Below are 87,324 nucleotides of genomic sequence, written 5' to 3'. Positions count from 1 at the left end.
ATAAAGTGGGGAATTTTCTCCGCCATTTTTGGGACTTTTTTATTGACAATCACACTTAAAGAAATAATACCCGCTCTGAGTCATATAGCTTGAAAAATCGTAGCTGGTATAGGTGGTTGTGAACGTAGAAGTTATCGTGCTGCTTCCCCTGTAAAGACGCACCTCATATTTATTGGCATCTTCGCATTCATCCCAGAAAGCTGTTCCGTTCTCCTCATCCCACTCCAGGTTATCCACAGTCAGATCATAGTCACCTTCTTCATCCTCCAAAGCATCCAGCGTTATATACACGATCAGTTCACTGCTGCTCCTGCTGACAGAACTGACTGTCCCATCAGAACCACTGAGGTTTACACTGCTTTTGGAAAAGCCTGAAGCAAAGTAATAATCATCTTCTGCTTCTAAAATAACCTTTAATTTAGGCTTGGCTCCATTCTCCCATTCGTCATCCGGTTCATTTGTGACCATAACATCACTGACACTGAATTTGCTGGAACTGGAATTGACCGTTACATCGCCACCGCTTTCTCCAGCCTCAATCTCTGACGATATGGAAAGGGAAACACTGCTGATCGCTGTTCCTGTTGCCGCCAGTGCCGTAATTGGAGTTACTGACAAAACTGCTGCTGTGATAAATACTGTACATCTTTTTAGCATATCCATATAAATTCCTCCTCATTTCAGCTTAAATTTATCCACTGCTTCATAAATCTACCATGTGAACCTAAAACAAACCTTAATTTTTCATCATAAGTCTGTGATTATTTTGTACACACAGCTCTTTAAGATGTATCTGGCAAATAGGAAATCAACCTATGGGGAAACCTGTAGGTTGTTTTTTAGTATTCCCGGCCACAATGGACAGGTAGAAGTATATCAGCCTGCATGGATTGAAACCACCGGTGCAGGCTGTCTTTATCTTACAATTGCAAAAGCTCTTGAATATCTTTTTCCAACTGCTCCGGCTTGTAGGCTGGGGAATAACGTGCTTTAACATTTCCGTTTTTATCAATCAGAAACTTACCGAAGTTCCATTTGATATCTCCCGGTTTGGCAAAGGGCTTGATCACTTTAATCTTTTTTTCAAAAGACTTTGCCTCTTCATCTGCAAGATCCTGGGGTGCCTGCTCTTTCAGCCAGACAAAGAGTGGGTCAGCATCCTTTCCGTTGACATTCACCTTGGTAAAGCGAGGAAAAGTCGTATTATAATTGAGCGTACAGAACTCTTCGATCTTTTCATCACTTCCCGGAGCCTGAGCCAAAAACTGATTGCATGGAAAGTCCAGAATCTCCAGACCCTCTGTCTGGAATTTTTGGTACAATGCCTCCAAGGCTTCGTATTGAGGTGTCAATCCACATTTGGTTGCAGTATTGACAATCAGCAGTACCTTACCGCTGTATTTGGAAAGTGATACCAGCTCTCCTTTGTTGTTTTTCACTTGAAAATCGTACACATTCATTTTAATTCTCCTTTGCTGTTCATTTATTTTTACCCTACCAATGCTTTTATAATATAAGGCATAATCTTTAAATTGCGCAAAATCTCCTTTTAAATGGTATTCTTTTAATTTATCTCTTATCTTACGCTGAACCAAACCATTCTGTTTAGAACGGCATATGTTCTCTGGTAATCATGTATAACATTATATAATACTCTATCTTATAAGAAAACCCCCTCCCTCACTTTCTAACTGGAAAGCAGCCCCCATGGATTGTCCATAGAATCTCGCTGGTTTTTACTAACCGTTAGGGGAATACCTTGTTATTCTGCATAAATTGCCTCATTGTCATTTTTATCACTAATTTTTATTGTATCGGCGTTCTGAAATAATGTTAAGGTGAGATGAAAAAGCCATACCAATTGTTCACAAAGCCTTTTCTTTGTGGTAAAATAAATCATAATAAAAGAGGACGGGGGCTGAATATGGCAGAAAACCCTAACAAAAATGATAAAACAAAATACCGGCTGGCTGACTCCATAAAGGAATGTATGAAGACCAAGAATGTGGATAAAATCACGGTCCAGAACATTGTAGATGGCTGCGGGATGACGAGACAAACCTTTTACCGGAATTTTAAAGATAAGTATGATTTGATCAACTGGTATTTTGACAAGCTGGTACTGGAATCCTTTGCTCAGATTGGAGTGGATAAAACCGTATGTCAAAGTTTATGTGAGAAATTTAATTTTATAAAAAAGGAAAAGATATTTTTTGCAGAAGCGTTCCGCTCTGATGATTATAATTCTTTAAAAGAACATGATTTTGAACTGATTATAGGATTCTATACGGATCTTTTGACCCGTAAGAAGCATGGTCCTTTACCCGATGATATCCAGTTTCTATTGGAGATGTATTGTAGAGGTTCCGTTTATATGACAGTCAAATGGGTCTTATCCGGAATGAAGCAAAGTCCCGAAGAAATGGCACTAAGTTTAACAGAAGCCATGCCTCCGGGTTTAGCCGCCGTATTTACAGAAGTAGGACTGATATGATTTATAGTAGATATACCCATAATAAAAGTTACAATCCAACATTTATGTAACATTTGTTACAAAACAAAAGGATTGTAACTTTCTTTTTTATAAGCATTTTGTTAAAATAATAACATATCAGACATGTCAGTACATTGATTGGAAGGAAAAGAAAAGGAGAGATTATCATGGCAAACAGAATCGTATTAAATGAAACGTCATATCACGGCGCAGGTGCCATTCAGGAGATTCCTGGCGAGGTTAAAAAAAGAGGATTTAAGAAAGCGTTTGTTACCTCTGATCCGGACTTGATTAAATTTGACATTACATCCAAGGTTACAAAAATCCTGGAAGAAAACGGATTGACTTATGAGATATATTCTGATATCAAACCAAATCCTACTATTGAAAATGTCCAAAATGGCGTGGAAGCCTTTAAGAAGTCAGAAGCTGATTATATCATTGCCATTGGCGGAGGGTCTTCTATTGATACGTCAAAGGCCATTGGTATTATTATTACAAACCCGGAATTTTCTGACGTAAGAAGCCTGGAAGGTGTGGCACCGACCAAAAATCCAAGTGTTCCCATCATTGCTGTTCCAACCACAGCCGGTACCGCAGCAGAAGTAACCATTAACTATGTAATTACTGATGTGGAGAAAAAACGTAAATTTGTTTGCGTGGATCCTCATGACATTCCAGTGGTTGCAGTGGTCGATCCGGATATGATGGCAAGTATGCCAAAAGGTCTGACAGCAGCTACCGGTATGGATGCTCTGACTCACGCAATTGAAGGTTATATTACAAAAGGTGCCAATCCTATTACAGACATGTTTAACATTAAGGCAGTAGAGCTTATTGCAAAGAGCCTGAGAGGTGCTGTGGATAATACTCCGGAAGGCCGGGAAGGTATGGCACTGGGCCAGTATATTACCGGTATGGGATTCTCAAACTGCGGTCTTGGTATCGTTCATTCTATGGCTCATGCACTGGGAGCTGTATATGACACCCCTCATGGTGTAGGCAATGCCATTCTTCTTCCTACCATTATGGAGTTCAATGCCAATGAAACCGGTGATAAATTCCGCGATATCGCAAAAGCAATGGGAGTAGAAAATACAGAAAAAATGACCAGTGAAGAATACCGCAAAGCAGCTGTGGAAGCAGTAAAGAAGCTTTCTGCAGACGTTGGAATTCCTGCTGATTTAAAAGAGATTGTAAAAGAAGAAGATATACAGTTTTTAGCAGAGTCTGCAGTGGCAGATGCCTGTGCACCAGGAAATCCAAAAGAAGCCAGCCTGGAAGATATTATCAGTCTTTACAGATCCCTTCTTTAATTAGTGCCGAATAGTAGCGGGAAGCTTCTATTGTCTGTTTCATGTAATATAAAAAGCAGATGGACTGTCCACCTGCTTTTTATATGCGCGTTCCACAAAACATGGATTACTGTCTGAATTATTATGGTATAGCTTATCCTCTCTCTGCATTTCCCTAATTCACCATATTGAATCATATCATTTCGTATCCACAGCTCTTTAAGATGGATCTGGTGGTGATTAGTATTGTGATTCTTTGTATTGTATCGGCAATTTTGTATCAGGGGATTTCTTTGCAGCTTTCCTGCAGTTTCCCTGCTGACACCTTCATCCCTGATCCCTCATGATCTTCGAAGAACGTGCTCCAATACCCAGGCCACCCCCTCCTGATCATTGGTTTTAGTTACAAAATCCGCTGCATTTTTCACCTTTTCCGGCGCATTTTCCATGGCTACACCGATTCCGGCGCAGGCAAGCATCTCCACATCATTTTCACTGTCTCCAATGGCCATCACCTGGTCCTGTTTTATTCCAATGGTATGGCACAGGTATTTCAGAGCCTCTCCTTTGGATGTTCCCTTCCGGTTAAACTCCAGGCACAGCGGTCCTGTTTTCAAAATACAGAAGTCCGGGAAACGTCTGCCGCATGCCGCCACCCTTTTTTCCGTCTCCTCATCAAAAGCCATAAATCCAATCTTCTGGATATCTTCCCCCTTATCTTTCAAAAAGCCAAGGGGATCCATAAGCTTTCCTTTCCTGGAAAAGCCCACTGATGCCATATAAGGATGTATCTTCTCCATCTCTTCTGAGCGGTTGCCGTCTTCATAATACTGATCCTTCTGCTGAAAATAGCACTGGCCGTTTTCAGTCAGCAGATAACTCAGCAGATCCATGCCCTCTTTAAGCTTTATTTTGCTTTCATACATATACTCCCCAGTTCCCGTATCAATGACTGAAGCCCCGTTTCCGGATATTACATAAGGAACTCCCAGCCCCAGAATCTCTTCAGGAATCCAGCTATAAGTCCTTCCTGAGGCAGGTACCACCACCACACCTTCTTTTATCCACTCATTTAGTGCTTCTATGGTGCCCGGCGACACCTGCCCGTCAGACTTAAGGGCTGTTCCGTCCATATCCACAGCCACCAAGCGGATCTTTGCTCCGCAAGCTTTATCTGACATATGCTTTTATCAAACCGATCTTTTCATTCTCCTTTAACGGCCTCACCCGGTATGGGCCCACACTGGCCGGCACAATAAATGTCTCCGCATAATGTACCTCATACGGCTCAAAATCTCCCGACGGACTTTCCACGACTGCAGACGTTCCTTCTACCAGATTTAGCATGTGGACGGTGTCCATGGTATGGAACTCTGCCGGCCGGTCCAGCCAGTAACGTCTTGTCTCAATAAACTCCAGTTCATGAAGCCCTGTGTGCTCCTCCCTGTATCCTTCCTCCTCCTTCACCGTATAGCAGGCGTTTACCAGGTTTTCCTCCACCCATTTCGTGGTTCTGTCCCACTGGATTACGTTCAGTCCATGGTCGATATGAATGGGTCTGGGCTTTCCATCCAGCCCCAAACGTCCCCAGTCCCACAGCTTGAAGGTGAATATATAAGGTGTCGCGCTGATTTCCAATACCATGACGTTGCTTCCCGAGCAGTGACAGGTTCCCGCAGGAATCAGGAAATGGTCATGCTTTTTCGCCGGAAAACGGCTGATGTATTTTTCCGCATCAAAGGCACATTTGCCTTCCTGTGCACCCTTGAGCGCTCCTATCATTTCCTCTCTGTCAATCCCCTCCTTTAGTCCCAGATATACCACTGCGTCCTCTTTTGCGTCCAGAATATAATAGCTCTCATCCTGAGTATACTGCATACCGAATTGCTTTTTTATGTAATCGGTCAGGGGATGTACCTGCAGGCTCAGATGCTGGCCGCCCATGGTATCCAGGAAATCGAACCGGATTGGGAATTCCGCTCCGAAACGGGCGTAAACCTGCTCTCCTAAAAGCTGCTTTGGCTGATACAGCACCAGATCCATGGCAGGAACCTCCACCAGCACCCCGTCAAAATTAAACAGCAGGCTATTTTCCTCCGGCACCCCATCAAAGCTCCAGGCATAATTTTCCTCGGAAGCATCCAGTCCGCAAACCTCCTTCATCCACTGTCCTCCCCATACCCCGGGGTCAAAATAGGGCACCGTACGGAACGGCCGTCTGGCAGTCTTCTCAAGAGCCGTCAAAAAGGCCCGGCCGCTTATCATCTTCGGAGCTCCAGCCTTGTTGGTGTCCATCAGATAATCCATGCGTTCAAACAGCTGCGCCTTGTGTTTGTCGGCAATTCTCCATTCCACAAAAAAGCCTCTTTTATACTTCTTTAAGATATCTTCATCCCCGTTATCCGCCTGGTAATTTCCCATCCCCCTGCGGTAACGAAGCTGAATCTCCCACCTGGCCATATCCAGATAAACCAGCATATCTCCACGGGCCACCAGGGAGGCTCCAAATCCATAAACAATCGTAAATCCTTTTGCCTCCGCCACCTCTTCCCTGGCCTTTGACAATTTTACCGTGTCCATGAAATCCAGAATCTCTCCTGCATACATCTTTCCGAAAACACGGTCGTCGGTCAGCTGGTATTTTAACTGTTCCCGGATCGTCTTTTCATCCTTAAAAACCTCTGCTGTCCGCACCAGGCGGTCTGCCCCCAGGCTTGAAATCATATCAAGCACTTCATTATCATCGACCCCGGGATAACAATCCAAAACCATAACGTAGGGTGTTTTTTTTACCCCGGATTTTAATTCCTCTAAAATTTCCCCATACCCGTCAAATACCTCACGGCCAAACCCCGGGACTCTAATCTCCGGGTGCTTGTTATATCGGGATTTCCTTTCTATATACATACGATTTCTCCATTCTTTTTATAAACTCTCACCGGAAACGGATGCTTTTCCACCCATTCATAGTTATGGCCGGCGCAGGACGGCCAGCAGGCTCCCACCTTCAGCACCTGATCCCCGGTATTTACCAGACGATGAGCCAGTTTCCCCCTGACATAATGAAGGGAATTGGGATAAACCCTCTCCGCCCATGCATTTCCTTCCAAATCCATCAAAAGAAGAAGTCCTTCTCCTGCCAGGCCAAAATAAAACTCTCCGCAAGAGGTATCTTCATGCATGTGTCCTCTGGTGAAATTGCACTCCCCATTGACACGCTCCGGATACATGACCGTAAGTCCCCAGCTCAAGCTTCCGGGCCCAATGCTGTCCTCATCCTCATAGCAATAAACCTCATACATCACCCGCTGGGGATCCTCTGCATGATTCTGATCCTTATACGCCGTCAGGATATCCTTTAACAGCTTCCGGCTTTTCATCACCGGCTTTCCTTCAATCACTCCATTATAAAAATTATGAATTGCTTTAGGCTCTGTGATCTTCATGGCTGAAATTCCTCCCATATCTTTTTATAATCCTGGGACTTTGTCACAAAGGAAAACTTTTCTTTATTTTGCTGAAACTGAGTATAAACAGGAATCCCCCTGCTGATCCCAAACTCCGTATACTCTCTTGGCGCCTGCTCGATCAGACATCCTCCCTGGTACGCAGGGTTTTTTCTCCACAAAATATCATTTTTCTCCACGTATGGGAAATAGGCAATTCCCCCATGGCTCCTGACCGCCCCATATTCAAATCCATAATCCCTGACACACCATGCACCGAAGCACATGTTTCTCGACACGTCAGCGTTTACCGTTGCATGAACCCAGCCAGGCGGAACAATCACCACGTCCCCGGCTTTTGCGCGGACCGCATAGCAATTACCCGGATTGTCTTCCCCTGACTCCTGCATATAGATGATGGCCTCGCCGTCCCAGATCTCATAGACCTCAGGTGTGGAGTATCCGCAGGAAGGGCTGATTCCATGGATATGGCCCTGGGAGCGGACCGGCTCCCTGCCAATGACTCCTGCCGCGTAAACGACTGCTCCGTAGAGAAGGTTGCGTCTTTCCATATCTTCCCTGTCTTCTTCACATCCCACATCCATGGAGATGGCATAAAGTTCCTCCGGTCCACCGCAGGCCGGATCCGCCAGGGATGTTCGGATGTCATCCAGCCGCCGGATCTCCGGCACAGGGCCGAATACTCCCTCCCCATATGTGAATCCCATGGGATGTGACTGTGGTATAATTTTAAAGCCCGGATAAAAATCCATTTTGTCCTCTCCTTTCATTTTTGTCTCCTGATGAATCAAGCCGATAGGCTTACATATCCAGTTGATTCACAAATTTGTTCCCCCCATATGTACCGGAATGAAATGCAGCTGTCGGAACAGCCTTACCGGTTTTAAAAATGGGAGTGCAACAGTATTCACTGCCGCACTCCCATTCCTTATTTTTCGCCGGTCTATTTCTTGATTTCAACAGAGTAGGAATACCGGTCTCCTCTGTACAGGCTGACGGTATACTCCACCACCTCGTCGTTCCTGTCATAGGAGGTTCGAATCCTCAGCAGAACCGGTATAGTTTTTTTCATATTCAACAGCTTCTGGGTACGGCTGTCCGGCATGGTGCAGCTAAGCTTCTCCACGATCTTGACCGGTCTGATATCCATTGACTCCAGCATGGCGTACAGGCTCCCATAATACAGTTCATCGTCCATAGGAAGCTGCCTGTTCATATGAAAATAGGACTGGAAAATAACGATCGGCTCTCCGTCCCCGGTCCTCACCCGCTCCAGACGGTATATGGGAACCCCCGGTTCGATGTGAAACACGCCGGCCAGCTTTGCATCTGCCTTGATCACCTCAATATGAGCGTAACTGGTTCCGGGTTCAATACCCTTCTCCTTCATTTCGTCCGTAAAGCTGTAGATTCTCGTAAGGAACTCCTCAATGATATTCTGATAAATAACTACCGTTCCTTTTCCTCTTGCCCGCTTTACCAGCCCCTCCTTCTCCAACTCCTGGATCGCCTGCCTGGCCGTGATCCGGCTCACCTGATACATGCCCTGCAGCTCCGTCTCACTGGGGATGATGCTGTCAAACTCATACTCTTTCTTCAGAATCTTATTGCGCAGAATATCACTGATCTGTATATATAAGGGTGGTGCGCTTTTTGAAGTATTTAATTTTTCCATTCCTGCAATCTGCCTTTCCGCGTCTAAAGTGCTTTTATGCGGATCTCACTTATTAATACGCTATAACATTATAATAAGTAATCCCTTTTCACTTGTCAACGTTCACTTGGCAGACTGCCATAAGTTTGCAGTATTTAGAAGAATCCGACGGTCACTCCCACAACGGAAATAACAACCAGTACGCCCATAACCTTCAGTGCTGACATTTTCTTCTTTGACATCAGCCACCAGCATAAAAGAATTGTCATTAAAGGCAGCAGTCTGGGGAAAATGCCGTTTAACACGTCATTTACCACGACCGTTGACTCCGAGTTTCCGGTCTGAATGTTCATGATTGAATTGATGCTTACATAGGATGCCCCAACTCCGCCGACCACAATGGCGCCTAATAAGTTAAAAGCCTCACGGATTCTCTGGGAAGCTTCCCCTACAATCAGATTCACCGATCTGGTGCCCATCTGGTAGCCCTTCATAAAGAGATAATAGCTTGCCGCCGTCACGGAAGTTATAAAGGTAACTATGTAAAAAAGCGGTCCCAAAGCGTTTCCTCCCTGGGAAAGGCCGATAGCAATGGATAACAGCAAAGGTACGAACATGCCTGGAACCATGGCATCACCGATACCTGCCAAAGGTCCCATGAGGCCTAACTTGATGCTGTTGATTACCTCATCGTCAATATCCGCTCCGTTAGCCCGTTCCTCCTCCAGACCGCAGGCGATGCCGTTGACAATGCTGCCGATCTGAGGCTCCGTATTATAAAATGCACAGTGACGTTTTAAAGCTGCTTTTTCCTCTTCCTTGTCATTACCGTACAATTCCCTGATAACCGGCGCCATGGAATCGGCAAATCCAAAAGCCTCCAGCCATTGAAAAGACATGGAAGACAAATTTCCGCACAGCCAACGCAGCCAACTTTTCCTTAATGTGCTCTTGCTGATTTTTTTCATATTACAATTCCTCCTCCATATCATCTGATGCCGCGGAAACTTTGACCGTATTGTCTTTCTGGGTATACAAGTAATAGCTGTATGCGAAAAATGCGCCAAAAATAGCAATAGTAATCATATTGATCCCCAGAGCCGCAACCAATGCAAATCCAAACAGGAATCTGACAATTTCGATATTTTTCTTGGTAACCTGCTTTAAAAGAATGGCAACTCCCACTGCCGGCAGCATACCGCCGATAGCCGTCAGCGCTCTCATGACAAAAGAATCCACCGGAAACATGGCAGTAACTTCCAGGGCCAGCCCCTGGCCGAAATACAGAATAGCCACGGTAGGTATCACGCGATAGCAAAACTGCAGGACCTGAGGACCCACCCAATGATTGAAGGCCAGCCCTTTATAATCTCCATTCTCCGCACATTTCATGGCTCTTGCGTTCCAGAAGGAATTGGTCATCATCATGAAATTATGGAAGATGGTTCCGATTGCTCCTACCGCCGTTGCAATGGCCACCGCTGATTCCACGGTCGCATTGGATCTGACCGCCATGATTCCCAGGCCGACACCGATATAAGCCGCCGCATTCAAATCCTGGGGCATCTGACCGCCGGGTGTGACAAGCGCAATATATACCACCTGTACCGCGACTCCAACGATGATACCTGTCTGAACATCCCCCATGATCAGCCCGATTAAAAAGCCGGAAATCAACGGTCTGGAAAGGGTGTACCAGCCACCGGTCAATCCCAGTGCCCAAGGACACGACAAGGAACCCAGATACGATAAAATACCGATTAAAACTGCTTGTATAATGTTTATCTGCATAATAATATCCCCCTAAATGTTCAAATAATTAAAGTAGTTTTTGCCTGACATCTCTCCACCTCACCTTTGTGAAATCAGGAACCAACTGGAACTCTATCTCATAGCCGGCCTGATGAATCCGCTCATAGCTGGCCATATCTTCCCTGGTGATATCCGCATTTTTATTGACCCGAACGGTATTCTGCCTGGCACTTTGGGGACCCACATTTAAAATACCGGTGTTTACCTTCAAACCGTAATCCACCAGCAGCTCCGCCATAGTATCAGGTGTTTTAGTAATAACAAAATAATTCTTGCTGCTTGCCACCGCCTCATCCATCTTTGTACGGAACTTTTCACGGCTCCAGATAAAAGTCTTCTTTGTAGATGCCGCCAGCAGCGCATTTTTAATCACATCATTAGATGCCGCCTTATCATCCACTGCAATGATCCCGTCGCAGGGATATTCCGTGGACCAGCGGATGATAATCTGTCCATGAATGATTCTGTCGTCAATTCTTATAAAACTGATTGCCACCCTCAATACCTCCTTTTTATTTTTCTTCCGGCGTATGCCAGGAGAACCATCTGCTATAGTTCTTCATCATCGCCTCCGCACTGCATCTCAAATAAATGCAGACTGCCCTGTGCTTCTTTTGCACAGCGCTTCACCGTTTCCCGGCTGCTGTCTCCTGCTGCCAGGACAAGCAGCAGAAGCGGCAGGTTCATGCCGGAAACAACACTGGCTCTGTCCAGGTCCCCCATTTTACCCAGCAGCTCCAGTATGGTGTTATAGGGAGATCCGCCGGAAATGTCGCAAAGAACGGTCACCGGCTCTTCCCTGTCCAACCCTTCCAGCAGTATTCCCAATTCTCCCCGAAATGTCTCAATATCTTTCTCCTCTGTCAGGCAAAGATACGAAACATCCGGCAGATTTCCAAAAACCATCTTTGCGGCATTGTACATTCCCTCCGCCATTGTGCCATGACTTACCAAAACAACTTGATTAATGATTTTTCCTCCTTTCTTCTTCGCTACAAGTTATTATATTGTTATAACAATATAATATTGTATTTTCTTCTGAATGTCAAGATTTTTTATTATTGAGATTAGCTTAAATATATTAGGAATTATTCTTCCATTCTTTATAAAAAATACCCTGGCAGAACTTCACATTCTGCCAGGGCTTGATTGATTATTCATTATATAAACCTTCTGTTCCCTCAATCTCTTTCTCAATAATCCGGTATCTACATCCCCAAGTTCCAAAGCCCCGCCTTCCTTCACTCCAAGGGCTGCCGCAGTCCCTGCTGCCTGACCGGTTGCAAAGCAGGCAGACATAATCCGTACAGACGCCATCATTGCCCGGTCCGCACTGATGGACCGTCCTGCAACAGCCAGGTTTTTCATGCCTTCAGGAATCAGACAACGGTAAGGAATTCCATAGCATTCCCCATTTTTATATTTGGAATCCCGATATAGTTCCTCATTTTCTCTGCTTTCCTCAGGCACCGCTGCATGGAGATCGATAGGATAGGAGTAGTAAGCAATCGCATCCGGAAAATCAGCCCGGTTTCTATAATCTTCCTTTGTCAGTGTATAGCCGCCCTTAATTCTTCTTGATTCCCTTATTCCCAGATAAGGGCCGCTGGACGCTAACACACAATGCTCCATACCCGGAACGTATTCCCTTAAAAACTGAATCATTTCCGGCAGTTTTCTTCTGGCTTCCATTTCTGCCTGACTTAAATTCCATGGGTCCAGAGGTTTTAAATCATACACATGGCCAAAATTCAGACCAGCCATTCCATCCGCCTGAAGAGCCATGCCGCAGAGTTTCGTCTCACCTGCGGGAAAGCGTCCGTCTCTTTTGGCTTTCTCCGAGGCAACAGACAGGTTTCCATTTTCCCCTTCTCTGCGGACATAGTCCATAAACCGTTCCACATCAATACCTGCTGCACGAAAACAGAGAGTTCCTGCCTGCACTCTGCCCTGAGCATCTCCATATTCCCAGGAAGCGCCTGCCATAGCGGCCAGATCCCCATCACCTGTGCAATCTATAAAATATTTGGCTTCCAGCCACTGAAACCCGCCTTTGCCGAATACCTGAACTGCTTCTATTGTTCCATCATGGGATTTTACATCTGTCACTGCTGTGTGGAATAACACCTCGCAGCCGCTGTCTGTTACCAGATGATCCAGAATGGGTTTCAAACGCTCAGGATCAATGGGATACCAGTCAATGCCCTCCATCCGGTCAGGCTTTCTGTCATAAAACGGGCTTTCATATCCTCCCTTTTTCAGCTCTTCCAGAATTTCCCGTCCAATTCCTCCAATGAGATCCTGTACTCCGTTGGTATAAGGTCCAAAGGCAGGTACACAGGCCAGAGTCGCCATACCGCCAAAATATGCCTCCTGTTCAATAATCAGAGTGTTACAGCCGTTTCTGGCCGCTGCTATAGCTGCAGCAACACCGGAAGGACCTCCTCCTGCCACGATTACATCATATTGATTCTGCATTTTTTCCACTCCCTTTATAATAAAATCTTTCTTTCTTCTCCATTTGCTTCCGTTACATGAATATTCATACTTCCACCTGATTCTTCAAATGATACTGCTTTCACCCTGCACTCCCCATCACTGCTGGTAATCACATGGGCAAACACGGCCTCCCCCCCAAAGCTGCGCTCAATTCTGTAGTTAATATCAGATACAGACGGGTTATCAGGCCCTCTTCCGTTGAATACAGTCTGGCCAAAGCCAAAACCATAGATATGGGTGGTGACATCCCCATCTTTATAAGCAGTCACAATCTGGTTGTCAGCTTTTGTCTGTACCATGGAATGAAGCTGCTTATAAGGCTTTTTTTCAGAAAACACGTCCACAGGCTGACCTTCCGGTGCCAAAACCGTCTCTCCTGAAACATGCATCACCCAGTCAATGGACAGGTCGGGGGCAGCCCCTTTTACAATAAATACTTCTGCAAAGTAATCATCTGTCCAGGCAATTTTCCTTGTCATCTTAACAGGTCTGTAATTTTCTTCCTTCCACTGAACAATGGTAAAACTGTCGGGCATTTCGTAAGGAGCTGTCCAGTCTGCCTCTGCCTCCACATAAACCACACCCTCCAATTCCTCATACCGCTTCAGAATACCGTTTACAGGAGCCTGATTTTCTTCTCCAATGGTAACTGTATTGTGAGAACCAGTATTTTTATAGAAATTATAATGCATGAATGCACCGTAGCCGGTTGTTCCAAGATCAGGAGAAATCCGTTTTCCATAAGCGAGATAGCTGATACCCAGACGGTCGTAATGATCGTGCTCTCCTCCGTAGCTGTCATGCTTAAACAGGAGATAACGGTTATCAGCTCCCCTTAAAATGGTGTTTCCATAAAGTCCTTCTTCTACATGGTAATTTTTAAATGAATAGCTGCACTCCTTCAGTTCATCCGCACCGTAAATAAATGCTTCCAGGTTATCCCGCTTCTCTTTTTTATATAACTCATTTAAAATATAAAGCAGCTTATCTCCTCCTATTTCCCTATAGGCAAACTCATAGAGATGAAGGCTGGAAGACGTGTGCCCATAGTTTGTGTCATTTAACATAGGGATCCCAAATCCCGGCTCCAGATAATCCGCTAACAGCTCCATCATTGCCTTATAATTAGGATGGCTGATATGGCTGTGAGGTGTATGTAACGCAAACTTTTCATATGCAAAAAAGCTGGTTAACGCATAAAAATGGTAACCAAAAGCTCCCTCAAACCACATATGATTCTTAAGCATTCCATGCTCTAACTGATAAAGGAGGCCGTATGGCTCATAAACTGCAAACTTCACATAAGAATCCACATCAAAAATCAACCCGATCACAGCAATGGCTGAATTAATGATCACCTCATGATTATGTAATTGATTATGGCGGTGCCCGATTAAAAACTCTGCGCCGGGAAGCAGCATTCCATCGCGAATGGAAGCCCTCTCTTCCTCTGTCATGAGATCTGACAAGAGATCATAGGTCATGGCAAAGCTGCGCAGAAAATTGGCCTCATCAAGAGTCTGGGCTCCTGATTTGCCGGGGCCATTGTAAGGAATATCTCCATGTACCTCATAATCTTTGTAATACTTGGAATACTCTGTCATGATGGAAATGGCCTTTTTCCCATAAGACTCTTCGCCGGTCACCAGATAAAACAGTGCCATATGGAAAGAGGATATATAGTTTTGGGAGTTAATAAGACCCCACCATGTGCTGTCATAAGGTTCCCCTGAAAATTCCTGACCACAGGCAGGGCATTTATGGCGGTGTTGATCCTTGCGGTTAAATTCCAGAAAAACCGAACATTTGGGGCAATAATAATAGAGAGCCCAGTTGGCAATTCCCTTTTTCGGAACCAGAATTGGTTCTTCCATGACTTCGCTTACTTGCTGTCTCAGCCGTTCTATGGATTCCGGCCAAAACTTTCCTTTTTCCTGTAAATATCTGACTTCTGCTTCTGTAAACTGTATCATGTTATGCCCTCCCTCAATATAATCGCTCTTTTTCCACTACCTTTTTAAATTCTGTTGGGGTACAACCGTAAAACTTCTTAAAACTGCTGGCAAAATACCTCTGATTATCATAACCGCACTCCTCTGCCACTTCCTGTATCCTCAGGCCGGTTTTCTGAAGCAGTATGCCTGCATGTTCCATCCGCTTCCTTATTAAATACTCACCAAAACCTTCCCCGGTATGCTGCTTGAAAATCTGGCGTACATAACTGGAACTGAAATGTACCTGTGCGGCAACCCATTCCAGGTCTATATCGCTGTTTTTCAGATTATTTTCCAGTAAAAGCTTGATCTGCTTCACGACCGCACTTGCTTTTGTTTCCTCAGAATGCTCAGAAACAACAAGACAGCACCTTTCTATGTAGTCCCCCAGCATTTTCTTCATATCCATAAGACTGCCGTAATGAATCCTGTCCTGCATATAAGCAATGGGTTCCATTTCATCTCTGCCATAGCCTGCTTGTTCCATATCACTTTGGATTGCATACACCAATTCTCTCACCGATACACTGATATAATCACTTTTCTTATTGGCTAAGGAGGCATAGCTCTTCATCAGGTCATGAAGCTGTGCAGCGGCTTCCTCTTTCTGCCCGGTCCGTATAGAAAGGCGGATCTGGTTTTTCCTGTCTCTGATCTGGGAACTGCTGCTTTTCTCCTGTGTATCATTTTCTTCTCCATAGAACATAATGGGTTTTTCTGCATCCAGAGTTCCTTTCCAGACAGCCATAGACTCCTGATAGGATACACTTAAATCCTTTAAACTCTTATAAGGACGCCCCAGAGCACAGCTAAGCTGTATCTGATAGTACTTTTTTAAGCTGGCCTGGATTTTCTTCATTCCTGCCCTGACTTTCCCTGAAAATACAGCTTCACTGTCTCCTGTTCCGCACCAGATTACAGCCAGATGAGTTCCATCAAAACTGACAGCATAGATTCTGATTCCAGGAGGAAGATACCCTTCCCGTACCAGCAGTAAAAACTCCTCTACCCGTTCCTGGCTTCCAAAATCCCAGGTTCCTCCTGTAAGGTGTATCACTCCTGCCAGATAGTAATCTCCTGATAATTCCACACCAAGCTGCTGATAGCCGGTATCCTTCCAGTCCCGTCCCTCCAGTAAATCCTTAAATGCCTTTTCCCTTGCAAGACCTTCTCTGATAAAAGCCTGCTCCCGAAGCAGACTCATATTCTGCTGGAGCGCTTTCTGACTGTCCAGCTCCTGTATCATCTTCTGAAGAACTTCCGTCAGTTCCTGAGGCAGAAATGGTTTTAAAAGATAATCCTTTACCCCCAGAGAAATTGCCTGTCTGGCATAATCGAATTCATCATATCCGCTGATTACTACATTTTTACTGAATAGCCCTGCCTTCTGCATCTCCTTGATCAATTCCAGCCCGTTCATAAAAGGCATGGATATATCTGTAATTAAGATATCCGGCTTTAAAAGAATTGCCGATTCTAAAGCCTCTCTTCCATCCCCTGCTGCTGCAACCACTTCAACGGGCAAAGAAGAGCTGCGAATATTTTTCACCAGCAGATCTCTTACATAATCCTCATCATCCACAATCATAATCCGATACATCAATCAATCCCCCAATCTCTTACCGGAAGAGTAAGAATTGCCTTGGTCCATTGACCTTTTACACTTTCAAACTGAAGTCCGTAATCCTCCCCGAAATACAGGCGGAGCCTTTCATTTACATTATAGATCCCATAGCCTTCTGAACGGTCCGTCTCACCTTTTCTCAGGGCTTCGTTGAGAACCTTCAGCTTATCTTCCGGAATTCCTGCTCCATCATCCCATACAATCAGCTTTAATATCTGCTCCTTTCCTGCGCAGCACTGTTCTTCGTATATCCGTATCAGCCCTGTCCCCTGCCTCTCTTTAATTCCGTGATAAATGGAATTTTCAGTCAGAGGCTGTAAAATCAATTTAATTACTCTGCAGTCCAGCCACTGCTCTCCTACGTCAATCTGGTAATTCAGCCTTGAGTGATAGCGGATTCTCTGAATGTCCAGATAACTGGTTACGTGTTCAAGCTCCTCCCTTAAGGTGATTACTTCAGCTCCTTTACTCAGTGAAATGCGAAAGAACTTACCCAGAGAATTGGAAAGAATGCTGATTTCCTCTGCTCCCTGGTCCGCTGCCTGCCATGTTATGGCATTTAAGGTGTTATAGAGAAAGTGCGGATTAATCTGGGCCTGCAAAGCCCTTAGTTCAGCCTTTCGCTTCTGTTTCTGCACTTCGGCCGCATAATCCCTCTCCCGCTTTAACTCCTCAATGGTCTCTTCCTGCTTTACCACCAGGCTTTGAATTTCCCCGATCATATAGTTAAAGCTCTTTGCCAGACTTCCTACTTCATCTTTATAAGGATAGAAAAACCGTGTATTGAAATTGCCTTTTTCAACCAGACTCATGCGCTTTTCCAGTTTTCTGAGAGAACTGGTCAGTTGATGGGACAGCAGCCAGATAGTTGCCACACCAATGAGGAATATAACTCCCATAGTTTCAAAAATTACATTTCTTAAGCTCTGCAGGCTTCCAAGAAGGGTTTCCCTGGATTTCAGCCCCCAAATTTGCCAGCCATTTTCTGAAAGAACAGCACTGGTTACCAGATAGGTGTTGCCCCCATACTGATAATCACCGGTAATCACAGTTTCTTTTCCCTTCCATTCTTCTGCCATCTTTATAAGCTCCGCAGAGTCAAGGCCCTCTGAGCCTATAATCGTATTCCCGTTCTGATCCAGAATCAGAATCTTGTCAAAAAACCCATACTTTCCTTCTAACAGATATTCCAGTTGCTTTACCTTTAACTGAAGCACCAGATACAAGCTGCCTGCATACCCCTGAACACTGAACTGTCTTACACAAGGAATGATTTGATCAGTATCCTGGAATATCTGATCTCTCTGGGGCGGAAACCACCGGATCGCTTTTCCTGATTCTTCCATATAGGATTTATAATACTCAGATTCTTTAAAATCAAACTGCCAGTTTCTTATTCTGACAAAATTATCGAACTCACCTTTATCTGTATAAATATAGGACGAATGCAGGAGATTTTCTCCTATCTCCAAATCTTTTAAAAAAGAAGAAACTGTTCCCATGGCTTTTACCACATTGATATCATTGGGATTATTTAAATAGTCGGAAACGCTTACGACAAAGGTAAAATTAGTCAGCATTCCCTGGGACCTCTGCCTGATCACTCCAAGGCGCATATCGAGAGTATCCACGATTTGTACAAGCACACTTTCTGCACTGACCCTGAAATTCTCTTCAATATCATGAGAGGTATATTTATAATAGGAAACCCCGCTGATTGCCGTACTAAAAAAGAACATAATCCCAAATATCCAGATAATCTTGCTTCGGAACTGCAGGTTGTTAAAGAATTTTTTCATAATCACTTTCCTTGTCTTAAAGCCTTATTCAGCCTCTGCGTTATCATTCTTTTTTATCATATCATCCGAAAGGAAAAATAGCCAGAACATGGATATGTTCCGGCCATTGGGCTTTATATGACTAACCCTTTACCGCACCGGCCGTAAGCCCTGCAATAAACTGTTTATTAGCAAATAAGTACACAATCAGGATGGGTATGATGGCAATGGAAGCACCTGCAAGCATAATATGCCACTCTGCCGCTGCATTGACTGAGTATTTCAACTGAACAACCGCAACAGTCAAGGTCTGAAGCTTTGGCATGGAGATCGTCATAATAAGGCTGGTAATATAATCATTCCAGGCATTTCGGAAAGAAAACAAGGCCACAACTGCAAGAATTGGTTTGCTTAAAGGAAGAATGATGCGGGTATACACACCGTAGATACTGCAGCCATCAATAATAGCGGCCTCATCCAATTCCCTTGGAATCCCTTTTGTAAAGCCCATAACCAGAAACACATTAGTGGCCTGGCCTCCGGTCAAAGCGATCACCAGCGCCAACATGGTCTTGTTGATTTTCAAAGCTCTCAGCAATTCATAAATAGGATATAAAGTAACAGATCCCAGAGATACAAACATCATGGACATATAAAGGGCAAGCAGAATCTTTTTACCTGCAAAATCCCTTCTTGCCATAACAAATCCTGCAAGGGAAGTGGTCGCTGTTGCAAGAAGTGTCACCGATACGCTGACAATCACACTGTTTAATGTATATTTGGTAAAATCCGCCTGTATAAAGGCTTTGTAATAATTTTCAAAATGCCATACCTCCGGGAAAAAACCGCCTCCCTGAGTCAGCTCTGCATTTGTCTTTAAAGATCCCAAAACCGTATAGATAACCGGATACAATGTAAAAACAATCATAACCCCTAAAAAAATCCATTTTGCAATCAAGGCTGCCCAGGCTTTTTTAGACAGATGTACCTGATTCATTTTTATTTCCTGTACTTTTGCTTCTGCCATAATCCGCCTCCTTAATAAATATCATCCAGTTTCTTGGAAACCTTTAAGTAAATCACTGTAACCGTACCTGCAATCACTGCTGAAACCACGCTGACTGCTGCACCATAGCCGTACTGCGGAACCGTCGCCTCGGCTGCGGAGATGGGGAAGAAATACCGGTAGCCGTACAGGGACATTACCATAGTTGCATTATTGGGACCGCCCTCAGTCAGCACCATCACATTGGTAATGTCGTGGAATGCCGATGTAATAGCCAGCATCATGATAATCTTTAAAATCGGTCCCAGCATGGGAATAATGATATACCATATCGTCTGCAGTTTTCCAGCGCCGTCGATTCTGGCACTTTCAATGGCATCCGTGGATACCTGCTGAATACCGGCAATAAAATATACCATATAATTTCCTACCCCGCCCCAGACGGCAGTAATAATCAAAGTCTTCATTGCATGGCCTTTTCCAAGCCAGTTTATGGGACGGCTGATCAACCCTGCCTCCAGAAGGTATTTATTGACCTCACCGTTATAGGCATTAAATAACAGGTAAAATACAAGACCCATAACAGCAGAACTCATAATAGTAGGAAGGAACATAATACTCTGGGCTGCTCCATTTCCCCGTTTCTGCTGATTCAAAAGAAATGCCAGGAAAAAGGCCAGAGGTATAATAAAAATAACTTTTCCGAATCCATAAGTAAACGTATGAAGTACACTTTCCCAGTAAACTTTATCACGGAACACTCTTGCCAGATTGGCAAGGCCCACAAACCTTGGCGCACCTGTCCCATAACCGCCATACTGATAGAATACATACTTTAACGTCCAAACAACCGGATACAGAGAACAGGCTGTAAAAAGAATCAGATTAGGCAGCAAAAACGAATATGCCTGCAGGTTGTTTTTTATGGTCTTGTTCTGAAGAGGACTCCTCTTTTTCCTTGCTTCCATCTGTGTACTCCCTTCTTAACAAAAGAGGGGCTGCCTCTTTCCCAAAGTGGCCCCTCTTTTTCTTTCCCTTACTGATTACTGTAATGTTGGATTCATCGGGTCATAACCGGCGATCTTAATTTCATGGCCTGTGCCATTTTTAACCGCTTCCTCATAAGCCTTGTTATAACGCTCTGTTAAATCCTTTAATGTTGCCTCTATATCTGCATTACCGTAGTAAACAGATTCACAGGTCTTATACATATCCTCACCTTCCACTACCATGCCGGAAGCAAACGCAGTGTGAGGAGGCTTTGGAAGAAGAGAGTCAATATCAGTGATCAGCAGCCATTCCTTATTCTGAAAATCTTCGCTTGGCTTTGCTTTTTCAAGTACGCTCGGAAGAATGCTGACACCAAATCCACCTTCATAATATCCTATTAAATAATCTTCGTTTGCAAAAATATCTTTGTATACCTTAAATGCCTTTTCTACGTTAGGGCTCTTTGCATTAAGAACATATCCGCCTGTTCCTGTAAAGTACTGTTTTCCTGCTGTCTTGCCTGCCACCGTGGGAATCGGCACACAATCCCATTTATCGGAATCCATTGGGAACTGATTCTGGTAAACACCTGGTTCTGCATGACTGTAAGACATATACATGCCGATCTTTCCTGCCGCAAACTGTGTTCTTAAGGGGTCAATGTCAAGAGACTCGCAGCCTGGGAAAGCACTTTCCTCAGAAAGAAGTTCTTTCCATAATTTCAGTGAATCTGTCCAAGGTGTAAAATCGTATTCACCCTTTGTAAAATCATAGCCGCGGACAAGACCTGTTTCACGCTCCAGGCCAATCATTAAAGAACGCTGCAATCCGGAACTTGCACTCTTCATATTTTCAGCAAATCCATAAATACCTTCACTGGATAACTGGGATGTAATGAGTTTTGAATATTCTACTACCTCTTCCAGAGTTTTTGGCGGCTCTGCAATACCTGCACGCTCAAAGATTTCTTTGTTGTAGAAGAGACGGCAGGTGGTACCGTTGGTAGGGATAAAGTAAAGCTTTCCATCCAGTTCATTATATCCCGAGAAATATACTCCCTTAAAATACTCCTTCATTTCGTCATCCATAAAGTCATAAAGGTTTGCCCACTGGCCTTCATTCACGTATTTATCAAACATCTGATCCTGCTGTACCAGAAGATCAGGAAGCTCTCCGCTCTGCACTGCCATATCAATGGCCTGAACATAGTTGTCAGTATAAAGCTGGTAGTTAACCTGGATATTATCTGTATTGGCTGCGTTGTATGCGTCAACCTTTTCCTGAACATAAGTAGCATCATGGCGATCCTTAGACCAGATATTAATTACTGTTTTTTCACCGCCGGACTGAGCTGCAGTCGTTTCCCCCGCTGCAGTTGACTGGGCTGATGTTGTGTTATTATTTCCTGCTCCGCCTGAACAACCTGCCAGCACACCGGTTGTCATAAGTGCAGCCATCATAATTGCGCCAATTTGTTTTAATCTCATAAGATGATTACCTCCCGTTTATTATTTATGGGTACATTATACGAAATAAACCTATGACCGTAAATGCAATTTCCGTCAATCCCATGTTCGAAATTCGATGTTCCAGTTCACACTTTGGACACATTTATGTCAGAAACAAACAAGAAAGAATCCCGCTTGCGGGATTCTCCGCCTGCGGCGGGTCGCCTCGGCGACATCCAACCCTACCGCCGCAGTGCGATCCTCCCGGAGGGTTTTTATCGTATAGGACGAACTTTCCTATACGATAAAAAAACTACCAATGTAATATTGGTAGTCAGTTGTTTGACCTTCCCTCTACTGTCGGGGAACCAGCACCCCGACAGCTTCACTGGCCTTTCATCAATGTTTATAGAAAATCTTCCCGCATAGGCGTAAAGAAATCCACTAAAATTCCTTTATCAAGACAAACGCATCCATGGACAACACCATCCTGCTTTAAAAGAGTATCCCCTGCTTTCACAGTCTTTGTCTCATCTCCTATGGTGAACTCAAAAGCTCCGCTTGCCACATAGGTGATCTGGGTATGAGGATGGCTGTGCATGTTTCCCACAGCACCTTTTTCAAAATGGTTTTCCACACACATCATGCTGTCGCAGTATGCCAGGATCTTTCTGACAACTCCTTCTGCCGCCTGTTCTCCGTCTATGTCTTTGTTAAACACCCATTTCTGATTTTTTTCTGTCTTTTTCATTCTGATCTCTCCTATCTCCTTTTTAAATGCCTGCTCCTCTAATACTTAATCTGACCTGATTATACTTTGAATCACCATAAAATACAAGTTTTTCAAAGAATGCAGATGTCCAACACCTTCTCTTACACTTTTCACACAGAAGAGCAGCTGAAAAAGCAGATATTCCTTCTGCTTTCCCAGCCGCCCTTTATTATGCAGGCCTTTTATTCACTTTCTATTCTCCGGCTGCCCCATCAGCCACTTCTCTGGCATCACCGTTTTCTTCCTTCTCTTCTTCCTGCTCTTCTCCCTGGCTCTCAAAAGTGTCCTCCCCGGTTCCCGTTTCTTCCCCAGGTTCCCCGGTCTTGTCTTCTGCGTTTTCTTTCCCGTCTTCTCCCTCGGTTTCTACCGTTTCGTCCTTACCGTTTTCTTGCTGGTTTTCTTCTGCTTCCCCGGTTTCTTCTTCAGGTTCTTCGGGCTTATCTTCCTCGGTGTCTGTTATTTCTTCCTCAGGGGCTATGGGGTTCTCTTCTTTGACTTCCGCTGCCGAAGCAGTCCTTCCCTGAATATCATTTTCAGGGTCAAACAGTTCAACCGTAAAAGTCAAAGTCTCGTAGCCATCTACTTCAATAACCACTGTATTTTCGTCTTCTGTAAAGGCAGTTGCTGTAAAATCAAGGTATTTCACTACTCCATTGACCGAATATGTCTTATATAGATTTTCTGTGGAAACAGGCCAAGGCCAAGATGAAACCTTCTTATAAGAAATTCCGTTAACCGTAACCGTCTTTTCTGCATTGAGATAGTCCTTTGTCGCCTTTTCATCTGTCACATCAAAGGTCACCCGATAATATGCCGGATCCCAAATAGATCCTTCCATATATTCTGTCTTCTCTACCTCAGGCGCCAGCTTGTTATCTTCAACCGGGCCCGCAGCAGCTTCCATGATTTCAAAGGTCAGAGTCTTTGCCGTATACCCTTCCGCAGTCACCAGAACAGTATACTGGCCGGCCTTCTTAAACAGATTCTTCTGAAGTGCGAAAGAATACTCTTGCTTTTCATAATTATCTTCGCTATACAGGCCGCCCTGCCCCTGGAGAGTCACATTTTTTGACATTTCATCCGGATCAGTCAAGGTCACACCTGTCAGGTTCTTCATAAAATCACCGCGAAGCTTCGTCTGGCTTGCATCGGCCTCATCAGCCGCAGCATTGATGTAAACCTTCTGCCCCATATGGTAGATTGTTGCATCCTCAGAATCTTCTTTTTCAGGATTGTCAGCAAGAGAAAGGTCAAGCCTCTCCAATTCCCTAACCACATTCAGGACAACGGTCTGATCCTTATACCCTTCTGCCACAATTCGCAGCTTGTGTTCCCCTTCTGTAAGCTGGAGCCTGCCGCCGCCTGTTCCCTCTGTTTTTGACAGGATGATAATACTCTCCTTTTCCTCTCCGAACTTATACTCTGTAATATAAGAATCACTCCTCAGAGCAATTGCAGAATCATTAAGATAAAGGGCTGTAATTTTGGAAATGTATTCCCCATCTTTATCAGAAGTCAGTACCAGGTCCTCCCCCAGATTTCCTTCCATTCCTTTAAGAGCCGATCCCGGCTTTCCTATTATGGAAAGAAGCCTTTCAACTGCTCCCAGCTTTCCGTCTTCCAAAACCCGCTTGATCTGATACGGACGGTTTGCAGTCTCTCCTCCGGTCTGAATCTCCTTATATTTCTCAAAGGAAAGATATTCTCCGGTCTCCAGCTTTGCATCCTTCACTGAATTTAAGTAATGAGTGAAATCATAGAAAGTCTCAGCATTTTCATCCATAACAGACTGTGCCTTCTGATTATACCACCATTGTACAACTGCTTCGCTTTCCTCGCTGACATGATTGATCTCATGTAAAATCAATGCATTTGCCAGCAGGTCATGGTCAAATATCAGGTATCCGTTCATCTGGGAGCCGCCGGAAGAGCCGGAACCGCCCTCATCAGGTATAACAACGGAAGCGCTGGCCATGGCATCAATGGTGTAATTTCCTGCCATCGCCTGAATGCTGTAGCCCCCTGCTCCGCTTTGGGAGCTGCTGCCGACTTCCACCTTCTTCGTCATCGTCTGGTAACCGGTTGCATATACAGTAATCGTGTATATACCGCTTTCAGTGGTGATTACATTGTCATCCGGGTCCGTTCCGCAAATATGAAGCATGGAGCCAATCTCATAATACTCTTCCGGCCATGCGAGAGATTTGACTTTTCCTGACGGCATAGTCATATCCACCCTGTAAATAGGAGACAATATTTCTGTACCAAAGTTTTCTCCAGCCGGTCCCACAATCTCAAACGCAAAATCCTCTCCCTGCTTGGGACTTGGATTGAGGTTATTTAAGTTCATCACAAACAGCCTGTTGTCCACAAGGTGAAGGGGTACGTTCTTGGTTGCCTTGCTGTATCCGGAAGACAAATTTAACTGATAACGTCCCCGGGCAAAAAGGTTGGTTTGGGGAAGCCCAATTGTAATCACACCTGTCTTTCCAAATTCTGTTTCAATTGAGGTGGTAAAAGTAAGGTTTTTGTTCAGAACATTGTTTTCTGTACTCAGAGCCTTAATGGTTTTCAACTGGGCAAACCAACTCTCCTGTGCCTGGGTCTTTAACGCCAGCTTGAGCTGGATTTTGCCTTTTCCATCCGGATCAATTAAGGTATCCGGCAAGTAATAATCAGAAGGAACTTCCGGAAAAGCTTCCTGAAGCTCTCCGCTTAAATAAAAGGTGGTTTTCTCTGGATGTATGCGCACATTGCCATCCCGGTCATAATTATCCAGGTGATAGTCAAATACAGATATGGGACCGTTTGTCAGAATAGCACTGGGAGCCGAATCAAGATTTCCCATATCTGAAACACCTGATGCAGAACCATTTCCGATCTTTACTTTCTGTTCTTTTCCATCAGAATCTCTGGTAACCGTAAGGGTTCCGGGCTTCCATAAGGTGGTCTGCCACTTCACAACAGTTCCGTCATCATCTACATTGGCGCAGACATCTGTAATGTCCATCCCATCCACACTGACGGTATAATCATCTATGCTTCCTTCCTGGAAAACAATGACTGCATATTGTATCCAGCCTAAATCAACCAGTTTTGTCTTTTTTTCATTTACAAAAGCAGACTTTTCTTCCTGATGGTTGTTTTCTCCATTCTGATTATTTCCATTATCAGTAGAACTGCCGCCGCCCGATGAGCCGCTTCCCCCTGAGGAGACTCTTCCAGTACCAGAGGCTGCTACTCTTTTGGCGCTTTCTGCTTCAGGTGTTGAAGCCAGGCCCTTTCCTGCCTCATAATGAACAGTGCCGTCAGAATCTGCCCAGCGGCCATCTCCATTTACAAAAAATCCATCCGGGGTTGTCTCGCCTATATACAACCTTCCCATGTCTGCTCCGTCACCGGCATGAAAATAATAACAGTATCCGTCAATCCACTGCCAGCCTGTCTTCAGTCCTCCAAGGGTTCCGTCATCAGCCGTATTAAAAAAGTACCATGTTCCGTTGCCATCCTGATACCAGCCGGAACGCATCTGCCCCTCCGTACCATCGGCGGAAGTGTTCATATAGTATTTTGTTCCCTTTTCATCCTGGAACCAGCCTGTCATCATGGTTCCATCTTCCGGATTGAGATAATACCAGCCCGATTCCTTCTTAATCCAGCCAAAGCTTAAGGCTCCTGAGCCGTCGTAATGCTTCCAGCTTTCATTCTCATATTTCCATACACCCTGCGTGTATGCGCCCCCCTGATTTCCTGCAACTCCCGCCCAAACTGTACCAATCTGTGAAAGTACACAAGCGGCTGTTAACAGTGACACTGCCGTTTTTTGAATCAATTTCTTCCTGGCCATACCATCCTCCTGTTATATAGTTAGTCATGTCTAACCGATGCCTTCACATTATATTAAGGGGATGAAGTATTGTCAATGAAGACGCTTGGGACAGAATGAGTCTTTTTCTCAACAACTCCCTTTTGAGAATTTTAATACCATAAGGCCCGAACTAAGCCGGGCCTCCTTTGAAAAGATTAATCCGCCTGAGGTGCTTCATCTTTTGCAACGTCATATTTTAAAACCATTGCCAGCGTAAATGCAGTCAAAAATCCAACCATGCAGCTTATCACATACAACCCAAACCCGTTCCCAAGAAACACAGGCAATGTAACCAGACTTGGAAATGCAAATGCCATGGCCTGGGCTCCGGAAAGTCCTGCTACAGCACCGCCCACTCCGCCGCCGATGCATACCGCAATCATAGGCTTTTTTAAGGGCAGATTCACCCCAAACATGGCCGGTTCCGTGACGCCGAAGCAGGCTGACAGTACGGCTGATAAACAAATGGATCGGAAATTTTTATCCTTGCTTTTTAAGCATACTGCAAGTGCTGCACCCGCTTGGGCAAATACCGCCGGCCCGATTAAGGCCAATATAGTATCAGAACCCTTCACGGAAACATTATTCATTGCAACCAGCACAAGGCTCCAGTGAAATCCAAAAATAACCATGGGCTGGATCACTGCTCCTAAAATCCCTCCGGCAATCATGGGACTGATCCCGTATAAAAATTCATAGGCTGCTGCCATCCCATCCCCTATAACATTTCCAATTGGCCCAAACACAAACAATGTAACCAGTCCCACCACTATGATACAGATTAAGGGTGCTAAAAAGCCTTTGATCATATCAGGCAATATTTTGTATGCCAGCCGTTCCACATAGGAAAGCAAGCCTGCTGCAAGAATGATGGGGATTACGCTGGAATGATAGATAACGGCCTTCATGGGAATTCCGGCAAAAAAAATGCTGGTGCCTGCCTCAAATAAATCCGTTAAGGCGGGATACAAAAGTACCCCACCGATGACCATTGCTATAAATGGGTCAGAACCAAACTTCTTTGCCGCTGTAAATGCCAATATAATGGGAAGAAAATAAAACAAACTGTCTGCCATGGCATTTAACACCACGTAGGTTTCCCCCGCCCCCGACAGAATATTTGCCGCGGTCAGAATAGCCAACACCCCTTTTAATATTCCCGCCGCGCTTAACAGATTGATAATCGGGAGAAAAATCCCCGAAACGCCGTCAATGACAACACTTATTACAGACTTTTTTTCTTTCATAAACACCTTCTCCTGTAGTGAAATTTTTTATATAAAACTCACTCGGCCATGAAACGCTGCAGGGCGGCCATAACCCCTCTATGATACCTGGTATTATGATACCTCTTAACTTCGCCAATGTAAACACAAGATGCATCACAGAATAAAATATCTATATATACAACGCTCATTGTTAATGTCTTTCTTTCCTATAACCGGACAATCAAAAGAATTTAAATTTTCATATTTACACAATTGGTTCATTGTTTTATAATGTCATGAGTAAGGTGTCTTTTCCCATATTAAATCTTATTTTAATCTTTATAATTTATTTTTAAATCTTTTTATTTTTCTTATTTTTCCAATAAATCATTTTTAAATTACATATCATAAATTACTTCCAAAAACATCATTTCTATATTCCATTCTTGAAACCATCTATCTGAAATGTTATAATTCTCATATAGTATTTCATTTGCAAACGGTAAAACCTGAGCCTTATATGACTTCACAGATGATGTTCTGCGGAAACTATATTTCATCCGGATATCATCAATGATACCCCCTGCTATTGATATGGATTTAAAAGCTGTAAGGGAGGTTTTATTATGTGGAGGAAAGTCTCAAAAGAACAATATACTCATCCGATATGGAGTCAGAATACGACGAACATGCCAAAAGGCTGCTGTCTCATAAAATTATTCTGGCTCATAGAATATTTTATCAGAAGAATTTAAAATACCAATGGATACAGATATGGAAAGGAGGATCAGTTTTATGTGTAATTTAGGTGAAGGAATTGCAGAGGATGCAATGGAACGTGGTTGGAGAAAAGGGTTGGAAAAAGGTATCGAACAGGGTATAGAACAGGGTATGGAAAAACTAATTGTCAACTTCCTGAAGAATAACAACCATGTAAGCGTAGCTGCAAAAATGCTGGATATACCTGAAACTATGATTCTCTATGTCGCTCAAAAAGAAGGCATTGAAACCCTGAATTAAATCTACAACACCATATTCACCGGCTCTCCATACAAAAGTACAAGCTGCGGTGCATCAGATAATCCATCACCTGATGCACCGCAGCCTGTTTTCATTCTGTATTCTATTATCTAAAAATCCATCTCATCGGATTCCTCTCCCATTTCAAAATCAGCCATGACAAAGCTTCCAGACATTTCGTCAAGATAATTTTCCCATAAGTCCAGACTGAAATCCATCAAAATCATACCATCGCCATCTATCTCTTTTTTCAAAATATCATTGATTAGATCAGATTCAAAGTAATGGATCTTTTCAGACTCATATTTACTGTCAATCATATAAATCAAGCTGAATCCCTTGGAGCAAAGGACTGCCGCTTTGGGAAGTTCACTGTTTACCACTCTTATCTTGTCAGAACTTTGTTCATTAATGGAAACATTAAACCGGGTCAAGTACGAAATTCGTTCTTTAGACGGAAAATCAATAGCACCCACAAGTGGAACAATGGCCTTTCCGGTGGCGCAAAAGCCAAGCATGGCATCAATAGTCACGTAGAAAATAGTATCCTTGTCCAGAATATTTCGAAAAAGAGACAAAAGGCTTTTTTTCACATACTCCTCACTTCTGGCACGTTCCAGTTCTTGTTCTGTAATCAAATATCCTATGGATATAAAATTGTATACAGCATCAATCTTCCTGTCAATCAGCTTGGAAAGAAGATCCGGATCTGCTTTCAGGGCTTTTCTTGCTTCTATCCCATTATAGCTGACCTTCTTAGCTTCTCTCTTCATAAGAGAATTGTAAAATGAAGTCAGATATCCTCTGTGAGTGATAAATGTCATAAGAGGGGTTCCATCAATCTGGAAGCTGAAAAGCATGAGGAACCGGCCCCTCAAAAGGAAAAAGGTGCTGTTTATCTCTTTCTTGACCTGCCATAAATTTAAATCAACGCTCTTCTGGCAGTTGACAATGGTGGAAACGACATCGATATCATAATTCTTATCCGCCTCATCAATAGAATGAGGTTCAACGAACTGATTAAGCAGAATATCCTTCTGCCTCTTAGATGTCAAAAGTTTAATTCTGGATAAAATATCACCATAAATCTTATCAAACCAGGGAAGGGTACTGTAAAGTTCCATAGGAACCCCTTCCTCTCTGGTTAGGTAGTCTGAAACCAGCACACAGAACATATTCAATATGGTCTTTTTTCCAAGAAAGCTGGCTTCTCTGTCAGAATATCCCAGGCTACCGTTATTTTCCTCGTCAAAATCTTTGTCAAACGCATATTCAATAGCATTGGACAAAAACATTTCCAATTCATATTTAGAACTAAAATCATATAATACCGGAAAAATACGTTCAAATTTCAAATAACAAAAGTCATCGTATAAAATCTCAGCAAAATAACCAGCAGCCATCTTACTGAAGGCTCTTTTCTCTTTTAAAAAAGGGAGCCTTCCTCCTTTTAAGATTTTACTTAATCCGCTTGGAGTCATATTCATGCTGAGTGCAAAATCTGTCTTTGATGCATGAGAAATATAAATAAGTTCCTCCAATAATACACCCGTTTTCATTGCCATTCTCCGTTCTTTCTCTTTATGGAAATTATTGTAACATTAATTTTTATTTTTGTCTATTTTGTTGTAACTTTTTTCAACCAATTTCAAGCATTAAAAATAGTAATCCTATATAATTCATATAGAATTCTTTTACATAGGTAAAATATCTTATGATTAAGAAAGAATTACTTCACTATAAAGCAAAGTTCACGACTGGAAATGAGATTCAAGATCCGGCAAAAAGGCTTTGTAAAAAGGAGGAATGAGATTTGAAAAGAAAGAAACAAAAGAGATTTATAAGCTGGCTGCTGGCTATGCTGCTGGTGCTGAATGTGTTTCTGCCTGCTGTCAATGTACAGGCTGATGAACCAGGTGCACCGGCTGAAAACGTAATTACAATCAGCTCTGACGGCGATGTTGCCAGCCCTAGCGACGCGACGAAACCAGAGACTCCAGAGGAAGAAGAAGATGGCGATACTGATGTTCCCCTGGGAACTCCTTCGGAAGGAACAAAGAAAGACCCTGTTTCAGCATCTCCCCCGCCAGTTGCGGCACCGCTTAATATCGAACCACTGGCTAGTGTTTTAAGCTTACTCACATACGAAGCAACCGTGAAAGTAGATGGAAACACATTTCAGCCTGATGCAGAGATGACTTTCCCGGATGGGAAAGATATTAGCATTGAGTTTGAGTTTGATCCTTTTCCAGTATCTGTTGACGGAGGAACCGGTGTTGTAAATCCAGGTGATACTGCAATAATTAATATGGGCAAGGGGTTAAGAATCCCTATAGAACCACTTTCCATTCCTTTGCTGGCACCTGGCAATATTCCAGTTGGTACTGCAGTCTTATCCACTAACGGTTCCGGCGAAGTCGTAGCCAACATATCATTCCAATGGGATTGGGGAAACCAGGCTGGTCAAGTTAACGAAAACACTCCAGCAATCAGCGTCGGTTTTAACGCAAATCTGAAATATGATGAAAGCAAAGCGGACGAGGAAGATGGCAAAAAATTCATTACAGTTTTGGACAAAAAATTTTATGTCAAAGAACCGGTTGCTCCAACTACATACGAGATAAATAAAAAGGACGGCGAGATCAACTGGGTTACTAAGACCATTGAATGGGAAGTTGAAGTCACTGCAGAGAAATCGGGTCAGCCTGTGAATCTGGATGGAGTGACCTTCTCGGATAATTTGACCAATGTCGGAGAATATCTAACCGGCTCCTTTAAAGTCGGTGCTACCGGCGGCACGCTTACGGGTACAACGCCTGACCAAACAGCTCCGCTGATTTATAATTTCCCGAATAATACAATGTCTCCGCAAACTATCAAATTTGAGACGAAGATCAAAGATGAAGACTTTTATTTGAATACCTCTAAAACCATTACCAATACGGCGCAGGTTCTTAAGGACAGTAAAGTAGAGCACAGCGACTCCGGTACAGCCACTTTGATCGCAAAACGCTGGATTATTAAGTCGGGGAAACCAAATACACCGCAGAGTGGGGAGATATACGATCCCACCAACCGTACAATTACATGGACTATCATTGCCAACACGGCGGGAGTAGGGCTTAACAATGTCAAGATTACAGATTCCATTCCAAGCGGTCTGACTGTTACATCTGCCACATGGTATAAGGGCGATACAAGTGATACTTCCGAGGAATCTTCACTTTGGACAGACCCACAAGGTATTACCGCTGTAAATAATATTTATGACCTCGGTAACATTACTACTCCGGTTAAGCTGGTGATCGTAACCTCCGTACCAGATGACTCCAGCACAACTGAGTCTAAACCCTACAACAACACAGCCTCGATCACATGGGATGGTTTGGGAACACATGGACCGATTGACTCAGAAACAGTAGGTATTGGCATTGGATATAACCCTATCACCAAAAGCGGTCAACGAATTGGTTCCAATACAGACCGTAACATCAAATGGACCGTGACCATTGATCCAAAAGGACAGAACTTTGGTTCAGATATTAAGGTGTATGATTTACTCGTCTATGGAGGTAACGATATTACAGGAACCGTAGATGGCTTACCTGCAGGCATTGCTCTCAATAACCTCACTCAGAGACGTAACCAAAAATTTGTTACAGGTTCTTTTGATGCAACGCTGGGAAATCCGAATTTCGTTACGGTACACACTCTTTCTCAAGGAGGTGTGGCAGTTGCCGATTTGATAGAGTTTTCAGTCGAATCCGACAAGAAGAATACATTTACATTTAATTCACAAGTGGTTAATCCGGCAGTCTTTGCTAAAAATGGCAGCGAAACAGTCACTAACACCGCATCTTTGTTCCGAGGTACAACAAAGCTCAATTCTGCTAGCGCAAATGTACCCTACAATACCAAGCTTTTGAACAAAGAGATCCTTAATGGAAATGAAGCAAACAAGCAGGGCCCTGATGCAAATAACATCGGTACTGCAGCCAACGGCTTCGACCACGTGAACAAGACTGCTATTTTCCGCATCAGTGTCAACTCTGACAGTCTGAATCTTACGGGAGGCAATATTGACAGCGGCCCTGTTAAAGTAACAGATACTCTGCCTTCAGGCTGGGTATTCGATACAAGCTTTAATAACAAAGGATACAAGATTATTGAGGGCACAGGCGGCAATGATTCTATAATAGCCACTTCGACGGAAGTTACCGGGAATGATCCGGTTGCAGTATTTTCCCCTGATCCCGCTATGGCGAGCGAGGTAACCTTTACTTTCACTACACTGGATAAACCTTATGTTATTCTGGTGAAGGCAAATCTGACAGAAGAGAAATACAAGGAACTTCTGACAGCAAATAATCCCAATACTCCGCATCTTAACACCGCAACTCTGAGAGTTGATAAGTGGGATTTAACTAAAACCGACACACAGAATGTTACAGTGAATACCAAGGTACTAGATAAAAAGTTTGTGTTTAATGATACTAACGCAACTTTGACCTGGACAGTAGAGTACAATCCTTTCGGGCTGGATATCTCAGAAAATATGACACCAGTATTCATCGAAGACACCTTATCTGAAGGCATTGAACTGCGTATTAATTCTGACGGAAAGCCTCTATGGCAAAGCGGAGTTCAGACAAACTTTACACTTACTGAATTGACTGTGGGGGCAGATGGCAGTATACCGGCAAATGGTACTCCTGTTCCACTGTCAGACGATATCATCACATATAACGCAGCTACACGCACACTGAAATTCAAGGTTCCTGATATTACTAAAGCATACCGCCTGACTTATATAACTGATATTACCCTTGAATCAAATGGCCCTGTCAACAATTCAGTTAAACTGACAGGAAGCGAAGTAGATGGAGACGCAACAAATGTATCACACCCAGTTATTTATAAAGATGGATGGGCCAACCTTCAAAAAGGCGGCAGCGTGGAAATCACCAAAGTGGATGGTTCCAGCACTGCTATCCTCCCGGGTGCTCAGTTTACCCTGTATAACGGCACGACAGTAATCCGCCAGGGCGTAACAGGTTCTGACGGCAAGCTCAAACTACGGGCTGTACCAATAGGCACTTACACCCTGAAAGAGACGGAAGCACCTGACAACTATAAACCTGATGTTAAAACCTACCAAGTGGTAGTCCGTGAGGAAGGCAGTACAGTTGTCACTTCTATTGACGGAGGAAGCAACACCATCACAGTTGAAAACTTCCAATCAAATACAGTAGGAGATCTGACTATCAGAAAAACTATTGCAGGTAATGGTGCAAAGATCGAAGATTCATTTGTTTTCACAGTGACCTTTAATGTTGCCGGCCGCTATCCTTACATGGGAGACGGTATTCCAAGCGGAACCATTGCAAGCGGTGAAACAATTTCCTTAAAGGGCGGTCAAAGCGTCACCATTTACAATATTCCAAATACTGCAACCTATTCCGTAACTGAAGCGGATTATAGCGGTAATGGATACGATAAACCTGCTATTACAGGTGACGGAGCAACAGGCACTATAGGAGCAGGTAAAACTGTTACTTTCACCAATACAAAAATTCTTCCGGGAAGCCTGGTAATCAGCAAGACTGTTCTCGGAAGCGGCGCTGACAAAACAAAGAAATTTAATTTTACAGTAACATTCAATGCAGAAGGAAGTTATTCTTACAGCGGAGCCGGAGTTCCAAACGGCACAATTAAAAGCGGAGACACCATCGCTCTCGCAGACGGAGAAAGCATCACCATAATCGGACTGGCGCCTGGAACTACATATAAGGTAACAGAGGCAGATTATACTTCTCAAAGATACAGTACCGCCAGTACCAATGCAGAAGGTACCATAATCTCCGACTCAGGTATAACTGCTGCATTTACCAACACCTATCGAAGACCCTCAAGTGGAGGCGGCGGTGGCAACGGTGGCGGAAATCCAAAACCACCAACAAACCCAACTCCCACACCACCCACGCCAACTCCAACACCGGAACCAGTAAATCCCGGTGAAGTACCACAAGGCTACCTGCAAGGCCCTGACGGCAATTACTACACGCCTCAGCAGTTATATGATATCTTCGGACAGATACCTCTTGGCTTTATGGTAGGTCCCAATGGAATGCTTGTTCCTCTTGGCGGCCTTCCAAAGACCAGTGATGACGTATCACGCAGCGTAGTTGTTTTCGGACTGCTTTCCATCTCAGCACTTTTGGGTATGGCAGTTTCCGTCAATAATCTTCGGAAAAAGCACTCCGACGAATAAGCCCTGAATAACATTTGTTATATGAACATAGAAGGAGGAAAACCATTTATTGGTTTTCCTCCTTCTATATTAATGTACCTACTCTTTATCCCATATCTTCTAGTTTTTTCTATCTCTGGAAATTTTGGTGACATATTTTTATTTTTCCACCAATTTTCTCGTAACTTTTCTTCTAACTTTTCAAGTGCAATACATATAATTCCTATATAATTAGTATAAATTTGATTTTGCATAGATTAAACCTTATGCCAAAGTATTATTTCATATAGAAAACAAAGTCTGAACCTTAAGGCTGAAGTAAAGTACATAAGCCGCTTTGTTTAAAAAGGAGGAATTAACATGAAAAGGAGAAAACAAAAGCATAAACGATTTATGAGCTGGTTATTGGCCATGCTGCTGGTATTGAATGTGCTTCTTCCTGCTACTACGGTCCGTGCAAATGAACCCGAAACTTCGCAGGAAGTGACATCTATCATTAATGATGAAAGCGACACCACACACACCGATGAAACAAATCAAGAAACGGCCTCCGAATCAGAAAATACCGGAGACCAACAGGAAAGTTTAAACGAAGAAACTCAAACTCCTTCAGAAGATGAAAATGAACAAGGCTCGGAAGAGTCTGAAGCTGCAAATGAGAACGGCGAACAAGGCTCTGAAGAATCTGAAGCTTCAAACGAGGGCAGCGAACAAGGTTCTGAAGAATCTGAATCTTCAAACGAAGGCAGCGAACAAGGTTCTGAAGAATCTGGAACCACAGACGAGGACAACGAACAGAGCTCAGAAGAATCTGAGGCTGAAAACGAGAACAACGAAAATACCACTGGGGAAACGGATGGTCAGCAGGCAGTTGATCCTGTAAGCCCAGCCCCTCAAATTTCACAGTTGCAATTTGAATTACTGGCAGATGAAAATGTAGAAGAAAAACTTGATTATGAAGCATCTGTAACAGTAGACGGAACTGTTTTTGAACCTGATACAACACTGGAAATCAATGACGGAGAAATTATCGACATTGAATTTCATTTTACGAAGATCCCGGTATCGTTTGATGGAATCGGTGATATTGTAAAACCTGGAGACAAAGCTGAAATCTTAATAGGAACAGGCTTAAAAGCAGTAAGCGGAAAAATCCCACTAATAGTAGAAGGTACTTCCATCAAAATCGGTGACGCAGAACTGAAGGAAGAAAACGGCCAGGTAATTGCCTATATCGAATTTGACTGGGACTGGGATGAAATCAATAAAAACGCCTATAACCTTGAAGCAGGTTTCAAAGTAGGTTTGAAATATGATAAAGACAATGCCGGCTCCGGCAATAATGATGAAAAGATCATCACCATTTTAGACAGAGATTATTTTGTTAAAGAACCGATTGAATTCAAGCTGACGAAAAAAGGAACCCCCAGCATAGCCGAAAAGGCGGTCATATGGGAGGTTACCATTGAATCAACCCCGGATGGATCAGATTTAGGCGGGTTTAAGTTTTCAGATGATTTATCAACTGTAGGAAAATACCTCGCCGATTCATTCAAGGTCGGAGGACAGGATATGACACCCGATGGGGAATCAACAGAGTACTCTCTGGTTTATACCTTCCCGGAGGGCCAGACGGCACCCCAGACCATTCAGTTTTCCACTGAAATTCCCGAACATCAATTTAACTCAAATGCTGAAGAAACCATCGCAAACCAGGCCGGCCTTCGGGCAACAGCCAGCGAAGCAACAAAATCAAACAAAGCAGAAGTGAAACTTCCGGGAAAAAGATGGATTACAAAGAACGGAGTTCCCAATAAAGATTTCGGAAGCTATGACCCTGATGACCGGGTAGGCCGTGAAATCACATGGACTATCGTTGCCAATGAAGAAGGTTTTCCTTTAGAAAATGTCACGATTAAAGATGTATTGGGGCCCAGCTCCGGAAGCAAAGTGCAGACAGTTAAGTCCGTAATCTATACAATCGGAAACACCACTGTTGAACTCGATGCCGCACAGCTTGCCAAATTTAACTCTGCCGGAGGCTCATTATCTTATAAAGAAAATGACCCGAACAGCGTATACGTTGAGGAATTTAAAAACCTTAATGACAAAGTTACAGTAACCATCGTAACCAGCATTCCGGATGATCCGGATGGAGTTTTCGAAGTAACAAATTACACCAACAAGGCTACCATCACATGGAAAGGCAACGGTACAGGAGCCGGTACCGGTAATGTCACCGTAGGAATCGGTTATCCGTCTCTCCAAAAAAGCGGCACACAGAAAAGTGACCGCAAGATTGAATGGACTGTAAACTTCAATCCCAGGAATCAAGGCTCTGGTTTTACCGGTGATCTCAAGATTTACGACTTGCTGGTTCACGGCAATACTGAAATCGATGATCTTACCCAACTGGACGGTTGGCCCAGCGGTTCTCCTGCCACTATTCCACAACGGATGAATCAGAAGTTTGCAGGCTGGATCACTCCTGCTCCCATAAGTTCCTATAATCATATCGAACTTAAAAACTCAAACGGAGAAACATTGGCTGATTTATTGATCGTATCAGTGAAGCACGATGAAAATACTACTTTTAAATTCCAGTCACAGGTAACAAATCACGAAATATATGCCGGCAATGGTACAGAGGATGTTCTTAATACCGCCGCATTATACAACGGAACCACCAGGCTGGCCGCGGCAACAGGTACAGTGAAGTATAACAGCAACATCTTAAGAAAAGGGATTCTCTCATTTGATTCAAATGAAGATCCAAGCAAGGCAGGTAACAGCTCTAACGGTTTCAATCACGAAACAAGAACAGCAATCTTCCGCTTAGATATCAATAACGATGTTTTGGATTTCGCACAACTGAGCGGAGGCAATATCACAGTAACAGATACTCTTCCTGCCGGATGGGTATTTGACAGAACCTTCAACAACAATAAAGGATATAAAATATTTGAAGGCATTGACCTTAATACGGAAGCTGCACCCGATATGACAGCAGCTTTTGATCCGGACAGCGATTCTGCTTCAAAAGCTTTATTCACCTTTGCGAACCTCAATAAGCATTATGTCATTCTCGTGCAGGCGAAGCTGACCGAGGAAGCCTATGAGAATCTTTTAAAGAGCAATGCAGGTACGGTTACTGTCGATAATCAGGTAAAATTATTTATTGAAAACTGGAACCTCACTACTTCTACAGTCAAACAATCCGTCACAGTCAAAACCAGGCTGCTGGATAAAAATATAATAACCTATCCCAGCGACTCAAGCCGGTCCCTGACATGGCAGGTCAAATACCAGCCTTTTGACATCAAGCTGAAAGAGCTGGAGGATTATAAAGATGTGGAAATCATAGATACATTCCAGGAAGGCCTTGAATTACCGATCAGCAATACGGGCCAGCCCATTTGGGAAAACATTACCATTACCAAAATGGAAATGGGGGCCAATGGCGTATATCAGGATCAAACAGGAGAAAATGCAACCCTTAATCCTCAAGATCATATCACCTATGATGCTGCAACACGTACCTTAACATTTAAGGTTCCTGACAGCAACCAGGCCTACCGTTTCACTTATGTAACATACATTACCATAGATAAAGGCAAGGTCAAGAACTCCGTCACGCTGAAGGGAAGCAAGGAAAACTTAACGGATACAGAGGTTGAGTATGGAGTCGAATATAAACATGGCTGGGCCAATATCCATTTGGGCGGACACATAAAAATCACCAAGATAGACGGTTTCTCCCAGGAAACCCTTAAAGGTGCAGAATTCTCCCTGATTTCAGAAGAAAACGGAAACGTAATCCGGCTGGGTGAAACAGACGAAAGCGGTATCTACACAATATCCGCAATCCCCCCAGGCACCTACACACTGACGGAAACAAATCCACCTGCAGGCGGCTATGCACCTGCTCTCAAGACTTACCGTGTGGTGGTAACGAAAAACGGCAATAGTGTCACCACGGTTATTGACGGCAGCGAGACCAATGAAATCACAGTTGAAAACTTCAAATCAGACGATTTTGGAAAACTGACCTTTAAAAAGACCGTAGCCGGTAAGGATGGAGAAACAGACAGGGCATTTAATTTTAAAGTGACCTTAAGTGCAGAAGGCACATACAACTACATCGGAACAGGTATTCCAAACGGAACCATCGCAAACGGAGACATCATTTCTCTGAAGCATGGTCAGGGAATTACCATTTACGGGCTTCCAAAAGATACGGAATATTCAATTACTGAGGAAGACTACAGCAGTTTCGGATATACAAAAACCGTTACTGGTAATCCAAATGGTAAGATTATAGCAGACAGCAGTACAGAAGGCGAAACTTATGAAGTAGTCTTTACCAATACAAGAACGCTTCCGGGAAGCCTGGTAATCAGCAAGACCGTTCTCGGAACCGGAGCTGACAGAACAAAGAAATTTGAGTTTACAGTAACCTTTAACGCAGATGGCAGATATCCTTACAGCGGACCTGGTGTTCCTGAGGGAGCAACCATTGCCAGCGGCGAGAAGATCACCCTCGCAGACGGAGAAAGTGCCACCATAACAGGCTTGCCAGACGGCACTGCATACAAGGTAACAGAGGCTGATTATTCGTCACAAAGGTACACCACTGTAAGCACCAATGCAGAAGGCACCATAGAAACCAAATCAAGTGTAACCGCAGCGTTTACCAACACATATAGAAGACGCTCAAGCGGAGGCGGTGGCGGCGGCAATCCATCAGGACCCAGACCTGGAAATCCATTGGTTACTATAGAAGGAAATGTACCAACCGGAAACATAGGCGGAACCCAGGAAGAGCCGGAAGAACTGGTTAACATCGAAGGAGATATTCCATTGGCAGGCTTGCCAAAGACCGGTGACAGCATGTTCGGCGTCCACGCAGCTTTAATATTATTCATCTTCTCTGCCGGTATGGGAATATTTGCTTTCTCAATCCTGCTCCGGAAACAGGAAGAAGAATAACATATAACAAAAATACACCTTCTCAGGCGAAAGGATTCTCCCTTTCGCCTGAATTTTTGCGATCTGCATGTACATATATAAACTTTTTATAAAAATTTTTGTTATAATCTCCCTTATATATTAAACTTTTTGTGAACATTATAAAATTTCTATTGAAGAAAACCGACAAAACATGTATAATTAGAACATATTAAAAGGTGGCCATCTTTTAAAATAAAATGTTAAAGGAGTTACGACATGGAGAAGTTTTTCAAACTTAGGGAAAATGGGACGAATGTGCCCACGGAAATCATGGCGGGGATTACCACGTTTTTCGCAATGGGGTACATTATCATTGTAAACCCCAACACTCTCAGTCAGGCAGGCATGGAATGGGGAGCCGTGTTCTTAGCCACTATCATCTCGGCAATCATTGGTACTTTAATTATGGCGCTTGTAGCTAACGTTCCTTATGCACAGGCACCGGGTATGGGACTGAACGCATTTTTCGTTTACACAGTTTGTTTTACTTTGAAATTTACATGGCAACAGGCTTTATCAATGGTTTTCATCTGCGGTATGTTGAACATCCTGATTACTGTAACCAAGATTCGTAAGCATATCATTAAAGCGATTCCATCCAGTCTGCAGAACGCAATCAGCGGCGGTATCGGTATCTTTATTGCTTACATAGGTTTCCTTAATGTAGGAGCAATTAATTTCGGTGCAGGAGTTCCTGCCATGACCGATATTACAACAAAATCTCTGGTAGTATTCATTATAGGTCTTGCATTGATTATTGTAATGACTGTAAAGAATGTAAAGGGAAGTATTCTGCTCAGTATTATTATTACAACAATTATCGGAATTCCTATGGGAGTTACCCAGGTAGGTGACAGCGTAAGCTTTACAGAAGCTCTGTCTTCCCTTCCGACTACCTTTGGTGTTATCTTTACCTCTGAAGGACTGGTTTCTTTATTTAACGATATGGGAAAACTTCCTCTCGTATTAATCACTGTTTTCTCTTTCAGCTTGTCTGATACCTTCGATACCATCGGTACCTTTATCGGAACAGGCAGAAGAAGCGGAATCTTCAGTGCAGAAGACGAAGCAGCATTGGAGAATGGAAAAGGATTCTCTTCCAAGATGGATAAGGCATTATTTGCCGATGCAACAGCAACTTCCATCGGAGCTATTATCGGTACTTCCAACACAACCACTTACGTGGAGAGTGCTGCCGGAATCGAGGCAGGCGGACGTACAGGACTTACCTCCGTTGTTACAGCAATTTGTTTTGCTCTCAGTGCATTCCTGGCCGGTTTTGTAAGCGCCATTCCTTCTGTAGCCACAGCACCTGCTCTGATCATTGTAGGATGTATGATGATCTCTTCATTTGCAGAAATTGAGTGGACCAACTTAGAAGAAGCAATTCCAGCATTCTTTGCAGGAATATTTATGGCTCTTTGCTACAGCATTTCCTACGGTATTGCAACTTCCTTCATCTTCTACTGTGTTGTTAAGATTGCAAAGAAGAAAACAAAAGATTTAAGCCCGATTCTTATTGGTTCCAGTATCTTATTTGTACTGAACTTCTTATTACAAGCTATACTTCCTAAATAAAAACCGGATATTGTTATGCAGCAAAAAGGGGCGCTTCGGCGCCCCTTTTCATAAACTGTTTTCATATCCCGTTTTCCACATCATACCATTCCAAACACAGCTCATGCCACTGCTTCCAAGCCCTCTCCCATTCCTCTTTAAGTCTCTCATGCTCCCCTGCCTTTTCCCAAACCGTGATGCCATTCCAAAAGTCCTCTGACTCTCTCCATTCTGCCTCCATGGCTTCCAGCCGCTCCCACAGATCCCCGGTCCTTTCCCTTGCAGGCAGAAGCCGTTCCATCACCAGCCTCAGCTTCCAGTCCAAATAAGCTTCCTCTTCCGGAATCTCCCGCAGCCTGTGGCGTTCTGCCTTTGGAACAGCCCTCATTCCCGCAATCAAAGCCTGCTCCTCTGCCTTGATCTGGGCCGCTATGCTCTCTCCGCTTTCGGCCTTCCTCATCCGTTCCAGATAGTGCTCATACCCAAAGGGATAATAATAAACGGACTGCCCTTCAAAGATCAGCACTGATTCAGCCACACGGCTTAAAAAGTAACGGTCATGGGATACAAACAGCATGGTTCCCTGATAAGCCTTAAATGCGGACTCCAGGGTCTCCTTAGCCCTGATATCCATGTGATTGGTGGGCTCATCCAAAACCAGAAAGTTGGGCTTGCTCTGCAAAAGCTCTGCCAGAACCAGCCTGGACTTCTCCCCTCCTGACAGGGAATCCACCTTTTTCCCCGCATCCTTTCCTCCAAAGAGATAGGCTCCCAGAATGCTTCTCAGCTCCTTTTCCGGCAGAGACGGAAAGAGCTCCCTAAAATGCTCCGCCACACTTTTATCCGAGTGAATCTCTGCGGAGTGCTGGTCAAAATAACCTATGGTGATCTGATTTCCTATGGAATATTCCCCGGAAACAGGCGGAATCAGCCCTGCCACTGTTTTCAAAAATGTGCTCTTTCCCGCTCCATTTGCCCCAAGGATTCCTATTTTCTGTCCTCTCCTGACTCTCATGGTCATTTCCAGAAGAGGCGTGTCATAGCCTATTTTTAAATGCTCTGACTCAAACACCCATTTGCTGCCGGGAAAGGCCGGTTCCAAAGGCAGGTTAAACCGGCTGATATCGTCTTCCTCCGGCTTTGGAATCAATTCAAACCGCTCAATGGCCTTCTTCTTAGACCTGGCAAAAGAAGCCTTGCTGGGCTTGTGCTTAAAGCGCTCAATCACCTCATTTAGCCGTCTGATCTCCTCCTGCTGCCTTTCATAAGCCTTTGTCCTGATCTTAAAAAGCTTCTCCTTCTCCTCCCTATAATGACTGTAATTGCCCGGATACCGGGTCAGCTTCCCTCCTGACAATTCATACACCACGGTCGCGGTCTGATCCAGAAAAAAGCGGTCATGAGACACCATGACCACTGCTTTTTCATATCGCTTCATATATTGCTCCAGCCACTCTGCCGCTTCAATGTCCAGGTGGTTGGTAGGTTCATCAAGGAGCAAAATGTCCGGTTTTAAAAGGAGGTGGCGGATAAGGGCAATCTTCGTCTGCTCTCCTCCGGAAAATTCAGAAATCCTCTTCCTTTTATCCTCTTTGGAAAAGCCCAGACCTGTAAAAAGCCTGTCATATTCCCGTTCATATTCAAACCGCTCCACAGCATAGGGGTCCGGACAGGGGCAGGCTGACAAAATCTCCTCCTCCACAGTCCTGTCCTTATTTAAAAATGCCTGCTGCTCCAAATATCCCACTGTCAGCTTTCTGGAACATACAATTCCCGGGCCTACTCTCTTATCATCCCGGTCCAAATCCAGCTCTCCGGCAATCAGCCTTAAAAGAGTAGTTTTTCCGGCTCCGTTTTTGCCTGTTACCGCAATTTTTTCGCTGCCGTGTATTTCAAAATCAATATGTGACAGAATTAAGTTCCCGCCTGCGGTCACTGTTCCGTCTTTAATCTGATATAGCATGTTCTGTCCTCTGTCTGATTATAATGAGTCGTGAACCTTGGCCCTGGCCTGTCTGTCCCGAATGGATTGGAGCACCGGCACCATAAAGGTTGCAATCAACCCTCCTGCAAATCCGTTGTTGTAAAGATTCATTCCCCCATAGACAATGCCTACATTTAAGGCGGCAGAAGAATGAAGAAATCCGGCTATGATTCCGGCTATAATCCCAAACTCACCGGCAACCGGGGCAAGGGTGGTGGAAAGCAAAAGAGCCAGGATAGCACTGGGGTCCGTAATGGTCCAGTTCTTCACAAGGCCGCCCAGAATCACTCCCACCATGATGGGAAGAATGTTGCGGATGTGTTTACCCGTTGCGCTGAAGCCGACGATGGTTAATATCCCGCCTATGGTAGGCCCGTTTAAATCCCCGCCCACTGCCAAAAGTATGAGGGTGGAAGCAATTCCGTTAACTCCCATATTGAGAAGAGTGGGGGCAAAGCCTTCGCTTTTTACATAGTCAGTTCCGCCGATTCCATAGGTTTTTAGTATCTCCAGATATTTCTTTCCCACATCCTTTGAAATGCAAAAGGAAAACACTGCCATGCCAAAAAACAACAGAAGAAGAAGTATTGCAAAGGCCTTATTCTGCCCTGTATACCAGATCAGCCTGGCTTCTGTTGAGAGGCCAAAAGATTTCATCAGGGATACCACAATGGTAGCAATAATTCCTGAGGAAAATCCCACATTGTAAAGGGAATATCCCTTATGGGCATAATGAGTATGTGTGGACAAGGGAGGGAGAACAAAGCCGATAAACAGCCCCGCAACCAGGCTCAGAAGCAGTCTGATCCCCAAAGGCAAACTGACCACATGCATGATCTGGGTGATGATGGGTGATAAGCAAGTCCCATAAAAACCCACATAAATGTAGCGTGACAAGGAAGTTTTATGATAATAAGAATACAAACAGACGCCCATCATGATGGACCATATATTCAGAATATTCTTTCCGAATAATGAAAATCCAAACATGAGAAAGCATGAAGTTATAGTATGGCCGCTTATCTCCATACCAAGAAAATACACAATTGCAATGCTCAATAAAGTAAGTACACCTGCGTTGATAAATGCGGCTCCTACACCGCCAATGGCAAAATAATCTGTAATCAGGAAATCCGGCTCCCTGACGATCGTAATGATACCCTTCCAGATTCCATCAAACGGCTGCAGCAAGAAGCCTGCAACAATAAAATAAACCGGCACCAGGGCAAGAATCTGAAATTGTGCGCGTCTTGACAGCGTTTCGCAATTTCTGATTTTTAATAAGAGTTGTCCTGTCATGTCGTTCCTCTCTTCTATTTAATTTTTTCTACCAGGATATTTTATCATTTTTAAAAAAGAGGTTCAACACTTTTTTATTGGTTAAACCTCTTTTTTTCTTTGTCAGCCTCCTAAATATGCCTTTCTGATCTCATCGGAATCCATCAGGGTCCTGCTTTCCCCGCTGGCGGCCAGATTGCCCACTTCCAGAACATAAGTCCGGTTTGATATGGACATAGCCATAAAAGCGTTCTGTTCCACAATGGCAATGGGAATGCCCCTTTCCTTATTGATCCGTACAATTACGTCAAACATATCATCTACAATCACCGGCGCAAGGCCAAGACTTGGCTCATCAAGCATTAAAAGCTCAGGATCTGACATCAGCCCTCTTGCAATGGCTAACATCTGCTGCTCCCCTCCTGACATGGAACCGGCCTTTTGTTTCGCCCGTTCCTTTAACCTGGGGAAAATGCCGTACTGTTCTTCCAGACGGCGCTCCATTTCAGCCTTTGACAAGGTTACGGAGTAAGCGCCCATTTCCAGATTTTCCTGAACAGTCATATTAGGAAATATCTCACGGCCCTCCGGCACATAAATGATCTTTTTCCCCACCACCTTATGAGGCGCAAGGCCGATGATGGTCTGCCCGTTGTACTCGATGGTTCCCTTTTTGGGCTTGTTAATGCCCATGATGGTTTTCATCAGGGTGGTCTTTCCCGCTCCGTTGGCTCCGATGATGGACACAATTTCCTTGTCCCCCACCTCCATGGATATGTCAAACAGAGCCTGAACCTTGCCGTAATATACATCAATGCCGTTTACCTTAAGCATTTGCAGCCCCCCTTGCCATGTTCTGCTTATACCGGTCACCCAGATAAGCTTTGATTACCACCGGGTCCTGCTGTATTTGCTCCGGCGTGCCCTCGGCAATCTTAGCGCCGAAATTGATTACCGTAATGTAGTTGCTGATGTTCATAATCACATCCATATTGTGCTCAATGAGGAAAATGTCGATGCCCGAATCAAATACCTTCATCATGATGTTGACAAACTCCACCCGTTCCGAGGGGTTCAGTCCGGCTGCCGGCTCATCCAGAAACAGCAGCTTGGGATCAGACATCAAAGACCTTGCAAGTTCCGTCAGCTTCTGCTTTCCGTAAGGCATGTTGGCCGGATATTCTCCTGCCAGCTCCTTAAGGCCTATGAACTCCAGAACCTCATCGGCTTTTTCATTCATCATCTTTTCTTCCATTGCAGCGGTCTTCATATCAAACAGAAAGGGCAGAAATCCCTGCTTCCGGTCAGCCATATTTCCCATCATCAGGTTTTCCTTTACCGTCATGGACCGGTAAAGCTTTAAGTTCTGAAAGGTCCTGCTGCATCTGGTTCTGGCAATCTCATGGGCGCTCATACCGCTGATCTTTACGCCGTCATGGTAAATCTCACCCTCTGTAAGGGAAAGAAGTCCGGTAATCATGTTGATGGCCGTAGATTTTCCCGCTCCATTGGGGCCGATCAGGGCATGAATGGTCCGCTCCTTCATATCCAGGGACAGATCATTTACAGCAACCAGTCCGGAAAAGCGTTTTGTTACGTGATTCAATGTCAAAATGGATTTTCCTTCCCTGTTATCAGCCATGTTCCTTACCTCCCTTCCTGATCTTAAAGAGTGATACCATTCCGTTAGGCAAAAATACCACAAATAAAAGGGTGATAACTGAAAATACCAACCAATAATAATTTTCCATAAACCGTAAAAATTCCGGCACAAGGGTCACAACAATGGCTCCCAGAACATTTCCCGGCACAGAGCCGATTCCTCCGATTACCAGCATCACAACGTAGTTGATGGAGTATTCCAGGTTATAGGCGCTGGGATTGATAAACCCCACATAATGGGCATAGAGGCTGCCTGCAACAGTAGAATAGACGGCTGCAAGGGTAAATGCCAGTATCTTCACGGAAGAAATGCTGATTCCTCCGGCTTCCACCGCATCAGGATTGTCCTTCACTGCCAGAAACGCCCGCCCCCACTTGGAATGCACGATTCTGTATGCATTGAAAATAAGGATTACCGCCATAACCAGATAGAGATAGTAAATCTCCTTATTGGTCTGGAATTTGTGGCCCAGAATGGAAAATACAGGGATTCCAGTCACTCCCAGGGCGCCTCCCGTAATTCCGGTTAAGTTGGTCATCAGAATTCGGACAATTTCTGAAAAGCCGATGGTGGTGAGAGCCAGGTACACGCCTGATACCCGAAGGGAAGGATATCCAAGTCCCATTCCGATGAGAATTCCCATACAGACTGCTGCAATCATACATATCCAGGGATTGATACCAAGTCTGGTGGCCAGAAGGGAGGAGGTATAGGCTCCCATGGAGAAAATCCCAGCCGTTCCTAAGTTCATCTGTCCTGTAAGGCCCGTAATAAAGTTAAGCCCCACCACAATGATAATATTGATGAGAACCTGTATCATCAGATTCAAGTGATAATTGTTGGAAACAAACATGGGAAGAATGGCCGCCAGAATAATGGCTCCCACTGCAATAACGGCTGAATTTTTATTTATTTTCATACTCCTACCTCCTGTTTCCCAAAATCCCTGACGGACGGATCAGCAGGAATATAATCAGCAGCACAAAGGACAGACAGTCTTTATAGACAGAAGGAATCATCATGCTTCCGAAAATCTCCACAAGTCCCAGAAGAATTCCGCCTACAATGGCTCCCGGAAGATATCCGAAGCCTCCGATAACACCGGAAGCAAATCCCTTTAAGCCGATCATGGAGGACATCTGCAGCTCTACATTGAAAATCGGAATAACCAAAATTCCGATGGTTGCACAGACAATGGCTGAAAGGCCGATGGTAAAAGCAATATTTCTGGACACATTGATCCCCATTAAAGCTGCTGCCGTCTTGTTTTCCGATACACAGCGCATGGCTTTCCCGGTCTTTGTCATCTTGAAAAACAACTGGAGCCCGGCTGTAATCAGGGAACACACTAAGATAATAACCAGATGAGACTTAGAAACCACCACAGAACCAATATGTATAGACCCCCTTAAAAAATTATCCAGAGTAAAGGGAAGAGGTCCCCAGATCAGACGGACAGACTCAATCATGATCCTGCCCAGAATAACGGTTCCGATGACGGCGAACAAATTAGTGGAAAGCCTGCTCAGTGGATTGAAGATCACCAATGCGCTGACAATGCCGAAAAGAAACATGGTAAGTATGGTAAATAAAATTGCCAGTACAGGCGGAAGCCCCAGCCCCAGCACATAAGTACCGGCAAACATATAAGCGCCGAACAGGATAAATTTATCATGGCTGAAATTTAAAAGTCCTGTTGCATTCCAGATAAGGGTATACTCAATACCAACCAGAGCATAAATAAATCCCATGGCAATGCCGGTAATGAGAAGCTGTACAAATACTTGCATAAGCAATGCCTCCTTGTTTCTACACCCGGAAGCAAAGGCCTCCGGGTGTATTCCATGCTTCTTATTATTTATCTAAGGAAACCTTTTTGGATACGGACATATTCTTTTCCCCGTCAAATTCCAGGATGTAAAGGTTGGTATTCATCTCTCCCTGTTCCGAGCAGTTAAGGGTTCCGAATACAGCGGCAAAATCCTTTGTTTCAGAAAGAGCCTTGCGGATATCTTCCGGCTTATCGGAACCGGCGCGTTCAATGGCATCTGCAGCCAGATAAGCTGCGGTATAATACATAGCTGCATAGCGTTCTACTTCTTCTCCCCATCTGGCCTTAAAGTCATCTAAGAATTTCTTCATAACTTCACTGGTCTCATCTGCGTAGAAATCGGTGGAAGCAAAGGTACCTTCCAACTGCTTTGCATCACATAAATCATAAGTCTGAGCCTGGGCCAAAGCATTGGGCCCAACGTGAGGAAGATCTCCCATTCCCAGTTCATCAAGCTGGCGCACAACCAGTGCAGCTTCTGCGTCATGAGAAAAATCAAAGATCACATCCGGTCCCCATCCCTTTAACTTGGAAAGCTGGGAAGTCAAATCCTTATCTCCTGATGTAAAGCCTTCGGAGTAATACTCAACGCCATTTTCCTGGCAATACTGCTTGGTAGCGTTGTCCGCTGCTACGCCATAGTCGTCAGTATCGTAAAGAGCGCCGATTTTCTTTGCGCCGAACTGTTCTTTTGCAAATTCCACCATAGCCGGTCCAACGGAGCCGTCTGATACGGAAATGCGGAAAAGGTATGGGTTCTTTGCATCCAGAAGCTTCGGTGAAGTTGCTGCTGTGATAAAGGGAACTCCTGCTTTGCGGTATAATTCCTGGGTTGCGGAGGCCATAGGTGAGGTGTGAGGCCCAATGGACAGGGAAACGTTATCTCCCAGAATCTTATTCACTGCGTTAACGGCTCCTGTCGGATTTCCCGTATCATCCACCAGCACCATTTCGAGAGGTCTGCCGCCTAAGACTCCCCCGTTTGCATTGATTTCCTCAAATGCCATGGTGATGGCCTGCTTCATGCGAAGGCCGCCTGCTGCCATAGGGCCTGTCACCATGTTGGATACACCTACCTTGATAGGCGCTCCGGTTGCTCCGGACCCTTCCGGGGCCTTTGTCTCTGTTCCCGATGCTGCGGCTGTGCTTGTCCCACCTGCTGCCGCAGCGCCTGTCCCTGATGTGCTGCTGGTCTGGCAGGCTGTCAGAGATGAAACTGCCATGCCCAATGCCAATACCCCGCATAAAACTTTTTTCAACTTCCTCATAATTGAGTCCTCCTTGTAATACATTTTTATAAATATATTGATGCAGCTTTAATATATTTTATCTTAAAATGTATATGCGGGACGAGCCTTATATATGATATGATGAAGACCATTATGTCCCATTTCGGCAGACAAAGTCCGCCATATCTCCGCCGTTCCTGCAGACAAGAGCATATGGAAGAAGAAATTTGCAGATTATACTCCCAGGCAAATACGGAGCACCACATAAAACAGCCGCAAAGCAGAATCTGTTTTGCGGCTGTTAATATTATGCACATATTTAACCTTCATTGGCTGAGACTTCTTTTGTCACGATCACATCAGAATCATAGCCCAGTATATTTTTTATAACAACAGTTCCTGAAGCCACCGGAGCCGTCAGGCTGTATTTCTTTATCTCTGCCACAGCATCTAAAATCCGGTCTTTTGGTATGGGGTTTGTGAGGCGGACGCTGGCAAGGGGCAGAACTCCTCCTTTTACCAGAACCGAAGTGGCGATGCTGCGTCTTGGATCTGTCAGCTCCTGTTTTACATAAATCGCTCCCCTGGAACAGAGAGCGCCGTCTATGGAGCAAATCTCATACTTCCCGTCCTCCCCGGCTTTTATTTCCGTTCTTATCTCACAGCCATTGGGACAGACGATACAGGTAAATTCCCTTGTCATTTTACACACACCTCCAGATCATAACCAGGCAGCAGCTTTTCAGAAGAAACCGTCAAACGGATCATCTCCGCCGGTATGGCTTTTTTCATTTTCTTTGCAGCAATTTCCACTCCGTTTTGCATCACTGCAATCCGACAGTCTTTAAAGGGCTTTCTCACCCTCAGGGACAGGGTAACGTCTCTCTTTCCGCTGATCCTTTGAGGAACTGTGTAGCCGATATTCCGATCCGTACTGATTTGTATTTCCGCCCGTTCCAGACTGCCTTTTTTCAAATATTCTGCCGCTGATTCAGCCAGACGTTCCGCTTCCATTGACACAAAATCCACCAGGTCGTGAACGTGAAGAACATTTCCCGCTGCAAAAATCCCTTCCACACCGGTCTGGAAATGTTCGTCTACCAAAGCTCCTCTGGTTCTTCCATCCAAAGAAACTCCTGCATCCAGGGACAATTCATTTTCCGGAATCAGTCCCACCGAAAGGATGAGGGTATCACAGGAATATTCTTTTTCTGTGCCTGGAATGGGAACCATATTTTCATCCACCTGGGAAACCGTAACTCCCGTAAGCCGTTCTTTTCCATGAATGGCAGTTACAGAATGGCTTAAATACAGGGGGATATGGTAATCATTCAGACACTGCTCCAAATTTCTCGGCAAACCGCTGGGATATGACTGGATTTCAATCACTGCCTGAACATGGGCTCCTTCCAGAGTCAGGCGGCGGGCCATAATCATTCCGATATCACCGGAGCCCAGTATGACCACTTCTTTGGCAGGCATGATGTTATACAGGTTCATGTAAGCCTGGGCAACTCCTGCCGTAAACACTCCGGCAGGCCGCTCACCGGGAATTCCAATGGCCCCTCTGGTCCGCTCCCGGCATCCCATAGTCAGGATGACCGCTTTTGCACGCCACTGTCTCATCCCTTCTCTTGTGGCTGCCGTCACCAGTTTGTCGTTGGTAATGTCAAGGACTGCGGCATCTGTTATGTAAGGAATTTGAAGCTCTTTGATCTCATCTATAAAACGCTGGGCATATTCCGGGCCGCTTAAAGCTTCTTTAAAACGGGTCAAACCGAATCCATCGTGAATGCACTGGCGCAGAATGCCTCCAAGGTGCTTTTCCCGCTCAATAATCAAAAGCTTTGTGATCCCTTTCCTGTAAAGCTCTGCCGCTGCTGCTAATCCGGCAGGCCCTCCGCCTACGATGATAACATCCATTTCCTCTGCCTGAATCCCTCTCACCTCTGTTCCCATCATTCCACCTCCTGACGCACTTTTCCATAAAACATAAACGAACCTTTTCTGGAATACTGGATCTGGCTTTCTTTCTTACCCAGCTCCTCTTCCAATAACTGGGCAATGCGCATCTGGCAATAGCCGCCCTGGCACCGCCCCATCATAGAACGGGTTCTGTATTTGATTCCGGTCATGGTATCAACTCCCAGGGGATTGTGGATTGCCTGGAGAATTTCCGCTTTGGTCACCTTTTCACAGCGGCAGATCACCTCGCCGTAATCAGGGTTTTCCAAAATTTTACTGTTCTGCTCTTCCATACTCAGTTCTGCAAAACGGTCAATTCCCTTGCGGATAGGATTAAAGGAGGGATTCTCTGTCAGCTTTTCTCTCTCTGCCATCAGGCTGATGGCGTAACGGGCGATGGGAACTGCCGCTGTTAAGCCGGGAGATTCAATCCCTATTAAATTAATGGCACAGGGAGCGATTTCATCCTGAATCTCTATCTTAAAATCCTGAATGGTTCCGTTTTCATCCACCCATTTGGGAAGAATTCCGGAATAATTGCGGATGTAATCACTCTTGTGAATGCAGGGCCATAAGTCAGACGCACTCTCTGCCAGATAGTCCATATTTTCCGATGAAACGCCGTAATATGTAAAATTATCCGTAAGATCCGCATTGGGCCCTACAATTACATTGCCGTGTGTGGTGTTGGTCACATGAATTCCCATGTAAGTATTGCTGGGAACCGGATATACGGGCATGGGAAGCAGGGGGCCGGTCCTCTTATCCAGAATAATGTAATCTCCCTTGGAACCTATGATCTTATATCCCTTCAGCCCTAAAAGCTCTGATATCTTCCCGCAGCCCAAACCTGCGCTGTTTACCACCCAGCGGGTGTGAAACTCTTTTCTCGAAGCAGTTATGACGTAATGGCCTTCTTCATCCCGCTTGATATCCGTAACTTCATGATCGAAAAAATAATCCACTCCATTGGCGCAGGCATTTTCAGCCAGGGCAATGGTATAATGAAAGGGATCCACAATACCGCTGTCAGGCGAATACATGGCAAATTCCCCATTTACTGCAGGCACAAGCTCATGAAGCCGCTTTTTGTCCACCAGCTCCAGAGTTGTTACGCCGTTGGCAGCTCCCTGCTTCATGGTTCTTTCAAGGGTTTCCATATCTTCCGGTGTATTTCCCACCAGCACCTTGCCGCAGCGGTCAAAAGCAAAATCCAGTTCACTGGCAAGTCGTCCCATGATTTTATTTCCTTCCAGGCACAGCTTTGCTTTCAGAGAACCGGTATCATAGGCAAATCCTCCGTGTACCACCCCCGAATTGCGTCCGCTGGTTTCGCAACATACATCCAGATTCTTTTCTAAAACGCCTATTTTCAAGCTGTATCTGGACATTTCTCTGGCAATGGCGCTTCCTACCACTCCGCCGCCCACAATTAATACATCATATAATTGTTTCAATTTCTTTAACCTCCTGAAAAAAATATACACTAGACAGATTGTATTCGTCCTATAAATATATTTTATTTTTACCATATTCACCGTTGTAAGTCAAGAAAAATTACAAAAACAGGCTTTATTCATCCTACGAATAAAGCCTGTTTTCATTTCCCGCATAATTTCACATCTTTTCCTGCAGCGGTGCCAAATCTTTTTTTTCTTCTTTAAAACGATTTTCATTATACATTAAGTGAAAATACATGGCCTGCTGCGCTTCTACTGGCTTCCGGTCCCGGATGGCTTCATAAATCCTCCGGTGGGACAAAAGGGTCTGATCATATTCCGTTTCACGGACCGCCCCGGCAAATACCTCTACTCCGCCGGTGATAACAGGAATTAAATTAGTCATCACCAGGTTACCGCTGCACTGGGCGATTCTGACGTGGAACCTGGAATCCGCTTCCGCATAATCTTCCCGCCTTCCCATCACTTCCTCCAGTTCAAGAAGGATTTCTTCCAGGGACCGGATGTCCTCTTCCGAAGCATTCTGGGCGGCCAGAGCCGCAATAGGAGGCTCCAGCATAACCCTCACCTGGATTAAATCCTCTGTCAGCTTTCTTCTGTCTTCTATCATGAAAAAACCAAGGGGATCGTCAGCTACCCCGTTCTTTTCGGAAATAAAGGTTCCGGACCCCTGACGGATAGTCACAATATTCCGGGACATGAGAATTCTCAAGGCTTCCCTGACCGTATTCCGCCCCACTCCCAGAACCTCCGACAGCTCTGCTTCCGTAGGCAGCTTATCTCCCGGCCCATATGATTTTTCCTGTATCATATTCATCAGCTTCTGGGATGCAATCTCTGCCAATGTGAGTTTTTCCATTCTAATCTCCCTCCCTGTTCCCATACTTACCAAAAGGATACAACTGTTCCTGTGAAAAATCAAGGGCAGCTTCCATCAAACACGCAGATTCCATCCACAAAGGTCTGGTACACCTTCACGTCCTTAATCCTTCCCGGCCCGCAGTACCGCAAATCCTCTGCCAAAACAGTAAAATCAGCCGTCATGCCGGGCAGCAGCCTGCCCTTTTCCTCCTCTTCAAAGCTGGCTCTGGCTCCTATGGACGAATAAGTTTCCAGCGCCTCCTCCACCGAAAGGGCCTGATCAGGAAGAAATATCTTGCTTCCATTGAGAGTGGTTCTTGTTACCGCACACTGAATTCCTGCCAGCACATGGGGGTTTTCTACCGGGGCATCAGAGCCATTGGAAACGTCCACTCCCATATCCAGAAGAGTCTTAAACTGATAGGTGTCTGCCGCCCTCTCCTTCCCAAGCCTGTCCTCCACAATGTGATTGTCATAATCCAGAAAAATAGACTGGACATAAGCGTGCAAATCCAACTCCTGAAATTTCTTCAACAGTTCCTTTGTGGTAATCTGGCAGTGGACAATTCCATGGCGCAGCCTGTTTCCCCCTTTTGCCGTTCCAGCCTTTTCAAAAGCCCGGACCGTCATATCCATAGCCTGATCCCCAATGGCGTGGACAGCCACCTGCAGCCCGTGTTCAGAAGCAAAGCAAATCTTTTCATCAAGCTCTTCCTGGCTGTAAATGGAGATTCCACAGTTGTCCGGATTTTCAGCATCATCGGCATAAGGCCTGCTTAACAAGGCAGTCCTGGCCCCCAGGGAGCCGTCTGTAAAGACTTTTAAGGGACCGATGGTAAAAAAGCGGCTTCCCGCCCCTGTCCTATATCCCTTGGAAACAAAATCCCTTAAGGTATCCATGCCGGATAGAAGGCACTGTTCATACACCTTTACCGTCATCAGTCCTTGTGATTCCAGCTCCCGGTAAGCATCTAATACTGCTTCATAAGAAACACCTGGAAATGCCTCTAAATCATCACTCTGAACCGAAGTAATTCCATAGGCGTTTAATTTCTTCATAGCAGTCAGTATGTATTCCTTAATCTCCTCTTTCCCCGGAGAAGGAATAATCCGGCTCACCATGTTGATCCCATATTCCCGGAGCACTCCCGTAGGCTCTCCCTTCCCGTCAACATCAAAGCAGCCTCCCTCGGGCTGGGGGCTGCCCCCTGTGATGCCCGCCGCAGCAAGGGCCGCTGAATTGGCACAGGCCACATGGCCGCAGGCGCGAAACAAAATCCCAGGCCGGTCTCCAGTGACCCGGTCTAAATCATACCGGTTGGGAAACCGTTTTACATCCTGAAAATAATCGTGGTTCCAGCCCCGTCCCACGATCCAGCCGCCCCTGGCTTCCTCATGAGCTGCCATATACTCAGATACCCGGTCCAGTACAGAAGCCATGGAAGAAGTTGCAGAAGCCAGATCCACCGTTGTCAGACCGTAACCGTATTCCAGAAGGTGCATATGGGAATCCACAAAACCGGGAACCACAAAGCGTTCTTCCAGGTCGTGCCAGACCGCCGGGTCTTTCTTCACCCAGGCTTCCATGTCCGCCCGGTCTCCCAGGGCCCCAATCCGGCCGTTTTCGACTCCAATAGCTGACACATACATGCCTCTTTTGACATAAATCACTGCATTATAATAAATATCTTTCATAATACCTCCTGGATTCCAATGATCCAACGCAAAAACAGGCAGCAGACAGAGATGGTTCTGTCCACTGCCTGCCATAGGCACAGCCTGATTATTGGGATTCTTTTGCTGTTTCTGCTTTAGGATTTAAGTCGCTGGGCTTCATGCTCAAATTGATTCTGCCCATTTTGTCAACTTCCATTACCTTAACAGTTACTTCATCGCCGATATTTACCACATCTTCCACCTTAGCCACTCTCTTATCAGAAAGCTTGGAAATGTGGACCATTCCGTCCTTATTTGGAGCCAGTTCAACGAAAGCGCCGAAGTTCATGATTCTCACTACCTTGCCTGTGAAGATCTGGCCTGCTTCTATCTCAGTTACAATGCTCTTGATGATCTGGATTGCCCGGTCAATCATCTCACGGTCAGTTCCGCATACAGCTACGTTGCCGTCGTCGGAAATATCGATCTTGACACCGGTTTCATCAATGATCTTGTTGATCACCTTGCCCTGCTTTCCTACCACATCACCGATCTTCTGAGGATCAATGGAAACCTGCTCAATCTTCGGAGCATACTTGCCCACTTCCTTGCGAGGCTCTGCAATGGCCTTTGCCATAACTTCATCCAGGATGTAAAGCCTTGCCTCTCTGGTGGTGCGGATCGCCTCCTCAATGATGGGTCTGGTGAGGCCGTGAATCTTAATATCCATCTGAATGGCAGTGATTCCCTTATGGGTACCGCCAACCTTAAAGTCCATATCGCCGAAGAAATCTTCCAGTCCCTGGATATCGGTTAAAACGATATAATCATCATCGCTGTCTCCTGTAACCAGACCGCAGGAAATTCCTGCAACAGCAGCTTTAATAGGAACGCCTGCTGCCATCAAAGCCATGGAGGAGGAACAGATGCTGGCCTGAGAGGTAGAACCGTTGGATTCCATTGTCTCAGATACGGTACGGATAGCATATGGGAATTCCTCTTCTGAAGGAAGAACCGGAATCAAGGCCTTCTCTGCCAAAGCTCCATGACCAATCTCCCGGCGTCCAGGTCCTCTGGAGGGCCTTGTTTCTCCTACGGAGAAGGATGGGAAATTGTAATGGTGCATATATCTCTTAGAGGTTTCCATATCGTCAATGCCGTCTAATTTCTGACGCTCTGACATAGGAGCCAGAGTACAGATATTTAAAATCTGGGTCTGACCGCGGGTGAACATGGCAGAACCGTGAACTCTTGGAAGCATGTCGATCTCTGCTGCCAGGTGACGAATCTGATTCATGGCACGTCCATCAGGACGCTTGTGATCCTTTAAGATCATCTTGCGGACAGTCTTTTTCTGATACTGGTAAACAGCCTCTCCCAGCACTGCCAGCCACTCTTCTTTATCGGCAAAAGCTTCTTCCAGCTTCTTTGTGATGTTTCTCAAGTTTTCTTCTCTTACCTGCTTTTCATCGGTAAATACGGCAGCTTCCATTTCTTCGGGAGTGACGATTTCCTTAATGGCTGCAAATAATTCTTCCGGAACAGCACAGCTAGTGTAGGTATGCTTTGGTTTTCCGTATTCTGCCACAATGGTATCGATGAACTTGATGATCTCCTGGTTTACCTCATGAGCCTTGAAAATAGCCTCGATCATGGTATCTTCGGCAACCTCATTGGCTCCTGCTTCGATCATGATGACCTTTTCTCTTGTGGAAGCAACCGTAAGAGCCAGATCAGAAGCCTGCTTCTGAGCCTGGGTCGGGTTGATAACCAGTTGTCCATCCACCAGACCAACCTGAGTGGAAGCACATGGGCCGTCAAATGGGATGTCAGAGATGCAGGTTGCGATGGCAGAGCCTAACATAGCTGTCAGCTCCGGGCTGCAGTCCTGGTCTACGGACATAACGATGTTATCCAGGGTTACGTCGTTGCGGTAATCCTTTGGAAACAGAGGTCTCATAGGACGGTCAATGACACGGGAAGTTAAGATGGCATTTTCAGATGCCTTTCCCTCTCTTTTGTTAAAGCCGCCTGGGATCTTTCCAACGGCATATAATTTCTCTTCATATTCCACGCTCAAAGGGAAGAAATCAATGCCATCCCTTGGCTTGTCGGAAGCAGTTGCAGTGGCTAATACCACTGTGTCTCCATAGTGCATAAGTACTGCACCGCTGGCCTGCTTTGCTACTCTGCCGACATCAACAGTCAATGTTCTGCCAGCCAGTTCCATACTGAAACTCTTGTACATAATTTAGGTATCTCCTTTTACATTTACATTATTTTTATCATTAACAGCAGAAGGTCCGAAACTACTGATCTGGATACAATTTATTATACCCACATCAGCGGTCTCGGTAAATGCTTCTGCTTTTAATATTCTTTCTTCATATAGACAGATAGGGTGGAGAAGTTCTCCACCCTAAATGGTTTATTATTTTCTGATTCCCAGCTTCTCGATCAAGGAACGATATCCTTCCAGATCTGTCTTCTTTAAGTAATCAAGAAGACCTCTTCTCTGACCAACCATCATCAGAAGACCTCTTCTGGAATGGTGATCTTTTGGATTCTGCTGAAGGTGACCAGTTAATTCTGTAATTCTCTCTGTCAGAATTGCGATCTGAACTTCCGGTGAACCTGTGTCTCCAGGCTTTCTGCCGTATTCTGCAATAATAGCTGCTTTCTTTTCCTTTGAAATCATAGCGATTTCCTCCTTGTTCTTTTCTTCTCACCTCATACCAAGCATTGGTTGGAGTATCCAAAATACCGGGCAACGGCGCATATTTACACCAACATATTTTATCACAATCTTAATTCTATGTCAATGAGTTAATAATCGAAAAAGTTTCTTTATGAAACCTGGGTTTTGTGTCAAATCCTGTTGATTTTCGTCGTATTATGTGTTAGATTATATGAAATTCCTGGAAGTTTAAGAAAAGCTTTCAATTATTTTAATTACAATCCGAGAATTTATACAATTTTTTCCAACTAATTGAAACCCAGCCTGGGGCAATGCAGAGAAGGAGTGTTAATCTATGCCAAAACGAAAAGAAGACAGACGCCATCATTCAAGGGGACGAGGCTTTAAAACCCTGTTTTCCAAAATTCTTGTATTTGTGGGAGTACCCATAATTTTTACTTATGTAATTGTAGGAACAATCATCACAAGCCTGGTGGGATCCACTGTTACCCGCCTGACAAATAATGAACTGCGTTCCGAGTCTCTGGCAGCCTCCAACGAAATCCAGAAATACCTGGAGAAATTTTATGAAATAACCCTTCAGATGTCCATGAACAGTCAATTGGTGGGATTATTTGAATACGTTAATAAGGAACATAGTCTCAGCCAGGCCAAAGACTTCCAGCAGATAAAGCAGACTATGGAAAATATTCAGAAGGCAGATTCGGACTCCATATTAGCTGCCTGGATCGTGGATCTGGATTCCAGCCAGCTTTTACTGTCAGACGGATATCTGGCTGAAACCGGCTGGGAAGTAACGACACGGCCCTGGTATCAGCCTCTTATTGATAAGAAGGATACCATTATCACAGAGCCTTATGAGGACAGCGTTACAAAATCCCAGGTAGTCAGCATTATTTCCCCTGTATTCAGGCCCGGCAGCCAGGAAATCATAGGAATAGCAGGTCTGGATTTCATGTTGGATGGTCTGTCGGCCACCATACAATCCTATACCTTAAGGGATACCGGTTTCTACATTTTATCCACTGGGGCTGGCCAGCTTATCTACCATCCTTCTTCCGAATTCATTAATAAGAATATATCAGAAGCAGATATGTCTGACAGCATTAAAAATGCAATTCTGGAAAAAAGAGAGGGAGCTCTGGAATATACCTCTCACGGAGTACCCAGTCACGGCTATGTCCAGTCCATCGGAGACACAGGCTGGGTGGTCGCCACCGGCCTTCCTGACGGAGAGTTTTATCAGGAATACAACGGAGTTCGGATCACTCTGCTGATTGTCTTTGCCGCAGCTGCAGCACTCATCCTCTTCATGCTTTTGCTTATATCCAGGCAGATCGTTCTGCCCATCAAGGCCCTGACCCAGACTGCCAACCTGATTGCAGACGGAAACTTGGATGTGGAAGCCAAGGCCCATTCCCAGGACGAAACGGGACAGATGGCAGAAGCCATCAATCGGACCGTGGTGCATCTTCGCAGATATATTGCATACATAAAAGAAATTACAGACACTCTTGGAAATATGGCCGATGGAGATATGCGCATTCACTTGCAGCAGGATTATTCCGGTGAATTCGCTTCTATACGGTCAGCCTTTGAAAACATTTCCGTTTCTCTCAACGATTCTCTGACGAAAATCAACATCGCGGCAGAGGAAGTGAGCATTGGCGCTGACCAGGTTTCAAGCGGAGCCCAGGCCCTTGCATCAGGAGCCACGGAACAGGCCGCTTCTGTAGAAGAATTAAACGCTTCTGTAGCGGAAACCGCCAGACAGGCAGAAGAAAACTCTGCAGCCGTCAAAACTGCGGCTCACTATGTGGAGCAGACCGTAGCCGGTGTCAATTCCGGAAATGAGCATATGAAACAGCTGACAGACGCAATGGCTGATATCAGCTCCGCTTCCGGTCAGATTGCAAATATTACCAAGGTGATCGAAGACATTGCATTCCAGACCAATATCCTGGCCCTCAATGCTGCCATTGAAGCAGCAAGGGCAGGGGAAGCCGGAAAGGGCTTTGCCGTAGTGGCCGATGAGGTCCGCAACCTGGCTGCCAAATCCGCAGAAGCAGCCCATCAGACTGCCTCCTTAATCCAGACCTCTGTAGAAACTGTAGAAAGGGGCCTGATCTTCACTTCAGACACTGCAAAGATTCTCCAGGAGGTGGAGGTTATGGGAAAAGCCATCAATGAAAGCTTTACGAAGATTGAGCAGGCTTCCGCAGACCAGGCCATTGCCATTGAACAGATCACCATGGGCCTGTCTCATATTTCCGCAGTGGTTCAGACTAATGCTGCCACCGCAGAAGAAAACTCTGCCACAAGCGAAGAAATGTCAGCCCAGGCCTCCACTCTGCGCAATGAAGTGGGCAAATTCAAGTTAACTTCCAGTGAAGGCAACAGCTCTTCCCCTTCCATCGAAAGGATTCTTCCCGAAACAGATGAATGGGCCTTTGAGCCTTCATCCGGTCCCGGAAAATATTTTTAAATCCCAAATCGGGCCTCAAGGCATCAAACAGATGCCTGGGGCCCGATTTATGTCGTTTTTAAGCGGAATCTTCATTGAATATTTGTTGAAATCCCTTCTTTAATGTGGTAAATTAAAAAGAACATATAATAGGTAAATACTGGAAACTACATTTAGTTCATATAACCGTTTTTACAGGGGGGACAAATGATTTTGTGTGAACATGATATACAGCAGAAAAAAAGCATCATGTCTTTTGGCATCGGATATGTAAGGCTTTTGATGGATGAACGAAACGAGCCGGAGGACTTTATATTTGAGGAAATCAATCCAGCATTTGAAAAACTGACAGGCTGGAACAAGGAAGAGGTAACAGGAACCCCGGCTTCCGGCTTCACCCGGCTGTCAAAAGCCGGCATGTTATATTGGCTCTCTCTTTATTTAACTGTCAGAAATTCCAATAAAACCCAGGAAACCACCCAGTGGATCGATGAGTTACAGAAATACATCACAATTACGGCCATCCCCGCCGAAGGAGAGTCTCTTATGATTGTAATAAGGGAGTCGGCCGAAGAGGCTGTTTCCCTGGCTCAGGATAAAGAAACTGCCCACATTCTGGAAGTTCTGGACCCTCTGTTCAGCAATTCCCGGGACGCTGTCAGCCTTCTGGAATACAGCAGCGGCAAATACTTCTATGTACAAAACAACTCCATCCATCAAAGGCTCACCGGCGTCTCAAACGTCAGAGGAATGGAACTTTCCAAACTGGTGGGGAGGTATACGGGAAAGCAGCTTCAAAGATATTATGAGCAGTGCATGATTACCGGACGTCCCGTCAGCTATGAGCAGGAATTTAACTTTGCTCCGGGAAAACGGATCTGGCAGACAGAGGTATCCCCCATATTCGGCTCCGACGGCATCCGCTATCTCCTGCTTCTCAGCAAGGACGTGTCAGAGCTGAAACAGATGCAAAAGGACAATGAACTTCTTTCCCGAAGGCTTAAGTCCATGTTCACCCAGCACAGTGCCATTAAGCTGATTTATGATCCTGATTCCGGACATATCTTAGACGCTAACCCTTCTGCCTGCCGTTTTTACGGCTATAGAAAGGACGAGCTCTGCGGCATGATGGTCCAGGATATCAACATGCTTCCTGCCGATAAGCTGAGAGAGCGATTTCGAAGCGAGCTGGCGGGAGGAAACTATTTTTCCGCCGTTCCATACCGGCTGAAAAATGGGGAAATCCGGCTGTTGGATGTATATTCCTGTCCCATCTCCGACGGAGACCGTAAACTGATCTATTCCATTATCTTTGATGCCACAGACCGGGAAATCTACCGAAGCGCTTTATTAAAGGAAAAAGAGCTTTTAAAAACCACCCTCCAGTCCATCGGAGACGGAGTTGTCACCACGGATAAAAGCGGCAGGATTACCAGCCTGAACAACGTGGCCCAGGAATTGACTGGCTGGGATAATTCCTCAGCCATTGGCAGACCTTTTACCGAGGTGTTTGTTTTAAAGAACGAAGAAACCGGAGAAACGGTGGAGAATCCCATTCAGAAGGTTCTTGACACCGGCAGGATCATAGGCCTGGCCAATCATACGGAACTGGTTCGGATTGACGGACAAGCCATTCCCATTGCCGACAGTGCCGCGCCCATCAGGACAGAAGACGGACAGACCGCAGGAGTGGTCATGGTATTCCGGGATGTGAGTGATGAGAAAAAGCACAACAGGCAGATTGAATATTTAAGCTTCCATGATTCCCTGACCGGTCTTTACAACCGCTATTATATTGAGAGAATTTTAAACAAGCTGGATACGCCGGAAAATCTTCCTATTTCTGTCATCATGGGAGATGTCAACGGCCTTAAGATCGCAAATGATGTGTTCGGACACAATGCAGGAGACATTATGCTCCAAGGCGTAGCCCGGCTCCTGGAAAAAAACTGCGGGGAAAATGGTTTGATTGCCCGCTGGGGAGGAGATGAATTCGTAGTCTTCCTGCCCCAGACCAGTGCAAAGACAGCAGAACGAATTATCCGGAACATCAAAAATGCTCATATCGCCATCAATGAAAGCGGGCTGTTCTTAAGCCTGTCCCTTGGCTGCGCCAGCAAAGAATCCATGAGAAAGGATATTCAGTCTGTCATGAGGCAGGCGGAAGAATATATGTATCATCAGAAGCTTTTAGACAGCCAAAGCTACCGGAATTCCATCATCAACACTCTTCTTGCCACTCTTTATGAGAAGAGCAATGAAACCGAGGAGCATTCCAAACGCCTGGAAAAATACTGTCACTGCGTAGGAAGAGAGCTTCAGCTTTCCTCAAAGGAAATGGATGAGCTTTCCCTCCTCTCCCTGCTCCACGATATTGGAAAGGTGAGCATTGACCCGGCTGTTCTGCAAAAAACAGGCCCTCTCACCCCGTCGGAATGGGAAGAAATGAAACACCATCCGGAAATAGGCTACCGGATTGCCCAGGCCACTCCTGAGCTTGCCACTGTCTCCCACTTCATTCTTTCCCACCATGAACGCTGGGATGGCAAGGGCTATCCCCAGGGACTGAAACAGAAAGAAATCCCTCTCATCTGCCGCATCCTTGCCCCGGTAGACGCCTTTGACGCCATGACCAATGACCGGGTATACAGAAAGGCCATGAGCACAGAGGAAGCCCTTTTGGAGCTGGAAAGAAATTCAGGCATTCAATTTGATCCCATCATTACAAAGATTTTAATAAAAGCAATTGAAACGGAAAAAGAAGCTGGCAGGATTTTATAAATTCTGCCGGCTTCTTCTATTTGCCGTAACGCTTCATATAGGACACAAATTCTGTTTTTTTCATTTTATCGGAAAGCTCTTCCCTGATTTTTTTCATATCTGCCTTTAAAAGCTTTTTATCCCTGACGAGACACTCTCCCGCCACATACACGGTTTCCACATTGGAAGGGCCGGCACTGTAAACCAGGGCGGAATAAGGATCGTAAACCGGAAACATGTTGGGGGAGTCTGTTTCTACCAGAACCAGATCCGCCTGCTTTCCAGGCTCTAAAGAACCGGTTTTATGGTCAAGTCCCAGGGCTTTTGCACCTTCTATGGTAGCCATTGCCACAATGGTTTCCGCTGGAAATGCACTCCTGTTCCTGGTCTCATTCTTATGAAAATCTGCAAAAAGCTTCATCTGTGTAAACATATCCAAAGTGTTTCCGCTGGCCGGTCCATCGGTGCCAAGTCCTACGGTTATTCCGGAAGCCGCCATACTGCTGACCGGAGCCACTCCCTTTGCTGCCTTTGTATTGGAACCGATGCAGTGGGCCACTCTGGCCTTCCTGTCCTTTAAAAGAGAAATATCCTTTTGATCCAGGTGGATGCAGTGAGCTGCCAGGGTCTCTTGGCCCATGACCCCGATGCTGTCTAAATACTGTACCGGAGTCATGCCGTATTCCTCCCGGAAATAATCCATTTCATAGTCCATTTCCGCTGTGTGAAGAGTAAATGGAACCCCAAAGGAAGAATCCAGAAGATAAGCTTTCTGAAGCAGCTCCCTGGAGCAGGTATTGGTTCCGTGAGGAGCCACGCAGGCTGAGATCCGGGGATGGGATTCATATTTCTTTATCAGCCTCTCCCCATATTGAAGAGCTTCCTGCGGATCAGTAAAATCACAGGCCCCCTCTTCCATAATAGTCTGCCCTGCAAATCCCCTCATCCCCATTTCATCCATGCCCCTTGCAGCTTCCTCTTCGTAGTAGTACATGTCAAGAACCGTAGTCACTCCGCTAAGAAGCATTTCTCCGGCTGCATAGCGGGTGGATAAATAAACCAGCTCCTCATCTACTGCCTTCTGTTCCATGGGAAGAAGAAATACCCTCAGCCGGTCCTTGCAGTCATCTCCAAGCCCCCGAAACGGAATCATTCCCATATGAGTGTGAAGATTGACCATGCCGGGCATGAGGATGCCACCTCTGCCGTCAATCTGTTTTGTATCCGGGAATCCGGCTTCCTCAGGAAGTTCCTCCATAGGGCCTGCCGCTGTAATCATATCATCTTCAAACATCACAAAGCCCGGATCGTGGATTTCTCTTTTTTCATTCATGGTTACTGCTGCCACATTTACAATTATCGTTCTCACACTGCTCTACCTTTTTTTACTCTCATATCGTTCTACAAGAGGAACTTTCTGCTTTGTCTTTACGTCAAATAACCCTTTGTCGCTCAGTTTCAATTCCGGGGAGACCAGAAGGGTCAAGGTGGAAATGGACATGATCTCATTGCTGTTTTCATATCCCATGGCCTGAACCTCTTCTCTCACCCCGGCCATTTCAGCAGCCAGATCGGAAAGGCTTTTATCTGACAGAATCCCGCCTACCGGTAGGGCTGCAGAAGCCGTCACCCTGCCATCTCTGACAGTCACATATCCGCCCTGCATGTGAACCACCTGGTTTTGGGCCAGCACCATATCTTCTATAGAGCTTCCCACCACCAGCAGATTATGGCTGTCATGGCTCCAGGTGGTTGCCACTGCACCGCCCGCCTTAAAACCGTGTTCCACAAACCCATAGGAAATATCACCGGTCTTTCCGTAGCGCTCAAATACAGCCGCCAGACAAAGCCCTGCCTCCTGCCAGCAAAGGCATTTGTTACGGACCGGAATTTCTCTCTTTACATGCTTTGCCTTTGTTCCAAAGCTCTGGATCTGCATCACATTGACCACTGCCGTTCCCTCGGTGATTTCACACCGGTCCAGATTAAAATCAGACGCCAGGGCAAGGCGGCATTTGACAGACTGGTAAAAATGATCGGGAAAGACTGCTTTGGGAGCATCAGAAGCCTTTTCATATTTCTTTCCGCTTTTATAGACTGCCAGGGGGACAAAGTCCTTTAAATCCTCCAGGATAACGAAGTCTGCCAGCTTTCCGGGAGCGATCATCCCCCTGTCAAAAAGACCCATTCTGCGGGCAGGAGTCAAAGTAGCACAGTAAACTGCCTGTTCAGCCGGCATTCCCTTCTCCACTGCAAGAGAAATGATTTTATTCAAATGGCCTTCTGCCAGATGATCCGGCATGGTGTCATCAGTCACAAGGGCAATGTTTTCGTAAAGATTGTGGGATACCACGGTTTTTACCACATCATGGGTCAGGGATTTGGCCTGTAATTCCAGGAACATGCCCATATCCGTTTTTTCCAGAACAGAGTCCGGAGTCTGCTGGGTATGATCCGCATCAACGCCTCCCCGGATAAAAGCCGCCAGTTCCGGGCCTGACAGGGCCGGGCAATGGCCTTCTATCTTTAAAGGCCGCTCTGCATTTTGGCACATTCTGACGATCCGCTTGATCAGGGTGTCTTCCCCGGAAACCAGATCCAGATCATTCATCACTTCTCCCAGGCAAATGACCCTGCTGTCCTTTAACAGTTCCTTCACTTCCTCTTCCCCGATCTCTCCGCCTGAAGTCTCCAGACTGCTGCTGGTAGACGGAACACAGGAAGGGATTCCATAGTAAATATCCAGGTCTGTTTCCTGTTCCATAAAGCTTTTGATTCCTTCCAACCCGCATACATTGGCGATTTCATGGGGGTCTGCCACAACGCAGGTGACCCCCCAGGGCAGAACTGCCCTGGAGAATTCCGCCGGGTGGGTCATGGAGCTCTCAATATGCATATGGATGTCGATCAGTCCTGGTATGATATATTTTCCTGTACCGTCCACCACAAGGTCTGCCTCATTATATGAGGAAGGGGAAATGTCGTAAAACCTTTCCCCAACCACCGCAATGTCCATTTTTTCAAAACACTGCCTGTATGTCCGGTAGACCCATCCATTTTGAATTAATAAGTCAACCTTCATGTTTTTCTTTCCTTAGCTGTTGATAATACGGTTCCACTGGTCGATCCAGTCACTTAAAATAGGATTTACAAAGGAATAATCCAGAACCTTTGCATTTTCTGCAGTAGGACCGTAAGTCATATTTGCTGCCTGATCTTCTGCAATCTCAACCTGATTGTTGGTAGGAGCTTCGTTTAAAGCCTTGCTTGTTTTTTCCTGAAGTTCCTTGCTTAAGCGGTAATTAATATACTCATATGCCAGTTCTTTATCCGCGCAATTCTTGGTAATGCTGATGGTGTTAAAGTTGGCATAAGTCACTTCCGGAGTTGCAAATACCAGATTGGGGTTTGCTTCCTTAATAGTAGGAACGCCGAAATCACCTACAATTGCTGCTTTGATTTCTCCGGAGGTGAACATATTGATCAAGTCAGAAGACTTTGCATAGGTCTTTACAAGGTTAGGCTTTAATTCCTCCAGGGCTTCAAATGCAGCCTTTCCGCTGTCACTGGTTATATCAACACCCTTGTAATCACTTGCCATATATACCATGGCAGGGCCAAAGGTGGTGGTGATATCCGGAATGGCAATGCTTCCTTCTAATTCTGCCTTCCATAAATCGTTAAAGCTTGTGATCTCAAATCCAACTGCCTCAGGATCATACATAATACCAATGCTGTTGATGGTGTAGGCAACGCCCTGTCCGGCTTCTGCCATGGTCTTTGCTGCTCCGATCAGGTACTGGCTGTTTTCAATCTTGCTTAAATCCAGAGGCTCAAACAGGCCCTCTTCAATTCCCTTGGCAGTCATGGCCTGGGATAATTCAATGACATCAATGGTGCTTTCAGCGTCTGCAGAAAGCTTTGTATAGCGCTCATTGGTGCTTCCTGTTTCCGTTACAATCTTGGCGTTAAACTGGTCCTCAAAGGGCTTGTACACCTCTTCTTCAGAAATATCCTCACTTAAGCCATAGGTGGATAATACCAGTTTCTTTTCTTCGCTCCCGCCCTTGCTTTCCTCCGGGGCTTTTGCAGCGCCGCATCCTGATAACAGGAGAGCTGCACACAGGGATAATGCCATCACTTTTTTCATAATTTTAATCCTCTCTTTATTTATAATTGCCCGGCTTTATCAGCCGATGTTACCTGTTTTTAAGATACAAGGATCAGCTTCTGCTCCGGCAGATAAAGACGGATTTTGCTGCCTTCCTCATAAGTTTCCTCTGCCGGTCTGTTTACCAGGAACTTCCCTGCATCGGTTAACACCTCATACTGATAGCTCTTTCCAAGGAATGTCCGGACACCTACGGTTCCTTCCAGAATATTTTTATTCTGCCCCTCTTCTGCCACCCGGATATCCTCAGGACGGATGGTTCCCATGCAGGCCCCTTCCCTGTCTCCGGTCTCCACCGTAAATACTGCTCCGGACTCGGTTCTGTATCCATCCCCCTGCTTTTTTAAAGGAAGGAAGTTTTCAAACCCGATAAATCTGGCTACAAATTCCGTTTCAGGTCTTTGGTAAATATTTTCCGGGGTATCAAACTGCTCAATCACACCCTGGTTCATAACCGCCACCTTATCGGATATGGAAAAGCATTCCTCCTGGTCATGGGTTACAAATAAAGTGGTAATGCCTAACTGCTTCTGGATTCTCTTGATCTCCATCCGCATGTTGATTCGAAGCTTTGCGTCTAAGTTACTGAGAGGCTCGTCCAGAAGAAGAAGCTTTGGCTCGATTACCAGGGCTCTGGCGAGGGCTACCCTCTGTCTCTGTCCTCCTGACATCTGCTGGGGAAACCGTCCCCCGAACTCTGTAAGATCACAGACTTCCAGAATCCTTTTTACTTTTTGATCGATCTCCGCCTTATCCATTTTCCTCATCTTAAGGCCAAAGGCCACATTGTCGTAAACCGTGAGATGGGGAAACAGGGCATAGCTTTGAAATACGATTCCAAAATTTCTTTTATGGACCGGAACCTTGGTCAAATCCTCCCCATCCAGAGAGAAAACGCCGTTCTGAGGTTCAATAAATCCAGCCACCACCCGGAGTGTGGTCGTCTTTCCACATCCGCTTGGCCCCAAAAGGGAAACCAGTTCCCCTTCCTGAACTTCTAAATGAAGTCCCTTTAAAACCTGTTTTTTCTTATCATAACGGACATCAATATCCTTAAGGCTCATATATGCCATGGTTCTCTCCTCCTATTTTGCCAAAGCGGCTATTCCCAGGGTCTTATCTACAACTACCATGATCAGAACGGTAATAGCCATTAAGATCACAGAAACAGCTGACACGGTAGGGTTATAATTATATTCAATGTAATTCATCAGAGTCGCCGGAAATGTGGATATACCGGGACCTGACAAAAACATGGAAACCGGAATATTATTAAAGGAGTTAATGAACGCAAGCATAAATGCGGCGGAAATTCCTGATGTAATATTGGGAAGCACCACCCGGAAAAATGCACCTGTCTTGGAACATCCCAGGCTCCAGGCCGCTTCTTCCATGGAAAAATCAAACTGGTCCAGACTGGAGCCCACAACCCGGATCACATAAGGAAGAGTCACCATAAAATGGCCTGCCAGAAGTCCGAAAAACACAGGAATCCTTAAAGATAATACTAAAAACTGATAGAGTACGAAGCCGATAACAATTCCCGGCACAATCGTAGGGGAAAGAAATATGGATTTCAGCATCTCTTTTCCTTTCATACCGGACCGTGCCAGGGCATAGGCAGCCGGAATTCCTGCAACAAGAGCCAGTACCGTGGCAAGGAGGGCAATCTGCAAACTGGTTAAAAATGAATTCCGGAAGGATTTTGTTGCAAATACGTTGACAAACCATTTCACGGAAAAGGATTCTATGGGAAAGGTAATGGCGCTGCCCTCTCCAAAGGCAGTGACCGTAATAATAATCAGCGGAATAACCAAAAATGCAAAAACCAGCACAACAAAGGCAGTGAGCATTTTACTTTTACGCATGGCTTCCTCCTCTTCTGTCCAGTCTGGCAGCCAGGGCGTTGAAGCCTTTGATCACAGCCAGAGTCACAACAATCATGATAAGGGAAATAACAGCAGCCCCATCCCAGTCGCCTACAGTCATGGCCCTCTGGTAGATAAATGTAGCCAGAACCATGTTTTTATTGCCTCCCAGAAGCTGGGGCGTGGTATAAGCCGTCAAGGTTCCGGTAAATACCAGAATGCCTCCTACAATAATGCCCGGCAGACTCATGGGAAAGACCACCTTCATAAAGCCTTTCAGCCTGTCCGCTCCCAGACTGAGAGCAGCTTCCATCATATCATCCCCGATGTTTTCCATAATGCCGGCCACTGTAACGATCATAAGAGGAAGAAACAAATATACGGAACCAATGATAATGGCAAAATCCGTATACAAAAGCTTCACAGGTTTTTCCGCAAACCCGGCTGCTATGAGAAATTTGTTTATGACTCCATTGCTTCCTAAAATATTGATCCAGGCAAAGCTTCTGATTACAGAGTTGGTCATCATAGGAAAAATGGAAACCGACAAAAGGAGACCCCTCCATTTTTTACTGCACCGGCTGATAAAATAAGCAGCCGGAACCCCTGTTACCATACAGACAACCGTAGTCAGGACGGCAACCTTTACGGTTCTTGCAAAAATCTTCCGGTAATACTCATCCTGGAAAAACTCCACATAAGCGCTGAATGGATAGCTTCCCGTTTGAAAAGACGGAATCAATACCCTTAACAGCGGAAGGAACAGACACACTGCCAGGATCACAAGCCCTGGCACAACCATTGCAAATGCGCTACTTTTTTTCATCTCGACCTCTCCCTGATTTCCTTTTTTCCTGCCCTCACTTTGGGGGCATCATGGTATACCTGTATTTCACTGTTTTTCTTATAACCACTTATAAGTACAATTAATTTATATCTATACTTTTATTATAATTTATGATATAATGTACGTCAAATACATATAATCTATATTTTCTATGCAGTAAAGTTATAATAGCAAATGAATGTCTGTACAAAGGAGGTATCTTTATGGAATTAAAAGAAGCAAAATACATTCTGGCAATTGCCAGACATAAAAGCATCAGCAAGGCTGCGGAAACCCTGTTCATTTCCCAGCCCTCCTTAAGCAAGTATTTAAAAAACCTGGAGCAGCAACTTGGAACCCGCCTTTTTGACCGGGTGGGAAACGGCTATTATCCCACCTACCTGGGGGAACGTTACATCCACTATGCAGAAAAAATAGTGGAATTCGGCACGGAATGGGATATTGAATTTGATGACATCATGCATCAGGACCATGGCCGTTTAAACATTGCCATTCCCATTATGCTGGGAAATAGTTTAATTGGGCCCACGTTGATGAGATTTCATCAACTATATCCCCATGTGACAGTCAATATGATGGAGGAGGTCAGTTTTGTGGCCGAACACACCTTGACTGACCACACCATAGATTTGACCTTTTATAATGTTCGTCAATTTCCCAATGACTTAGACTACCAGATTATAGGAAGGGAGGAAACCATACTGGTCCTGTCCGCTTCCAACCCTCTGGTCAAAAAATCCGTGCCTAAGAAAGGATTTCAATATCCCTGGATTGATTTAAGCCTTCTGGCTGAAGAGCCTTTTATCCTTCTCTATCCTGACCAGAATACCGGAGGCCTGGCCTTAAAGCTCTTTCAGGATTATGAAATGGAGCCAGATGTCCTTCTTCACACGCGCAACAGCGAAATGTCTATCCGCCTTGCCAGGGAGGGCCTGGGGGCTGCATTTGCTCCTGAAAGCTATTACCATTATCTCAAAAACCGGGAGCCTGGGGACTCCGTCTGTCTCTCCATTGGAAAGGAAAAAATAGAAAACACCCTCATAGCTGCCTACCGGAAAAACCGTTATCTTCCTAAATACGCCAAAGCTTTTCTGGATATTCTGGCAGAACATTATAGAAATAACCGGAGCAAAGGGGGAACCGTAATTCTACCGTAACCGTGCAGATGTTTCAGTGCTTTCCTATTCTGTTAATTTATGTTAATATAGAAGGCAGAGAATTTTTAACATAAAATCAACAGATAAAGAGGTGATACCATGAGAAATATCCGAAATACCTTATTTCTCTTATTCCTGCTCCTTCTTACCCTCACCGGATGCCAAAGCCAGGAAAAAACTGTTTCCAAAAAAACGCCCGGCATTGAAATTGATGTAGAAAAGGCAGAATCCGTCTCCATCTACTACCGCCCTATCTGCTATTCATTTTTCAGTGAAGACAAAGATACCATCGCTGAGACAGCAGGTCTTTTCCAGGATTTTTCGCTGGAAGAGGTTTCTGAAGGGGACTTGGATCAGGATACTGTTTATGAAATCTATTTTGCCAGCGCAAAAGAGCAGGTTGCCGCCATTAACGTAGATGGAAACGGCACTTTCTATCTTCCGGAAACCGGGAAATATTACCGGGTTTCTGACGGCACTTTTCATTTGGAAACATTGGAGAAGCTTTACGAGGACAGTATGAAGGCTGATAATTTTGATAATATACAGAAGCTGGTTCCATAAAGCTTGGTTGAAAGGGGAGAATCGATATGAATAAAGATACAAAAAAGACTGTTATTGTAGGGCTTGGCGCCCTTGGAATGCTCTATGCCGGACAGATCAGCCGGTCCCTTGGCCCGGAGGCTGTTTCTTTTCTTGCAGATAAGGAAAGAATGGAGCGTTACCGCCAAATGCCTTTTACCATAAACGGAGAGCCTTGTTCATTTTTGATCGAAGACTGTGAGGAGGTTAAACCGGCAGATTTTGTCATCGTGGCAGTTAAATACAACGGGCTCACCTCCGCCCTGGAAACCATGAAAAACAGCATAGGCCCGGATACTACCATAATATCGGTTATGAATGGGATTGAAAGTGAGTCTGTCATTGGAGAACGGTTTGGACATGAAAAGGTTCTGTACTGCATTGCACAGGGTATGGATGCCATGAAATTCGGCCCGACATTTACTTTTAACCATTTCGGGGAGCTTTGCCTTGGTGTGAGAATGGAAGGACAGGAAGAACGGCTGAATGCCCTGGCCGTTTATTTGGATCAGGCAGGGGTGCCCTACCGGATTGAAAAGAATATTGAGAAACGGTTATGGGGAAAATTTATGGTGAACGTGGGGATCAATCAGACCTGCATGGCATATGAGACTGATTATGCAGGAATCCTGGCTCCTGGTGAAGCCAATGATACCTTACTGGGAGCCATGAGGGAAGTGATTTCTCTTTCTCAGAAAGAGGGAATTCATTTGTCGGAAGAAGATTTAAATGATTACATTGATCTGATAAAAAGCCTTCCCCCGGAAAGTGCCCCTTCCATGCGCCAGGATGGAATTGCCCGCCGTTATTCGGAAGTGGAAATGTTTGCCGGTACGGTGCGCCGGATGGCAGCAAAGCATGGGTTAGAGGTTCCGGTTAATGACAGGCTTTATGGGAGGATTAAGGAGATGGAGGCTGCTTATTAAAGGCAGTTTCCTGATCAGGGTGTTTTAGTACCCTCATTTCGATCTCTCCGGTAAGAAAATCAATGCTAATCTTGAATTATCCTTTTTACCATGATATAATATAATCACAAACGGAACAACCGCCCACAAGTGGTTTGGCCTATATTGAAGCAGAAGATACCACCTCGATACCGGTCAAAGTTTCAGGGGTGGTTTTTCTGCGTGACTAATGACTAATCAAATGAATGAATGTCAGTAGCGCAATCAAAAATAATCCGAACTGCATCAAGTCACTAAAACTGAATTTGTTCTTCATAAGCACCACCTCCACCCTATGTAGAATGAAGGCCAAGCCACCCTGCAACGCGATTGTTCCTTAATAGAATTTTATCATATTCCCTTACTTCTGACAACTTATGCAGTCATTATATGCAATTAAAATATATCCCTTCATGGGCAAAAACAGATTCTTTTCTTATAGAACAGACTTTATCCCGATATCCATACTTCCGGACCGGAACCCTTCCAAGTCCATGGTAATATAAGAAAATCCCAGCTCCTTTAAGAAAGAAATGATCTTGTCCCTATTTTTAATCAGCGCGTCCATTGCATCTAAATCCACTTCGATCCGTACAATATCCTTGTGAAGCCTTAAACGCACATTTCCCTTGATCAGAGTTCTCAAAAATTCTTCCCCCTGCCCGATGCGGTCAAGGATATCATAATCGATTTCCGTATTATATGGAAGGCGGGTTGCCATACACGGAGCAGAGGGTCTGGAGGCCACGGAGATTCCGTATTCTGCAGCCAATTCCTTTACCTGAGCCTTTGTGATGTGAAGCTGGGCTAAAAGGCTTACGATCCCCAGCTCTTTTAATGCCTGGATTCCCGGCCTGTAAACATGAAGGTCATCTTCATTGGTTCCATCCATAACGCAGGAAATCCCCATTTCTTGTGCAAAGTCCTTGAGGGTCTGAAAAAGCTTTTTCTTGCACAGATAGCACCTGTTTACAGGATTAAAACGAATTTCTTCCTGTTCCAGTTCATCCACAGAAACCACCTTATGAATACCTCCCAGCTCCTTTGCTACTCTGGCAGCAATCTCCAAATCGCAGGAAGGATGGAGGCGGCTGTCAAAGGTTACTGCATATACCTTTTTTCCTGTCTTTTTTGCCGCATCTGACGCTGCTTTCAGCAAAAGACTGGAGTCCACTCCCCCTGAAAAAGCCAGGCAAATGTCCTCCTTGGCATATTCATCCATGGCCTGTTCCAGCCGCTTTTTTATAGCATTTAATTGTTCTTCCATAATCTTTCAGCCTCTTCTCTGATTTTACAGTAAACAGTCTGGTAATCCAACCCCTTTTGTCTGCATATGGTTCTTATACTCTCATATTCCGGATAAAAGAAGACCTTTTCTCCGTGAGTGCAGATTTTCACTTCGGCTTCACCCAATTCTGTACTGATCTTTCTTTTTTCCCGGTTTAAAATAGTTCTGGATACCGGATGCCTTCTCACGCCTATGGTTGTGGCCTGGGTAAACAGGATATCTTCCAATCCGTTTATCTCCTCTTCCCGGCAGATCAGGGACAGCATGTAGGCTGGCCGGTTCTTTTTCATATAAATGGGCGTATACCATACGTCGGCTGCTCCTGCTTCCAGCAAAGACTCCATAACAAGTCCAAGAGCTTCTCCGCTGGAATCATCAATGTTGGCTTCCAACACCCACATCTGTTCTCCCGGTTTCTCCAAACGCTCTTCACTCCCCAGGGGGGCCTCTCTTTGCCCTACAGGCAAAATTACCTCATGGGAAGTATCCTCAAGAATCATAGCCCGCAGGACATTGGCCTGTTTAAAGTCCTTTTTTCCGGCTCCAAGGCCTGTTTTTAATATGCGGCAGGAAGCTGGCAGGCTTTCTCTGGTTTTAAGGGCTGCTGCTATAGCCGCTCCCGTAGGGGTCACCATTTCTCCCATATTGTCTGTAAAGCGGAGTTTTAAGCCATGAGCTGATGTTATATTGGCAGTTGCAGGCACTGGAACCGGGATCACTCCATGCTGACAGCGGACACTTCCAAAGCCTTCAGCCAATGGGGATACCACAATTTCCTCAATTCCCAGATTGTCCACGCAGACTGCAACACCAATGATATCTACAATGGAATCAATAGCTCCAACCTCATGAAAATGAACCTCTTCCACTGGAATACCATGAGCTTTTGATTCTGCTACTGCTACAATATCAAACATCCGTTTTGCCATTTCTTTTACCCGACTGTTTGTATCCAGACGTTCAATAATGGCGTAAATATCATGGATGTTTCTGTGAATATGATCATAATTATGTTCGTGGTTGTGATGATGGCCATGGTCGTGATGATGTCCGTGATCATGCTTATGATCATGGTCATGATGATGCTCGTGATCGTGCTCATGATGATGGTCATAGTCGTGATGATGCTTGCAATTGTGCTCATGATGATGGTCATGGTCGTGATGATGCTCGTGATCGTGGTCATGATGATGCTCATGGTCGTGATGATGCTCATGATCATGGTGATGCTTGTGATCGTGCTCATGGTGATGGTCATGCTCATGATGACCATTCTCATGTTCGTGATCATGCCCTTCCCCTTCTTCTAAATGAACATCAAAATCATAAGCATCTAATCCGCATTTTACCGTCCTCCCAAAATTAAGACGATAGCCGCCCACTCCTAAACTATCAAGAGCCTTCGTCAAAACCTCTTTATCAGCCCCTAAATCCAGCAATGCCCCTACGGTCATATCCCCGCTGATTCCGGAATTACATTCCAAATACAGTATTTTTCCCATTTCATTTCACCGCCAATCGATTTATTTGTGTTGCCAGATAACCGGCTCCATAACCATTATCAATATTCACCACCGAAATTCCGTTTGCACAGGAATTCAGCATGGTAAGAAGAGCTGACAGTCCGTGAAAGCTGGCTCCATACCCTACAGAAGTAGGAACCGCAATGACCGGGCATTCCGCCAGTCCTGCGATCACAGTTCCCAGGGCTCCTTCCATTCCCGCCACTGCAACAATGCAGTTGGCTCTGCTGATCCGTTCTCTCTGGGACAGCAGACGGTGAATGCCAGCTACTCCCACATCATAAATCCGGTCCACATAGCAGCCAAAATATTCGGCTGTCTGGGCCGCTTCCTCTGCTACCGGGATATCGGCTGTCCCTCCGGTACAAACCGCAACACATCCCTTTTTCTCTTTTTCCGGTCTCTCAACCTTTAAAATTCTGGATATGGGATCATATTGCACCTCAGGCACAACAGCCCTTACCAGTTCAAACTGTTCCTTGGAGGCCCTGGTTCCCAAAACCTCTCCATCCCTTTCATAAAACTTCTTATAAATCTCCACCAGATAGGGGTCCGGCTTTCCCTGACAGAAAACAGTCTCTCCAAAACCGGAGCGAAGGGCCCGGTGATGATCCAGTTTTGCATACCCCAGGTCTTCATAGGGAAGATCCTTTAACAGCTTTTCCGCCTCTAAAATCTCCATTTCCCCGGATTTCACCATATTTAACATTTCTCTTATATCCATAATCTTTCTTCCCTCCTTTTACTTCAACCTGTCCAAGTCCATTCTTCTTGTGCACACCCGCTTTAAAAGCCCTTCCGAATGGCTCACAACCATTAACCCAATCCCCCGCTTCTCAGTTTCTTCTATAAGAAAATTCCATATCTGACTCTGGGTAATTAAGTCCAGCATGGTGCTGATCTCATCTGCCAGTAAAAACCTTGTTTCCTGCCCAAGAGCTCTGGCAATGCAAAACCGCTGTAATTCCCCTCCCGAAACCTCAGAAGGATAACGGTTCAGCCAGTCCGGTTCAATGCCCAAACCTTCTATCACCCGTTTTTCCACTCTGTCCCCTTCCTTTAAAACCTCTTTTAACCGGAGTCTGGGATTTACGGAAAATTCCGGGTGCTGCCATACCATCTGAACCGGACAATATCCTTTATAGGAAGAAAGAGGCTTTCCATCTAAAAGCACCTGCCCGGAATCCGACTTTTCATAGCCCGCCAAGATCTTACAAAAGGTGGTTTTTCCAAAACCGCTGGGAGCAGCAAGCCCAAGGCGTTCCTTTTGATCCATACACATGCTTAAATTGTTTAGTATTTGTCTGTTTCCATTATCATATCGGAATGAAATATCAATCGCTTCCAGCTTCATACCGCTTCTCCACCTGCCTTTATGCAACGTACCATTCCGCCCCGAAAGCTGTGATACCCCACTTCCTTTAAACATTGTTCCTGCACATCACCGCACCTGGGAGCATAAGGACAGCCGGCAGGCCGGTTCCCCGCATAAGGCTGAGTTCCCCGTTCCGCAAAAAATCCATGCTCCGGCATTGCCCGGTAAAGAGCTCTCGTATAAGGATGACGAAGACGGCTCTCTTCCTGAAAATCAGAAACCAGGGCTTCCTCCACATTTGTTCCCGCATAAAATACAACAATCCGGTCCGCAGCTTCAAGAGCCAGCTCCAGATCATGGGTAATGAGAAGCACTCCTGCTCCTTCATCGGCCATTTCACGAAAATGGGACAGTACCCGTTTTGCAATATCAATGTGAAGCCCGGGAGTGGGTTCATCCGCAATTACCAGTTTTGGCTGTTCCATGATTGCAGTGGAAATCAAAATCCTTCTTGTCATTCCGCCGGACAGCTCAAAGGGATATAAATGTTCCGTGGACGGATCAAGCCCATACCGATTCAGCACCTCCAGGCTCTTTTTCCTGCTTTTCTCATCCTTTTTTCCTTTACGGATCTGGGGTCCGGTTTTCATCAAAGGGTCCAGATAAGAAACGCTCTGAGGCACCAAAATCATTTCTTTTCCCCGCAGATCTTTCATCCTCTTTTCCGTAAGAACTTCCCCGTAATAGGAAATCTCTCCGGTCCATGTCCCATTATAAGGCAGAATCCCCAGAACGCTGTGAGCCAGCAGACTTTTTCCCGAACCGCTGGAACCCACCACTGCCACCATTTCCCCTTCCTTTACCTCCAGGCTTAAGTCCTTGATAGCAAGTAAATTTTTCTGGTGAAATCCCCGTTCATACTGGGAAAATGATACGGATAAATTCCTGATTGATAAAACCGTTTTCCTCTCTTCCAACTTAAGCTCCTCCTACTGATGTATCCGTCCCGGGTCTAAAAGCCTTCCTAATATATCTCCTGTCAGGTGAAACAGCAATACTACGGCTGCCAGAAACAAGCCTGGAAACAACGCCAGCCACCAGCTTCCCATTGCCAGGTATTTCATGCTTTCCGACAAAATAATTCCTATAGCAGGCTGTTCGGGAGAAAGCCCAAACCCCAGAAAGGTAATTCCAGCCTCATGTAAAATAGCATGGGGAAATAACAGAACCAGACCCACCAGAAGCTGAGGCATTAAATGAGGCATCATATGCCTGACTGCTATGTTAAGCTTCCCTTGTCCAAGCTTCTCCGCTATTTTAATATACTGGCTTTCCTTTAGCTGTAAAACCTCTCCCCGGATCAACCGGGCCAGAGAAGTCCAGTGAGTCAGCGATATGCCTATCACCACCCCTTTAAAGCCTTTTCCCAAGGCAAAGGATATGAGGACCAGCAAAAGAATATGGGGAATTCCCATAACCACATCAATGAGTCCGGTAACAAAGCCGTCTGCAATCCTGCCCATAACAGCGCCCAAAACTCCAAGAAGAAAAGCCAGGCCCGCACTGACCACAGCAGCCAAAAGCCCCACCCTGATACTCATGGAAAGGCCTGTCATGGTCCGGGCAAACATATCACGGCCCAGCCAGTCCGTACCAAAGGGGTAAGAAAAACAAGGCGGCAGGTTCTTCCGGGAAAAATCCGTGACCAGTGCCTTTTCCCTGAACAAATATCCGGCAGCAGTCACTGCCCCCAGAAATGCGACGGAAAGAACAAAAAAGCAGACCATGGTCTTACGGCTGTTCCACTGTCTCATCCTTTCTTCCTCCCTCTCCTTATTCTTGGGTCCACAATTTCATATAGAACATTGGCGGTAAAATTACCGGCAAATACAATGGCAGCACTGATTACCGCAATCCCCAAAAGCAGGGGCACGTCACCGCCAAGCCCTGCCGTAACCGCTGCCTGACCCAGGCCCGGATAGGAAAACACCTGCTCCACAAGCACCGATCCCCCGATAATCTCGCTTACTGACGCAAATTGAAGGGTTATTGCAGGCAAAAGAACGTTGCGGACACAGTGTCCAAGAACGATTTGGCTGACTTTTTCTCCTCTTGCTCTTGCAAAAAGTACATAATCACTTTCCATAATATCCAGCATCTTCTCCCTTGTATGGAGAATCATGGAAGATATTCCTGTTATAGAAAGAGTAAGAACGGGTAGGATTCCATGAAGAATCCTGTCCTTAAAAGTGACCTCTGCCGCTTCCATTCCAATGGGAACACTTAGACCGATGGGCAGAACTTTCAGCCAGACCCCAAAAACCATTAAAAATACCAGGGCCAGCCAAAAAGCCGGAGTGCTGGCAGTGACCAGCGCATAAGCCAAGATTCCCTTGTCCAGCCTTTTTCCCCGGTTTACCCCTGCAACTACTCCAAGAACAAAACCAACGATCCCGGAAATCAGCCATGAAACTCCCATCATCAAGAGGGAATTTGACAGCTTCATACCAATGACCTGGGCAACTGGCTGGCGGTATAACAGGGAAATCCCCATGTCTCCCCGCAGGAAGTCACCTGCCCAGGAAAGATAGCGCCTGACAGGCGGAATGGAGGTTCCCCAGTACTGGGAAAGCTTTGCAATCTGCTCCTGGCTCATAGATCCCAAGGCCGTCTGTCCCACATTGACCTTTAAGGGGTCTATGGGGGAAATGGACACCAGAAAAAATGCCACAATACTGACCAGAGAGAGAAGAACCGCCATCCGTATGAAATTTTTCAGCAGAAAAAAAAGTTCCTTTGTCATTTCCAGCTCCATTGATCCACATTATTGACAATTGACCACCCATGACCATGGGGGTGAAGCTTCTGGTCTGCAACCTGGAGTTCTTCTCTCGACCAATATAAGTGGTCGATATTCACCAGCCAGACCCACGGAATATCGCCATCCTGGGTAACTCCGGTTTCTCCATCCCACTGGGCTTTTCTCCAAAGTTCATTGGCTTTTTCTGAATCCTTTTCTGCCAGAGCTTCATCCATGTATTGATCCACTTTGGAATTGGCATAAGGAGAGTAAGCAGCAAGCCCAGTGTCTTTCATTGTGTGATAAATATTGTAAAGCTCCATGGGCGTATGAGCGCCCCAGCCCCAGAGCAGGGGATTGGACTGGGCTAAATCATAGGCAGTATCCCAACCGGCCCCCTCCATCTGTCCGTCAATTCCAAGTTCTTTCAACTGATTCACCGTATCCGCCGCAAGGGCCTGACGAACGGAATCATTGGCAGGATAAATAAAATGAAGCTCCGCCCGTTTTCCATCCTTTTCACGGATTCCATCTGTTCCTTTCAGCCAGCCGGCCTCGTCAAGTAGGGAATTTGCCTCTTCGGGGTCAAATTCTATCTTGGAAGAGGGCTCATACCAGGGCATTTTATCACAAACGCTGTAGGCAGGGCTGCCGTAGCCGTTTAGCACGTGTTCAATCATTTCCTCCCGGTTAATGCCCAAGTTAATGGCTTTTCTTACTCTCACATCACTGGTGAGGTCATTTCCAATGGGTACACCGTCTTTTGAAATGCTTCCTGCCGGAATGGCCGGAAGGTTAAATCCGCGGTTATCCACTGTCTGAAAAGATAAAAGCTCATAGCCGGGTATGGTCAGGCTTGAATAGGGAGCTGCAGTATAAGCCAGGTCCGCCTGTCCGGACCTTACGGCTGCCAAAGCTCCGTCTTCTTCCATAAAGAGTACGGTGACCTTTTTCATTTTTGGAGCCTCCCCATAATAGTCCGGATTGGATTCCAGAATCACCTGCTGGCCTCTGTCCCATTGTTTTAATATATACCGGCCGGAACCAATGGGATGCTCACCGTAGTCCGGACCATAACTGTGTTCCGGAACAATTCCCACATTAGCCATGGTATAGGGCCAGATGGAATAAGGCCGGCTCATATGAAATACTACGGTAGAGTTATCCACTGCCTCCGCACGGTCCAGCATGGTAAAATCATTGACCGAGCTGGTATCCCTTAAAGTATTGTAAGTAAATTCCACATCCTCTGCTGTCAGCTTTTCTCCGTCAGTAAAAGAAACATCTTCCCGTACTTTCACAGTCCATGTCAGTCCGTCGTCGCTGACCTCCATAGCTGTTGCCAGGTCATAACCGATTGTTAAATCCTTATCAGTGACTGTAAGTGTACTCTGAATCAGAGGCTCATGGACATGCTCTCCTGCCCCCCAGCCATATGCAGGGTCAAACCCTGCCTCTGGCTCTGAGGTAACTCCCATTACCACCACCACGCTGTCCTCTGTTCTTGCAGAAATATCTGCAGCTTGGGGCTTTTCCTTTTTACAGCCAGTTACAGCCATGGCAGCCAGAACCACCATAACAGCAACCTTCCATTTTTGTCTTATCATGACTTCCATCTCCCTATTTTATCCCTCTATTTCTCGTTTCCGCCACAAAAAAAGATACCGGAAACAGTCTATGCGTTCATTAAGAACACCTATACCTTCCTGGCATCTGTTTTCATCAAATCTATTTCTGTGATTCCTGTAATTCTTTTTCAGTGGTGACTTCTGTCAGCCGTTATAAAAAGTATACAAAAAAATCGGCTCTTCGTCAATGGATTTCATGATTTCTATAGTCTTTTTAACAAAATATCCCTCACATATCCGCCGTACTTTTCTTTGGTCAGAACAACTTTGTAGCCCTGCATGACCGCATTCTTTTTACTATAGATATTTTCCGGATGAATCGTACACATCAGGTACTTATATCCCTGATTTTTCAGTTCTTCCTCTGCAGCCTGCATCATCGTATGCTGAAGACCGTTTCCCCTGTACTGAGGAAGAATGGCAATGGTATCCATATGAGCCACCTTCTCCAGTTCTTCGCCGGCAAGTCCTATGTCCCGCCCCAGATTTTCTTCTCCGTTTCCGGGAAGCACTCCAAGAAAAACTCCGGCCAAGGCCCCAGACTCCTTTTCAAAAGCCTTATATCCCAGGCCCCTGCCCTCTTCCAGTATCCGGCAGATTGTTTCTGAATCATCTGCCGCAAACCATTCTTTTTGTTCCATCTGAAGCCAAACCTCCCGGATCACAAAGGCCAAAGTTTCATAATCGCCGGGAGCAGCCTTTTCAATCAAAAACTCCATAACCCCCAGGGGGCTCTCTCTTTGCCCAAAGGGCATATTCACCTTATCAGACATTTCTCGTAAAACGGCATTTGGGGTAATTGGAGCAGCCATAAAATTCTCCAAACTTTCCGCTTCTGCGTCTTAACAAACTTCCGCACTGAGGGCACACCTCTGTTTCAACTGTTTTTAACAGCTTGCCCATGTGCTCATAACACTGCTGGTTCATGATGCAATCATTTAACGCTCTGTGAGCGCCTTCTGTCTCTATCTGAAAATGAGCTGAAATATCGGTCAGACGGTAACGCCTAAGCTGAGGCAGGCATGCCTTTGCCATGTATAGGGTATCCACATAATCATTGACCACATCCTTTTTAAGCAGCTCTTCTGCCGCACGGTAAAGGAAAAGCAGATCAAAGGACTGGATATTGTGCCCGACTAAAATCTCTCCTTCTATAAAGGACATAAAATCCGGCAAAACCTCCTCCAGCCGCGGGGCTTCCCTGACCATCTCATCGGTAATGCCGTTTACATTGGTGGCGCCGGCGGGAATATGAGTGCCAGGGTTTACCAGAGTTGAGAATTCTTCCACCGGCTTATGCCCTTTCACCTTAATAGCGGAAATCTCAATAATGGAATCTTCCTCCGCACTGATGCCCGTTGTTTCTAAATCAAAAACCACATAATCTTCTATGTATTGGTCCAGACGTCTGCCTGTTAAATCTCTGACAGCCATAGTTTCCTCCATTCTGTATATGAAAATTGATTACAATGTTACAACAAAATTTTAACATAACTTCGCGGAACTGACAAGAAAAAGCGGCACCACACCCAATGTGCAATACCGCTTCCATACCATTATTGAACAGCTACCATCTGGGCTGCCACTGTCTCCGCCTCTTCCCGGGAAAAATACCCGCAGGCTTCCATTCTCTGAAGTACCTTTTTCTGCCTTTTTTCTGCCAGTTCAGGATTCTTTGTAGGGGCATATTTGGAAGGTGCATTGGGGATTCCTGCCAAAAGGGTGCTTTCATATTCTGTCATATCCTCCGGTGCCTTTTGAAAATAGCCCTTGCTGGCTTCACCCACCGTATAATATCCTTCTCCAAAATAAATTCCGTTTACATACAGCTCAAAAATCTCTTCCTTCGAATAGTTTCTTTCTATATCAAAGGCCATAAATACCTCAGCCGCCTTTCTGGAAAAATCTTTATCCTGACTGAAATACATATTCTTAGCCAACTGCTGAGTGATGGTACTTCCACCCTCCACAAGACTCATAGCTCTGATATCATTTATAGCCGCACGGGTAATTGCAATAAGATCAATTCCGCCGTGACTGTAAAAACGGTGATCCTCCACCGACAGCACTGCATTTACATAAACCTGGGGCAGGTCTTCAAATTCCGTGAAACCTTCCTTTGCCTGAATGGCCTCCACCTGTTCCTTAAGCCCCGTCTCCTCCAGGGCCTCCCGGTACAGTTGATAGCCTTGATATGATATGGTGAATCCAGTCAAAAGAAAGACTGCCAGCAGTAAAAATACTATTCGTTTGAGCAATATTCCAATTTTCATAATTTCACTGCCTCCTTTTCTAAAATCATGTCTTTTGCTTCTGAATTCATTGTATCATAGACTTCTATTAAAAATAGTAATAATTCCTTATATTTTTCTGAAAGTTACTGGTAGATTCTGTCAAAAGTATTACCATTTCTTACAAACTTATGAAACAGCAGGAACACTTATCCCTCTATTTAAAATGTCTCATGGTAAATTACTTCAGGAAGCTGTAAATGGCCGCCCTGAAACTTATAAACCCCTTGCAGAGGCTGAAAATAAAATGGCCAAAGCCTGAAATAAATAGGAAAGGGGTGCAGCCGCACCCCTTTCCTATTTTATCTTCATCATTGAATCTCTTCAATCCGATTTATAATATCTATATAATCCTTCCCAAACTTCTGATAAATAGTCATCGCCATAGCCCGGAACCTGATCTGTTCTATGTGTGACAGTTCGGTCACGATACAGCCCTTTTTCAGAAGCCTTTCCTCTGCCTCTTTCTCCCCCTTGGCCCAAAGTTCTCTTTCATAAACAGAAGATTTCTTTGCACATTCCATGATGATTTTCCGGTCTTCCTCCCCCAGCTTATTCCAGGTAGCCTCAGACACAAGCTGAAGCTCAGGGATGCGGTTATGGCCGTCTACCGTCATGTATTTCGCCACTTCAAAATGCCCCATGGATTCATAAGAAGGCCAGTTGTTTTCTGCTCCGTCTATTCTTCCTGTTTCCAGGGCTGCATAGACTTCGGAATAGGCCATAGGAACAGGCTTTGCCCCCATAGCTTCAACCATCTTGCTCATCAGATCCGACTCTGCAACCCGGATTTTCATCCCCCGGATATCCTCCAGCCGTTCTATGGGTTTTACAGAATTATAAAAATGCCTTGCTCCGGCGTCATACCAGGACATTCCTACCACTCCGCTGCCTTTTAGGCCTTCCATGAACTCCTGTCCGATATCTCCATCCAGGGTCTTCCACATATGGTTTCCGTCTCTATACAAATAAGGAAGCTGAAGCACATTTAACATGGGCACCGCAGTACCCATAGTCATGACGGAAACTCGGGCAAAGTCCACGCCTCCAAACTGAAGCTGCTCTAAGACAGATATTTCATCTCCCAGCTCTCCTCCGAAAAATACGTTTATCTTAATCCGTCCCTTTGTCTCCTCATATACCAGATCTGCAAACTTCATGGCTCCTCTGGTAGTCGGATAATCCTGAGGCTGGTTTTCCGCATAGGTAAAGATAAATTCCGGACTTATTCCATTTTTCTCCTTTAGCCAAGGGAAGCTGCCTCCGCTTTTTCCCACTGCCAGAGCCATGGTGCCTGCTGCCAGAACTCCGCATAATCCAATGAACAAAACAACTGCCTTCTTCATTATGAACCTCCAAAGGAGCTGCTGCTCAGGCAGATGAATCATCTACCTTTGCAACAGCCCCTGCTGACTTTTTTATGGATTTACAATACCCTGGATTTCTTCAGTATCTACATTGTTGATGTCTACTAAAGCTACACCGGTATCAATAGCTTTTTCTGCTACTGTTTCGCCGTTTGCTAAATCAAGAGCAGTCTTAACTCCGTCATAACCCATGAAATACTGACGCTGTACTACAGAAGCAACATCATATTCACCGGAACGGATCATAGTTTCAATCTCTGCGGAGAAGTCAAAGCCGACCATAGTAACATCGGTACGTTTTGCTTCTGTAAGGCCTGTTACGAATCCAACAGTAGAACCGTTGTTAGGACCGAATACACCCTTGATGTCAGGATATGTGGTAAGAAGATCCTGGCAGAAACCTACTGCCTTGCTGATATCGCCTTCATTTACCTTAATATCATCATTCAGTACTACCCATTTTTCAGGAGCATTTTCTTCCCAATACTCGTTAAAGCCCTTTACACGGTCAATGATGGTCTGAGAACCTGTAGAACCAACCTGAATACCGATCTGAGCAACTTCATCTTCAGAAATTCCTCTGTCTTTCAATCTGCGGATCATTTCATCAGCTGCTGTCTTTCCTGCCTCTACGTTGTCGGTCAGAAGAGCTGCGCTGTAGTTTTCACTTTTAATAACAGTATCAACCAGGACTACCGGTATACCAGAGTTGAATGCCTCTGTAATCGGTGCATCCAGAGAAACGCTGTCAAGTGGTGCAATAACAATTCCTGATGCCTGAGCTGAAACTGCGTTCTGAAGAAGAGTAAGCTGTCCTTCGATGTCAGATTCCAGGGCAGTTCCTACTACTACTACCTTGCAGCCCAAGTTCTTTCCTGCCTGCTCAGCACCTGCCTGGAGCACGCTCCAATACTGGTTGCCCAGAACCTTAACGATTACATAAATCGTCTTGTCACTGTTGTCCACTGCTGCTACACTTCCTGCCTCAGTCTCTGCTGCTGCCTTTGTTGTTTCCTGAGGAGCTGCTGTTGTAGGTGCCTCTTTGCTGCCGCCTGCACAGCCTGTCAGTGCTGACATTGCCAATGCTCCTGCAAGTAAAACTGCTGTTAATTTTCTCATTTCTTCCTCCTTTTATCTGCTCACGGTTTATTTAGACATACCGAAAAAGCGCTTGATTGAATTTAAGTTTCCACCCCTGTTGGCAGTCTGAGAAGCAACCGCAATTAACAGGATAAAACCTACAATTACCTGCTGCCAGAAAGAGTTCACTCCATTTAAGTTTAACCCATTTCTGATTACACCCATCATCAATGCTCCAATTACTGTATTGAGGATTGTACCTTCACCACCAAGAATGGAGATACCACCCAGAACGGAAGCTGCAATTGCCTCCATTTCATATCCGTTTCCTGCTGTAGGCTGTGCACTGGAAAGGCGGGAAGCCACCAGGATACCGCAGATTGCAGCGGACAAACCGGAGATACAGTAAGCGAACATACGGGTTTTTACGGCATTGATACCGGAAAGCTTGGCTGCCTCTAAGTTAGAACCGCAGGCATAAATCTGACGTCCGATTCTCATTTTGGAAAGCACAATGCCTAAGATAATAGCATAAACCAAGGTAATAATAACGCTGTAAGGAAGGCCGTTGCCTCCGATTCTTCCTCCGCCCAGTACATAAAACTGCTTCTGTACTGCTTCTGAAGGAATGTTTGTGGTATAAAGAGGAGCGCCGTTTACCAAAACGTTAGCCATACCTCTATATACCCATTGGGTCGCCAGCGTCGCCACAAAGGGCACAACTCCAAGGATTTCAATGAAAAATCCATTCATAACACCTGTCAGTATACCCATTGCCAGACAGAATATGATACATACCCACAAGGGAAGTCCCTGAGTCAGAAGGCTTACCATGATAATACCTGATAAAGCCATGGAAGCTCCGGCA

68 protein-coding genes (1 of these 68 cut by a window edge) are annotated in these 87,324 nt (G+C 45.2%); 11 read left to right on the top strand and 57 right to left on the bottom strand.

The window, feature by feature from the left end; all coding sequences use genetic code 11:
* Positions 1 to 39 precede the first annotated feature (39 nt).
* Complete coding sequence (locus V7M78_RS11395; RefSeq protein WP_333649561.1) at positions 40 to 663, bottom strand: hypothetical protein; 624 nt, start codon at positions 661 to 663, stop codon at positions 40 to 42.
* Between the two features lie 257 nt (positions 664 to 920).
* Positions 921 to 1,460: a glutathione peroxidase gene (locus V7M78_RS11390; RefSeq protein ID WP_333649559.1), complete on the bottom strand. Its 540-nt coding sequence runs from the start codon at positions 1,458 to 1,460 to the stop codon at positions 921 to 923.
* A 464-nt stretch (positions 1,461 to 1,924) separates the two neighbouring features.
* On the opposite strand from V7M78_RS11390, the gene V7M78_RS11385 reads away from it, so the two are divergent.
* Positions 1,925 to 2,494, top strand: a complete 570-nt coding sequence (locus tag V7M78_RS11385; RefSeq protein ID WP_333649557.1) for a TetR/AcrR family transcriptional regulator C-terminal domain-containing protein — start codon at positions 1,925 to 1,927, stop codon at positions 2,492 to 2,494.
* 167 nt (positions 2,495 to 2,661) lie between these two features.
* Positions 2,662 to 3,810, top strand: coding sequence for a lactaldehyde reductase (gene fucO, locus V7M78_RS11380; protein WP_333649555.1), 1,149 nt, complete (start codon positions 2,662 to 2,664; stop codon positions 3,808 to 3,810).
* Positions 3,811 to 4,130: 320 nt separating this feature from the next.
* Here fucO and V7M78_RS11375 read toward each other — a convergent pair whose 3' ends face one another.
* The 19 genes from V7M78_RS11375 to V7M78_RS11285 all read right to left on the bottom strand — a co-directional run bounded on the left by V7M78_RS11375 (position 4,131) and on the right by V7M78_RS11285 (position 27,948).
* Positions 4,131 to 4,970 carry a Cof-type HAD-IIB family hydrolase gene (locus V7M78_RS11375; RefSeq protein ID WP_333649553.1) on the bottom strand — a complete coding sequence of 280 codons (840 nt, stop codon included), beginning with the start codon at positions 4,968 to 4,970 and terminating at the stop codon, positions 4,131 to 4,133.
* Positions 4,960 to 6,696 (bottom strand): class I mannose-6-phosphate isomerase, encoded by a 1,737-nt coding sequence (locus V7M78_RS11370; RefSeq protein ID WP_333649551.1) that lies wholly within the window; start codon positions 6,694 to 6,696, stop codon positions 4,960 to 4,962. The genes V7M78_RS11375 and V7M78_RS11370 overlap by 11 nt, the downstream gene beginning before the upstream one ends.
* Positions 6,687 to 7,235, bottom strand: a complete 549-nt coding sequence (locus V7M78_RS11365) for a glucose-6-phosphate isomerase family protein (RefSeq protein WP_333649549.1) — start codon at positions 7,233 to 7,235, stop codon at positions 6,687 to 6,689. Before V7M78_RS11365 ends, V7M78_RS11370 begins: the two co-directional genes overlap by 10 nt.
* The gene (locus V7M78_RS11360) at positions 7,232 to 8,026 is read right to left on the bottom strand and encodes a glucose-6-phosphate isomerase family protein (RefSeq protein ID WP_333649547.1); all 795 of its coding nucleotides are present in this window, start codon (positions 8,024 to 8,026) and stop codon (positions 7,232 to 7,234) included. Before V7M78_RS11360 ends, V7M78_RS11365 begins: the two co-directional genes overlap by 4 nt.
* A 173-nt stretch (positions 8,027 to 8,199) precedes the next feature.
* Positions 8,200 to 8,931, bottom strand: a complete 732-nt coding sequence (locus V7M78_RS11355) for a GntR family transcriptional regulator (RefSeq protein WP_333649545.1) — start codon at positions 8,929 to 8,931, stop codon at positions 8,200 to 8,202.
* Positions 8,932 to 9,065: 134 nt separating this feature from the next.
* Positions 9,066 to 9,878 (bottom strand): PTS system mannose/fructose/sorbose family transporter subunit IID, encoded by an 813-nt coding sequence (locus tag V7M78_RS11350; protein WP_333649543.1) that lies wholly within the window; start codon positions 9,876 to 9,878, stop codon positions 9,066 to 9,068.
* 1 nt (position 9,879) lies between these two features.
* The gene (locus V7M78_RS11345) at positions 9,880 to 10,701 is read right to left on the bottom strand and encodes a PTS mannose/fructose/sorbose/N-acetylgalactosamine transporter subunit IIC (protein WP_333649541.1); all 822 of its coding nucleotides are present in this window, start codon (positions 10,699 to 10,701) and stop codon (positions 9,880 to 9,882) included.
* A gap of 28 nt (positions 10,702 to 10,729) precedes the next feature.
* Complete coding sequence (locus V7M78_RS11340; RefSeq protein ID WP_333649539.1) at positions 10,730 to 11,218, bottom strand: PTS system mannose/fructose/N-acetylgalactosamine-transporter subunit IIB; 489 nt, start codon at positions 11,216 to 11,218, stop codon at positions 10,730 to 10,732.
* Between the two features lie 53 nt (positions 11,219 to 11,271).
* Positions 11,272 to 11,676 carry a PTS sugar transporter subunit IIA gene (locus V7M78_RS11335; RefSeq protein WP_333649537.1) on the bottom strand — a complete coding sequence of 135 codons (405 nt, stop codon included), beginning with the start codon at positions 11,674 to 11,676 and terminating at the stop codon, positions 11,272 to 11,274.
* Between the two features lie 174 nt (positions 11,677 to 11,850).
* The gene (locus tag V7M78_RS11330; RefSeq protein WP_333649535.1) at positions 11,851 to 13,200 is read right to left on the bottom strand and encodes an FAD-dependent oxidoreductase; all 1,350 of its coding nucleotides are present in this window, start codon (positions 13,198 to 13,200) and stop codon (positions 11,851 to 11,853) included.
* Between the two features lie 14 nt (positions 13,201 to 13,214).
* Positions 13,215 to 15,194 (bottom strand): heparinase II/III domain-containing protein, encoded by a 1,980-nt coding sequence (locus tag V7M78_RS11325; RefSeq protein WP_333649533.1) that lies wholly within the window; start codon positions 15,192 to 15,194, stop codon positions 13,215 to 13,217.
* 13 nt (positions 15,195 to 15,207) lie between these two features.
* A complete protein-coding gene (locus tag V7M78_RS11320; protein ID WP_333649531.1) occupies positions 15,208 to 16,815 on the bottom strand; it encodes a response regulator in 1,608 nt (535 codons plus the stop codon).
* Positions 16,815 to 18,638, bottom strand: a complete 1,824-nt coding sequence (locus V7M78_RS11315; protein WP_333649529.1) for a cache domain-containing sensor histidine kinase — start codon at positions 18,636 to 18,638, stop codon at positions 16,815 to 16,817. The genes V7M78_RS11320 and V7M78_RS11315 overlap by 1 nt, the downstream gene beginning before the upstream one ends.
* Before the next feature lie 121 nt (positions 18,639 to 18,759).
* Positions 18,760 to 19,644, bottom strand: a complete 885-nt coding sequence (locus V7M78_RS11310) for a carbohydrate ABC transporter permease (protein WP_333649527.1) — start codon at positions 19,642 to 19,644, stop codon at positions 18,760 to 18,762.
* An 11-nt stretch (positions 19,645 to 19,655) separates the two neighbouring features.
* On the bottom strand, positions 19,656 to 20,591 hold the full coding sequence (locus V7M78_RS11305) for a carbohydrate ABC transporter permease (protein ID WP_333649525.1): 936 nt from the start codon (positions 20,589 to 20,591) through the stop codon (positions 19,656 to 19,658).
* Positions 20,592 to 20,666: 75 nt separating this feature from the next.
* Positions 20,667 to 22,100, bottom strand: coding sequence for an ABC transporter substrate-binding protein (locus V7M78_RS11300; protein WP_333649523.1), 1,434 nt, complete (start codon positions 22,098 to 22,100; stop codon positions 20,667 to 20,669).
* A 367-nt stretch (positions 22,101 to 22,467) separates the two neighbouring features.
* Positions 22,468 to 22,812 carry a cupin domain-containing protein gene (locus V7M78_RS11295; RefSeq protein ID WP_333649521.1) on the bottom strand — a complete coding sequence of 115 codons (345 nt, stop codon included), beginning with the start codon at positions 22,810 to 22,812 and terminating at the stop codon, positions 22,468 to 22,470.
* A gap of 214 nt (positions 22,813 to 23,026) precedes the next feature.
* Positions 23,027 to 26,680, bottom strand: a complete 3,654-nt coding sequence (locus V7M78_RS11290; protein WP_333649519.1) for a hemoblobin-interacting domain-containing protein — start codon at positions 26,678 to 26,680, stop codon at positions 23,027 to 23,029.
* A gap of 176 nt (positions 26,681 to 26,856) precedes the next feature.
* Positions 26,857 to 27,948: a PTS transporter subunit EIIC gene (locus V7M78_RS11285; protein ID WP_333649517.1), complete on the bottom strand. Its 1,092-nt coding sequence runs from the start codon at positions 27,946 to 27,948 to the stop codon at positions 26,857 to 26,859.
* Between the two features lie 756 nt (positions 27,949 to 28,704).
* On the opposite strand from V7M78_RS11285, the gene V7M78_RS11280 reads away from it, so the two are divergent.
* On the top strand, positions 28,705 to 28,929 hold the full coding sequence (locus V7M78_RS11280) for a hypothetical protein (RefSeq protein ID WP_333649515.1): 225 nt from the start codon (positions 28,705 to 28,707) through the stop codon (positions 28,927 to 28,929).
* A 110-nt stretch (positions 28,930 to 29,039) separates the two neighbouring features.
* On the opposite strand, the gene V7M78_RS11275 is transcribed toward V7M78_RS11280, so the two are convergent.
* Positions 29,040 to 30,488, bottom strand: a complete 1,449-nt coding sequence (locus V7M78_RS11275; RefSeq protein WP_333649513.1) for a hypothetical protein — start codon at positions 30,486 to 30,488, stop codon at positions 29,040 to 29,042.
* Positions 30,489 to 30,742: 254 nt separating this feature from the next.
* Between V7M78_RS11275 and V7M78_RS11270 the strand changes: the two genes are divergently transcribed.
* Complete coding sequence (locus V7M78_RS11270) at positions 30,743 to 35,200, top strand: DUF7601 domain-containing protein (RefSeq protein WP_333649511.1); 4,458 nt, start codon at positions 30,743 to 30,745, stop codon at positions 35,198 to 35,200.
* A 17-nt stretch (positions 35,201 to 35,217) separates the two neighbouring features.
* Here V7M78_RS11270 and V7M78_RS11265 read toward each other — a convergent pair whose 3' ends face one another.
* Positions 35,218 to 35,433, bottom strand: coding sequence for a hypothetical protein (locus tag V7M78_RS11265; RefSeq protein WP_333649509.1), 216 nt, complete (start codon positions 35,431 to 35,433; stop codon positions 35,218 to 35,220).
* A gap of 106 nt (positions 35,434 to 35,539) precedes the next feature.
* On the opposite strand from V7M78_RS11265, the gene V7M78_RS11260 reads away from it, so the two are divergent.
* Positions 35,540 to 40,168, top strand: coding sequence for a DUF7601 domain-containing protein (locus V7M78_RS11260; protein WP_333649507.1), 4,629 nt, complete (start codon positions 35,540 to 35,542; stop codon positions 40,166 to 40,168).
* A 237-nt stretch (positions 40,169 to 40,405) separates the two neighbouring features.
* Entirely contained in the window at positions 40,406 to 41,767 is a 1,362-nt protein-coding gene (locus V7M78_RS11255) for an NCS2 family permease (protein ID WP_333649505.1), read from the top strand.
* 61 nt (positions 41,768 to 41,828) lie between these two features.
* On the opposite strand, the gene V7M78_RS11250 is transcribed toward V7M78_RS11255, so the two are convergent.
* From V7M78_RS11250 to rpsO, 14 genes are all read right to left on the bottom strand, one after another.
* Positions 41,829 to 43,709 (bottom strand): ABC-F family ATP-binding cassette domain-containing protein, encoded by a 1,881-nt coding sequence (locus V7M78_RS11250; protein WP_333649503.1) that lies wholly within the window; start codon positions 43,707 to 43,709, stop codon positions 41,829 to 41,831.
* An 18-nt stretch (positions 43,710 to 43,727) separates the two neighbouring features.
* On the bottom strand, positions 43,728 to 45,029 hold the full coding sequence (locus tag V7M78_RS11245) for a DUF1576 domain-containing protein (RefSeq protein WP_333649502.1): 1,302 nt from the start codon (positions 45,027 to 45,029) through the stop codon (positions 43,728 to 43,730).
* Between the two features lie 102 nt (positions 45,030 to 45,131).
* Complete coding sequence (locus V7M78_RS11240; RefSeq protein ID WP_333649500.1) at positions 45,132 to 45,842, bottom strand: ABC transporter ATP-binding protein; 711 nt, start codon at positions 45,840 to 45,842, stop codon at positions 45,132 to 45,134.
* Complete coding sequence (locus V7M78_RS11235) at positions 45,835 to 46,650, bottom strand: ABC transporter ATP-binding protein (RefSeq protein WP_333649498.1); 816 nt, start codon at positions 46,648 to 46,650, stop codon at positions 45,835 to 45,837. The genes V7M78_RS11240 and V7M78_RS11235 overlap by 8 nt, the downstream gene beginning before the upstream one ends.
* Entirely contained in the window at positions 46,643 to 47,590 is a 948-nt protein-coding gene (locus V7M78_RS11230) for a branched-chain amino acid ABC transporter permease (RefSeq protein ID WP_333649496.1), read from the bottom strand. The genes V7M78_RS11235 and V7M78_RS11230 overlap by 8 nt, the downstream gene beginning before the upstream one ends.
* Positions 47,591 to 47,594: 4 nt before the next feature.
* Complete coding sequence (locus V7M78_RS11225; protein WP_333649494.1) at positions 47,595 to 48,461, bottom strand: branched-chain amino acid ABC transporter permease; 867 nt, start codon at positions 48,459 to 48,461, stop codon at positions 47,595 to 47,597.
* A gap of 64 nt (positions 48,462 to 48,525) precedes the next feature.
* The gene (locus tag V7M78_RS11220) at positions 48,526 to 49,770 is read right to left on the bottom strand and encodes an ABC transporter substrate-binding protein (protein WP_333649492.1); all 1,245 of its coding nucleotides are present in this window, start codon (positions 49,768 to 49,770) and stop codon (positions 48,526 to 48,528) included.
* 280 nt (positions 49,771 to 50,050) lie between these two features.
* Complete coding sequence (locus tag V7M78_RS11215; protein WP_333649490.1) at positions 50,051 to 50,434, bottom strand: DUF1667 domain-containing protein; 384 nt, start codon at positions 50,432 to 50,434, stop codon at positions 50,051 to 50,053.
* Positions 50,431 to 51,693 carry an NAD(P)/FAD-dependent oxidoreductase gene (locus V7M78_RS11210; protein ID WP_442914646.1) on the bottom strand — a complete coding sequence of 421 codons (1,263 nt, stop codon included), beginning with the start codon at positions 51,691 to 51,693 and terminating at the stop codon, positions 50,431 to 50,433. Before V7M78_RS11210 ends, V7M78_RS11215 begins: the two co-directional genes overlap by 4 nt.
* A complete protein-coding gene (locus V7M78_RS11205) occupies positions 51,690 to 53,153 on the bottom strand; it encodes an NAD(P)/FAD-dependent oxidoreductase (RefSeq protein ID WP_333649488.1) in 1,464 nt (487 codons plus the stop codon). The genes V7M78_RS11210 and V7M78_RS11205 overlap by 4 nt, the downstream gene beginning before the upstream one ends.
* A 160-nt stretch (positions 53,154 to 53,313) precedes the next feature.
* On the bottom strand, positions 53,314 to 54,015 hold the full coding sequence (locus V7M78_RS11200) for a FadR/GntR family transcriptional regulator (protein ID WP_333649486.1): 702 nt from the start codon (positions 54,013 to 54,015) through the stop codon (positions 53,314 to 53,316).
* Positions 54,016 to 54,074: 59 nt separating this feature from the next.
* Positions 54,075 to 55,712: an amidohydrolase gene (locus V7M78_RS11195; protein ID WP_333649484.1), complete on the bottom strand. Its 1,638-nt coding sequence runs from the start codon at positions 55,710 to 55,712 to the stop codon at positions 54,075 to 54,077.
* Positions 55,713 to 55,800: 88 nt separating this feature from the next.
* On the bottom strand, positions 55,801 to 57,921 hold the full coding sequence (locus tag V7M78_RS11190) for a polyribonucleotide nucleotidyltransferase (RefSeq protein WP_333649482.1): 2,121 nt from the start codon (positions 57,919 to 57,921) through the stop codon (positions 55,801 to 55,803).
* A gap of 183 nt (positions 57,922 to 58,104) precedes the next feature.
* On the bottom strand, positions 58,105 to 58,371 hold the full coding sequence (rpsO, locus tag V7M78_RS11185; RefSeq protein WP_333649480.1) for a 30S ribosomal protein S15: 267 nt from the start codon (positions 58,369 to 58,371) through the stop codon (positions 58,105 to 58,107).
* A 334-nt stretch (positions 58,372 to 58,705) separates the two neighbouring features.
* On the opposite strand from rpsO, the gene V7M78_RS11180 reads away from it, so the two are divergent.
* Entirely contained in the window at positions 58,706 to 60,856 is a 2,151-nt protein-coding gene (locus V7M78_RS11180) for a methyl-accepting chemotaxis protein (protein WP_333649478.1), read from the top strand.
* Positions 60,857 to 61,042: 186 nt separating this feature from the next.
* Positions 61,043 to 63,616 (top strand): PAS domain S-box protein, encoded by a 2,574-nt coding sequence (locus tag V7M78_RS11175; protein ID WP_333649476.1) that lies wholly within the window; start codon positions 61,043 to 61,045, stop codon positions 63,614 to 63,616.
* Between the two features lie 16 nt (positions 63,617 to 63,632).
* On the opposite strand, the gene V7M78_RS11170 is transcribed toward V7M78_RS11175, so the two are convergent.
* The 6 genes from V7M78_RS11170 to V7M78_RS11145 are packed head-to-tail and all read right to left on the bottom strand — an operon-like array spanning position 63,633 to position 70,460.
* On the bottom strand, positions 63,633 to 64,964 hold the full coding sequence (locus tag V7M78_RS11170) for an amidohydrolase (RefSeq protein ID WP_333649474.1): 1,332 nt from the start codon (positions 64,962 to 64,964) through the stop codon (positions 63,633 to 63,635).
* Between the two features lie 6 nt (positions 64,965 to 64,970).
* Entirely contained in the window at positions 64,971 to 66,677 is a 1,707-nt protein-coding gene (locus tag V7M78_RS11165) for an adenine deaminase C-terminal domain-containing protein (RefSeq protein ID WP_333649472.1), read from the bottom strand.
* A 12-nt stretch (positions 66,678 to 66,689) separates the two neighbouring features.
* The gene (locus V7M78_RS11160) at positions 66,690 to 67,745 is read right to left on the bottom strand and encodes an ABC transporter substrate-binding protein (protein WP_333649470.1); all 1,056 of its coding nucleotides are present in this window, start codon (positions 67,743 to 67,745) and stop codon (positions 66,690 to 66,692) included.
* Positions 67,746 to 67,804: 59 nt separating this feature from the next.
* Positions 67,805 to 68,839: an ABC transporter ATP-binding protein gene (locus tag V7M78_RS11155; RefSeq protein WP_333649468.1), complete on the bottom strand. Its 1,035-nt coding sequence runs from the start codon at positions 68,837 to 68,839 to the stop codon at positions 67,805 to 67,807.
* A gap of 12 nt (positions 68,840 to 68,851) precedes the next feature.
* Entirely contained in the window at positions 68,852 to 69,634 is a 783-nt protein-coding gene (locus tag V7M78_RS11150; protein ID WP_333649466.1) for an ABC transporter permease, read from the bottom strand.
* Positions 69,627 to 70,460: an ABC transporter permease gene (locus V7M78_RS11145; protein ID WP_333649464.1), complete on the bottom strand. Its 834-nt coding sequence runs from the start codon at positions 70,458 to 70,460 to the stop codon at positions 69,627 to 69,629. Before V7M78_RS11145 ends, V7M78_RS11150 begins: the two co-directional genes overlap by 8 nt.
* A 224-nt stretch (positions 70,461 to 70,684) precedes the next feature.
* Between V7M78_RS11145 and V7M78_RS11140 the strand changes: the two genes are divergently transcribed.
* From V7M78_RS11140 to V7M78_RS11130, 3 genes are all read left to right on the top strand, one after another.
* Entirely contained in the window at positions 70,685 to 71,638 is a 954-nt protein-coding gene (locus V7M78_RS11140; protein ID WP_333649462.1) for a LysR family transcriptional regulator, read from the top strand.
* Positions 71,639 to 71,737: 99 nt separating this feature from the next.
* Complete coding sequence (locus V7M78_RS11135) at positions 71,738 to 72,202, top strand: hypothetical protein (RefSeq protein ID WP_333649460.1); 465 nt, start codon at positions 71,738 to 71,740, stop codon at positions 72,200 to 72,202.
* Positions 72,203 to 72,228: 26 nt separating this feature from the next.
* On the top strand, positions 72,229 to 73,146 hold the full coding sequence (locus V7M78_RS11130) for a ketopantoate reductase family protein (protein WP_333649458.1): 918 nt from the start codon (positions 72,229 to 72,231) through the stop codon (positions 73,144 to 73,146).
* 454 nt (positions 73,147 to 73,600) lie between these two features.
* On the opposite strand, the gene larE is transcribed toward V7M78_RS11130, so the two are convergent.
* The 14 genes from larE to V7M78_RS11060 all read right to left on the bottom strand — a co-directional run.
* Positions 73,601 to 74,431 carry an ATP-dependent sacrificial sulfur transferase LarE gene (gene larE / locus V7M78_RS11125; protein WP_333649456.1) on the bottom strand — a complete coding sequence of 277 codons (831 nt, stop codon included), beginning with the start codon at positions 74,429 to 74,431 and terminating at the stop codon, positions 73,601 to 73,603.
* On the bottom strand, positions 74,416 to 75,954 hold the full coding sequence (gene larC, locus V7M78_RS11120; RefSeq protein ID WP_333649454.1) for a nickel pincer cofactor biosynthesis protein LarC: 1,539 nt from the start codon (positions 75,952 to 75,954) through the stop codon (positions 74,416 to 74,418). The genes larE and larC overlap by 16 nt, the downstream gene beginning before the upstream one ends.
* Before the next feature lies 1 nt (position 75,955).
* The gene (larB, locus tag V7M78_RS11115) at positions 75,956 to 76,699 is read right to left on the bottom strand and encodes a nickel pincer cofactor biosynthesis protein LarB (protein ID WP_333649452.1); all 744 of its coding nucleotides are present in this window, start codon (positions 76,697 to 76,699) and stop codon (positions 75,956 to 75,958) included.
* An 18-nt stretch (positions 76,700 to 76,717) separates the two neighbouring features.
* Positions 76,718 to 77,329, bottom strand: coding sequence for an ABC transporter ATP-binding protein (locus tag V7M78_RS11110; protein ID WP_333649450.1), 612 nt, complete (start codon positions 77,327 to 77,329; stop codon positions 76,718 to 76,720).
* Positions 77,326 to 78,267: an ABC transporter ATP-binding protein gene (locus V7M78_RS11105; protein WP_333649448.1), complete on the bottom strand. Its 942-nt coding sequence runs from the start codon at positions 78,265 to 78,267 to the stop codon at positions 77,326 to 77,328. The genes V7M78_RS11110 and V7M78_RS11105 overlap by 4 nt, the downstream gene beginning before the upstream one ends.
* Positions 78,268 to 78,279: 12 nt before the next feature.
* On the bottom strand, positions 78,280 to 79,104 hold the full coding sequence (locus V7M78_RS11100; protein ID WP_333649446.1) for an ABC transporter permease: 825 nt from the start codon (positions 79,102 to 79,104) through the stop codon (positions 78,280 to 78,282).
* The gene (locus V7M78_RS11095) at positions 79,101 to 80,093 is read right to left on the bottom strand and encodes an ABC transporter permease (RefSeq protein WP_333649444.1); all 993 of its coding nucleotides are present in this window, start codon (positions 80,091 to 80,093) and stop codon (positions 79,101 to 79,103) included. The genes V7M78_RS11100 and V7M78_RS11095 overlap by 4 nt, the downstream gene beginning before the upstream one ends.
* Positions 80,090 to 81,649: an ABC transporter substrate-binding protein gene (locus V7M78_RS11090; RefSeq protein WP_442914647.1), complete on the bottom strand. Its 1,560-nt coding sequence runs from the start codon at positions 81,647 to 81,649 to the stop codon at positions 80,090 to 80,092. The genes V7M78_RS11095 and V7M78_RS11090 overlap by 4 nt, the downstream gene beginning before the upstream one ends.
* Before the next feature lie 272 nt (positions 81,650 to 81,921).
* On the bottom strand, positions 81,922 to 82,530 hold the full coding sequence (locus tag V7M78_RS11085; RefSeq protein WP_333649440.1) for a GNAT family N-acetyltransferase: 609 nt from the start codon (positions 82,528 to 82,530) through the stop codon (positions 81,922 to 81,924).
* Complete coding sequence (locus V7M78_RS11080) at positions 82,484 to 83,152, bottom strand: exonuclease domain-containing protein (protein WP_333649438.1); 669 nt, start codon at positions 83,150 to 83,152, stop codon at positions 82,484 to 82,486. Before V7M78_RS11080 ends, V7M78_RS11085 begins: the two co-directional genes overlap by 47 nt.
* Before the next feature lie 122 nt (positions 83,153 to 83,274).
* A complete protein-coding gene (locus tag V7M78_RS11075) occupies positions 83,275 to 83,991 on the bottom strand; it encodes a biosynthetic peptidoglycan transglycosylase (protein ID WP_333649436.1) in 717 nt (238 codons plus the stop codon).
* 329 nt (positions 83,992 to 84,320) lie between these two features.
* Positions 84,321 to 85,355: a TRAP transporter substrate-binding protein gene (locus tag V7M78_RS11070; protein ID WP_333649434.1), complete on the bottom strand. Its 1,035-nt coding sequence runs from the start codon at positions 85,353 to 85,355 to the stop codon at positions 84,321 to 84,323.
* Between the two features lie 72 nt (positions 85,356 to 85,427).
* The gene (locus V7M78_RS11065) at positions 85,428 to 86,495 is read right to left on the bottom strand and encodes an ABC transporter substrate-binding protein (protein ID WP_333649432.1); all 1,068 of its coding nucleotides are present in this window, start codon (positions 86,493 to 86,495) and stop codon (positions 85,428 to 85,430) included.
* A gap of 27 nt (positions 86,496 to 86,522) precedes the next feature.
* A protein-coding gene (locus V7M78_RS11060) for an ABC transporter permease (protein WP_333649430.1) crosses the window boundary here: on the bottom strand, positions 86,523 to 87,324 show its 3' portion. The gene runs 254 nt beyond the window's last position; only the last 802 of its 1,056 coding nucleotides appear in the window; its start codon lies beyond the right edge, outside the window — the gene reads right to left on this strand; its stop codon occupies positions 86,523 to 86,525.

This window comes from Lacrimispora sp., from assembly GCF_036758025.1.
Classification (GTDB): domain Bacteria; phylum Bacillota; class Clostridia; order Lachnospirales; family Lachnospiraceae; genus Lacrimispora.
Note: the sequence above shows the minus strand (reverse complement) of the source record. Positions and strands in the feature narration are given on the sequence as shown.

Excerpts from the sequence above, each read along its gene's own strand:
- V7M78_RS11395 (WP_333649561.1), bottom strand. The coding sequence starts at position 663 with ATGGATATGCTAAAAAGATGTACAGTATTTATCACAGCAGCAGTTTTG.
- V7M78_RS11390 (WP_333649559.1), bottom strand. The coding sequence starts at position 1,460 with ATGAATGTGTACGATTTTCAAGTGAAAAACAACAAAGGAGAGCTGGTA.
- V7M78_RS11385 (WP_333649557.1), top strand. The coding sequence starts at position 1,925 with ATGGCAGAAAACCCTAACAAAAATGATAAAACAAAATACCGGCTGGCT.
- fucO (WP_333649555.1), top strand. The coding sequence starts at position 2,662 with ATGGCAAACAGAATCGTATTAAATGAAACGTCATATCACGGCGCAGGT.
- V7M78_RS11375 (WP_333649553.1), bottom strand. The coding sequence starts at position 4,970 with ATGTCAGATAAAGCTTGCGGAGCAAAGATCCGCTTGGTGGCTGTGGAT.
- V7M78_RS11370 (WP_333649551.1), bottom strand. The coding sequence starts at position 6,696 with ATGTATATAGAAAGGAAATCCCGATATAACAAGCACCCGGAGATTAGA.
- V7M78_RS11365 (WP_333649549.1), bottom strand. The coding sequence starts at position 7,235 with ATGAAGATCACAGAGCCTAAAGCAATTCATAATTTTTATAATGGAGTG.
- V7M78_RS11360 (WP_333649547.1), bottom strand. The coding sequence starts at position 8,026 with ATGAAAGGAGAGGACAAAATGGATTTTTATCCGGGCTTTAAAATTATA.
- V7M78_RS11355 (WP_333649545.1), bottom strand. The coding sequence starts at position 8,931 with ATGGAAAAATTAAATACTTCAAAAAGCGCACCACCCTTATATATACAG.
- V7M78_RS11350 (WP_333649543.1), bottom strand. The coding sequence starts at position 9,878 with ATGAAAAAAATCAGCAAGAGCACATTAAGGAAAAGTTGGCTGCGTTGG.
- V7M78_RS11345 (WP_333649541.1), bottom strand. The coding sequence starts at position 10,701 with ATGCAGATAAACATTATACAAGCAGTTTTAATCGGTATTTTATCGTAT.
- V7M78_RS11330 (WP_333649535.1), bottom strand. The coding sequence starts at position 13,200 with ATGCAGAATCAATATGATGTAATCGTGGCAGGAGGAGGTCCTTCCGGT.
- V7M78_RS11325 (WP_333649533.1), bottom strand. The coding sequence starts at position 15,194 with ATGATACAGTTTACAGAAGCAGAAGTCAGATATTTACAGGAAAAAGGA.
- V7M78_RS11320 (WP_333649531.1), bottom strand. The coding sequence starts at position 16,815 with ATGTATCGGATTATGATTGTGGATGATGAGGATTATGTAAGAGATCTG.
- V7M78_RS11315 (WP_333649529.1), bottom strand. The coding sequence starts at position 18,638 with ATGAAAAAATTCTTTAACAACCTGCAGTTCCGAAGCAAGATTATCTGG.
- V7M78_RS11310 (WP_333649527.1), bottom strand. The coding sequence starts at position 19,644 with ATGGCAGAAGCAAAAGTACAGGAAATAAAAATGAATCAGGTACATCTG.
- V7M78_RS11305 (WP_333649525.1), bottom strand. The coding sequence starts at position 20,591 with ATGGAAGCAAGGAAAAAGAGGAGTCCTCTTCAGAACAAGACCATAAAA.
- V7M78_RS11300 (WP_333649523.1), bottom strand. The coding sequence starts at position 22,100 with ATGAGATTAAAACAAATTGGCGCAATTATGATGGCTGCACTTATGACA.
- V7M78_RS11295 (WP_333649521.1), bottom strand. The coding sequence starts at position 22,812 with ATGAAAAAGACAGAAAAAAATCAGAAATGGGTGTTTAACAAAGACATA.
- V7M78_RS11290 (WP_333649519.1), bottom strand. The coding sequence starts at position 26,680 with ATGGCCAGGAAGAAATTGATTCAAAAAACGGCAGTGTCACTGTTAACA.
- V7M78_RS11285 (WP_333649517.1), bottom strand. The coding sequence starts at position 27,948 with ATGAAAGAAAAAAAGTCTGTAATAAGTGTTGTCATTGACGGCGTTTCG.
- V7M78_RS11280 (WP_333649515.1), top strand. The coding sequence starts at position 28,705 with ATGTGTAATTTAGGTGAAGGAATTGCAGAGGATGCAATGGAACGTGGT.
- V7M78_RS11275 (WP_333649513.1), bottom strand. The coding sequence starts at position 30,488 with ATGAAAACGGGTGTATTATTGGAGGAACTTATTTATATTTCTCATGCA.
- V7M78_RS11265 (WP_333649509.1), bottom strand. The coding sequence starts at position 35,433 with ATGCAAAATCAAATTTATACTAATTATATAGGAATTATATGTATTGCA.
- V7M78_RS11260 (WP_333649507.1), top strand. The coding sequence starts at position 35,540 with ATGAAAAGGAGAAAACAAAAGCATAAACGATTTATGAGCTGGTTATTG.
- V7M78_RS11255 (WP_333649505.1), top strand. The coding sequence starts at position 40,406 with ATGGAGAAGTTTTTCAAACTTAGGGAAAATGGGACGAATGTGCCCACG.
- V7M78_RS11250 (WP_333649503.1), bottom strand. The coding sequence starts at position 43,709 with ATGCTATATCAGATTAAAGACGGAACAGTGACCGCAGGCGGGAACTTA.
- V7M78_RS11245 (WP_333649502.1), bottom strand. The coding sequence starts at position 45,029 with ATGACAGGACAACTCTTATTAAAAATCAGAAATTGCGAAACGCTGTCA.
- V7M78_RS11240 (WP_333649500.1), bottom strand. The coding sequence starts at position 45,842 with ATGCTTAAGGTAAACGGCATTGATGTATATTACGGCAAGGTTCAGGCT.
- V7M78_RS11235 (WP_333649498.1), bottom strand. The coding sequence starts at position 46,650 with ATGGCTGATAACAGGGAAGGAAAATCCATTTTGACATTGAATCACGTA.
- V7M78_RS11230 (WP_333649496.1), bottom strand. The coding sequence starts at position 47,590 with ATGAAAATAAATAAAAATTCAGCCGTTATTGCAGTGGGAGCCATTATT.
- V7M78_RS11225 (WP_333649494.1), bottom strand. The coding sequence starts at position 48,461 with ATGCAAGTATTTGTACAGCTTCTCATTACCGGCATTGCCATGGGATTT.
- V7M78_RS11220 (WP_333649492.1), bottom strand. The coding sequence starts at position 49,770 with ATGAGGAAGTTGAAAAAAGTTTTATGCGGGGTATTGGCATTGGGCATG.
- V7M78_RS11215 (WP_333649490.1), bottom strand. The coding sequence starts at position 50,434 with ATGACAAGGGAATTTACCTGTATCGTCTGTCCCAATGGCTGTGAGATA.
- V7M78_RS11210 (WP_442914646.1), bottom strand. The coding sequence starts at position 51,693 with ATGATGGGAACAGAGGTGAGAGGGATTCAGGCAGAGGAAATGGATGTT.
- V7M78_RS11200 (WP_333649486.1), bottom strand. The coding sequence starts at position 54,015 with ATGGAAAAACTCACATTGGCAGAGATTGCATCCCAGAAGCTGATGAAT.
- V7M78_RS11195 (WP_333649484.1), bottom strand. The coding sequence starts at position 55,712 with ATGAAAGATATTTATTATAATGCAGTGATTTATGTCAAAAGAGGCATG.
- V7M78_RS11190 (WP_333649482.1), bottom strand. The coding sequence starts at position 57,921 with ATGTACAAGAGTTTCAGTATGGAACTGGCTGGCAGAACATTGACTGTT.
- rpsO (WP_333649480.1), bottom strand. The coding sequence starts at position 58,371 with ATGATTTCAAAGGAAAAGAAAGCAGCTATTATTGCAGAATACGGCAGA.
- V7M78_RS11180 (WP_333649478.1), top strand. The coding sequence starts at position 58,706 with ATGCCAAAACGAAAAGAAGACAGACGCCATCATTCAAGGGGACGAGGC.
- V7M78_RS11175 (WP_333649476.1), top strand. The coding sequence starts at position 61,043 with ATGATTTTGTGTGAACATGATATACAGCAGAAAAAAAGCATCATGTCT.
- V7M78_RS11165 (WP_333649472.1), bottom strand. The coding sequence starts at position 66,677 with ATGAAGGTTGACTTATTAATTCAAAATGGATGGGTCTACCGGACATAC.
- V7M78_RS11160 (WP_333649470.1), bottom strand. The coding sequence starts at position 67,745 with ATGAAAAAAGTGATGGCATTATCCCTGTGTGCAGCTCTCCTGTTATCA.
- V7M78_RS11155 (WP_333649468.1), bottom strand. The coding sequence starts at position 68,839 with ATGGCATATATGAGCCTTAAGGATATTGATGTCCGTTATGATAAGAAA.
- V7M78_RS11150 (WP_333649466.1), bottom strand. The coding sequence starts at position 69,634 with ATGCGTAAAAGTAAAATGCTCACTGCCTTTGTTGTGCTGGTTTTTGCA.
- V7M78_RS11145 (WP_333649464.1), bottom strand. The coding sequence starts at position 70,460 with ATGAAAAAAAGTAGCGCATTTGCAATGGTTGTGCCAGGGCTTGTGATC.
- V7M78_RS11140 (WP_333649462.1), top strand. The coding sequence starts at position 70,685 with ATGGAATTAAAAGAAGCAAAATACATTCTGGCAATTGCCAGACATAAA.
- V7M78_RS11135 (WP_333649460.1), top strand. The coding sequence starts at position 71,738 with ATGAGAAATATCCGAAATACCTTATTTCTCTTATTCCTGCTCCTTCTT.
- V7M78_RS11130 (WP_333649458.1), top strand. The coding sequence starts at position 72,229 with ATGAATAAAGATACAAAAAAGACTGTTATTGTAGGGCTTGGCGCCCTT.
- larE (WP_333649456.1), bottom strand. The coding sequence starts at position 74,431 with ATGGAAGAACAATTAAATGCTATAAAAAAGCGGCTGGAACAGGCCATG.
- larC (WP_333649454.1), bottom strand. The coding sequence starts at position 75,954 with ATGGGAAAAATACTGTATTTGGAATGTAATTCCGGAATCAGCGGGGAT.
- larB (WP_333649452.1), bottom strand. The coding sequence starts at position 76,699 with ATGGATATAAGAGAAATGTTAAATATGGTGAAATCCGGGGAAATGGAG.
- V7M78_RS11110 (WP_333649450.1), bottom strand. The coding sequence starts at position 77,329 with ATGAAGCTGGAAGCGATTGATATTTCATTCCGATATGATAATGGAAAC.
- V7M78_RS11100 (WP_333649446.1), bottom strand. The coding sequence starts at position 79,104 with ATGAGACAGTGGAACAGCCGTAAGACCATGGTCTGCTTTTTTGTTCTT.
- V7M78_RS11095 (WP_333649444.1), bottom strand. The coding sequence starts at position 80,093 with ATGACAAAGGAACTTTTTTTTCTGCTGAAAAATTTCATACGGATGGCG.
- V7M78_RS11090 (WP_442914647.1), bottom strand. The coding sequence starts at position 81,649 with ATGGCTGTAACTGGCTGTAAAAAGGAAAAGCCCCAAGCTGCAGATATT.
- V7M78_RS11085 (WP_333649440.1), bottom strand. The coding sequence starts at position 82,530 with ATGGCTGCTCCAATTACCCCAAATGCCGTTTTACGAGAAATGTCTGAT.
- V7M78_RS11080 (WP_333649438.1), bottom strand. The coding sequence starts at position 83,152 with ATGGCTGTCAGAGATTTAACAGGCAGACGTCTGGACCAATACATAGAA.
- V7M78_RS11075 (WP_333649436.1), bottom strand. The coding sequence starts at position 83,991 with ATGAAAATTGGAATATTGCTCAAACGAATAGTATTTTTACTGCTGGCA.
- V7M78_RS11070 (WP_333649434.1), bottom strand. The coding sequence starts at position 85,355 with ATGAAGAAGGCAGTTGTTTTGTTCATTGGATTATGCGGAGTTCTGGCA.
- V7M78_RS11065 (WP_333649432.1), bottom strand. The coding sequence starts at position 86,495 with ATGAGAAAATTAACAGCAGTTTTACTTGCAGGAGCATTGGCAATGTCA.